This window comes from Bacillus sp. CH_70 (assembly GCF_038007045.1).
Classification (GTDB): domain Bacteria; phylum Bacillota; class Bacilli; order Bacillales; family Bacillaceae_G; genus Bacillus_A; species Bacillus_A cereus.
The window spans coordinates 4,805,344-4,920,686 of record NZ_JBBOWL010000001.1 but is presented as its reverse complement, the minus strand read 5'-3'; the positions used below and the strand labels follow the sequence as shown (position 1 = coordinate 4,920,686).

Genomic DNA, 115,343 nt, shown 5'->3' with positions numbered 1-115,343 from the left:
GAAGGCTTACGTACAGATAGTTTAATGCTAGGACCACTTCGTATTGCACAAGTAATGTCAATTGGACTTGTTGTTATTTCTATTATTTTCATTATTGTGAGACGAAAAATGGGGCAAGCTGATAAAAGATATTCGGAAAATTAGAGAAAAGTAGCATCTTATTATAAGATGCTGCTTCTTTCATATTCAGGAAGGCGAAAGGACTAAGGCAATGAGAATAAATACAGTGTTATTTGATTTAGATGGAACTTTAATTAATACAAACGAACTTATTATTTCTTCTTTTTTACATACTTTAAATACGTATTATCCAAATCAATATAAGCGTGAAGATGTGTTGCCATTTATCGGTCCATCTTTGCATGATACTTTCAGTAAGATTGATGAAAGTAAGGTTGAAGAGATGATTACAAGTTATCGCGAATTTAACCATGATCATCATGATGAATTAGTAGAAGAATATGAAACTGTATATGAAACAGTTCGAGAGTTGAAGAAGCAAGGTTATAAAGTTGGTATTGTTACAACGAAAGCGAGACAAACCGTTGAGATGGGATTACAGTTGTCAAAGCTTGATGAATTTTTTGATGTTGTCGTGACAATTGATGATGTAGAGCATGTGAAACCACATCCAGAGCCACTTCAAAAAGCGCTTGAATTATTAGATGCAAAACCAGAAGAGGCATTGATGGTTGGAGATAATCATCATGATATTGTCGGTGGTCAAAATGCGGGGACGAAAACAGCTGCGGTTTCATGGACGCTGAAAGGTAGAGCGTATTTAGAGGCTTACAAGCCGGACTTTATGCTAGATAAAATGAGTGATTTGCTACCAATTTTGTCTAATATGAACCGTTCATAAAGGTCCAAGTAAGTTAGTAGAGGAGCGAGCTAAGTGCGACGGACAACGCGCTATCCTGTTTCAGGAGAAAATTCATTATGGAATGTGTATAAAACAGTGTCTTTTTGGAAGGTAATGAAAAACTTTATTATTATCCAAATTGCGCGTTACACGCCATTTTTATCTGTGAAGAATTGGTTGTACCGTACTTTTTTACGGATGAAAGTAGGAAAGAAAACATCATTTGCGCTTATGGTAATGCCGGATATTATGTTCCCGGAAAAGATAACTGTGGGAGAGAATTCGATTATTGGCTATAATACAACGCTTTTAGCGCATGAATATTTAATTCGTGAATATCGACTTGGGGAAATCGTCATTGGAAATGAAGTGATGATTGGAGCGAATGTAACAATATTACCAGGTGTGAAAATTGGAGACGGTGCGACTGTCTCAGCTGGCACACTTGTTCATAGAGATGTACCGAGCGGTGCTTTCGTAGGTGGAAATCCAATGCGTATTATTTATACGAAAGAGCAAATGACCGCAAGAGAAGGTTCATGGTGAAAATGTAACATTTCTCCTCTTTTTTTATGAATAAAAAGGAAATAATTGAGTATAATATACTGTTTTGTTTTTTACGGAATCGTTTATACTTATAGATAGAAGAATGTGTGAGCGAAGAAAACAAAAAACTGGAGGATATATGGGGAAAAATCAAAGGATATATAAGGAGAACGGACAAGTTATCTCTTTTAATCAATTAGCGGACTTCTTTTATAAAAAAGGGATGAGAGCTTACAAAGGGCAAAAATTGCAAGATGCAATTAAATATTTTCGAAGAGCGGCACAAAGTGAGAAGGAGCCGTTTATTTTATGTCAATTAGCAACAGTATTATCTGAGGCTGGTGAATATCAAGAGTCGAACCAAATATTCTTAAAGTTAGTTAGATCTAATCCAGAACTTGAACAGTGCTATTATTTTATTGCAAATAATTATGCATATATGGGGTTATTTCAACAGGCGAAGAAATATGCGGATCGTTATTTAGAAGTTGCAAAAGAGAAGGAATTCGTAGAAGATACATTAGAACTTCTTGAGATTATGGAAGAAGAAGCAATGGGTGCGGAAGAGATTGAAGATGAAGATGATTTAATTGTTATGCAGGAAGAAGCGAATCGTTATATTCGTAATGGACAATTGGAAGAAGCAATTGCTACATTAGAAATTGTTACGAAAGATTATCCGGAATTTTGGTCAGGTCATAATAATTTAGCCATTGCACATTTTCAATCGGGTAATGTAGACAAAGCACTGAAGTTAACAGAAATGATTTTAGAGAAAAATCCTGGTAATATACATGCGCTTTGTAATACGCTTATTTTTCTATATTCAATTGGAGAGCATAAACAAGTAGAAGCGTTAGCGGGACAGCTAGTTTCGGTATATCCGATTTCATTTGAACATCGTTTGAAACTGGGAACTACACTTGCAACAATTGGTTATTTCGAGCATGCATATAAATGGTTCAAACTATTAAAGCGTCAAGGGTACGAAGGAGACGTTAGTTTTTATTATTGGTTTGCATATTCTGCGTATATGGTGAAAGATCAGCAACTAGCTGAAAAAATGTGGCAACATGTCGTGGAATTGCATCCTGATAAAAAGGGAAAAGAACCGTGGAATGCGCTGAATTTAGCAGATGAAGGACAAAACGTGTTATTTGAAGAATTACGAAAATCATTTCAGCAAAGTGCGACGCTAGAAGAACAAATGCTAGCTTTATATTTAATGAATGAATTGTCAACGCCGGAGAAGGTTGGATTCTTCTTTGATATAACGCAAGCGAAGAACGGTGTTCCCATCGTATCGCAACTTGCAAAGTACTTCTTTTTACTTAATAGTCATAAGAGTATTCCAGCTGATTTACAACAATTTGAGCAGTGCGCGAGAATCGCGGATGCCTTATACAATTATACGAAAAAAGATGATGAATTAATTGAAGAGTGTTTACACTTTTGGTTTTGTACGTTCATACGTTTATATACATCTGGAGACATATTTACAAATGTGTACGGCTGGTCAGCTGCGATTGAATACATTGTACGCGGCGAACAAGGAAATAAAATGACACAGTCGGAGCTTGGAGATGTATATAATGTATCTGTAGCGACTGTCCGAAAGTATGTGCAAGCTGTTAAGCGTACGCATACATAAGATAAGCAAATCATTGGGAAAAAAATGATGCTAACAGTATAATGAGGGTAACTTAATTGTGTAGGAATGGATAGGAGTGAATAGTGTGTCAGAAGAAAAAATTTATGATGTCGTTATTATTGGTGCAGGACCAGCTGGTATGACAGCTGCAGTATATACATCTCGTGCAAATTTAAGCACATTAATGCTTGAGCGTGGTATTCCAGGTGGCCAAATGGCAAACACGGAAGATGTAGAAAACTACCCAGGTTATGAGTCTATTTTAGGACCAGACTTATCAAATAAAATGTTCGAGCATGCGAAGAAATTTGGTGCTGAATATGCATACGGTGATGTGAAAGAAGTCATCGATGGTAAAGAATACAAAACAATTATTGCTGGTAAAAAAGAATATAAAGCACGTGCAATTATCGTTGCAAGCGGTGCAGAGTATAAAAAAATTGGTGTACCGGGTGAAACAGAACTTGGCGGCCGTGGTGTATCATATTGTGCAGTATGTGATGGGGCATTCTTTAAAGGAAAAGAACTTATCGTAATTGGCGGTGGAGATTCTGCTGTTGAAGAGGGTGTGTTCTTAACACGCTTCGCATCAAAAGTAACGATCGTTCACCGTCGTGACACGCTTCGTGCACAGAAAATTTTACAAGACCGTGCTTTCCAAAACGAAAAAGTAGATTTCATTTGGAACCACACTATAAAAGAAATTAACGAAGCAAGCGGTAAAGTAGGAAGTGTAACACTTGTAGACGTAAACAGTGGAGAAGAGAAAGAAGTCAAAACTGACGGCGTATTCGTATACATCGGTATGTTACCATTATCAAAACCATTTGTTGAACTAGGTATTACAAATGAAAATGGTTACCTTGAAACGAACGAACGTATGGAAACTAAAATCCCTGGTATTTTCGCAGCTGGTGATGTTCGTGAAAAAATGCTTCGTCAAATTGTAACAGCAACAGGTGACGGTAGTATTGCAGCACAAAGTGCACAACATTACGTAGAAGAATTATTAGAGGAATTAAAAACTGTATCAGAAAAATAAGGGATAATATACCTTGTGAGAAGAAAGCTACCGACAGGAGCTTTCTTCTTTTTTTGTGTGAAAATGTCAAAGTATTGTCAAAAAATATAAGGATTATAAGCTTTCTTATTGCTATACTGGACTTTACGGAAAAATCACTATAAGAAATGAGGAATTTATTCAGTATGGAATGGCGTAATATATATCGTGGATTTTGTATGGGCGTTAGTGATTTAATTCCTGGTGTGAGCGGCGGTACAATCGCTGTTGTGTTAGGGATTTATGAACAATTGCTTGCGGCAATTAGTGGATTCTTTAGTCGTGAATGGAAAAAACATTTAGGGTTTTTAATTCCACTTGCAGCTGGTGTGGCAGCAGCGTTTTTAACGTTAAGTCATGTTATTAAATATTTACTTGCAAATCATTATGAACCGACTCAATTTTTCTTCCTCGGTTTAATCATTAGTATATTACCGATGTTAATGAGAGAAGCTGATGCAAAGTCGTCGTTTAAAGGTAAGCACATTATTTTATTAATAGTTGCAGCAATTCTTGTTGCGATCACAGCTTTCTTTAAACCAGATAAGGCAGCAGATCCAATTACGACGTTAACAATTTTAAATGCAATTGGTTTATTTTTCGCAGGATGGATGGCTAGTATGGCTATGCTACTTCCTGGGATTAGTGGATCGTTTATTTTATTAATTATTGGTGTGTATCCAACAGCAATTAACGCTTTAACTACACTTAACTTACCTTTAATCGTGGTTATCGGTGCTGGTGTTATGGTTGGATTTGTTGTAAGTAGTAAAGGCATTAGTTTTTTATTAGATCGTTATAAAAGTATGACATTTGCGGCAATTATTGGACTAGTTATCGGTTCGATTGTAATTGTGTTCCCTGGTATTCCAACTGGTGGATTTTCAATTATAAGTTCAATTATTACCTTTATTTTAGGATTTGCGATTGTTACTTATTTCGGTAAGAAATAAGGGCTTTAATCCCCTTGGCGATAAAAATCGTTAAGGGGATTTTTCATGCTATTCATTAAAAGTCTAAGCATTTACATTGCTTGTTATGGAAAGCTTTTTTAAAATTGTTGAGTAGCGTATGCTTAGCGAAAGAGGACTGGCTCCTTCGTTGTAGCAAACTGTTTTTGATAGTATAATGAAAGAAGTATGCAGTGAGAAATTTTACTGCAAGTAGCTGAGGTGAAGAAACATGCAAAGAGTGACAAACTGTGTGTTAATTAGAGATAATGAAGTACTCTTACTCCAAAAACCTCGCCGAAATTGGTGGGTTGCACCAGGCGGGAAAATGGAGCGTGGTGAGACTGTAAGAGATTCCGTTGTTCGCGAATATCGCGAAGAAACAGGTATTTATTTGAAAAACCCAGCGTTAAAGGGGGTCTTCACCTTTGTCATCCAAGAAGGTGATAAAGTTGTTTCTGAATGGATGATGTTCTCCTTTTTAGCGACAGATTTTGCAGGAGAAAACAAACTAGAGAGCGAAGAAGGCATCATTGGTTGGCATACATTTGATAAAATTGATGATTTAGCAATGGCGCCAGGAGATTATCACATTATTGATTATTTAATTAAAGGAAATGGCATAATCTACGGTACATTTGTATATACCCCAGATTTTGAGTTGCTTTCATATCGATTAGATCCGAGTTAAACCGTCAAGGAGAGGATACGATGACAGAGAATAATGATATAAAAATGGTAATTATTACAGGGATGTCTGGAGCTGGAAAAACAGTAGCTTTACAAAGTTTTGAAGATTTAGGATATTTTTGTGTAGATAATTTACCACCGATGTTATTGCCAAAGTTTATTGAGCTTATGGCGGATTCAAAAGGGAAAATGAATAAAGTGGCACTTGGTATTGATTTACGTGGCCGCGAGTTTTTCGAGCATTTATGGGGAGCACTTGATGATTTATCAGAACGTACATGGATTATTCCTCATATTTTATTTTTAGATGCGAAAGATAGTACGCTTGTAACTCGTTATAAAGAAACGAGACGTTCGCATCCACTTGCACCAACTGGTTTGCCGTTAAAGGGAATCGAAGCAGAGCGCAATTTATTAACAGATATGAAGGCACGAGCAAATATTGTGCTTGATACATCGGATTTAAAACCGAAAGAATTACGTGAAAAAATTGTTCACTTGTTCTCAACAGAAACTGAGCAAGCATTTCGTGTAAATGTTATGTCATTTGGATTTAAGTACGGTATTCCAATTGATGCAGATTTAGTATTTGATGTTCGTTTTTTACCAAATCCATATTACATTCCACATATGAAGCCATTAACAGGACTAGATGAAGAAGTTTCTTCGTATGTACTGAAATTTAATGAGACACATAAGTTTTTAGAGAAGTTGACGGATCTGATTACTTTCATGCTGCCTCATTATAAAAGAGAAGGCAAAAGTCAACTTGTAATTGCAATTGGATGTACAGGTGGACAGCATCGTTCTGTTACGCTTACAGAATACCTTGGGAAACATTTGAAACCAGAGTATAGTGTTCATGTATCTCATCGTGATGTGGAGAAGAGAAAGGGCCATTAAGGGATGAAAAAAGAGAGAAAGCCTAAAATTGTCATCATGGGAGGCGGAACTGGACTCTCTGTTTTATTAAGAGGATTAAAGCAATATCCTGTTGATATTACAGCAGTTGTTACAATCGCTGATGATGGTGGCAGTTCGGGTCGATTACGTGATGAGCTAGAAATTCCACCTCCAGGTGACATCCGTAACGTACTTGTTGCGTTATCGGATGTAGAGCCACTGGTGGAAGCTTTATTTCAGCACCGTTTCACAACAGGAGACGGACTGAAAGGTCATGCGTTAGGAAATCTATTGTTGGCAGGTATGACCTCGATTACAGGAGACTTTTTCCATGCAATTACGGAAACAAGTAAAGTATTAAATGTCAGAGGACGTGTATTACCAGCAGCGAATCAAAGTGCGGTACTTCATGCGGAACTTGAAGATGGGGAAATTGTCACAGGTGAATCAAAGATTCCCTATTACGGAAAGAAGATTAATCGTGTCTTTTTAACTCCAGAAGATGTAGAGCCATTGCATGAAACGTTGGCTGAGATTAAACGAGCTGATTTACTTGTTTTCGGGCCAGGAAGTTTGTATACGAGTATATTACCCAACTTAGTTGTTAACAAAATTGGGGACGCTGTTCTTGCTGCAAAGGCGAAGAAGGTATATGTATGTAACGTTATGACACAAGCGGGTGAAACGATGGGATATACTGCTTTTGATCATGTGCAGGCGTTACACGATCATTTAGGGCAACCATTTATCAATACTGCAATTGTAAATAACCGTGAGATTCCTTGTGAATTACGTAAGTTATATGAGGAAGAAATGTCTACACCAGTTGTAGTGGATGAAGAACGTTTTGCTGAAAATAATATTGATGTTATTCAAGAGGGATTAGCGAAGTATGATGATCGTGTTGTAAGGCATGATACGTTAAAGTTAGCTTCGATTTTATATTCATTGTTATAAATGTGCGTTGCCTCGTTTGAGGTGGCGCTCCTCATTCATATAGGACAAGAATTTTGTTCCATAATAATCGTATAAGGAGGTGTTGACTGTGTCATTTGCATCAGAAACAAAGAAAGAGTTGACGAATCTTGAAGTGAAAGAATGCTGTGAGAAAGCAGAATTATCGGCGTTACTTCGAATGAACGGATCGCTTTCTTTTTCAAACCGTCGTCTATCTATCGATATTCAAACAGAAAATGCGGCAATTGCAAGAAGGATTTATACGCTTTTGAAAAAAGGATATGATGTGACGGTAGAATTACTTGTTCGTAAAAAAATGCGATTGAAGAAAAATAATGTATATATCGTAAGGCTTGTTGAAAAGTCTCGCGAAATATTAGCCGATCTTCATATCGTTCGAGATGACTTTTCATTTATTCGAAATATATCACAAGAATTGATTGAGAAGAAGTGTTGTAAACGATCGTATTTACGCGGTGCATTTTTAGCAGGTGGTTCAGTAAATAACCCAGAAACATCATCTTATCATTTAGAGATCTTTTCGTTATATAAGGAACATAATGATGCTATATGTGAACTGATGAACGGATTTGATTTAAATAGTAAGACGTTGGAAAGAAGAAAAGGGTACATTACGTATTTGAAAGAAGCGGAGAAAATTACGGAATTTTTAAATATTATTGGTGCTCATAATGCACTTTTAAGGTTTGAAGATATTCGAATCGTACGTGATATGCGTAATTCCGTAAATCGTTTAGTGAACTGCGAAACAGCTAATTTAAATAAAACAATTGGTGCAGCGCTAAGGCAGATTGAAAATATCCGCTATATTGATGAGACGGTTGGTCTTGATATATTGCCAGATAAACTACAAGAGATTGCGCAACTACGAAGAGATTATCAAGATGTAACATTGAAAGAGTTAGGTGAGATGGTATCCGGGGGGAAAATTAGTAAATCGGGTATTAATCATCGTTTGCGTAAAATCGATGAAATTGCAGAGAAATTACGCGCGGGGGAAACGGTAGCAAAAAAATAAGAGGTTAAAGGGGAAATGGAGCTGTGGTTCAAAAACGAGTTCAGGTTTCATTAAAAAACGGTTTACAAGCACGTCCGGCTGCGTTGTTTGTACAAGAGGCAAATCGCTTTCATGCAGATATCTTTATTGAGAAAGATGGAAAGACAGTAAATGCAAAGAGCATAATGGGGATTATGAGCTTAGCAATTGGAACTGGAAGCATGATAACAATTACAACAGAAGGTTCAGATGCAGAAGAGGCTTTAGAAGCATTAGCTGCATATGTACAATAAAGAGCTATCGCGTATATGCGATAGTTTTTTTTGTTTTGTTGTCTGTGCGAATTAGCGGATAGGGGTATTTAGCTGGTTTGTCCTTGTCGGAGATTGTCGGTAAATCGATATGTTGTGTCGAACCGTTGATATATTAAAAAAATCGTTGATATAATTTGAGTTTTGTTCGATATAATTGCAAAATCGTTGATATATTTAGAGGGATACTGGATGGGTATGTGAGCGGGGAACAATATATAAAAGAAGCGCCCAATTATAGGGCGCTTCCACTTTTAGTTATATCTAGCTCTAGCGGTTAGAATCTCCGGTTGTTTCGCCCCTTCATTCGAGGCAAAAAGCGCCTCGGAATCAGGGGCTCCATCGCCCTGCGATTCTAAACGAGCCGCTTTCGCTTTTAAGTATTAACGATTTGTAAAGATCTTATCGATTAAACCGTATTCTAAAGCTTTTTCAGCTGTCATGAAGTTGTCGCGGTCTGTGTCGCGTTGTAGTACTTCAAGTGGTTGACCAGTGCGGTCAGCAAGAATTTGGTTTAGTTTTTCACGTAAGAATAGGATACGTTTTGCAGCGATTTCGATTTCAGTTGCTTGACCTTGTGCTCCACCAAGTGGTTGGTGAATCATTACTTCACTGTTTGGAAGTGCATAACGTTTTCCTTTTTCACCTGCTGCAAGTAAGAATGCACCCATAGATGCAGCCATACCGATACAGATTGTTGATACTTGTGGCTTAATAAACTGCATTGTATCATAGATTGCCATACCTGCTGTGATAGAACCACCAGGGCTGTTGATGTAGATGTGAATATCTTTTTCTGGATCTTGAGATTCCAAGAATAAAAGCTGGGAAACGATTGAGTTAGCTACGTTGTCATCAATTGCACTACCAAGCATAATGATGCGGTCTTTTAGTAGTCGAGAGTAAATATCGTAAGCGCGTTCTCCACGATTTGTTTGTTCAATTACTGTAGGAATTAAATTCATCTGTTATTTCCTCCTTATAAAGCTTTCTTAGTCTTATAATACAATTATGGTCAATAAAGGTCAAACGAAACCACTTTAAATCAAAAAAATATGTAGTTGTACCATGAAATATTCGCTATGTTTTCGAAATTCCCTGCTTATGTATCTTCAACATCATAACCGAATTACATAAATTTAAACGTTACGAAAATTGGAGAAAAAAGAAAAGAACGCCTTTTAACTGAAGCGTTCTTTCGATAATTAGTCTTTTAAAAGATAGGTTACTTTATTTAAAATCTTTTCGATTTGTTTCGCGTTTTTACTATACATTTCGCTTGCTGATTTCGACTTTGTTTCTAGGGAAAATAGTTCAAGATCAGCATGACATTTTTTTAAAGATGCTAATAATAAAGGTTTGTTTTGAGGAGAAGGCATTTGGAGTTTGTCATTGTAAATGTCGATAGTAAGTTGTCCGTATGAATCGACTTGACCGAGAAAGACATTTTCAATAACAACGCCGAGTTTTTCTAATTCTGAATGTAACCAAGCGCGGTTATGCCCGCTTGCTGAAAGAGGTTCATCTAGTACATTTCCATCCATAATAACAGTTTGTGGTTCTTTTTCATTCGGTACTTTTAAACCGATGTCTTTTGCAGTAAGTGGCTGAGAATCTTTCTTTAATAGTACATTTAATTCTCCACTCGGTTCTAAGACAGCAAATTCGACTTCAGCTACGCTGAACGCACTTTTCCCTCGGAGTAGTTCAAGTAATTCGTCACTCGTATATTTTTCTTTCTTTAAGTTATCTTCGAGTATCTTTCCATCTTTTATTAATACGGTAGATTTCCCTTCAAAGAAATCCCGAGCTGTTTTGTTCTTTAAGGAGAGGATTCCTGTGAAAAAAGGTACCGCAGCGAAAATGAGTATCGCAAAGACGCCGTGGAAAAATTTCGAATCGAGCCCTGTAGATACTTGGGCAGCGATGTCACCGATTGTCATTCCGGCAATGTATTCAAAAAAGGAGAGCTGAGAGATTTGTCTTTTCCCTAACCATTTCGTAATAGCGAATAAAATAATTAATATGAATACAGAGCGAAGAATGACAAGTGTCCATTCCGGCAGGTGAGACATAGTCATTTCCTCCAGTCTACTTAAAACCCTTTATATTGAGGTTCTTCACGTTCTAATACTGAAACTCTATTCTGTAAATCAGCGATGACGTTGTCCATTTCTAACATACATTCATGAAATACGCGTTTGGATTCGTCGTCTTGTGAATTTAATGAAAGAGAGCTTAAACTTGCTTGAGCTCCTCTTACACTAGCAAGGCAAGTTTTTACGCTAGCGATAACAGTCATACAAACACTCCTTATCCTTTCGGTTTAAATAACAATGCACCTATGAAGCCGAAAATAATAGCCGCGGATACGCCGGCGCTCGTTACTTTAAACATGCCAGTAATAACGCCAACGATGCCATGTTTTGCAGCTTCTTCCATTGCGCCATGAACAAGGGCATTACCAAAGCTTGTAATAGGTACAGTTGCCCCGGCCCCAGCGAAGTCAATTAATGGTTCATACAAATTGAATCCATCTAATATTGCTCCGGCAACAACGAGTGTTGCCATTGTATGAGCTGGTGTTAACTTGCCGACATCAAACATAAGTTGTCCGATTACGCATATGAGTCCGCCGATGACGAAAGCCCAGAAAAAAATCATTGCGTTGCACCTCCAAATTCAATCGAAACGGCGTGAGCGATACACGGAATCGTTTCTTCTTGTTGGAATGTAAGTGGAGATAGTAAAGCGCCTGTCGCAACGACAAGTATTTTTTTGAACTCTCCTCTTTTCATTCGGTTTAATAAATGACCGTATACGACTGTTGCGGAACATCCAGGCCCGCTAGCACCAGCTATGACAGGTTGTCCTTCTCTATAAATGATAATTCCGCAATCTTGAAATTGTTCGCTCGTTACTTTCGTTCCGTGTTTATGTAGTAAGTCATAAGCAATTTCGCGTCCTACATGTCCGAGATCGCCTGTTACGATTAAATCGTAGTAAGAGGCATCAATTTGGCGTTCACGTAAATGGGCTTCAATTGTATCAACTGCAGCTGGAGCCATTGCGCCTCCCATATTAAACGGATCCGTTAATCCCATATCAACCACTCGTCCGATTGTTGCAGAGGTTACTCTTGGACCGTGTCCAGTATCGCTTAAAATAGCGGCTCCTGCTCCGGTTACTGTCCACTGTGCAGTAGGCGGCTTTTGTCCACCGTATTCGGTAGGATAGCGGAATTGTTTTTCTACAGCTGTATTATGACTGGATGCACCAGTTAATAAATATTTTGCGCCTTTTGCATTTACAATACTTGCCCCAAGTGCTAAACCTTCCATAGAAGTAGAGCAAGCCCCGAATAATCCGAGATAAGGAGTGCCCAGTGTGCGGCAAGCAAAGCTTGTTGGAGTAATTTGATTAATTAAATCTCCTGCGAGTACGAATTGAATATCATCTTTACGAAGTTCTGCTTTTTCAGTAGCACGACTACAAGCTTCTTCGAATAAAATTTTATGTGCTTTTTCATAGGAATCTTGTCCGAGCCATAAATCTTCATGAAGGATATCGAAGTCTTCTGGAATGTTTCCCTTTGCTTCAAATGGTCCACCGACAACCCCTGTTGAGATAATGACTGGTTTGTTTTCAAATACCCACGTTCGGTGTCCTTGTAACATTTATAGACCTCCCCATTGAACGAGAATCGTTTTAATAAGTGCGATGACAAAAGCTGAAAATACACCAAATAAAATAACAGAACCAGCTAGTTTAAACATATTGCCGCCAACACCAAGGACGAATCCTTCCGTTCGGTGTTCGATACATGCTGCAATAACAGAGTTACCAAATCCAGTAACAGGTACAGCTGTACCAGCACCAGCAAACTGTCCAAAACGATCGTATATACCAAATCCAGTTAGTAACATAGAAATGAAAATAAGAGTTGCGACTGTTGGATTTCCTGCTGAGCGTTCAGTGAAATCAAAATATGTGATGTAAAAAGTAGAAATGAGTTGTCCGATGAAGCAAATAAAACCACCGACGAAAAAGGCTTTTATACAATTTTTTAAGACAGGTCGTTTCGGTTCGCGTTCTTGTTCGAATTTTTTATACTCCTGTTGTACAGGGGTTAAGTTTTTATCTTTACTAGACATTGCAATCCTTCCTTTTCTTTTAAAAAGCGTTAAGTGTTAGACTCCATTTTTTTACCAATGAATTTTAATTGTTTATTAATTTCATCTTTAGATACTTCTTTTTCCTTAATTTTTCTTTCGAGTTTTTCGAGTAACATAAAGATTTTTTTATCTGTACTGACACGAACATCGAAAGTAGGATGCTCATCACTTAGCTGCTTTTGAAGCTTTTTACGAAGAGGTTTTAATCCAAACCTTTCGTGATGCTCAGGTGTAACTGCTATGTAGAGATCTAAATTTGAATTCACTGCTGTGCTTTTTATAATTTCATCCATAGCGAGAGCTCTTTTCTTCGCTCCTTGTGATATAGATTGATTAAAGGATTCCGTACTCGTCTTTGTTAACTTTGGACCTTTTTCTTTCTCCGTTCGTTTTGCTTCTTCTTTCACTTTTTTATCTAAAGGACTATTATCACATCCGGTAAAAGAGCTAAATAGAAGTGCAAATAATGCGGTTATGAGGCCGAGTTTTCGCATAATTATCATTCCATTTCTATTGCAATATGTAATGTGATAGAAAAAGGATGACTGCATATCATCCTTTTTCTATTTCACAGCAAGACTGATTCGTTATTGCTGTGAGTATTGTGGTTCTTCTTGTTGGACTTCTTCAACGCGTGGGTTTAAAGAATCGATAATCGTTTGTGTTTGCTGCGCAGCTGTTTGGAAAAGTTGCTTAGCTTGTTGGTTATCCGTATCAAGAGCGAATCCCTCTAAGCTAGCTTGTGCACTTTTTAATCCAGAAACAGTTTGCTTTAATTTTGTAATTACAGTCATTGAATGAAGCCCCCTTTGGAATATCAATTCAAAGATTATAATTTGTGAGTTGGGGTGAATTTATGATTGGAAAATTTAGGGGTGGAATAGATTTTATATGCTTTTAGCTAAGATGCATAAGGTATTACGGGGATATTTTTATTGATTTAGATGGATTTTATTGCTATTATTATGAGAAGAAAATGAAGTGTTTTCTATAATCATGCGCCCATAGCTCAGTCGGATAGAGCGGTGGTTTCCGGTACCACGTCTGCCGGGGGTTCGAATCCCTCTGGGCGCGTCAAAAAGTCCTAACTTACGTTTTGTAGGTTAGGACTTTTTTATTTATCTCATTATTTGAGGGTTAAACAAAACAAACTGATGGAAGTCTCATTTTATATGTGTACTTTCAAAATGCCTTGTCTCATTGCTTCTGTTAAAGCTTCGGAGCGTGATCCTACTTTTAATTTTTTGAAGATTTTTGTTAGGTTGTATTCTACAGCTCTTGAACTCATGTACAGTTCATCAGCAATTTGTTTATTGCTACTTCCTTTAGAGACGGATTCTAAGATTTCTAATTCTTTTTGTGTAAGAAGAGCGGTTTTATTTTCAAGTTGTTGAGTCGTTATATCGTCTGTACGTAGTTGACGTAATAAAGAAATAGGAAGTAAAGTATATCCATTTACAGCTGCACGAATTGCCATTAATAGCTCTTGCTGAGAAGCTGATTTACTAATAATTCCGCTGATACCAGAGTTTATTAATAAATTAAATTGGGATACGTATTCAAAACCTGTGTATAAAATGATTTTTGCATCTGTTTGAATATGTAATATTTTCTGGGCGAGTTCAATACCACTACAATTGGGCATATTCATATCTAAGAGGTATACGTCAAAAGGTGTAGCGTCACTTTTTATGAGTGCTTCCTGTTCATTTAAAATATATTCTGCTTGCATATCTTCTTCTAATTCAATCATGCTCTTTGTTCCTTCGCCTACAATTTGATGATCATCTACAATTAATACTCGAATCATTATTTACCACCTCGGAACTGTAATGTTTATTTGAAGTCCTTTTTTAGCTTCGGATACTATATGTATTTCTCCACCAATTGATTGAAGCCTTCCTTTTATACCGGAAAGCCCCATATGCTGCTTAGGAGAGTAGGGAGTGTCTATATTAAAACCTTTGCCGTTGTCTCGGTAGTCTAGGAAAATACAGTTATTCTCTTCCCATAAAAAAATCGATACGATGGTTGCCTCGGAATGTTTATCTGCGTTTGTTAGTAGTTCTTGAATGATACGATATAAAGATAAAATTTTGTCAAAATCGTAATGATGTTCTTGAATTGATTCATGATCAAATTGAATTTGAAACTGCACACGCAATTGTGTTTGGGCTAGCAATTCTCTTAATGCACCAATTAAACCAGCATCTGATAAAAGTGATGGACGCAATTCATTACATGTGTCGCGAATTTGTTGTATTACATCGTGCATACCGAAATGGATTTTTTTTAGTTCATTTTTTAATTCTAGTGGAACGGATTTGTTTTTTAATAAAGAGTCTAGTTTGCGGTACCATACAATTTGATCTTGTAATGCAGAGTCGTGTAAATCTGAAGCAAGTCGGCGCCTTTCTTGTTCAGAAATTTGAAAGAGTAGGCGTGATAAGCTTGCAGAATTTGTTTTGGATTCTAAACTCTCCTGCTCTAGAGAATGAATAATTTCATTAATGGTATACAAGTTTTCGTAAATAAGACGGACGTATGTCGTGACAGTGATGAACCATGATTTTTCATGCGTATTATATTTAATATTATTCACTTTTGTTCCAATCCAGATGTAGTGTTTTATATGTTTAGTAGAGTATAAGTAAATACCGATGCATCCATCATCCTCTAATAAATCATTAATTAGTAATGCTGCCATACTCCATTTTTTCTTTTTAGAAAGTGTGAAATCTTTCGTTTGTCCATATCCGTTGCATTGTGTATATGTGTTTTCTTTCATATCATATTGAACAAATTGAATAAAAGAAGGTTTCAACATTGAAACGATTTCATTAGTGAATTTTTTCTCTAACTCTTCTGTTTTCATAATAGATGATAGCTGTGCGGTAAACTGTTCAATGTTTACGTATAAGTTTGTTTTAGTCCGAAAGAGGTGATTACGAAATGTAAAATCTAATCTTTCTTTTAATATGAGAAATAGAATATTTAACGGAAAAATAATAATAAAACTTTGCAGTAGTCGAGAGAGAAAATTGTCTTTGTAATAAATGCTCCAGCTCGTAATGATTGCAATTAATAGAGTTGGGATTAATGACAGAAATGCGTAATACCGTAAACGATCAAATACAAAATCTATATCAAAAATCTGCTTCGTCGCTACTAAATAAAAATAACCGATTGGAAGAGCGATTAGGAACATAGCTCCAATATCTGCTGAGAGAATCGGTGTACTGAATATTGCATCTGGAAGGGCATAGAGTGTAACGAACGGAAAGAAGGCAATGGAATGAATCGTAAGCATTAATTTTAAAAATGGTTTATGTACTGTATTGTGATATTTGATATAGGCACGGATTAAAAAATATATGCAAAAGATAATATTTATTGAAAGGTAAATTAGTTCTAATCCATCGGTATTAACTACGGGAAATGGAATGAACATCGTTAAAATAGAGAGTGATAGTAAAATAATGCCAATTGCAATATCGATTTTTAGAAATCTCATAGAAATGACGTATAGTTGCTTTTTATTGAATAACTCATTCAATAATAAAATGAGAGACATAGGTGTACCTTGAAATACAATACTTAAAATAATGAGGGCGATAAAATCACCTTTACCAGATTCAACTGCGATTAGAAGACTTGAGGAAGTCATGAATAGAAACGTAATCAAAAAGAATGTTTCCCGGCTCAAAGGCTTCTTTGTATAAAGAAAAATAGATAACCCTAAACAAATAAAAGCGAGTAGGAAGGGAAAGTATATAGAAATAATTTTGTCACGAGAATCAATAAAATGTTGTGTTCCTTTATAAGTTTGGATGATATCGCCTTTTTTAACTTGTATTTCAGATGCATTTAGTGATTGGTTTTGATATCCAGGAAGTATTCCTAAATGAGGCTTTTCTTTATTTATCGAATAGATTATATCTCCTTCTTTTAAGTCCGTATGAAAAGCCCAACCGGAGGATTTAATTTTTGCTATTGTGTATGTAGCTGAGTCTGTTTTAGAAATAAGAACGCCGCTATATGGTTGGTTTATTTTATATAAGATATAGCCTTGTAAACAAAAATACAGGATAGTTACACATGAAATGAAAACGAAGTTACGTTGTATCTGCAACGGTTTGGACACCTCTCTTTGTAGGTACATTATTTAATTTCTGAATATTTTTATAATAACATTTAAGAAGTTTTCATACAATCAACTTCATCTGTTGAAATTGCGGTGAACCACATAAGAGTGGTTCGCCTTTTTTACGGTAAATACAGTACGGATTGCGGGCAATAGCATCAGAAAGAAGTCTATGATAAAGATACAACTTAACAAGTCAATGAAGGAGGAAATAGTTATGAAAAAGTTTTTGTTGATGGTAGGCGGGATTGTATTAGGAATGGCGGTTATTTATTTCGTAAAAAGCTAAAAGGAGCTGTTAAGGATGGCATTTGAAATTCAAGGATTAAATAAAACATTTGGTGAATATAAAGCCGTTAATGATTTAAATATACGTGTAGAAGAAGGTGGAATTTTAGGGATGCTGGGCCGAAATGGTGCTGGTAAGACGACAACGATTCGTATGATCTTAGATTTAATCAAACCGGATAGCGGCCAAATTCTATGGAATAATCGCCCTTTTTCAAAGAAAGACCTATCTATTGGCTATTTACCAGAAGAGCGTGGATTATACCCGAAAATGAATGTAGTGGAGCAATTGGTGTATTTCGGCAAGTTAGAAGGAATGCCAGCTAATCTTGCAAAAAGGCATGCGTTACAGTGGCTAGAAAAATTAGAAATGACACCACATTTAAAGAAGAAAACAGAGGAATTGTCAAAGGGAAATCAACAAAAAATTCAATTGATTTCAGCGATATTGCATAATCCGGAATTCATCATACTAGATGAACCATTTAGTGGATTGGATCCTGTAAATGCAGAGATGTTAAAAAATGTTGTACTCGAGTTAATCGCGCAAAGAAAAACGATTATCTTCTGTAGTCATCAAATGGACAGTGTAGAAACGTTCTGTGAGGAAATTTGTATTATGAAAAATGGTCAACTTGTATTATCGGGTGCCTTGTCAGATATTAAGAAAAGTTATCAATACAAATATATGACGTTGCAAACGGAAGGGGATATTGAACCTATTCTCAAAAAGAAAAATTTCAATTTTGAAAAAGTTAATCGTACGTTCATGATTAAAGTTAATGATGGAGAGGATGCATTTTCGCTGCTTGAAGACATTAAAACTAAACAATATATCCGAGATGTTTCTATTAAAGAACCTTCTTTACATCAAATCTTTGTTGAAAAGGCGGGTGCATAAGTAATGAGGAATTTCTGGATTGTTTTAGGGCAAACGTATTGGGATCGTGTGAGGACGAAAATATTTATTGGGATGACATTGTTATTAATAGGGGGAGGGATATTCTTATTCTCCTTTCCAACTTTAGTACAAAAGTTTTCTGGAGAGAAAGAAAAAGCAAAAGTTGTATTTATTTCCGAAGCACCTAATGTTACTTTGGATCAATCTAATCTTAGTAAAGCTCTTCCAGAATGGGATTGGTCTTTAGGTGATAAAACAAAATTAAATCAATATAAGCAAGATTTGTTAGATAAGAAAGTCGAAGCGCTCTTTATATTAAAAGAGGGTGCGGGTGCTGAACCAGTATTAGATTACTTTATGAAGGTGGATAATCCTAAGTTGATTCAAAGTGCGCAGGTCTTTGTGCAAAATCAGTATTTTCAAAGTGCGGTAGTTAAACAACAGTTATCAGAAGAGGCTGTGAAATCACTGACGATGAACGTGCAAGCGAAAAAGCAAAACTTAAATAACGAAGAAACAAGCTCATTCTTACTGGTGTATTTATTAGTAGCGATTATGTACTTAGCAATTACTTCGTATGGAAATGCGATTGCTACAGCGGTAGCGTCAGAGAAGGCGTCGCGTGTTATGGAAGTGATGGTAACGAAGGTGTCGCCTGTTCACATGGTCTTTGGGAAGATATTAGGAGTCGGTCTTGCTAGTTTGACACAGTTATTTATTTTCTTCCTTAGTATGGCGCTATATATTAAATCTGGAATTTTTAAGGTATCGGATTCGTTTTTTGGAGTGAATATTGATGTAAATATGATTACAGGTGAGCATGCTGCATATTTCTTGTTATATTTTGTTCTCGGTTACTTCGTTTATGCGGCACTTTTCGCAGTGTTTGGTTCTATGGTAAGCAGGCCAGAAGAATTATCCGGAACAACGATGCCGATTACTCTTATATTGATGGGAAGCTTAGTGGTGGAGTTATTAGTAGTACTTGATAACCCTGAAGGGCTAGTATCAAGGGTGACATCATATGTTCCGTTTACAGCTCCAATTAGTATGGTAGTTAGGGTTATTAATGGGTCTGTGAGTGGTATGGAAATTGCAATGTCTATATTGGTTTTGTTAAGTAGTATTAGCCTGATTTCTTTATTTGCTGCGAAAGTATATCCAAAGGGTATTTTGCGAAGTGGTAAGAGCTTGAAGTTATTTCAGCTTTTGAAAAATAGTTGATTAGTGGAAGAGAAGATGGGATCTTCTCTTTTTTGTTGCTCATTTTAACATCTTGTATTAATATTTACTATTAGTACTTAGTGTTAAATTTGAATATTATTATTTTCTTTCAATATTATTCAAATTTAGGTTGTAAGTTGTAAATCTCATTAATACATATAAATTAATAATATTTTGGAATGGGTGTCTGTGATAGCATTCTCCTTTTACCAAACTTATTGTACAATAGAAACAAGGGGGAGATTAGTTTGAAGGCAAGTCTTTTACAAGAACAAAGCTTACGTTTGGCAATGACACAAGAGTTAAGGCAAGCGATTACAATGCTCCAGTATAATGTACAAGAATTATCGGAGTTTTTGTATGAGCAATCGTTAGAGAATCCCCTTATTGAGTTAGGTGGTTTTGAGAGGGAGAAGAAAAAGAGCTCTAACAACAGTAAAAGTACCAGCAAACAAGTCGAGAATCAGATGGAGATCTACAGTGTGGATTCTACAACGATTCAGCAACATTTATTAAATCAAATACAGTATTATAAAATAGATGAAGAAGAGCGAAAAGTAGCTTCTTTCATTATTATGAACATGGATGGAAATGGATATTTACAAGAAACGAATGAAGAGTTAGCAGAGCTCCTTTCTGCGCAAATTCATGTAGTCGACCGCTCTGTAGAGCTTGTCCAATCACTGGAACCAGCAGGGGTAGGGGCGCGTAATATTCAGGAATGTTTAACCTTGCAATTGAAGCGCTTACAAAGACGGAATGGATTAGCAGAAGAGGTTGTAGAAGATCATTTCGCTTATTTTGTGAAGAAAGATTGGCGAAAGCTCGTTCAAGTGTTGAAATGTAGTAATGAGGAATTACAGAGTGCGGTAAATTGTATAACGTCATTACAACCAAAACCAGGTCTTGCGTTTTCTTCAGATAAACCACTTTATATTGTGCCTGATATGGCGGTGAAAAAAGATGGCGATCGCCTCGTTTTACAAATGAATGAGAGAAATATGCCGAGAATTGAAATTCATTCTGAATATAGTGCGCTTCTTAATAATAGTGAAAGTGAAGTAGCATCTTACGTATCAGAAAAGTATCAGCATGTGCAGTGGATTATGCGCAGTTTGAAGCAGAGAAAACAGACGCTGCTTCAAGTGATGAATATTATTATGGAAAAACAACGTGATTTCTTCTGGAAAGGTCCAGAGTATTTAAGACCTCTCGCTTTAAAAGAGGTAGCGGAAGAGTTAAGTGTGCATGAATCAACAATTAGTCGTGCGACGCGAAATAAATATGTGCAAACACCACACGGTTTATTTGAGATGAAATGGTTCTTTAGCAATGCCGTTTCGACGACTGAAGATGAAGCAGTTTCTACAAAACGTGTAAAACAATTTATTCAAACGCTAATTGGGGCAGAGGATAAGAAAAAGCCACTTTCAGATCAAAAGATTTCAAAATTATTAGAAGAAGAGCATGAAATTGTTATTTCTCGAAGAACAGTGGCGAAGTATAGAGAACAAATGCATATCCCAGCTTCGTCATTACGAAAAACGATCGGATAGGTGAAGAAGATGAAAGTTGTACTGTATACTAAAAAAGATTGTGGTCTTTGCGTGAAGGCGAAACAAGTTTTACAGGAAGTACAATGTGAATATTCTTTTCAAATCGAGGAAATAGATATATATGAAGATAATGACCTTTTAGAAAAATATCACTTAATGATTCCGGTTGTAGAAATGGACGGAAAACAAGTAGAATATGGTAACATTCACAAAGGTGTCATAATAAACTATATAAAGAATGCAGTTAAGAGTTGAATAAGTTTCTATCTCCTGTTACAATAATACACGTAGCAGGGATTATTTTTTTAACCTATGTGGGACACAAAATGTCACTACGGGACGTAAAGTGACCACAAGGGAAAATGAACCGATGTAGTGAGGAGAAAAGATATGCGCTCATGGATTCAGAATACAAAAAAATTATTACCTGATCTGCTACCTGTTATGCAAACGAGAATGCAAATTCTTCAATACATTAGGCTCATGCAGCCGATTGGAAGAAGAAACTTATCAGCAAGCCTCGGCATGACAGAACGAGTATTGCGAAGTGAAGTTCAAGTTTTGAAAGAACAAAACTTAGTTCACGTCGCTTCTTCTGGAATGACTTTGACAGAAGAAGGAACAGCTTTAGTTCTTGCTTTGGAAGACTTTATGAAAGAAATTTCCGGGTTAAAGGTTTTAGAAAAGCAACTTAAGGAAACATTAGACTTGGATGAAGTTTTCGTTGTCCCTGGTGATAGTGATGAATCACCTTGGGTCAAACTGGAGATGGGCCGTGCTTGTGTGACTTGTATAAAAGACCGTCTGACAGCGAATAATATCGTTGCTGTGGCTGGAGGAACTACGCTAGCTGCTGCTGCGGACATGATGCAACTTGATTGCAAAGATTTACATATGCTATTTGTCCCAGCACGTGGTGGAATTGGAGAAGGTGTTGAATTAGAAGCCAATACCATTTGTGCCAAGATGGCGCAAAATACGATGAGTAATTATCGCTTATTGTATGTTCCAGACCATGTTAGTAGCGAAGCATATGCGTCTATTGTGACAGAGCCTTCCGTGAAAGAAGTTCTTGAGTTGATTCGATCTTCCAATATCGTCATTCATGGAATAGGTGATGCGTTAACAATGGCACGTCGCAGAAGTACTTCAGAAGCAGATTGGTTAAAGATTCAAGCAAGCGAAGCAGTTGGCGAAGCTTTCGGTTACTACTTTAATGAAGAAGGAAATGTTGTTCATAAAGTAAGAACAGTTGGTATGCAACTTGAGGATTTACAAAATGTATCTCACGTTGTTGCAGTCGCTGGAGGTTCTTCAAAGGCAAAAGCAATACAGGCTGTAATAAAGCAAGGGCACACTTCAATTCTAATTACAGATGAAGGTGCAGCAAAACAATTAACAAAGGGTTTTACCCTTTAATATAATCCCCCAAGGAGGAAATTCAAATGACTAAAATTGGTATTAATGGATTTGGACGTATCGGACGTAACGTATTCCGCGCAGCTCTTAACAACTCTGAGGTAGAAGTAGTAGCAATCAACGACTTAACAGATGCTAAAACATTAGCTCACCTTTTAAAATATGACACAGTTCACGGAACTTTAAATGCAGAAGTATCTGCTAACGAAAACAGCATCGTTGTTAACGGTAAAGAAATTAAAGTTATCGCTGAGCGTGACCCAGCTCAATTACCATGGAGCGACTACGGAGTAGAAGTAGTAGTAGAATCTACTGGCCGTTTCACTAAAAAATCAGACGCTGAAAAACACTTAGGTGGATCAGTTAAGAAAGTTATCATCTCAGCTCCAGCTTCTGACGAAGATATCACTGTAGTTATGGGTGTTAACCATGAACAATACGATGCAGCTAACCACAACGTAGTATCTAACGCTTCTTGTACTACAAACTGTCTAGCTCCATTCGCTAAAGTATTAAACGAAAAATTCGGCGTAAAACGCGGAATGATGACAACAATTCACTCTTACACTAACGACCAACAAATCTTAGACTTACCACACAAAGATTTACGTCGTGCTCGTGCAGCAGCTGAAAACATGATCCCAACATCTACTGGTGCAGCTAAAGCTGTAGCATTAGTATTACCAGAACTTAAAGGTAAATTAAACGGTGGCGCTGTACGTGTTCCAACTGCTAACGTTTCTCTTGTTGACTTAGTTGTTGAACTTGACAAAGAAGTAACAGTTGAAGATGTAAACGCAGCATTCAAAGCAGCAGCTGAAGGCGAATTAAAAGGTATCCTTGGATACAGCGAAGAGCCATTAGTATCTATCGACTATAACGGATGTACAGCTTCTTCTACAATCGATGCATTATCTACAATGGTAATGGAAGGTAACATGGTTAAAGTACTTTCTTGGTACGATAACGAAACTGGTTACTCTAACCGCGTAGTAGACTTAGCAGCTTACATGACTTCAAAAGGTCTTTAATTCTTAATTATATAAGTTATCAATGACAAAACGAGGGAGAGGGTTTGTTCCCTCTCTCTCTTCTTTCGTTTTAAAAGCAAATGTGTTAAGCTTTTGAATGGGTTTTGTCAATCCTAACTAGTAGTCGGAGGGAAATCCAATGAACAAAAAATCAATTCGTGACGTAGATTTAAAAGGTAAGCGTGTATTTTGCCGCGTTGATTTCAACGTACCTATGAAAGAAGGCAAAATTACAGATGAAACTCGTATCCGTGCAGCTCTTCCTACAATTCAATATTTAGTAGAGCAAGGTGCGAAAGTTATTTTAGCAAGCCACTTAGGCCGTCCAAAAGGTCAAGCAGTAGAAGAATTACGTCTTACTCCAGTAGCAGCACGTTTAGGCGAGCTTCTTGGTAAAGATGTTAAAAAAGCGGACGAAGCATTCGGACCAGTTGCACAAGAAATGGTTGCAGCAATGAACGAAGGCGACGTATTAGTTCTTGAAAACGTACGTTTCTATGCGGGCGAAGAAAAGAACGATGCAGAACTTGCGAAAGAATTTGCAGCACTTGCTGACATCTTCGTAAACGATGCATTCGGTGCAGCTCACCGTGCTCATGCTTCTACAGCAGGTATCGCAGACTACCTACCAGCAGTATCTGGTCTATTAATGGAAAAAGAGTTAGATGTACTTGGTAAAGCACTTTCTAACCCAGAACGTCCATTTACAGCTATCATCGGTGGTGCGAAAGTAAAAGATAAAATTGGTGTAATTCGTCATCTATTAGACAAAGTAGATAACTTAATCATCGGTGGCGGACTTGCTTACACATTCGTTAAAGCTTTAGGTCATGAAATTGGTCTATCTCTATGTGAAGACGACAAGATTGAACTAGCGAAAGAATTTATGCAACTTGCAAAAGAAAAAGGCGTAAACTTCTACATGCCAGTTGATGTTGTAATCACTGAGGAATTCTCTGAAACTGCAACAACTAAAATCGTTGGTATCGACTCTATCCCTTCTAACTGGGAAGGCGTGGACATCGGTCCTAAAACACGTGAAATTTATGCAGATGTAATTAAAAATTCTAAGCTTGTTGTATGGAATGGACCAATGGGTGTATTCGAAATGACTCCATTCGCAGAAGGTACAAAAGCAGTAGGACAAGCATTAGCAGATGCAGAAGATACATACTCTGTTATCGGCGGTGGTGACTCTGCAGCAGCTGTTGAAAAATTCGGTATGGCTGATAAAATGAGCCACATTTCTACTGGCGGCGGTGCGTCATTAGAATTCATGGAAGGTAAAGAGCTTCCAGGTGTAGTTTGTCTTAACGACAAATAAGTAGCAGCCAAAGAAAAAGGACGGTGCAAAGCATGCGTAAACCAATTATCGCAGGTAACTGGAAAATGAATAAAACTCTATCTGAAGCAGTTAGCTTCGTAGAGGAAGTTAAAGGTCAAATCCCAGCAGCTTCAGCTGTTGATGCAGTAGTTTGCTCTCCAGCTCTATTCTTAGAGCGCCTTGTAGCAGCAACTGAAGGAACTGACTTACAAGTAGGTGCACAAAACATGCACTTCGAAAAAAATGGTGCATTCACTGGCGAAATTAGCCCAGTAGCACTTAGCGACTTAAAAGTTGGCTATGTAGTACTTGGCCACTCTGAGCGTCGTGAAATGTTTGCTGAAACAGACGAATCAGTAAACAAAAAGACTATCGCAGCATTTGAACATGGTTTAACACCAATCGTATGTTGTGGTGAGACTTTAGAAGAGCGCGAAAGCGGAAAAACATTTGATCTAGTAGCAGGTCAAGTGACAAAAGCACTTGCAGGTTTAACAGAAGAGCAAGTTAAAGCAACTGTTATCGCTTATGAGCCAATCTGGGCTATCGGTACAGGTAAATCTTCTTCTTCTGCAGATGCAAACGAAGTATGTGCGCACATCCGTAAAGTTGTTGCAGAAGCTGTTTCTCCAGAAGCTGCAGAAGCTGTTCGTATCCAATACGGCGGTAGCGTAAAACCAGAAAACATTAAAGAGTATATGGCACAATCTGACATCGACGGCGCTTTAGTTGGCGGTGCTAGCTTAGAGCCTGCTTCGTTCTTAGGTCTTCTGGGGGCGGTAAAATGAGAAAGCCAACAGCTTTAATCATTCTTGACGGTTTCGGACTTCGTGAAGAAACTTACGGGAATGCTGTAGCACAAGCTAAGAAACCTAATTTTGATGGTTACTGGAACAAATTCCCTCATACAACGCTTACAGCTTGTGGTGAGGCGGTAGGTCTTCCAGAAGGTCAAATGGGTAACTCTGAGGTTGGTCACTTAAATATCGGTGCTGGCCGCGTAGTATATCAAAGCTTAACACGCGTTAACGTTGCAATTCGTGAAGGTGAGTTCGATAAGAACGAAACTTTCCAAAATGCAATTAAAAGCGTAAAAGAAAAAGGTACTGCACTTCATTTATTCGGTTTACTTTCTGACGGTGGTGTGCACAGTCACATGAACCATATGTTTGCTCTTCTTCGCTTAGCAGCAAAAGAAGGCGTGGAGAAAGTTTATATCCATGCATTCTTAGACGGCCGCGATGTTGGACCACAAACAGCAAAAGGTTATATCGATGCAACGAATGAAGTAATTAAAGAAACAGGAGTAGGACAATTCGCGACTATCTCTGGTCGTTATTACTCTATGGACCGTGACAAGCGTTGGGATCGCGTAGAAAAATGTTACAGTGCTATGGTGAATGGTGAAGGCCCTACTTATAAATCAGCAGAAGAGTGTGTAGAAGACTCTTATGCGAACGGTATCTATGATGAATTCGTATTGCCGTCTGTAATTGTTAACGAAGATAACACGCCAGTTGCAACAATCAATGATGATGATGCAGTTATCTTCTATAACTTCCGTCCAGACCGTGCAATTCAAATTGCTCGTGTATTTACAAACGAAGACTTCCGTGAGTTCGATCGTGGTGAAAAAGTACCTCACATTCCAGAATTCGTATGTATGACACACTTCAGTGAAACTGTAGATGGTTACGTGGCATTCAAGCCAATGAACCTTGATAACACTTTAGGTGAAGTTGTTGCGCAAGCGGGATTAAAGCAACTTCGCATCGCGGAAACTGAAAAGTATCCGCACGTTACATTCTTCTTTAGCGGTGGTCGTGAGGCTGAATTCCCAGGAGAAGAGCGTATCTTAATTAACTCACCAAAGGTTGCAACGTATGACTTGAAACCTGAAATGAGCATTTACGAAGTAACGGACGCTTTAGTAAATGAAATCGAAAATGATAAACATGATGTTATCATTCTTAACTTTGCGAACTGTGATATGGTTGGCCATTCTGGGATGATGGAACCAACAATTAAAGCAGTAGAAGCAACTGACGAATGTTTAGGAAAAGTTGTAGAAGCAATTCTTGCAAAAGATGGTGTAGCACTTATTACTGCTGACCATGGTAATGCTGATCAGGAGTTAACTGCTGATGGCGGTCCTATGACAGCTCATACAACTAACCCGGTTCCTTTCATCGTTACAAAAAATGATGTAGAGCTTCGTGAAGGTGGTATTTTAGGAGATATCGCTCCAACAATGCTTACACTTTTAAATGTGGAACAACCGAAAGAAATGACAGGTAAAACAATTATTAAATAATTTGCTTATATAAAAAGGAGAGAATTTATTATGTCAACAATTATTGATGTTTATGCTCGCGAAGTCCTTGACTCTCGTGGTAACCCAACTGTAGAAGTAGAAGTTTACACAGAAAGCGGCGCTTTCGGACGCGCTATCGTACCAAGTGGTGCATCTACTGGTGAGCACGAAGCAGTAGAATTACGTGACGGTGACAAATCTCGTTACCTTGGTAAAGGTGTTGTTAACGCAGTAAACAACGTTAACGAAATTATCGCTCCAGAAATTGCTGGTTTCGATGTAACTGACCAAGCTGGTATCGACCGTGCTATGATCGAATTAGATGGCACTCCAAACAAAGGTAAACTAGGCGCTAACGCTATCCTTGGTGTATCTATGGCAGTAGCTCACGCAGCAGCTGACTTCGTAGGTCTTCCATTATACCGTTACCTTGGTGGATTCAATGCAAAACAATTACCAACTCCAATGATGAACATCATCAACGGTGGTTCTCACGCTGATAACAACGTTGACTTCCAAGAGTTCATGATCTTACCAGTTGGTGCTCCAACATTCAAAGAATCAATCCGTATGGGTGCTGAAGTATTCCATGCACTTAAAGCTGTATTACATGACAAAGGTCTTAACACTGCAGTAGGTGACGAAGGTGGATTCGCTCCAAACCTTGGTTCTAACCGTGAAGCTCTAGAAGTAATCATCGAAGCTATCGAAAAAGCTGGTTACAAAGCTGGCGAGAACGTATTCTTAGGAATGGACGTTGCTTCTTCTGAGTTCTACAACAAAGAAACTGGTAAATATGACCTTGCAGGCGAAGGCCGTACTGGCTTAACTTCTGCAGAAATGGTTGATTTCTACGAAGAGCTTTGCAAAGACTTCCCAATCATCTCTATCGAAGATGGTTTAGACGAAAACGACTGGGATGGTCACAAATTATTAACTGAGCGTATCGGTGATAAAGTACAATTAGTTGGTGACGATTTATTCGTAACTAACACTCAAAAACTTGCTGAAGGTATCGAAAAAGGTATCTCTAACTCAATCTTAATTAAAGTTAACCAAATCGGTACTTTAACTGAGACTTTCGAAGCTATCGAAATGGCTAAACGTGCTGGTTACACAGCAGTTGTATCTCACCGTTCTGGTGAAACTGAAGATGCTACAATCGCTGACATCGCAGTTGCAACTAACGCTGGCCAAATCAAAACTGGTTCTATGAGCCGTACTGACCGTATTGCTAAGTACAACCAATTATTACGCATCGAAGACGAACTAGGCGAAATCGCTGTTTACGATGGTATCAAATCTTTCTATAACATCAAACGATAATTGTAGAAAATAAACGACAGACCGTGAGAAATCACGGTCTGTTTTTTTATGTTAAAATTGTTCACCTGTCATAAGTGACATGAAATGTTTGAAGAAGCGGTTATAATCAAAATCAATTGCTATTTGATGACTCGGCCAATCAATAAATGGTTTAGGTTCTCCTAAAGAGCGAAATTCTCCAATGCTTGCCCCCTGTGCATAAGATTCTGTCATGACAACGATAGGTGATTTGTGATAGGTAAACATAGAGTTATCAAGTAAAGCGAGTATTGGCATTGTGTCATGGAAGGGGCTGCCCTTTAAATGTGGTAGGGCGTCTTTATAATATCCGTAGTAATAATGATCGAATAACGGTTTGACAAGTGGGGCTTTTCCTTTTGCCTCAATGTATTCGGCCATTTCGGGTGTAATGATGGAATATTGGGTGACGTTTAATGGGTATATGTACATGTTAGCTGCGGATTGAAGGACTATATTAGCTGCAGTAGGATCGCCATAAAAGTTTGCTTCGGAAATAGGGGTAACATTACCAGGATGTAAAAAGGCACCGCCCATTACGTAGTAAGATTTAACTTGCTCCATTAATTGTTTACATACGATAAATAAAATTGCTAGGGAGGTAAGTCTTCCTAAGCTTACAATAATTAATTCATCTTTATACTGTTCAATAAGAGGAATAACTTCAAAAAAATTCTCCATTTCTTCGTTAGTTACATTCACCTTTGGAATAATTGGCCCGAGCCCTTGTTTCCCGTGTACATCTGTAAAAAAAGCAGGAGGAGCACCAGTAATTGGACGTTCTGATCCACCAAAGATTTTGATATTTCTACCCTTTACTTCGCTTGTAAGAAAATGAGCATTTTCTACGGCCATTTTTTTTGGAACATTGCCGTAATCAGCAACGATACCGACGATTTCTATTTCATTGATAAAGAATGCTAAGAGGAGAGCCATCGTATCATCAATCCCAGGATCACAAAAAATGAGAACTTTTTTGGGCATATGTTCACCACCTATCTTGTTTATCCCGTACAAACCCGCTTGGTGAGGAATGATCAATGGGGATGAGGAAACCCTCAATGATTAAAGTTTCACTTTATATATATGTAAGTTTAAGGATAAAAAGATTATTTTATTGAAATAACAGTCTTATAAATTCAGAAAATAAAAACTTTTTATATTAGGTCAAGGTTTTTGACGTAATTTTTGTTTGAAAATGTAGTCATATCAAGGTTGTAAGCGTATAACATAGGCTGTTTTTGCTGTCAAGTTGATAAATTGCAGCTTTTTACAATTTATACTATGATAAAGATATTAACAGAAGATCGTATAAACATGAGGGATGATGAACATGAAATTTACAAAGATTCTTGTCCAAATTGCTGCTCTTTACGTGTTTTATATGGTTGGAACTTGGGTGCAAGAAATGTTAAACATTCCAATTCCAGGAAGTTTGATTGGGATGTTCCTCTTACTTGTTTTACTTAGCCTAAAAGTTCTTCCAGTGAAATGGTTCGATTTAGGAGCAGAAACACTCGTTGCTATTATGCCGTTTTTATTAATTCCGCCAACGCTTGGCCTAATGAATTACGGTGCTTTTTTTATGAGTAAAGGAATTTCTCTTTTCATTACAGTTGTAGCGAGTACATTTTTAATTATTATTGTCGCAGGACATACAGGACAATATCTTGCGAATAGGAAGGAAAGAGAGTCGCGATGAGCCAAATATTAATCGGAATCGGTTGGGTTCTTTTTACGGTGCTATTATATCAATTATCTAAAAAAATCTATAAATTATTTCCAACACCATTCACCATTCCAATGCTTGTAGCAACAGGATTAATGGCTTTCCTATTTATCGTGCTTGATATACCATATCAACATTATATGGAAAGTGGTGGTGGCTGGATTGCAAAGCTACTTGGACCCGGTGTTGTAGCATTTGCAATTCCTCTTTATAAACAACGTCATGTTCTGCAAAAATATGTTGTACCGATTGCTGGTGGGGTATTAGTAGGTACAACAGTTGCAATCGCTAGTGATTTTGCTATTGCTTCACTTATGGGAACAGATAAAAGCTTAATCTTATCGTCTTTACCAAAATCGGTAACAATGCCAGTTGCGATGAGCGTTTCTGAACAAGTTGGTGGTGTACCTTCCTTAACAGCAGCTTTCGTTGTTATCGCAGGTATTACTGGAACAATTACAGGACCTCTCTTATTAAAATGGAGCCGTGTTACAAACTCAGTTGGTAAAGGTATCGGATTTGGATGTGCTTCTCATATTATGGGTGTTATGAGAGCAATGAAAAATAACGAGCATGAAGGTGTTATTGGATCGGTAACAATGACATTAACAGCAATTTTGACATGTTTACTTGGACCGTTATTTGCAATGATGTTTATGTAATAGAAGAAAAGCGAGGGCAACTCTATAGCTCTCGCTTTTCTATAGGATTTATGCTACAGTTACAATAACTGAATCTTTGTAGGAGGTACGCCAAGTGCATACGTTATTATCCGTTTTACTTATTACTGTATCGATTTTAATGATTGTTATGGTACTTATGCAGTCTAGTAATAGCTCAGGCCTTTCAGGTGCAATTTCAGGCGGTGCAGAGCAATTATTTGGTAAGCAAAAAGCACGTGGAATTGAAGCAGTATTAAACCGTATTACAATTGTTTTAGCTGTATTGTTCTTTGTATTAACAATTGCTGTTACGTACTTAAACTTATAGAATTGAAAGAAGAAGCGTTAGTAAGATGTACTAATGGTTCTTCTTTTTTGTTTTGCCATTTGAAAGATGTTTCTAATTAGATTATAGAAATGTAAATATGGTACACTAGATATAGAAAGAATACGACTAGATTACAGAAGAGAAAGAGGAGAAGTACATGATGAAATTAGCATCTCCGAAACCATTTACATTTGAGGGTGGAGACCGCGCTGTTTTATTACTACATGGATTCACAGGGAACTCAGCTGATGTACGTATGTTAGGGCGTTTCTTAGAAAAGAAAGGCTATACTTGTCATGCGCCAATTTATAAAGGGCACGGTGTACCACCAGAAGAGCTTGTTCATACAGGCCCTACAGATTGGTGGCAAGATGTAACGGAGGCATATCAGCTTTTAAAAGATAAAGGTTTTGAGAAAATTGCTGTTGTTGGATTGTCACTTGGCGGCGTATTTTCTTTAAAATTAGGTTATACAGTACCGGTTTTAGGTGTAGTACCAATGTGTGCACCGATGTATATTAAGAGCGAAGAAACGATGTACCAAGGTATATTGGCATATGCCCGCGAATATAAAAAACGTGAGCAAAAATCACCAGAACAAATTGAACAAGAAATGTTGGAATTCCAAAAGACACCGATGAATACATTAAAAGCATTACAACAATTAATTGCTGACGTACGTAACAATGTGGATATGATTTATGCACCAACATTTGTTGTACAAGCACGTCATGACGAAATGATTAATACAGATAGTGCTAACATTATTTATAACGGTGTAGAATCTACGTTAAAAGACATTAAATGGTATGAAGACTCTACGCATGTCATTACACTTGATAAACAACGTGACGAGCTACATGAGGATGTATATAACTTCTTGGAGCAACTAGATTGGTAAGATCTAGTTGCCTCTTTTTTTCATAAGGAATTTTTTGTGAAAACTGTAAAAATCATAAGGGGAGTATTGAAGTTTCGCTTTATCCCGCATTAACGGGCAGTAAGCCTCCCACCTTAAAATTCAGCGAAAGCAAAGAAGTTAGGTAGGGATCAACTGCCCGTAAAGGCCCGATTGGTTCAACTAATAATCAGTGGGGGGATGAACAAACCCCCACTGATTAAAGTTTCACTTTATACATCCCCTATCTTTCGGATACACTAAATAATATAAGGTTTTAAAGGAGGTATTTTTGCTTGGAAGAAATCATACAAGAACATATTGATAAGTTGTTATTATTTATGAGAGAAGAAGCGTATAAACCGCTAACGATACAAGAGTTAGAAGAGGCATTTGGAATTGAAGGTTCTGAGGGCTTTAAAGACTTTGTAAAGGCACTTGTAATGATGGAAGAGAAGGGACTTGTTATTCGTACACGTAGCAACCGTTACGGTCTTCCTGAAAAGATGAATTTAGTAAGAGGTAAGTTAATTGGACATGCACGTGGCTTTGCATTCGTTGTACCAGACGAGAAGAAAACGGGAGACGATGATCTTTTCATCCCTCCTACAGAATTAAACGGTGCACTTCATGGCGATACAGTATTAGCACGACTTAGTTCTCAATCGAGCGGTTCACGTCAAGAAGGTTCAATTGTACGCATTTTAGAGCGTGGAACGAAAGAACTTGTTGGTACATATACAGAATCGAAAAACTTTGGCTTTGTTATACCTGACAATAAGCGCTGGACGAGTGATATCTTTATCTTGAAAAGTGCATCAATGGGTGCTGTAGAAGGTCATAAGGTAGTTGTGAAAATTACGAGCTACCCAGAAAACCGTTTAAGTGCAGAAGGTGAAGTTATTCAAATTCTAGGTCATAAAAATGATCCAGGAGTAGATATTTTATCTGTCATTCATAAACATCATTTACCTTTAGCATTCCCTGAAGAAGTGATGGAGCATGCAAACAGTGTACCAGAAACGATTTCAGAAGAAGATTTAAAAGATCGCCGTGATTTACGTGATCAAATGATCGTAACGATTGATGGTGCAGATGCGAAAGATTTAGATGACGCTGTTACAGTAACGAAGCTTGAGAACGGCAATTACAAGCTAGGCGTTCACATTGCGGATGTAAGTCATTACGTTCAAGAAGGTTCTCCAATTGATGTAGAAGCAGCGGAAAGAGCGACAAGTGTGTATCTTGTTGACCGTGTAATTCCAATGATTCCACATCGTCTATCTAACGGTATTTGCTCATTAAATCCGAAAGTAGACCGTCTGACATTATCTTGTGAAATGGAAATCAACAACTTAGGTGATGTTGTTAAACACGAGATTTTCCAAAGTGTGATTAAAACGACAGAGCGTATGACGTATGCTGACGTAAGAAGCATTTTAGAAGATGAGGACGAAGAGTTAATTAAGCGTTATGAGCCATTAGTACCGATGTTTAAAGAGATGGGGCAATTGGCACAAATTCTACGTGAAAAACGTATGCGCCGTGGTGCAATTGACTTTGACTTTAAAGAAGCGAAAGTATTAGTAGATGAAGAAGGAAAACCGACTGATGTTGTTATGCGCGATCGCTCTGTATCAGAGAAGTTAATTGAAGAATTTATGCTTGTTGCGAATGAAACAGTAGCAGAGCACTTCCACTGGATGAACGTACCGTTTATGTACCGTGTCCATGAAGATCCGAAAGAAGATAAGCTTGAGCGTTTCTTCGAGTTTGTAACGAACTTCGGATATGCGGTAAAAGGACGTGCGAATGAAGTGCACCCTCGTGCGCTGCAACAAATTCTTGAAATGGTTCAAGGACAGCCAGAAGAAGTAGTTATTTCAACAGTTATGCTTCGTTCTATGAAGCAAGCTCGTTACGATGCGGATAGTTTAGGACATTTCGGTTTATCAACTGAGTTCTACACACATTTCACATCACCAATTCGTCGTTACCCAGATACAATTGTTCATAGATTAATTCGTGAATACATTATTAATGGTAAAGTCGACAATGAAACGCAAGCAAAATGGCGTGAAAAATTACCTGAGATTGCAGAGCACTCTTCTAATATGGAACGCCGTGCTGTTGAAGCAGAGCGTGAAACAGATGAGATGAAAAAAGCAGAGTATATGGTTGATAAGATCGGTGAAGAGTATGACGGTATGATTAGCTCTGTAACAAACTTCGGTTTATTCGTAGAGCTTCCAAATACAATCGAAGGTCTTGTACACGTTAGTTATTTAACGGATGATTACTACCGTTATGACGAGCAGCATTTCGCTATGATCGGAGAGCGTACAGGAAACGTATTCCGCATCGGTGACGAAATTACAATTCGCGTTATTAATGTAAATAAAGACGAGCGTGCAATCGACTTTGAAATCGTTGGTATGAAAGGCACACCTCGCCGTAAGTTCAAAGATCGTCCAGTCGTTATCGAGCAGCCAAGAACGGGCAGAAAGAAACGCGGTGGACGTAGCGAGCGCAGTAATGAGCGCGGCGGTGAACGTGGCACAGGTAGAAAATTTGACCGTGGTGGCAAAGGAAAAGGAAGAGGATCCGCATCTGCATCCACATCCGCATCCGCAAGTCAGCCAGGGAAAAAAGATGGTAACGGCAAGAAGAAAAAAGGATTTTTCGAAAACGTACCAGGATTCAAGAAGAAAAAGAAAAAGCGTAAGTAAGAAAAGAGTGGCTTCGCTTTGATGAAAAGCGGGGCCGTTTTCTTTTTTTATTGGTAGCTTGAGAGCGAGCCACTTTCGCTTTTTAATGGAATTCAGCTACAGTGGCTAGAATGTTCGGCGGCTTCGCTTCTTCTCTAGAGGCAAAGAGCGCCTCAAGGTCAGAAGCTCCATCCACCTCACATTCTGAACGAGCCACTTTCGCTTTTAATGGAATCCAGCTACAGTGGCTAGAATCTGTGGGCCATTTCACTCCCTCGGACGAAGCAAAAAGCGCTTCTCTGTCGGGAGTTCCAATGTCCAAAGATTCTGAGCGAGCCACTTTCGCTTTTTATTAACATTTGTTACAATAGTAAAAATAGAGGAGGGACGTTATATGCCAAAAGGTACAGGTAAGGTTATTGCACAAAATAAAAAAGCGTTTCATGATTATTTCATCGAAGAAACATACGAAGCAGGGCTTGTCCTTCAAGGAACGGAAATTAAGTCGATTCGCGCTGGTCGCGTGAACTTGAAAGATGCGTTTGCACGTGTACATAATGGTGAAGTATGGGTTCATAATATGCACATTAATACATACGAACAAGGGAATCGTTTCAACCATGATCCACTTCGTACGAGAAAATTACTTCTTCATAAAAAAGAAATTGATAAGCTAGCGGGCGCTGCAAAAGAAACAGGTTACGCATTAGTTCCACTTAGAATCTATTTGAAAAATGGATTTGCAAAAATGGCACTTGGTTTAGCAAAAGGTAAGAAACAATACGATAAACGTCACGATTTAAAAGAGAAAGAAGCAAAACGTGAAATTGCACGCGTGTTCCGTGATCGCCAAAAGATGTAATACAGATATTTACATTTGTAAAACGGCGCGCGTATGATATAATAACTTATGTAAGGTTGTTGCACATTGAAAAACAGCTCTTAGTAGCTATCACGATATTTTCTTCGTATGCTCCATTTTTATCATGGGGACGTTACGGATTCGACAGGGATAGTTCGAGCTTAGGTTGCGAGTCGAGGGGATCGGCCTCGTTAAAACGTCAAAGCCTATAATTGGCAAACAAAACAATCTTTCTTTAGCTGCTTAATTGCACTAAAGGTTCCTCCCTCCATCGTCCATGTGGTAGGGTAAGGGACTCAAACTAAGTGGACTACGCCGGAGTTCGCCGTCTGAGGGCGAAGGAAGAGAACAATCAGACTAGCAACTTGGAAGCCTGTCGATAGGCCGAAGAGTTCGCGAAATGCTAATATATCGACTACACTCGTAGAAGCTTAAGTGCCGATATTTTTGGACGTGGGTTCGACTCCCACCGTCTCCACCAATACATATTTGGTGGTTTTTTTATTTTGTATGATATGAACCATAATTTTGCCAGATTGGCGAGGTTATGGTTCTTTTTGTTTGTGGCAAAGTTATGGTTCCAAAAATAAAAGATTTTAAACCGTATCTTTATTATTGTCTACTTGACAGGGAAGTGACCACCTTACGTGTATATGATATTCATTGAATTTCTACAATTTAAAAGGACAATTTGTACCCATTGATAAAATTACTAGATTTATACTAAAAACACGCATTTTGATTAAGTTTTTTCAAAATGCGTGTTTCATTTATTTTTATATTTTACAATGATGCAAACAAACCTTCTTAAATTGTTTTTACCTATATTTGTATAAATAGCAAAGGAAATCTATACTTTCTCTAAAAAACCGCTTCTCTTTTATAAGAAAGCGGTTTTTTTATGAATATAACTATGAATTAACTTTAACTGTTCTGTTTATATATCTTTTCACTTTTGTTTTCCATGTGATGTATAATGCTTTCGCCTTCAACATCAATGTTAGGCAAAATTTTATCCAGCCATTTTGGCAAGTACCAGGCCGACTTACCCATGAGAGCCATGACCGCAGGTACGATTGTCATTCTCACGATGAATGCGTCGAAGAAAACACCGAATGTAAGAGCCATGCCTATGGATTTAATGATGCTATCAGGTGCCAACATGAATCCAATAAATACAGACATCATAATTAATCCTGCTGAGACTACGACTTTACCGCTCTCTCGCATTCCTTCTAAAATAGCTCTCTTCGGGTCGCCTGTATGCGTATATACTTCCCGCATCTTGCTTACTAGGAACACCTCATAGTCCATGGCAAGTCCGAACAGGATGCCAATCAGAATAACAGGCAAGAAAGCTAAGATTGGACTGGCAGCTGGGAAACCAAATAAATTTTGGAAATGCCCATCCTGCACGAAAAATACCACGGCTCCCAACGTAGCACCAAGAGACAGTAGAAACCCTAATACTGCTTTTAATGGAATGAGTAGAGATCTAAACACTAGAACTAAGAGTACATATGCGAGTCCCACAATAAGAGCAGCGAAAACTGGCAAGGCATCACTCAGCTTTTGCACAATATCAATATTCATCGCTGCTGTGCCCGTTACCATTAGTTCAATTCCATTTTTTTTCTCGGTCTGGTTTGATCTGTCCCGAATCGTATTTACCAAATCCTTCGTCTTTGTATCGTCAGGTCCTGTTTTTGGTGTGATGGAAATCATATAAATCTTTCCAGAAGGACCAGGGATAGCTGGTGTCACACTTTTCACGTCAGATAAGTCACCCAATTCTTTTGCAACGGTGTTCATAGTATTTTGCGTTTCAGCTGTTGCTTCCTCAGCTTTTGCCACTACCGCTAAAGAGGCATGAATTCCTTCTCCATATGCTTCCGTCAATAAATCATATGCTCTTCGTTCTGTCGTTTCTGTGGACTTTGATGTTCCATCAGAAAGCAGCCCAAGGTTCATATGGAAAAATGGAATCGTAATCACTGCAAGTAGTCCGATTGCGAAAATCGAAACAGCCAGAGGACGTCTTACGACAAATTCCCCCCATTTATTTGAACCAGTGCGTTTCTTACCTGCCCCAGTCATCTTTTCTAAGAATCGATTTTGTTTAGTTGGGGCAATCTTATGGCCGATAATTCCTAATATGGCCGGTAATATGACGACGGAAACCACCACAGCTATGAACACAGTGAAAGCAGCGGATACGCCCATCGCTATTAGGAATGGAATCTTTGTAACAGACAGTCCCAAAAGACCAATAATAACAGTTAATCCTGCAAAGATTACGGCACTTCCCGCTGTTCCAGTTGCAATGGCAATAGATTCTGGAACAGAATCTCCTTGTGCGAGCTGCTGTCTAAAGCGATTGATAATGAAAAGCGCATAGTCAATGCCTACTGCGAGTCCCAGCATGGCAGCTAATGTTAAGGAAACAGATTGGATTTCCACATAATTGGTTCCAATCATGATTCCTAGCATTCCAATCGCTAATCCGATTATCGCAGTGAGAATCGGAAGTCCAGCTGCTAGAAAAGACACAAAAGTAAATGTGAGGACTACGAAGGCAACAAGTACTCCAACAATTTCAGTCATACCTGAAGTCTCTGAGTCGGAAAACTTAATATCGCCTCCTGATAGCTCCGTTTGAATGCCGGCATCCCTTGTTGTTTCAATACTATCTAAAATCTTATCCTTAGAAGCTTCTGTGACCTTTTCCGCTTCCACTTTGTACGTAACAACTGCATATCCGATTTTCTTATTTTCACTAAGGTTCTGCAGTTGCATCGGTGCTGCCACAGAATCAACAGCTGAATCTTTTTTTATCTCACTTAGAACTTCTGCAATTTTCTGTTGTACTTCCGCTGACTCCAAGGTTCCGTTTTTTGGTGCTTGAAATACTACTTTTACTTGTGCACCTGCTGGTTGCATCGCTTTAAACTCTTTTTTAATTACTTTTCCTGCTTTATCTGCCGGTGTATTCGGAATGCTCATTTCATCATTGAAAGAGGAACCCATGTTGACTCCAATAAGTACAAATGCAATAAGAATTGCGAGTGCACTGAATATAACCTTTTTCCTATGATTTACTGCCCAATGTCCTAACTTATAAAGATATTTTGCCAATTAAATCTCACCCTACTCTCGTTGAAAATTTGTCTTGTTCTTACGTTGTAATTTAGAAATGTACAAACACCAAAATCTTATATTATTTATATAAAAGGATTTTAAAATGTATATTATAAATTGTATCAGTATATCTCACCCTATTTATAGCTTGCAAAATGGCGGAAAATTGCCAGTAGGAAACAAAGAAAATGGTACACATTGACAGCAATGATGGCCTTTTATACACTAACAATTGTACTTACATGTGTAAGTATAACAGTGAATTTTCATCTTTCAAGCACTATGTGAAAATTTGCACTTAAAACGAACAGAATGAAGGGATGTGTTAGTTTTGAGGAAGTCAAGAGAAGACAGTATACACTCTCAGAAATACATTATGGAGGCATTGAGCGCACTGTTGCATGAACATAAACTGCAAGATATAACTGTAACAGCTATTTGCAAAAAGGCTGGAGTTGCCAGAGTCACATTCTACAAATACTACCGCAACGTTTACGACGTCGTACAAGTATCAGTGGATGAAATTGTTCAACAATTTTTGAAAGAGGTTGATAGTTTGGATCCTTATGAAAGTATGCAGCTAATTATTGAATATATTATAGAGGGCTTTGTGTCTGCACAGAAGCCGTCAGGAAAGTTAATTGATGCAAATATATCTAGTATGATGCTTGATTATTTGAATTACACAATGGAAAAGGTCTTTCAAGCGGATATTACGCGCAATCATGACATAAGCAGAATGCAAATCCTGTTTTTAGCAGGCGGTATCTATAATATTGTTAACGATTGGATTAAAAGAGGGGCAAAGGAATCTCCCCAGGCACTTGCTGCAAAAATATACGAGATCCTTCCATATGGGACAACAGACACAAGGAATTTGGCAAATTCATGATGCAACTGTACTACCTTCGATTACATCTAAAAAATGGCATCACATAAATAGCTGTGAGTAGTTCATCTAACCATAAACGACCGTTTTTGGTTAAAAGAACAAAACTTTCTTTCATATAAAATTTTCTTAACGTTGTTGAAAGCGGAGGAATCGTCAGGAAAATGGGCTTAGTGTTGTAAATCCGCATTTTCCTGACGGTACCTCTAAAAGCAAAGGATATCATTACAAACACTTTTATCATTAAGCCAATATACTAAAACTCCGTTGTTAAAGTTATTGAATTTGTTGTATAAAAGCTTTAATGAATAAAATAGTAAGATTAAATGCCACATGCTGATAATAGGTATTTTTATTTGTCTTGTTGTAACATTCACGGCAAGTTTATGCTTCTTTTGTTTGTGGAAAAGTTAGGATTCTAAAAATAGAATGCTTTTAATTCTTCACTTCTTTCAATTCTATCCTTAATGCGTATCCCTTAATGATTACAAGTCTATCCCGTCAAAGCCTGGTTGATAAGACTTAATTACGTTTTCACTTTATTCAAATCTTCATATGTTTTGTATTTTTATCTATATCTATTGTAAGATTATATAGAGTTCTCCTAATAAACTGTTTTAATGGATTATTTAGGGGTTTTAAATTTATAAATCTTAAATTGTTTTTTGGGGATAATTTTTTATCTAACTAAGTTATATTGAAGTAGAGGTGAACCATCGGTGAAGCAAGTGTTGGTGATTAAAAATGAACGGTCTTCAGCAAAGAAAATCGTAAGCGGTCTAACGCAAGAAGGCTATTTCATTTTAAAACTTCACAATGAAAACGAAGGTTTAAATATAATATATGAACAAGACTGGGATATTATCATATTAGATTGGGATTCATTAAGTATATCGGGACCAGAAATTTGCAGACAAATACGGCTTGTTAAAAAGACACCAATCATTATTGTGACCGACAATATTTCTAGTAAGGATTGCGTAGCAGGATTACAAGCAGGAGCAGATGATTATATAAGGAAACCATTTGCGAAAGAAGAATTGGTAGCAAGGGTTCAAGCTATTTTAAGGAGAAGTAATTGTAACCAGCAAAATGAGATAAACTTTTTTCAGTTTAAAGATCTCTTTGTTGATGCATCTAGCAATATTGTGAAAAAAGGTGGCGAGAACCTCTCCCTTACTAAGCGCGAGTATGATTTGCTTGTATTTTTAATCAAAAACAAAAACACAATATTGAGCCGTGAAATGCTTTTGAATCAAGTTTGGGGATATAACGTAGTAGTAAATCCAAATGTAGTAGACTTATATATTGGGTATGTAAGAAAAAAGTTAAAGTGCGAGAAGAAAGACAGATATATTCAAACGATACATGGCAGAGGCTATTCAATGATTGACTGATAAAAATAAGATAATAAAAAAATGAGTAAAACTATTTCATTCGGTTTTACTCATTTTTTTATTAAATATGATAATCAAATAGTTTCTTAGAAGTATTAAAAGACGTAAAAAAATGGATTATGAAAGTATTAGCTATTAATGAGCGTGTTTTGTAGAGGAAATCATGGTTAATCAACACGCCCGATTTCACATATTACTTTGTGTGCCTGATTTTATTAATTCACACCATTCACAAGATTTTCACAGAATTAATGACTATACTAATTAACAGGATGTTCAAGTGAAAATGATTATCAATAGCGATTCAATTGAATGAAAATTACTTTCTAATTCAATCTATGGATGTCATCATTTTCGAAATAAATCACACTATAAGGAGTATACATATGAAAAAATCTATGCTTTTAAAATTAGTGAGTATTCTAGCAATTTTCACTTTAATGTTAGTAGCTTGCTCAGATTCAAGTAAAGAAACTTCGAAGGCTAATAATAAAGATAATGGTAGTGATAAGCCAAAAACGGTTGAAATCACTGATGCTCATGGAACTGTTAAAGTCCCTGTAAACCCAAAGAATGTAGTTGCTTTGGATAACAGAACTTTTGAAACTTTATCTGATTGGGGAATTAAATTAGCGGCTGCTCCAAAGGATATCATGCCTGCTGATTCAGCATATAAAAAGGATGAAAAAGTTCAAAATATTGGGAATCACCGTGAACCAAATCTAGAAATTATTGCAGCGGCAAACCCTGAACTTGTAATTGTTGGTCAAAGATTTGCTGACCATTACGAAGAAATCAAAAAATTAGTACCAAATGCAGCAGTTATTGATCTTAATTTTGATGTTTCTGAGAAAGCTACTAAGCCTGGCGAAAACTTAGTAAAAGGACTTAAAGATTCTACAGTTACTTTAGGGAAAATCTTTAATAAAGATAAAGAAGCTAAACAATTAGTAGCTGATTTTGATAAATCTATTGAAAAAGCAAAATCTGCTTATAACGGAAAAGATAAAGTTATGAGTGTTATCGTTACTGGTGGTAATATTGGTTTTGCTGCTCCACATTCTGGTCGTGTTTGGGGACCAATGTATGAAATTTTCGGTTGGACTCCAGCGTTAGAAGTTTCAAATTCTACTGCAGGTCATAAAGGTGATGACGTTTCTGTTGAAGCTATTGCACAAACAAATCCTGATTGGATTTTCGTATTAGATCGTGATGCTGCAACATCTGATGCAGCTAAGTCAACACCTGCTAAGGATGTTATTTCTAAATCACCTGCTCTTCAAAACACAACTGCTGTTTCTAAAAAACAAGTTATTTATGCACCAGAAGATACTTACACAAATGAATCAATTCAAACTTATATAGAGTTATTTGGAAATATGGCAAAAACTTTAGCTAAGTAGTGTAAAGGAGTACGAAACAGTGTCAAAAAATATAATTTCTAGGGTTGAGAATATTTCTCAACCCCAGTTTTATAATCACAATAAATTATGGACAAAACCTTTTATAATAGCAGTTATAGTTGTTATAATTTTAGGGATTATATCACTGTTTACTGGAGTTTATGATATACGTGGACAAGAGGACGGGACAGAGATGTTTTTCATAACTCGTGTTCCGAGAACAGCTGCATTAATGCTTACTGGAGCTGCGATGGCGATGGCAGGGCTCGTAATGCAACTCATTACACAGAATCGCTTTGTTGAACCTACTACAACGGGGACTATTGAATGGTCAGGCTTAGGCCTGCTTTTTGTGTATTTATTATTTCCTGCCCCGACTTTAGTTCAAAGAATGACTGGTGCAATCATTTTTTCTTTTATAGGAACTATGATTTTCTTTCTATTTTTAAGAAGAGTTAAGCTTCGTTCGTCTTTAATTGTTCCGATTATTGGATTGATGCTTGGAGCAGTAATTTCTGCAGTGTCTACTTTTTTAGGACTCCTTTTTCAAAAGACGCAAAGTATTGAAACTTGGTTTGTAGGTTCATTTGCTAACATTCAGGTGGGAAGATATGAATATTTATGGCTGATTGTTATCATTACTTTTCTTATTTTTATGTATGCTAATAGATTGACTTTAGCTGGACTAGGAGAAGATGTCGCAACAAGTCTTGGAGTTAATTACAATAGAATTGTTCTTTTTGGGACTGCTCTTATCTCTGTTGCAGTTGGAATTGTTGCAGCTGTTATTGGACACTTACCTTTCTTAGGATTAATTGTGCCAAATATCGTTTCAATGTTTAGAGGTGATGATCTTAGGAGTAATTTACCTTGGGTTTGTGTGATCGGAATGGGATCAATAACTGCCTGTGACATCATTTCTCGAACAATTATACAGCCTTTTGAATTACCTGTTTCTTTAATACTTGCAACAGTGGGAGCAGTCGTGTTTATTACTATTTTATTGAGACAAAGAAAACCAAGGAGGCTACGATGATCACATTAGAATATAGAAAAAAAGAAAATGTCGAAATCGATTCTAGCCTTCATAATGAAAGTAGATCAGCTAGCGCTTTTCGGTCTAAGAAGGAAGCAAGACGTTATTGGATTTTACTGATAACATTGATTGCTTTAGGTCTTCTTTCTTCATATGGACTTTTAGTTTATAACAATCCAGTTCCGATAGATTCACCTTCTTTTATCCCAGTCGTTAAGAGAAGGATAGTAGCTATTGTTGCAATGATTATTGCTGCGGTTTGCCATAGCTTGTCGACAGTTGCTTTCCAATCTATTACGAATAATAAAATTATTACTCCTTCACTTTTAGGTTTCGAATCACTTTATTCAGCAATTCAAACGAGTACAGTATTCTTCTTTGGTGCAAGTGCGTTAATAAATTTTAATGGAATTGGATCATTTTTATTCCAAGTTGTTGTTATGGTCTTCATGAGTTTGATACTTTATGGATGGTTACTTTCCGGTAAATACGGGAATTTACAACTTATGCTTTTAGTTGGAATTATTATTGGTACCGGGCTAAATTCTGTGTCAACTTTCATGAGAAAACTACTTGCGCCTTCAGAATTTGATATTTTACAAGCAAGATTATTTGGTTCTGTTAATCATGCAGATCCTGCATATTTTCCTATTGTAATTCCTATGATCATAATTGTAGCGGTATTAATTTTTGCTCATTCTAAGAATTTGAATGTTTTGTCACTAGGAAAAGATGTTGCTACTTCTTTTGGAGTTAAATACCAACCTAGTGTAATTTATACGCTTGTATTAGTAGCTATTTTAATGTCCATTTCAACAGCTCTAATTGGGCCACTTACTTTCTACGGCTTTTTAGTGGCAACTTTGAGTTATCAGGCAGCGTCAACTTATGATCATAGATATATTTTTCCGATGGCTTTTGCTATAGGATTTTTAATAATGACGAGCGCATACTTTTTAATGTATCATGTATTCCATGCTCAAGGTGTAGTTTCAGTTATTATTGAATTATTCGGTGGAATCATATTCTTAACTATAGTTTTAAGGAAGAGGGCTTTATGATAAAAATTGATAATGTTAAAAAGTTCTATACTGATAAGGTGAAAATAGGACCTTTGGATATTGAAATACCAAAAGCGGGCTTTACTTCTTTAATTGGACCAAATGGTGCTGGAAAGTCAACGACACTTTTGATGATTGGCAGACTTTTAGATATGGATGAAGGCCAAATTCAGGTAGCAAATATGGATGTTTCTGAATCCAAATCAAAAGACTTAGCAAAAGTTTTGACTATATTGCGACAAGAAAATCATTTTGTAACTAGGCTTACTGTGAGACAACTAGTTGGATTTGGGCGCTTTCCTTATTCAAAGGGAAGATTGACTAAAGAAGATGAGGCTATCATCTCTAAATATATCGATTTCTTAGATTTAACTAGTTTAGAGAATAGATATTTAGATGAGCTTTCTGGTGGTCAAAGACAAAGGGCATATGTAGCGATGGTATTGTGCCAAGAGACTGAATATGTACTTTTGGACGAACCTTTGAACAACCTTGATGTTGCTCGTTCTGTTCAAATGATGGAGCATTTAAGACGTGCAGCTAATGAATTTGGAAGAACAATTTTGACTGTTATGCATGACATAAATTTTGCAGCTAAATACTCGGATAAAATTTGTGCTATGAAAGATGGACAAATTGCTGCTTTCGGAACAGTAGAAGAGGTTATGGACCCAACACTTTTGACAGATATTTTTGAAACAAAAATAGAAATTATTAATGGTCCTTATGGGCCGATCGCAGTTTATTAGTTATAAAATGTCTTGCGTAGATTATGCAAGACACTCTAGTTGAAGTTGCTGTCTATATTTTATAGGCAGCAGCTTTTTTTATGTGATTACTCATAAAATGCAAAAGAATGCTTCACCTTTTCAAGTATGTACCAAGTGGAAAAAATATCTCTGTATAATTTTTCAAAAGAATTCAGCTTGTTTTTTGTATATGTAATATTGCATATCAGAGTGTATTGATAAAAGTGTAAGGGGTCACTATAATGAGGGCATAAAGATAAATCACATTTTCGTAGCAATAAAAAGGAGGAAATAATATGGAAATCGCAATGGCAGTTTTAAAATTTGTAGGTGGCGTAATCCCGTTAATTCAAGAACTTTTAAAAGCATTTATGTAAGTTTATTAGTTAGCTATCATTTATCAATCATTATCATATTTTACTAAAAAAAGAACGGGGTGATTTTTCTGAATATTAAGAAAAACACTAAAAGAAGAAAGTTCCTTACATGTTTATTAGTTAGTCTATGCACTATTAATTATTCATCTATTTCCTTCGCAGAAACACAAGCAAGTAATGTAACTGATGTAACCAAAAATGCTAGTGGCATTAATACTGGTATAGCAAATCTTAAATATAATAATCAAGAGGTTTTAGCTGTAAATGGTGATAAAGTAGAAAGTTTTGTTCCGAAAGAAAGTATTAATTCAAATGGTAAATTTGTAGTAGTGGAACGCGAGAAAAAATCACTTACAACGTCACCAGTCGATATTTCAATTATTGATTCTGTAGTGAATCGCACGTATCCAGGAGCTGTACAACTTGCAAATAAAGCTTTTGCAGACAATCAACCAAGTTTATTAGTGGCTAAGAGAAAGCCTTTGAATATTAGTATAGACTTACCGGGCATGAGAAAAGAAAATACAATCACTGTCCAAAATCCGACATATGGTAATGTAGCTGGAGCAGTAGACGATTTAGTATCTACTTGGAATGAAAAGTATTCTACAACACATACGTTACCTGCAAGAATGCAGTATACGGAATCTATGGTTTATAGTAAATCACAAATCGCAAGCGCTCTTAATGTTAACGCTAAATATCTTGATAACAGTCTAAACATTGATTTTAATGCGGTTGCAAATGGAGAGAAAAAAGTGATGGTAGCGGCGTATAAGCAAATATTTTATACGGTAAGTGCTGAACTACCTAACAATCCATCCGACCTTTTTGATAATAGCGTTACTTTTGACGAGTTAACTCGAAAAGGCGTAAGTAATTCGGCTCCACCTGTTATGGTTTCAAATGTAGCTTATGGTAGAACGATTTATGTAAAATTAGAAACAACATCTAAGAGCAAAGATGTACAAGCTGCTTTTAAAGCCTTACTTAAGAATAACAGCGTTGAAACAAGTGGACAGTATAAAGATATTTTTGAAGAAAGTACCTTTACTGCTGTAGTATTAGGCGGAGATGCGAAAGAGCATAACAAGGTTGTTACTAAAGATTTCAATGAAATCCGAAATATTATTAAAGATAATGCTGAATTAAGTCTTAAAAATCCAGCATACCCAATTTCATATACAAGTACTTTCTTAAAAGATAATGCAACTGCTGCTGTTCATAACAATACAGATTATATTGAGACGACAACTACAGAATATTCAAGTGCTAAAATGACACTTGATCATTACGGTGCTTACGTTGCTCAATTTGATGTATCTTGGGATGAATTCACATTTGATCAAAAGGGTAACGAAGTACTAACACATAAAACGTGGGATGGTAGTGGAAAAGACAAAACGGCTCATTACTCTACAGTTATCCCTCTTCCACCGAATTCAAAAAATATAAAAATTGTAGCAAGAGAATGTACAGGTCTTGCATGGGAATGGTGGAGAACAATTATTAATGAACAAAACGTTCCATTAACAAATGAAATAAAAGTTTCAATTGGAGGAACAACATTATACCCAACAGCTAGTATTAGTCATTAAGTATAAAAAAAGCGCCCTATAAGTAGGGCGCTTTTTTACTTAGTCACAAATTTTATTCCTCTATTTGCCGGGCGGCCCGATCGGTGAGGGCTGATTAATAATGTAATTCCTAATATAGTTAATCGGCGTTGATTTACTTCTTCACGTAAAATGGATTGAAATGAAATTCCTATTACTTGGACAAGTGTTGCTAAAAGTGTGGCAATTGGAGGAATAAAACTTTAAAAAGTTTATGTTCTTTTGTTTGCGGCCAACTTAAGAAACTTTTGTAAAATGATAGGATTACAAAAATGTAATGTGGGTGTAAGGAAACTGGATTGTACCATCTTTATGGTTAAAGCATACTTAAGGTAAGGAAGATTTATATTTTAACGGGTATAAATCTTACAAGTAGAATAGAAAGGTTAGGTATTATCATATGAAATGGATCATGAGAATTTTTGTGTTATTAGCTATAGTAGGAGGTGCTTTCTACTATATGAAGTCAGGGAATGGATACTATTTGACTAAACAATATTATGTAAAAGTAACGACTGATTCTAAAGTAGAAAACGAAAAATTGAGTAATGGAGAAGTTCTTACGTATCATGTTTACGATGAGAAGGTGTACGATAAAAAAGGGGAAGAAAGAGAACTGAAAATTTCCTTGCAAAATGAATTGGAAAAAAATCAATATTATTTGATTGATTGGGAAGATCGCCGTGGGATTGTTTCTAAAATAGCTAAAGTGAATCAAGCAAAAATAGATAAAGGTATTTTAGATAAGTTGAACGCAAATTCATAATATTTCAGGATAAGTTAATCAAAAGCTGTGTTAGCGTAAGATTTATAAGAAAAAGGTATTGTAGCAAAAATAAAAGAGATTATTATAAAACAAAAAAGACCGAACCGTCTGGTTCTGTCTTTTTTTAGGAGTGAATGGACGAGTTCATACGAAATTAAAGAGGTTAGGTTTATAATTTAGCAAAAGATCTGTCTCAAAAATTAGGACATGATATTTCTGTCGAATCGAAAGAGAACGAATATATAAAGGTGACAACAGATTTTCTTAAAGCGAATCAATATCATAGGATTGCCAAAGTATAAAAAACATTTTTTCCACGGAAGAGGTGTTTTTTTAATAAGGAATACAAATAAAATTATTTTCAAAATATGTGGTTGGAATTCAAGTAAACGCAATTTTAGTGAATACATTTTAAAGTCTTGCAATCAAATCAATCTTGATATATAGTTTAGTTAAGTAAACTAAATCAAATTGTGTTCGGGGGTTTTGAAATGGAAAAAGAAATAATTTCAAACGAAAATAAACAAAAAAAGCCATTGCTTTTTAAAATTGGAATAGGACTTCTAATCATATATGTTCTACTTTGGGGAAGTGCTTTAATCATACCATTTACTTCACTTTCGACGCAGGTAAAGACCATTGTCATTCCAGGGTGTATAGTAATAGGAGAAATTCTATTTTTGATAGGTGCTGTCTTTGTTGGAAAAGAAGTGGTGGCAAAATATAAAAAGTATTTAAACCCGAAAAATTGGAGAAGAAAAGGTGAGAGAGAGAAGTATGATAAATAAAAATATAGCTGAGGAAATCAATCAAACACTTGAAGAACTATGGATATTACTTGAAACGAAAGAAAGATCTTATACGAATTTTAATTTAAATAATCAGCAATATACGTTGTTAACATTAATTATTAGGTACCCATCATCCACTCCTAAAGAGTTAGCTGAAAAAATGAATGTGACGAAAAGTGCCATTAGCCAGCAGTTAGTGAAACTTGAAACGGAAGGATATATTTTCAGAAGGCAACATGCAGAAGATAAACGTGCATTTTCAGTTGAATTAGGTGAGAAAGGCTTGTTATATAAAAAAGAAATGGATGCATATATGCAACAGGTTTCTGAAAAATATTATGCAAGTTTATCACCTGAAGAATTAACAAACCTTTTATCAGCGCTTCAAAAGCTAACGAAAGTAATTGATGAGCTGTAGTGGTTATTCAATGTAAAAAATAGTATACGCTGAACAAAACGGTCAGCGTATACTAATTCATGTTTCGAATATAAAAAGTAGATTTTTAATCAAATCAATTAAAAACTAAATTGTGGTTTCATATCACCTTTATAAGGTTCATGTTCAACGAATATAGTTATATCCTTACCAGCTTGGTCTTTACCAGTTCTTTTATACGTAAATTTATTCTTATTTAGTTCAGTAAGCTCAAGAGCAGCACCGTATTTATTATTTCCAATTGAAACATGGGCTCTTATTTTATTTTCGTGTACAACATCGAAGTAGCCATAATCACCGCGGCTTTGACCTGTTTCGCTATTGAAGAACTCATATTTATTAGATTTGTCATCAAATTTTGCTAGACTTATAAAATTCGAATTAAACTGTGTTACATCGTTACCAGCTTCATCTAATACCTTTGTTCCGTGCCAAAGGGTACCGCCCAAAATTTTATCTCCATCAACGTTTTTAACAATATCTCCTGTAGTCGTGTTCAGCTGCTTGTCCGGATCAGTGAAAGAAAGTTCTTTTTCTTTATATGGAACATGTTCAACGAAAACTTCTACATCTTTACCGTTAGCGTCTTTCCCCATTCGTTTATAAGTAAATACATTTTTATTTAGTTTTGTCATGTCAACGACAGCTTGATACTTCATTGATTCTGAAATTAATATTCTCTTCTTCCCATCATTTGTGACAAAGAAAGTTCCTTTATCGCCACGACTTGCACCTGTTTTAGCATCAAAAAATTCATATCTGCCTGACTTCGCATCATATTTTGCAAGACCAATGAAGTTTGCATTCTCTTTTGTTAAGTCATTCTTATCTTTGTCATACACTCGTGTACCTTGCCAATTTGTCTCGCTAAGAATATTAGCCATTTTTTGTCCTTTAGTTAATTTATTTTCCTTTTTTGTTTCTTTGGCAACTTGTTCTTGTTTTTGTTTCCCATGATTTTCTTCAGCTTTAGTACCAGCACACCCTGTTAATGCTAATGTGAATCCGAGCAGTACGGATGATAGTGCTTTTGCTTTTTTGTTCATGTTTTATCGTCTCCTTATTTTATGATTTCAAGTAGTACGGTTAGCGATTATAGTAGCAGTGCGTCATAGATGAACTTAGTTGCTACGTTTCCTATGTTAATCCCCGACTATAAACTGCCTCTAAATAAAACATTAAAAAAAGATAAACTAATTCCTAAAAAATGTTCATATTTATAAAAAATCGCTAGATTGCTGTAGTGCCTACGAGTAATCCAAAAAATACATTGTAAAGAAGAAGGAAAGCCGCTAACAATAATGTAATTGCTAATAGAGCTAATCGATTGTAGTACAAAACTTTTGAGAAAAACTGTAGGGGAAATGAAGATTTTATAGAATTCGTTTCATATAGGAAGGGGATGTCCATGTTTGATTCAACAGATTTTAAGATTATACAATTACTACAAGAAAACGCTAGAATGAACTGGAAGGAAATTGGGGAGATAGTACATTTGACTGGCCAGGCTGTTGGGAAACGAATTAATAAATTAGAAGAAGCAGGTGTTATTCAAAAATATACGATAAATATCGATAGGGCGAAGCTAGAAGGTTCTATTATGACCTTTGTTACACTATTTTTACATGCACCACACTATCATAATCAAATTCAAAACTTTTTTGAAAAAACGGACGTAATTACTGAAATGTATCGTATAAGCGGCGATGGATGCTATATCATGACTCTTCACACATCTTCGCATCAGCAATTAGAAGAGGCTCTTGCAGATGTTTTACATTATGGTGATTATCGTATAAATACTGTCATTAAGACGATGGAAAAAAAGAAAGAATAAGATACTTATCCTTTCTTTTTTTTCATATGGAACTGTAATTCTTTATTTGCTTTTGTTTATAAAACAGTTTGCCGACATGACTGTTGCATAAATATCACCAAACTCTAATGCGCTCATGAACGATTGATGAGCGTGTACTGCGGGGATTAGATTTCCTTGAAATTCTAAATCTTTTGTTGTACAAGCATCTTCAATTACAATACATTGAAATCCGAAGTCACTGGCAGCGCGCACTGTTGCATCAATACATACATGAGTCATCATACCGCAAATGACTAGTCGGTCTATTTTCTCTGTCTGTAATGTTTCTAATAAATTTGTTCTTAAAAAACTGTTAGGATGATGTTTTTGAATGACTCTTTCTTTAGCAATCGGTTGTACATCATCATAAATTTGAACCCCTACTGTATCGGGTAAGAAGAAAGTAGCCCCTTCATTGTTCGCAATATGTTGTACGTGAATAACTGTTTTATGTTTTTCACGAAATGCTTTCAAAACTTCTTTCGCTTTTTGTGCGGCTTTTTCAGGTTGATGTAATTCCATATTGCCGCCTTCAAAGTAATCATTTTGTATGTCTACTAATAGTAACGCTTCGTTCATCGTTATTCCCCCATACTTAGTGATTCAGCACGTTATTTGTACTGTACCGTTATTATATAAATTGTAGCTATGCGGAAGTAATAACGTTATGAAACGATTTTAACGGATATAGTTTCAGTGTGAAAAAAGTGAAAGTTGGTATAAGTACAAATGGATTTTGTGGAATTCACAGCAAGGTTATAGATAGAGTGGCATCGCAGGGTTAAAAATCATACCTTTGCTGGAGGAGCGGGTTATGTTTTTTTATGAGGAAATGCGATTTTAAGTTTTTGCTGAAGATGTTTTTCTAGGATATGCTGTGAGTGATTGGAGTGAGGTAGTGTCAGATATTGTCGACCAATCGATATATTGGAAAAATCGTTGATATATTGTGAGTTGTGATAGATATATTGAGAAAATCGTTGATATATTGTGAGTTATGATAGATATATTGTGAGTTATGATAGATATATTGGAAAAATCGTTGATATATTTGTAAAGGGGTGTTTGAGGTGATTGTGAAAGAGAGAAAAATGCCGATTTATATAAGACAGTTAGAAGCACTTCTTAGAAGGTTACCTGTACATCATCCGAAACGAAATTTAATTGGAGAAAACTTGGCAAAACACATGGCGGGGTATAAAGGAGAGCAAGCGATTGATTATCCGCTTAGTTTTATTTCTGAGAAAGAGTATAGTGTTTTACATGATGTTCGCTTATGTAATTATGATAAATACTTTCAAATTGATACTATTATCCTTTCCACAAAGTTTCTTCTTTTTCTTGAGATAAAAAATATAGCAGGTACATTAATGTTTGATGCAAAGTTTAATCAACTTATCCGAATAACAGAAGGAAATTCAGAGGGATTTCCAGATCCGGTTTTACAAATAAAAAGGCAAGAAATACAACTAAAGAAATGGTTAAACTCACATGGATTTTCCTCTAGTCTTCCAATTGAGTCCCTCGTTGTTATTAGCTCGCCTCGTACCATTATAAAATCTTCAGATGACAATCTTCTTCATACAATTATTCATAGTGCCAATTTACCTCATAAAATAAAGTGGTTTGAAAGTAAATATAAGAGAAAAGTTATAGATAATGTAGATAGGCTCATTCATCAAATAATAGCGGAGCATTCTCCACTTCAACAAAATATACTTGAGCAATATAAAATAGAAAAAGAGGAGTTGCTAAATGGAGTACAATGTGAGAAATGCTTAGTTATTCCAATGGTTAAAGTTAAGAAGGGTTGGCGTTGTACAAGTTGTAAAGATTTTTCAAAAGTGGCACATGTGGATGCTATACGAGATTATGCATTGCTCATTAGTAAGACATGTACGAATGGTAATTTGAAGGAGTTTCTCAATGTTTCGTCGGGTATGGTTGTAAACAGAATTCTCCACACACTAAATCTTCCCTACACTGGAAACAACAAAGGACGAATATATGATTTAACTTCTTTCCAATCGTAATTTTGCTATAATAAATAAGTACTTATACGAAGGGGAGTCTAAAGAGAAAATGAAGTCATTTAATATCGATCATGTTATAGCTAGTGTTTTGCAATGGATATTAAATATAGCTTTAATTATATTATCCATTGTGTTATCAATTTTCTTAGTGAATGAGACGATCACGTTTGTGCAGTATATTTTTTCGTCAAAAGAGTATACGTCTTATAAATTGGTTGAAAGTATCATCGTCTATTTCTTATACTTCGAGTTCATTGCATTAATTATTAAGTATTTTAAATCGAATTATCATTTCCCGTTACGTTATTTTATTTATATCGGAATTACGGCTTTAATTCGATTAATTATTGTGTCTCATGAGGAACCGATGGAGACGTTATTATACGCAGGAGCAATTCTTGTTTTAGTTATTGCTTTATACATATCGAATATGAGAGATTTGAGAAAAGAGTAGTAGTGCAGACGTAAGTTTGCACTACTTTTTTACATCTTGACCTTCAAGTTACTTGAAAGTTTACAATGAAATTAGGGCGTTTGAAATCGAAAAAAATTGAGAAATTAAGTGAAGAGGTTTCTTTTACTTGGAGGTTATAGGAATGAATCAGGAATTGAAGTTACGTCCATTGGAACGAGAAGATTTAAAGTTCGTACACGAACTGAATAATAATGCGCATATTATGTCGTATTGGTTTGAAGAGCCATATGAGGCATTTGTGGAGCTGCAAGACTTATACGATAAACATATACATGATCAAAGCGAACGCCGATTTATCGTTGAGAAAGACAATGAAATGGTTGGATTAGTTGAGTTAGTAGAAATCGATTATATTCATCGTAGAACAGAATTCCAAATTATTATTGATCCGAATTATCAAGGGTATGGTTATGCAGTAGAGGCGACGCGTTTAGCAATGGATTATGCTTTCGCTGTATTAAATATGCATAAGATATATTTAGTTGTGGATAAGGAAAATGAAAAAGCAGTACATGTTTATAAAAAGGTTGGATTTATTGTAGAAGGTGAGCTTATCGATGAGTTTTTCGTTGATGGTAACTATCATAATGCGATAAGAATGTGTATGTTTCAGAAGCAATATTTTGAAAACAAGTAGTTGAAAGATTCGGAAGTAATGTTGACGCTTCATAAAACCGTATGCTAAAATCCCTTTTAAGTATTAAGGAAGGTGCAGAATATGCTTTATATAAAATTTGTAAAACTCATTAGAAAACTTTGCTCCGCACAAATGTATACGGTGAAGCGTTGTACGGAGCTTAATCAAGGGGTATAAATCCCCTATATTCATCGGCTGAATAACTTTTCTAAAAAAGTATAGTTTATCTATGCTTATTTCGTTATGGTTTTTCAGCTGGTGTATAAAATAGATTAAGGGGCCATAGACAATGCTTTGTCTATGGCCCTTTGTGTATATTATTCCGATGAGTCTTTACCGTAAATTGGAGTAGTATAGGAAAAACCACGAAGCAGAGGGCTAGTGTCGAATGACGCTATCTCTCTGCTTTTTTTAATTTCAGGAAAAGAGGAATAAAAATGAGTTTACTTAAAGTTGAAAGTTTATCACATAGTTTTATAGATAAAGTATTATACGAGAATGCTTCTTTTGATTTGCATAAAGGGGAGCATATGGGAATTGTTGGGCAGAATGGTGCAGGAAAAAGCACATTAATGAAAATATTGGTGGGGGAAATTATTTCTGATAAGGGAGACATAAAGTGGCAACCTAATATTCAAATTGGGCATCTTGATCAATACGCTGAAATTGATGAGGGTTATACCATTTCACAATATTTAAAGAGAGCTTTTTATGATTTGTATGAAATGGAAAAGAGAATGAACAAGTTATATGAAGAAAGTGCGATGACTGGAGATGAGAATCAACTACTAAAAGCGGCTGAAATGCAAGAGCAGCTTGAGGCTCGTGATTTTTATTCAGTAGACAGTATTACGAATAAGGTGGCAGCCGGTTTAGGTATTGATGCAATTGGGATGGATCGTGTTATTGGTGAATTAAGCGGAGGGCAGCGTGCAAAGGTAATTTTAGCGAAGCTCTTATTAGAAGAGCCTAATATTTTATTACTAGATGAACCGACGAATTTTCTTGATAAGGAGCATGTGGAGTGGCTTGCTAATTATTTAATGAATTTTGAAGGAGCGTTTATTGTAGTGTCACATGATTTTGATTTTCTGGAAAAAGTAACTTCTTGCATATGTGATGTAGAGTTCGGAACAGTTAAGAAGTATTACGGTAAATACTCAGATTTTGTAAGGCAGAAGGAGCATTTGCGAAAAGATTACATTCGCCAATATTATGCACAGCAAAAGAAAATTGAAAAAACGGAAGAGTATATTCGTAGAAATATTGCTGGGGTGAATTCAAAAATAGCGCAAGGTCGTCGAAAACAATTGGAGCGTATGGAAAGAATTGCGCCACCAAGTTTTACTCATAAACCGTCTATTCATTTTCAGGAACTTCCCATTTCAGTTCAGACAGTTTTTGAAGTAAATAACCTTGAAGTTGGTTACGACTTCGCTCTCTTACCAAAGTTGAATTTTTCAGTAATGGGTGGGCAAAAACTTGTTATTACAGGTTTCAATGGAGTAGGGAAATCTACTTTATTAAAAACAATCGTTGGAAATATTGCTAGTATTTCTGGAGAGTTTCACTTTTCAGAGCAACTAAAGATTGGATATTATGAGCAAGATTTAAATTGGAGCAATGATTCTTTAACGCCGCTTCAAATTATTTCAGAGCAGTTTCCTAAACTGAATATGAAGGAAATACGCCATCATTTAGCTGCGTGTGGTGTGAAGGATACGCACGTTTCGCAAGAAATTCGTACGTTAAGTGGTGGTGAACAATCGAAGGTGAAACTGTGCGGATTATTACTATCACCGTGTAACTTCTTAATTTTAGATGAGCCGACAAATCATTTAGATGCAGAAGCGAAGGAAGCTTTGCAAAAGGCGCTAATTAATTTTAAGGGCAGCATTATACTCGTATCTCACGAAGCGAGTTTTTATCTTGATTGGGCAGATAGCATCTTTCATATAGAGACAGGATTAGTTAAGGGGGTGTGAAACATATGAGTGAAAACAATTGGAAAACGAAAATTATATTATTTTTGACCGCTCAAACTACTTCGTTGTTCGGCTCCTCTCTCGTGCAATACGCGATTATATGGTATATCACCCTTACAACATCATCAGGAGTGATGTTGACTATTTCAACTGTTTGCGGTTTCCTACCACAAATTGCGATATCTTTGTTTGCAGGTGTTTGGATTGATCGTTATGACCGTAAAAAGATGATTATGTTATCGGACGGAATTATAGCGATTGCGACGTTAGTCTTAGCAATTTTATTTTTAACAGGATATAAAAGTATTTGGTTACTTTTTATCGTGTTACTCATTCGTTCAGCTGGAACAGGAGTACAAACGCCAGCTGTGAATGCATTAATTCCGCAAATCGTTCCGAAAGAGTATCTTATGAAAGTAAATGGAATAAATAGCAGTATTACATCTTTAATTATGTTTCTTTCTCCAGCAGCAAGTGCGACGATTCTTTCTATTGCCAGCATTGAAACAACATTTTTTATTGATGTTATTACGGCTATGATTGGAATTAGTATTATGTTTATCATTCAGGTGGAAGGACATGTGAATGTAGAGAATAAGCAAAAATCTAATCTACAAGGAATTAAAGAAGGATTCTCTTATTTAAAAGAAAATGTATTCATTAAAAGGCTAATCGTTTTATTAATTATCGTCATGATTTTAATAAGTCCAGCTGCTTTTTTAACACCTTTAATGGTAACTCGTTCTTTCGGGGGCGAAATGTGGAGACTTACTGCTAGTGAGATGACCTTTAGTGCGGGTGCGGCAGCTGGTGGCGTATTGATTGCGGCGTGGGGTGGCTTTCGTAATCGTATGTATACAACAGCGCTAGCTTGTGCTTTATATGGACTGCTTATGATTGGACTCGGAATAGCACCGATATTTATTATGTATTTAGTATTTAATTTTTTAATTGGTATAACAATGCCGTGCTTCAATACACCAGTTACTGTGTTATTGCAGGAGAAAGTAGAACCATCGATGCACGGACGGATGTTCAGCCTTGTACAAATTGCGAATTCATGCGCGCTTCCTTTAGGAATGATAATATTTGGTCCGTTGTCGGATATGCTTAGTGTAGAGATTTTGTTAATTTATGCTGGGATATTCGTGTTATTTTGCGCAATGTATATTGTATTAAGCAAGAGGTTTGAAGTGTAAATATTTATAATTTAGAAGGTTTGTGAAGTGATTTAAGATGCTTCGTAAACCTTTTTGTTATTAGTCTAGTCAATAACTATTTATTGTTAAACGATAAATAGTTATTGACTGTTAATGTTATTTTAGATAATATGATGTTAACGATTTAAGGAGAATTACATAAGTAGAGGAGAATGTGAAATGAAAAATAAATACGTAGTAGCTATTTCTTTCATGATTTTAGCGATTATTTCTTTAACTATACATGCTTCAAACAGTAAAGTAGGAGCGGATGGATTCCTTGAAGAACCTTTCTTTTTCCTAGTACCGATAAGTTATGTATTGTTCCTTAGTGGCATTGGTGTATTATTATTTGGATTTATTACTTCAAAGCTGAAAAAGGGCAATAGATAGGGGCTACCAATAGGGACAAAACACTCACTATGAAATAGAAACATACCATATGGAAAAAAAGAATAAGTGAGATGAATCATGATGAACCATCATTTTTATAATGGAAGACAAGTAGGATCGGCTATTACTTGGGCAGGGGCACAGGGAACAATTCATGCTGTGTATCAGGCTATTCACATGCAGCAGCAAGCACAAGCAGCACAAATGATGCAAAGTCAGTATATGCCGTATTCACAGCTTCCGATGCAAATTGTACATTACGATGTACATCCAGCTGGTTTATTTTCCATTCCATATGGCGGGACATATTTCTTATGAAAGAAAGCGACTCAATAGAGTCGCTTTTTTTATATTCCACCTAGCTTCATCCCAAGGAATGCGAAGAGGATACCAATTATGTAAGTAGCACTTAAATATAAAAGGAAGATGTACGGTTTTTTAAGATTGAGAAGCTGAACAGATTCTAATTTAAACGTAGAAAATGTAGTGAATGCGCCCATAAATCCAGTACCTAATAATAGTTGCCAGCCTGTAGTAACTCCGTTGCCAATTATATATCCGAGTAAAAATGCTCCTGTTATATTAATAAGGAATGTAGCAATTGGAAATTGTGTTTTATTTCTTTTCTTAAACCAATTGCTAATTGCAAATCGTGTAATCGCACCGAAAAATCCTCCTGTTGCGACTAATAAAGCTTCTATCATGAGTAATCACCTTCCGTAAGAGATTTCTTAATTAAGAAATCTCCAAGTGTATAGCCAAGGCCAGACATAATGAGGCCACCAAGTATGCTACATGATACATATAAGAAGGCTATGCTCCACTCAGAATGATTGATCAATTGCACAGTTTCTACACTAAATGTTGAAAAAGTCGTAAAGGAACCGATGAATCCAGTCCCGATGCCTGTGATAACCTCTGAAGGTAAGATGTTTAGCCGAGCGATATAAGTAGTTAGCCACGCTAAGAAGAAGCAACCGATTAAGTTAATGAGTAATGTTGCTAATGGAAATGAATGATGCCAAAATGTGGAGATATTAAGACCTAAATAATAACGAGAAAGAGCTCCTAATATACCGGCAATGCCGACGATAATATAAATCAATTTTCTCACCTCTTTAAATAGCTTGCTCAAAAAAATAGACTCCTACCAGTATGTATACTGGTAGGAGTCATTAGCTAAGCAGCGTTTATGGCGAACTCCATCGCCTATGATTATTACATATAGTGTACTAAATATACCGTTTAATTTCCAGTGAGGAGGTGGGTGTAACGTTTCTTTTTTTGATGCCTGAAGGTTTTTTTTAGTAATTAAAATGGGATCGATTACTTATCAACTAAATATAGTGATATACGGTTTTAATTATGATAAAATGTTTCTTATGTGTGTCGTTTTGTTTTATTTGACTGAAAATAAAGAAAAATAAATTCGCGTGAAAAGGAGTCATTTATTTGAAGAAATTTTTAAAAATCGTATTTATATGTGTTTTAGTAGTAGCGGGCATTGTAGGAGGATTTCTAGCGTATATGACACTTACTAAAGAACAGCCTGCTGATGTTATAAGCTTGAAGGTGGAGAATAATAAGGAGCGCGTATTAGCGACTGGAAATGAATTTAAAGTTACAACATTTAATATTGGATATGCTGGGTTAGATAAGGACCAAGATTTCTTTATGGATGGTGGAAAGGGATCTGGTTCAAGTAGTAAAGAGCAAACGGAAACTAATTTAAAGAATATGCTTTCGTTTTTACAAAATGAGAATAGTGATTTTGCACTATTACAAGAAGTTGATATAAAGTCACTTCGTTCATTTGATGTAAATGAACATGAATTTTTGAAAAAAGGATTACCTGATTATGTTTCATCATTTGGTAAGAACTACGATACGAAATGGGTTCCAGTGCCAATAACAAATCCAATGGGCTATGCGGAGGCTGGATTAAGTACGTTTTCTAAATACACTGTTCAAGAAGCGAAGAGGTTCCAGCTTCCTGGAATGGAGCCTTGGCCAAAGCGTTTGTTTGATTTAGATCGAGCAATTGTGGAATATAAAATCCCTGTTAATAATGGGAAACATGTTAGACTCGTAAATTTACATTTGTCTGCTTATGATGAAGGCGGGAAAATTAGAAAACAGCAAGTAGAGTATTTAAAAGAATATATGAACAAGCATTATGAAAATGGTGATTACGTAATAATGGGCGGAGATTGGAATCAATTAGTTTCAAACGCTCAATTAAGTGATCCGAAGTTCGTGAAAGAGCGTCCTGAGTGGTTAGTAGAGTTACCGAAGGACTTTACGGACGGTGGCTTTAAGTGGGCTGTAGATCCGTCTGTTATGACTGTGAGAGATGATGTAAAGAAATATGTAGAAGGTGAAAATTTCGTCACTATTATTGATGGCTTTATCGTTTCACCGAATGTAGAGATCGTAAATGTACAAGGGAAAGATTTAAAGTTTGAAAATAGCGATCATAACCCAGTAAGTGCGGTATTTAAACTGAAGTAATTGATATGTATAAGTAGAAGGTGGGGCTTCATATGGAGTGGTTAAAGAGGACTTGTTTTTCTAACCTTGAGAAAGAATCACAGAAAAATCATTTATTACTGTTTATAACGATTTGTAGTTTCTTCCTTGGGATAATCGCGATTGGGTATTATGGATATATTTTTACAGAGAGAGCAATAGCGTTTTGGATTTGTGGTATTTCTGTCGTTGTATTTGGAACGCTTTTTACTTTTATAAAAAGTATGGAATCAGCGTATAAATATATCATGACATTTATGTTGCTTACAATGTCTTACATTATGGTACAAGCTTTTAATGAAAGCCCGGCTGTATTTCAAATGGTCTATTTTACATTAGCTGTTTCACTTATTTACTTAAGTGAGCGCCTCATTTTAATTCTTGGCGGGGTAGCTGTTGTGATCACATTTATCCTTTGTAGCTATTGGCCGGAGCAATTTTTTGCTTATACAGCCTCATCTGAAGCTGCTAATTTCGCAAGTTTGTTAGCGATTGTAACAATCGCTATGTGGGGCGTCACGAAAATCGGTTCTAATCTGCTCCTTCGTTTAAGTGATGAGAAGCAAGAAGTAATGAGAAAAGCTCAGGAGTTAGAAGAGACGCAAAGACTTATTGAAGAAACAGTTTTGAAACTAGATAGTAATTTCAATCATTTAAGACAAAATATGAACACGTCGATGGAATCGATGAGTGAAATTAATTTTGCCTTTGAAGAGGTGGCAGTTGGTACGCAATCACAATCAGAGATGATGTATCGTTCGGTAGAAGTATTGAATGATATGGAGGGAAATATTGAACAAATCATCTCTCAAGTAAGAACTGCATCGGCTCGTGTGGATGAAAGCTTAGAAATTTCAAAAGGTAGTGTACATACTCTAAGAAATTTTGAAACTAACATGAGAAGTTTAAATGATGTTGTTTCACAGTCTGGAATTATATTTAGAGATTTAATGATGCAATCGAAACAAATTAATGAAATTGTAGATGTAATAACGAATATTTCAAGTCAGACGAGTTTGCTAGCTTTAAATGCAAATATTGAAGCTGCCAGGGCAGGCGAGCATGGAAAAGGTTTTGCTATTGTAGCGAGTGAAGTGTTAAAGCTTGCTGAAGAATCAAATCGTTCTGCGGGAAGAATTCAAGGGATTTTGAAGGAGTTTAGTAATCAAGCAAGTAAGGTAGAAGTGCAGGTAGAGAAGTCAGAAAGAGTACAAGAAGAGTGTAACGAAATGTTAGCAAGCGTTTTAACAAACGTAACTGATTTAGGGAAGTTTATTGATGCGATTAATGAAGTAATGCGAGAGGTTGTTGTTCATCAAGAAAGTTTCCAAGTTAAAACGACGAATATCGTAAAGGATGTTACGCATGCTTCTAACGTAATTCAGCAAACTTCTACAGCTACAGAAGAAGTGCTAGCGAGTGTGGAAGAAGAAAAACATCGAAATGATACGTCAGTGAAGACGTTACAAACTGTTAGCGAGCAAGTGAAGTTGTTAGAAGATATTTTAGAAAAGTAATATTGCTTGGAAAGAGCACAAATGATGTGCTCTTTTTTCATTGAAACGAATACTTGATAGGAATTTAATTGCTTTTCTGCGCGTTTTCTGCCAAGCTTAAGGAGATAAAGTGAGACTAGTACATACTGATTATTAGCCCTCACCAATCAAGCTATCCGCAAATAGCGGAATAAAATACTTCAAAGAAAGAATTATATAGGTGACGCATATGATCGAAGTTAAGACTTCTGAACTTAGTGATGGAGAATTTAATAGAGGTGTATTTGCAACTCGTGATATTAAAAAGGGTGAGTTGATACACGCAGCACCAGTTATCTCTTATCCGAATGAACAGCATGAACATATTGAGAAAACGTTACTTGCTGACTACGCATTTGAGTATGGGATCAATCATACGGCAATCCTTTTAGGATACGGTATGTTATTTAATCATTCATATAAACCGAATGCAACGTATGATATTGTCTTCGAGAACCATACGTTTAACTTCTTTGCTTATAAAGATATAAAAGCAGGAGAAGAAATTTTAATCAATTATAATGGTGAAGTTGATAACGATGAGCTGTTATGGTTTGATAAAGAAAAAGAAGAGAACGAAAAGTAATATAAAGAGTATAGAAAGAGCACATTCTGTCGGATGTGCTCTTTTTTATTGATGTAAATAAAGTAAAAAGTACAAAAAAATACCACTTTCTTTTTGTATGGTATAGTAAGATACTGAGGGATAGTGTTTTGAAAAAGTCACATATTTTACAAATTGTTGTCTTTCTGATGACATGTCAAGTTTAGTAGTCCATTTGGGTTGCTTTATTATGCAATATATATTTTAATATGAGTGGCACCTCTTATAAATTAAGAGGTTTATAGGTGTCTCGAATTGATTTTGGGTACACTGTATCCACCACTTTAGGTTCTTTCATGTACGTGGGGATATTATGGGCCCGTATAACGGGATAAAATGAATATAGAAATAGAGGAATCGTAAAATGAATATGCAAGAGGTTTATAAATATTTAAGTACGGTATTGCCTGAAGGACATGTTAAACAAGATGAAATGTTAAAGAATCATACGCATATTAAAGTTGGCGGAAAAGCAGATGTTTTTGTTGCGCCTACAAATTATGATGAAATTCAAGAAGTTATCAAATATGCGAACGAATATAATATTCCAGTTACGTTTTTAGGAAATGGATCGAATGTCATTATTAAAGATGGTGGAATTCGCGGGATTACAGTAAGTTTAATTCATATTACAGGTGTTACTGTAACAGGAACGACGATTGTAGCACAGTGTGGTGCAGCAATTATTGACGTATCACGTATTGCTTTAGACCATAACTTAACGGGTCTTGAGTTTGCTTGTGGTATTCCAGGTTCAGTTGGCGGAGCGTTATATATGAATGCTGGTGCTTACGGTGGTGAAGTATCGTTTGTGTTAACAGAAGCTGTTGTAATGACAGGTGATGGAGAGCTACGTACTTTGACGAAAGAAGCATTTGAATTTGGATATCGTAAGAGTGTATTTGCTAACAACCATTACATTATTCTTGAAGCGAGATTTGAACTTGAAGAAGGTGTACGTGAAGAAATTAAAGCAAAAATGGATGATTTAACGTTTAAGCGTGAGTCAAAACAGCCTCTAGAATATCCTTCATGTGGTAGCGTATTTAAGCGTCCACCAAATAACTTTGCTGGTAAGTTGATTCAAGACTCAGGACTACAAGGTAAGCGAATTGGTGGAGTGGAAGTTTCTTTAAAACACGCTGGATTTATGGTGAATGTTGATAACGGAACAGCACAAGATTACATCGATTTAATTCACTTCGTACAAAAGACAGTTGAAGAGAAATTTGGCGTGAAGTTAGAGCGAGAAGTAAGGATTATTGGAGAAGATAAGGAATAACGAAATACGTATGAAGATATGAATTATTTTAAAATAATATTTGGGTATTGTTGACAATTTGTTTTCAATTCAATATAATGCTAATAATTTAACAAATAACATACGTTGAAAGAGCCCAGTAGCAGTTTGTCACTGTTAACGAGAGAGCTAGGGGTTGCTGGAACCTAGCACAAACAAACTTGCGAATTACACTCTGGAGTATCTTAGGTAATGCTAAGCGGACTAGCAATCGATATTATTGCTAAGAGTGGTATGAGTAGCTATGCTATTTATGCAAACTGGGTGGTAACACGGTGAATAATCGTCCCTATGTCTATCGTAGACATAGGGGCTTTTTTGTTTTTAAAAAATAAAGGGGATGACAAAAGATGAATATTATTGATGAATTAGAATGGCGTGGCGCCGTTAATCAGCAGACTGACGAAGAAGGTTTACGTAAGCTAGTAGAAGAGAAAAAGATTTCACTATACTGCGGAGTTGATCCGACTGGTGATAGTATGCATATCGGACATTTGATTCCGTTTATGATGATGAAGAGATTCCAATTAGCTGGCCATCATCCTGTTATTTTAATTGGCGGGGCAACAGGAACAATTGGTGATCCGAGTGGACGACAATCGGAGCGTCAACTTCAAACGTTAGAAGTGGTTCAGCATAATGTAGATGCGTTAACAGCACAAATGAAAAAGCTATTTGATTTTGGCGGAAATAGCGAAGTGAAGATGGTAAATAACTATGATTGGACACATGAAATAAATATTATTGAGTTTTTACGTGATTACGGGAAAAACTTTAGCATCAATAGCATGTTAGCGAAGGATATTGTAGCAAGCCGTTTAGATACAGGTATTTCTTTCACAGAATTCACGTACCAAATTTTGCAAGCGCTGGATTTCCATCATTTATACACGAAAGAGGATGTTCAACTTCAAATTGGTGGTAGTGACCAGTGGGGAAATATTACGAGTGGTTTAGATTTAATTCGTAAGTTAGAAGGTCATGAGGCGAAAGTATTCGGATTAACGATTCCGTTATTATTAAAATCGGACGGTACGAAGTTTGGTAAATCAGCAGGTGGTGCGGTTTGGCTTGATCCTGAAAAAACGACACCGTTTGAATTTTACCAGTTCTGGGTAAATACAGATGACCGTGACGTAATTAAATACTTGAAATACTTTACGTTCTTAACGAAAGAGCGTATTGATGAATTAGCAGCGAAGGTAGAAGCGGAACCTCATAAACGTGAAGCGCAAAAAGTGTTAGCGGAAGAAATGACGAAATTCGTTCATGGAGAAGAGGCATTATTACAAGCTGAGAAGATTACAGCAGCGTTATTTAGCGGGGATATTAAATCGTTAACAGCTGATGAAATTGAACAAGGCTTTAAAGAAATGCCAACGTTCCAGTCTTCAAAAGAGACGAAAAACATCGTAGAGTGGCTAGTCGATTTAGGAATTGAACCATCTAGACGCCAAGCACGCGAAGACATTAATAATGGTGCGATTTCTATGAATGGTGAGAAAGTAACAGATGTGGGTACGGATGTTACTGTAGAAAATTCATTTGATGGCAGATTTATTATTATTCGTAAAGGGAAGAAGAACTACAGCCTTGTGAAGTTAGGCGAATAGTTTGTGTGAAAGGATGGGAGTAGGAAGAATACTTCCATCTTTTCGTATACACAATTTGGACATAAAATAATCAGTAAATTTAGATAATTAAAAGGGTTATATTATTCTTTTGCCGAATAAATAAGTTAGAGAAAATTACGGATAAAAATAGCCCGAACCATGCTGGGCATGATTCGGGCTTATATTCAGATTAGTAAGCTAAGCTGAATAGACCTTTAATGTGTGATAAGTAACGAACGTTACTTGCTTCTTTCATTAATGATGCTGGTAAGCCTTTAAGTGGAGTATTGCTTGCTCCAATTGTAGCAACCGCATCTTTACGTCCTAGACTAGCAAGTGTTCCAGAGTTTACAGGTGCGAACTCTTCGAATGCTTTGCCTTCTAGTGCTGCGTATAAGTTGTATCCAATTAACTCACCCATTTGCCAAGCGATTTGTGCAGTTGGTGGGTATGGATGACCGTCTGGAGAGAAGACAACAGCGCTGTCTCCAGCAACAAATACGTCTTTGTGAGAAGTAGATTGTAGGTATGCATCAACTGTTGCACGTCCACGGTTAACTTCAAGACCTGATTCACCGATTAATGGGTTACCTTGAACGCCACCTGTCCAAACGAATGTGTTAGCAACAAGTTTTTGACCGTCTTTTAAGTCGATTTCATTGCCAGCAACGTTTGTTACAGGAAGACCAGTTAAGAATGTAACGCCGCGTGCTTCTAGGCTAGTAGTTGCACGTTCGATTAAGTGGTCTGGTAATACTGGAAGGATTTTTGGACCTGCTTCAACAAGAAGAAGTTTAACTTCTTTTGGATTTACGCCGTGGCTTTTTGCAAGTTTAGGCATAATGTCAGCAAGCTCACCAACTAGCTCAACGCCAGTTAATCCGCCACCACCGATTACGATTGTAGCATCAGCTTCGTTTTTCGTTTTCGCGTATTCACGAATACGGTCTTCAACGTGTTTGTAGATTTTGTTTGCATCAGCAGCAGATTTTAATACCATGCTGTTTTCTTCTAGTCCTGGAATACCGAAGTAAGCAGTTTTACTTCCTAAAGCAACTACAAGTGCATCGTAAGATAAAGTAGTGCCGCCAGCTAGTTTGATTTCTTTGCTATCAACTGAGAATGACTCAACTGTTGCAATTTTAAGATCGATATCTTTACCTTTGAAAAGCTTTGTAAGTGGCATTGCAATTGCTTGCTCAGACACGTTACCAGCTGCAAGGCGGTGTAATTCAGTGATGATTTGGTGTGTTGGGTATTGGTTAATCACTGTAACTTGTGCTTCTGATTTGCTGTAATATTTACGTACGTTTAAAGCGGCAAGAAGACCGCCATAACCAGCGCCTAAGATGACAATTTGTTTTGACATAGTATGATATCCCCCGTCTTTACTAATTGTTGTTATAAGTTAAATTATTTATTGTTACGTTCTGCACTAATTTGAAGATATGCGTTCACAAAGCGGAACATTTTTTGTGCTTGTGGATCTTTTAGTAATTTTAATAGACCGAATAGGCCGATAACTTCAGTACTTTCGTCAGCACGATCTTTCGCTTCGATTGCAGTTGCCGCCATGCTTTTCACTGTATCTTTTACAGGTTCTACAAGCTCTGTAATTGCACCAACAGTGTCGCTTTTTAATACTTCATCAGTAGCAACAGTTTGAGCGAAGTCATAAGACTTAGTTAAAATGTTAACAAGCTCAGTTAATTTTGGAAGCTGTTCTACTAGTGTTGTTAATGATTCTTGTACCTCAGGTTTTAACAACTGATCAAGTACATCAAGTTGTCCTTGGCTAGCAGAAATTTGTACAGTTTCTTGTTCTGGCTTTGTTTGAGTCATAGTTTCTGGCATCTCCAATTCTCCTTTACGATAGCAATACTCTTATTTTTTATAAGTAAGATAGTAAACGTTTACGAAACTTTATGCAAAGTTTCACAAAACACAATAAAATGCCTTTAAATTTATGACAGCAAGTAAGCTGCAAACATAAATCTAAAACCATAACGTCTTACTTATTATTTATGAACTGTCCGATATATGGCTTGTCCGCATAATGGAAAAGCTCCGTTACCGGAAAGTGTATATAATATATATCCTATATTATATACTATATACACCTATGTTAACATAAAAATGATTCCTAATTATTTGATATTGAGTGTATAACGTAGTGCTGACAAGGTATGAAAGCGTATAAAATATTTTGTTTCAGTTAGAAATGTACATATATATATAGAAAAAAAGGAAAAAACGAACAAATTCATGTTCGTTTTTTCCTTTTTCCTATTATTCACCTTCTGCAATTAGCATCGATGTGTTACCTTCTTTTTCAAGATGGCATTCGCCCCAAGAACAAAGAGAGTCAAGAATGGATTCTAAAGACCAACCGTAGTCGGTAAGAGAATATTCTACTTTCGGTGGGACTTGGTTGTATACTTTTCTTTGAATGACCCCGTCGTCTTCTAATTCACGTAATTGCTGCGTTAACATTTTTTGTGTAATACCAGGCATTGAGCGTTTTAATTCACTCGTTCTCTTTGTACCTTTCGTTAAGTGACAAAGAATCACAACTTTCCATTTGCCGCCGATAACTTCTAAAGTCGCCTCTACAGGAATATTGTATTTCTTCATATGAACCCCTCCCTTTTTGAGTAAAGTAAGTTTAATAATACAAATGTTACTTTTTAGTACCTATAGCACTTTAAAGTACGTACTTTTTATTATGTTAAATATGTTTCATAATAGCACATGTAAGAGGCAAATGAGTAGTACGGTACCAAAAAGTGACTATGTTACTTTTTAGTGCCTATCGTACTTTAAAGTGCGTTCTTCAAAAAAGGAATGAAACCATTCATAATAGCATTTGTAAGTATGAAATATATTTTTTAGAAGATAAAAGGGCCTTTTTATCATACTATTATGATTGGATTTCTTGTAATAAGGAGGAATTCAATTGAGTTCATATACAGTACCATCTTCGGAAGCTCAGACGAGCCGAAGAAGTATGTTTGCTTTATTAGCGCTAGCAATTAGTGCGTTTGGGATTGGTACGACCGAGTTTATTAGTGTCGGTTTACTACCATCTATTTCAAAAGATTTAAATGTTTCGGTTACAACAGCCGGTTTAACGGTTTCCTTATATGCGTTAGGAGCAGCGGTAGGAGCTCCTGTTTTAACAGCGTTAACGGCTAGTATGTCGCGAAAGACATTATTAATGTGGATTATGGTTATTTTCATTATTGGTAATGGCATTGCGGCGGTAGCAACAAGCTTCACTGTATTAATTATCGCAAGAATTGTATCCGCGTTTGCACATGGTGTGTTTATGTCAATTGGATCTACAATTGCAGCTGCAATCGTACCAGAGAATAAACGTGCTAGCGCAATTGCGATTATGTTTACTGGATTAACAGTTGCGACTATTACTGGTGTGCCAATTGGAACATTTATCGGTCAAGAGTTTGGCTGGAGAGCGTCATTTATGGCGATTGTCGTAATTGGAATTATTGCTTTCATCGCAAACAGTATACTCGTCCCATCTAATTTAAAAAATGGTGTACCTGTATCGTTTCGTGATCAATTTAAATTGATTAAAAATGGAAGACTATTACTTGTTTTCATTATTACTGCACTTGGATACGGTGGTACATTCGTAACATTTACGTATTTATCACCCCTATTACAAGAAGTAACAGGATTTGAAGCAAGTACCGTTACTATCATTTTATTAGTGTATGGAATCGCAATTGCGATAGGGAATATGGTTGGCGGGAAATTATCGAATCATAATCCGATTCGAGCGCTATTTTACATGTTCTTTATTCAAGCGATCATATTATTTGTTTTAACATTTACAGCGCCATTTAAAGTAGCTGGATTAATCACAATTATTTTCATGGGACTATTCGCATTTATGAATGTTCCAGGGCTACAAGTATATGTAGTTATATTGGCAGAGCGCTTTGTTCCAAGTGCGGTTGATGTTGCTTCAGCAATTAATATTGCCGCATTTAACGGAGGAATCGCTTTAGGTTCTTATATAGGTGGCCTTGTAACGAATTCGTTAGGATTAATCCATACTGCTTGGGTAGGCGGTCTTATGGTAGTAGGTGCCGTGATTTTAACAGCATGGAGCATGACATTAGAAAAAAGAGATCAAGTAAAATAAAAGGAGAGAAAATAAAATGAAAAACTTACAAAGTAAAGCAGTATTAAATAACGGTGTAGAAATGCCTTGGTTCGGTTTAGGTGTATTTAAAGTAGAAGAAGGACCAGAACTTGTAGAAGCAATTAAATCAGCAATTAAAGCAGGATACCGCAGCATCGATACAGCTGCAATTTACGGAAATGAAAAAGCTGTAGGTGAAGGAATTCGTGCAGGTATTGAAGCGACTGGTATTGCAAGAGAAGAATTATTTATTACTTCAAAAGTATGGAACGCAGATCAAGGATATGAAACAACAATCGCTGCATACGAAGAGAGTTTAAAAAAATTAGGACTAGATTATTTAGATTTATATCTTGTTCACTGGCCTTCAGAAGGAAAATATAAAGATACATGGAGAGCGCTAGAAACACTTTATAAAGAAAAGCGCGTACGTGCAATTGGTGTAAGTAACTTCCAAATCCATCACTTACAAGATGTAATGAAAGATGCAGAAATTAAACCAATGATTAACCAAGTAGAATACCACCCTCGTTTAACACAAAAAGAACTACAAGCTTTCTGTAAAGAACAAGGTATTCAAATGGAAGCATGGTCACCACTTATGCAAGGTCAATTATTAGATAATGAAACATTACAAGAAATTGCTGAGAAACACGGTAAAACAACAGCACAAGTGATTTTACGTTGGGATCTTCAAAACGGAGTAATTACAATTCCAAAATCAACGAAAGAACACCGCATTATTGCAAATGCTGATGTATTTAACTTTGAATTAACAAAAGAAGACATGGAAAAAATCGATGCGTTAAACCAAAATCACCGCGTTGGTCCAGATCCTGATAACTTCGATTTCTAAGATTAAAGTAAGAAAGAAAAAAGAGTGCTTTTATGCGCTCTTTTTTTTGCATAAAAATATTTTCTAATTAAATACTACTTAGTATTAAGTTTGTTATTAAGGGGCTGTAAACATGAATATAAAGCAATCGTTCAAACTTTTAGCTATGTTTTTAAGTGTCTTATTTGTATTATTCCCACTTCAAAAAGCATTCGCAGAAGTGATGGACCATACAAAGTATGAAATGGATTGGAGTTATAGTAAGTCCAAGAAGAAGCCAATTCGAACAGAGCTTATTAAAACGGCAGATGGCAAAATTGCTTTTTGCTTAAATGTAGATTTGAAATCTCCAAGCGGTCAAGATTTACCGGAAATGGGGAAAGTGGATATTAATGTGTACCGTGTACTATTGAATGGATATCCACAAAAGAGTCCACAAGAATTAGGAGTATCTGATTGGAGAGAGGCGCATTACGCAACGCAGCTTGCAGTGTGGAATGCGTTAAAACAAATTGATGTTAATGATTTAGACTTCCGTAATAAAAATGTAGAAAAGGTAACGAAAGATATCGTTGCAAAAGCAAGTGCTAGTGAAGAACTACAAGAAATTACGATGAGTGTAACTCCTACAGAAGAACAAGAAGCAGTCTTAAAAAATGATTTCTTTGAAACAGGCTTATATACAGTAGAAACAAATGCAAAAAGCGGAACGTATAAAGTGCAAGCAACAGGTGCACCAGCGGGCGTGAAATTTGCAAATGAAAAAGGCGAAACAAAAACAGAATTTAATGTAGGAGAAAAGTTCCGCATTTTAATTCCGAAACAAACACCAGCTGGTGGATTTAGCTTTAAAGTATCAGGAAATTTAACGAAATTACAAGGGATTGCGCATAAAGGTACACCGACTATTCAAAATGCAGTAGTATTACTTGAGCGTAGTGAAGAAAAAACAAGTCCAGAGTTAGCGGTAAGTTGGAAAAAGGCTGAGGCTCCAAATAAGCCATATACTCCAAATGAACCGCATAAACCGAATCAAAAGAGATAATGAGAAAGCATTGGCGTATGCCAATGCTTTTTCATTCGTTTGAACTTTTGCCGCGAAAAGAGTTAGAATTAGTTTATTTTGGCTTCATTACACCACTGTAAAGTATAATGAAAATGAGAAATTAGAAAGAGAGAGAATTATGGCTCTTCATATTTATAAAATAACGAATGAAAATCGAAATGAAATTGCTAATTTGAAAGTAACCAGAGAACAGCTTGAATTTATTGAAAGTACAGTTGCAGAATGTTTAGTCGATGTTGATACGAAATATAAAGGCGATGCTGCTTCATTAGGGTTTTATGATGGTGACACGCCAATCGGATATGCGATGTACGGTTGGTTTGAAGAAAAAGAGAAGGCTGTATATTTAAATCAATTTATGATTGATAGTAATTGCCAAGGTAAAGGTTACGCAAAACCATTATTACATTTGCTAATAGAATACTTACAAAAAGAATATGATCGAAAAGTTATATATTTAAGTATACATCCAGAGAATAGACTTGCCCAAAAATTATATGAATCAATTGGATTTCATTTAACTGGTGAAATTGAAGGTGAATGGATAAATGGAAAAGGATTTATAATGAAACGTATACTGAACTAATAAAAACCTGTCAAAAAGAGTAGCGTCTTTTTGATAGGTTTTTATTTTGAAATAATATTAAATACGATTAATCGTAACGTTAAGATGATAGGTTTTTATTCACAAAATTGTAATATTATTCTTGGTTGAAGTCTATCAAATGTAGGAAAAAGCATGTAAAATTCAGTTGAAAAAACTACCTATAGATGGTCATATATGAAGAAAATGTAAGATTTTATTGTCGCTCATGTTTTTAGATGTATAGATGACAAGACTGAAAAATATCTATTACTATTCTTTTTTTATGTAGAAAGAGAACTCGTCACAAGTAGAGAAGTGAGGAGGATACAATACATAAAAGCTTTACAATGTAAGAAAGTGAATATGTGGAAAGGGATGCGGTAGTAATAGATATAGGTGCGAGAGATCTTAGTCTGTACATTAAATGTTTTTATAAAGATAATAGGATTTTTAATTAAATGGATATATGTAGGATGGTTTGTCTAAAAAAAGAATAGAGGACACAGATTATGTCAAAGAAGAAAAAGAGTAGGGTATTAGTAGCTGGTGTTTGTTTAGCTACGTTATTAACACCATATGGTCTTGAAGTGCCTAGGGTGTATGCACAGATGTCACTTGCAAATATGGAGAAACAGCAAGAAGAGCGAGTGTATCAATTGTTGCCAAAAGGTGACGTGAAAGAGATACGTGACTTGCATAAACGTCAATTTAGTTTTTCTCCATATGAACCAACAGGTATTTATGCAAAACCAGGTGAAGAAATAGTTATTCAAGTAGGTGGCAATCAGCAAATTAAAGCTTATATTGGTACATATTCTTATGAAAATGAAAATGTATTAGGAGGACCTATCGAATTTAATTTAAATCCTGGTGAGAACAAAATTTCTTCTCCAAAGGGTGGGTTATTGTACTTTTATAATTACAATGATTCAGGTGAAATAACTGCTAAAGTGGAGAAAGGTGGAAGTACAAATCCTTTATTTATTTTAGGGAAACATACGACAGAAGATTGGAAGCGTATGTTGGCAGAGAATCCTAACCCTTATGCAATAGAGATGAAGGGGGAAAATAGTTTATTGACTATGCACCCTGAAACTGTGAAGGAACATTTGAAGCAAGCAGATCCAACTGAGTTACTAAAGAAACATGATGAAATCATTAATATAGAAAGTAGAATATCAGGTTTATCAAAAGATGGTGTAGGTGCTACGAATAGGGGCAAACATTATATTCATTTCGTGGAAGATTGGTATACAAAAACTCATATGTACGCTATGGAGTATAGAACAGCCTATTCAAAAGGAAGTTTAAAACCAGTATTAGATGTAGAAGAATTAAATGCTAATGGATGGGGCCCTTGGCATGAATTAGGTCATCAACATCAGCAGGATCCTTGGTTATGGAATGGGCTTGGAGAGGTAACTGTTAATATTTATTCTTTAGCGGTTCAAACTACATTTGGGCATAAAACGAGATTAGAAAAAGAAGGGCGTTATGAAGCTGCATTTGCATATTTAGGTAAACCGGATGCGCAAGAGAAAATGGGGGTATTCGAGAAATTAGTTATGTTTTGGCAGCTGCATTTAGCTTATGGAGATCAATTCTATCCGAAACTGCACCAAATGTACCGTATGTTACATGATGTAGAAATGCCTCAATCTGATGAAGAGAAAAAGCAGATGTTTATTTATATGACGTCCAAAGCAGCTGGACAAAATTTAATTTCTTTCTTTGAAAAATGGGGATTAACTCCAAATGATGATACAAGAGAGAAAATAGAGGGATTAAATTTACCTAAATTAGAAAAAGAAATATGGTTATCGACAGATAGTAATCCAATTCGAGAAAAACAAACTGAGCTATATGAAGTTCCATATGGTGAGCCAAATGATACAAAAATACAAAATATAGCAGTTGGTACTACATATGATGAGAAAAAAGCAAACGAACTTGTACAAAATTTAGGAGAAAGTGTAAAAGTAACAGGTGTAATTATACAAGATAAACCTGGAATTGGAGAAAAAACTGTAAAAGTAGAAATTATAGATGAAAAAGGGAATAAAAATTTAATTCCAGTTTTAGTGAATGTTGGCTACGAAAATAGTATAGTCTTCCAGGGCAATGGTGATGCGATACGTTCTATCGTAACTGTGAATCATAATACGAAAAAGCTACAGACAACATTTACGGATGCTAAAGTTCATTATCGTTTTGAGAATGAAAAGTATATGGGAATCACGCTATATGATCAAAATGGAAACGAAAAGAAAGTTATTTCGCTAGAAGGGCAAGAGAGTTCGAAAAACTTTGCAGAACAGTTAAATGGTATAGACTTTGCATATGGTGATGTTGTGGAAGTGTATCATGCAGAATCAGAACGATTAAACTGGTATCAAAATAACGAGTTTGTAGGTAAGGGAAAAGGGGAAGCAGAACAAAAGTTATATTTCAAAATAACAGAGCATGGTTTCGAAAGAATGGAAGCGCAACAAGAAGTAACAGCAGTCCCACAAAAAGTAGTAATCGGAACAGACGTTGAAAAATTAGATGTAAAAAACTTTGTTCAAGTGAAGGATGGAGAAGTAGTTGGATTTGTAGAAAAACCGGATACAACAAAAATCGGTGAACAAAAAGTGAAAGTAGAAACGAAAGATCGTTTTGGAAATAAGAAAGTGACGGAAGTACCATTGGAAGTAATTTATGGCGATAGCTTAGTCTTCCAAGGTGATGGTAATAATACGCGTTCTATCGTAACTGCGGATCATAATACGAAAAAGCTACAGGCAACATTTACGGATGCTAAAGTTCATTATCGTTTTGCGAATGAAAAATATATGGGAATCACGCTATACGATCAAAATGGAAATGAAAAGAAAGTTATTTCGGCAGAAGGGCAAGAGAGTTCGAAAAACTTTGCAGAACAGTTAAATGGTGTAGACTTCGCATATGGTGATGTTATTAAGGTATATCATGCAGAATCAGATCGATTGAAGTGGTATCAAAAAAATGAGTTTGTAAGTAACGGTAAAGGAAAACAAGAGTTGTACTTTAAATTAACGGAAAAAGGTTTCGAGAGAATGGAAGCGCAACAAGAAGTAACAGCAGTCCCACAAAAAGTAGTAATCGGAACGGACGCTGAAAAATTAGATGCGAAAGACTTTGTTCAAGTGAAAGATGGAGAAGTACTCGGATTTGTAGAGAAACCGGATACAACAAAAATTGGTGAACAAAAAGCAAAAGTAGAAACGAAAGATCGCTTTGGGAATAAGAAAGTGACAGAAGTATTTGTGGAAGTTACATATGGAGATAGCATAGTATATCAAGGTGTGTCGAATGTAACACGTTCAATTGTTACGTTAAACCACGCTGAAAAGAAATTACATGCAACATTTACAAATGAGGAGATTCATTATCGCTTTGTAAATGAGCAGTATATAGGCCTTACGATTTATGATCAAAATGGAAATGAGAAAAAGCATGTAACGGCAGAAGGACAAGAGACTTCAAAGAATTTTGCTGGGCAAGTAAATGGAACGGCATTTGAGTATGGAGACGTGTTGAAAGTATATCATGCGGAACCGAGTCGTTTGAATTGGTACAAAAAGAATGAGTTCGTTAAAAAAGAGGATGCGATGAAGGGGCAAGAAATATCCTTTAAGATTACTCAAAATGGATTAGAGCAAGTGCAATAATAAGAAAAAGCTCGTAAAACATAATGTTTTACGAGCTTTTTTTATTATTCAGCTTCAGAAACTACTGTGAAGCGTTCGTTTACGTGTTTTGGGTTTTCGATTTCATCAAGTGCTGCAACTGCGAAGTCTTCGTAACTTACGTAGCTATCACCTTTTGAGTTAACAAGAAGATTGTCTTTGCCAGATTTGTAAGAACCAGTGCGTTTTCCTAATGCGAATAGTGCAGAAGGGCTGATGAATGTCCAAGTGATATCATTTGTTTGTTGCAAGATTTCTAAGTTTTTACCTTGGTTTTGAGCTGTTGCAAGGTATTCGCCCGGGAAACCTGGTGTATCAAATACACGTGTTGTTTTTTCTTCGTCTACAAATAAGCTTCCTGCTCCGCCAACTACAAGTAATTTTGTATTTGGTGCACCTTTCACAGCTTCAATAAGTACGTTTCCTGCATCTACGTGAAGGTGTTCTTCGCCTGCTGGAGCACCGAATGCATTTACAACTACGTCAAATGCCTGCAGGTCGTTAGATGTAAGAGAGAATACATCTTTCTCTAAAACTTTTACATTGTCTTCTGTAATTTTTGCAGCGTTTCTTACGATTGCAGTTACTTCATGTCCGCGATCCAATGCTTCTTTTAAAATACGACTTCCTGCTTTACCAGTTGCTCCGATAATTCCGATTTTCATAATAAATCCCTCCAAAGTGTTTTGTTAAAGTGTATATCTGAAAGTAAATGAATTTGTTGTAATTAGGTTTGTTACAACCTGTTGTAATCATTATAGTTACAGGTTGGTATTTTTGTCAATAGGGTTGTTTGTGAATTTATTTTTTGTTTTAGTATGCACAGTTAGAGGGAGGGTAGTCAGTCATAAAGATATTGTTACTGTGAACCTGGCTAATATTTGGAAATTGCAAATTGTCGAAAAATGTTGATTTTTGAATGTTTTTTAAATATAATTCGTTTTATGGAGAAAAGGAGGGGGTTAATTGTATGAATATTTTAGAGCAATTTATTTCATCAACGAATACAATTCTTTGGTCATATATTCTTATTGCAATGTTAATTGGTTTAGGGCTTTATTTTTCTATTAAATTAAAATTCGTACAACTTACTCATTTAGGGGAAATGATTCGTTTAATGAGTGATGGACTAACTGGCAAGACACGTAAAAAGGGCAGCGTATCATCGTTCCAAGCATTTTGTATGAGTTCTGCAGCTCGTATTGGTATCGGGAACTTAGCTGGTGTAGCGTTAGCTATTTCTATGGGAGGACCTGGAGCTGTATTTTGGATGTGGGTTATTGCGATTATCGGTGCGTCTTCAAGTTTCGTAGAAAGTACGCTTGCGCAAATTTATAAAATAAAAGATGGCAGTGGCTTCCGCGGTGGTCCTGCTTATTATATGGAAAAAGGTTTAAATAAACGTTGGATGGGGATTTGGTTCTCTATTCTGATTACAATTAGTTACGGTTTAATTTTCAACTCAGTACAAGCAAATACAGTAACATTAGCGTTTGAAAATGCATTTGGCTTAGAGCGTTATATTGTTGGTATTGTATTAGCTGCATTAGTTGGGGTTATTATTTTTGGTGGTGTAAAAAGTATTGCACGTATGTCGGAAATGATTGTTCCGCCAATGGCGCTTATTTATATTGCAGTAGCTATTTTTGTTGTCATTAAAAACTTCTATTTAATACCAGATGTGTTTACGGAAATCTTTAAAGGTGCATTCGGTTTAGATTCAGCTGTAGGTGGCGGTATCGGTGCTGCGATGAAATATGGTATTCAGCGCGGATTATTTGCGAACGAAGCAGGTATGGGTAGTGCGCCGAACGCGGCAGCAACAGCTGATGTAACGCATCCAGCGAAACAAGGTTTTATTCAAACAATTGGAGTATTAGTAGATACATTCTTAGTATGTACATCAACAGCGTTTATCGTACTATGTTCTGGTGCATATAAAGCAACGAATTTAGAAGGTATTGAATTAACACAAAATGCATTAAGTTCACAAATTGGCCCATGGGCGAGCAGTTTCTTAGCGATTATTATTTTCTTATTTGCATTTAGTTCACTTCTAGGAAACTACTATTATGGTGAAACAAATATTGAATTCATTAAGCAAAGCAAAACGTGGTTAACAATTTACCGTATTGCGGTAGTTGGAATGGTATTATTCGGTTCTGTTGCGACGCTTCAAGTTGTATGGAATATGGCAGACTTATTTATGGGTCTAATGGTAATCACGAACTTAATTGCGATTACACTTCTTGGCCGATTTGCGTATGCAGCATTAGCAGACTATGTAAGGCAAAAGAAACAAGGAAAAGATCCAGTCTTCAGTGCAGATTCTATTCCTGGTTTAACGAATACAGAGTGCTGGGATAAGTCAGCGGTAACAGATAAAGAAAAAGCAGTGTAAATGAAAAGGCGAGCATCGAGGCAAATTCGATGCTCGCCTTTTTTGTTGTAGTAAATGATGAAAAGGGTGAGAGGTAATTATCAATATAACTTTTTTTGTTTGTTTCTCTCGTTATTTATGGGGAACGTACTATTTTAAAAGTATGACTGGTCGAAGAGGATAAGTGATTGAGTATTGGATAAATGCATGTAATAGCTATATTTTATGAAAAAAACACGTATGTTAAGAGAATTAACATACTCATGTCATAAAACCTTACATAAAGTTCTTGATTACTTAAAGTTTTTAGAATATAATTTTCTTATTGTTAGGAAGAGGGGGCAATACAAATATGGATTTTTTAGCTAGGGTAATTGGGGATGTAAATAATATCCTTTGGTCATATGTCATTATTGCGATGTTAATTGGGTTAGGGCTCTATTTTTCATTTCGTGTGAAATTTGTCCAAGTTCGTTACTTCGGTGAAATGATTCGTTTGCTTGGGGATGGAGCAAGCTCGAAAACGAGGAAAGCGCAAAAAGAGAAGAGCGGTGTATCGTCATTCCAAGCATTTTGTATGAGTACAGCTTCTCGTGTAGGTACTGGTAACTTAGCTGGTGTAGCTATTGCAATCTCAGCAGGTGGACCAGGAGCAGTATTTTGGATGTGGTTAATCGCGGTAATTGGGGGTGCTTCTGCATTTGTAGAGAGCACATTAGCGCAAATTTATAAAGTAAAAGATGGGAATGCATTCCGTGGGGGCCCAGCGTATTATATGGAAAAGGGTTTAAATAAACGCTGGTTAGGTGTTGTGTTCTCTGTTCTAATAACAGTAAGTTTCGGATTGATTTTTAACGCTGTACAGTCTAATACTGTAGCAGCTGCCTTTGATGGTGCATTTAAAACAGATAGCAGATTAGTAGGTCTTGTTATGGCTGGTTTACTTGCAGTTATTATTTTCGGCGGAGTAAAACGAATTGCTCGCGCGGTTGAAATGATTGTTCCAGTAATGGCAATTATTTATGTAGCAGTGGCATTATTTGTTGTTGTAACAAACATTACGGCAATTCCATATGTATTTAAAGAAATTTTCTTACATGCTTTCGGAATTAAAGAAGTAGTAGGCGGAGGATTAGGAGCTGCGATTTTATTAGGGGTAAAACGTGGGTTATTCTCAAATGAAGCAGGTATGGGTAGTGCGCCGAACGCAGCAGCGACTGCAAACGTAACGCACCCAGTTAAACAAGGTTTCATTCAAACTTTAGGGGTATTTACAGATACATTATTAATTTGTAGTTGTACAGCATTTATCATTCTTTTATCAGACGTGCATAATGCAGCTGATTTAAATGGAATTCAATTAACGCAGCAGGCGTTAAGTCAACATATCGGTCCATGGGCTTCTATATTTGTAGCAGTTGCGATCTTCTTGTTTGCATTTAGTTCATTAGTAGGTAACTACTACTATGGTGAAACAAATATTGAGTTCTTAAATGGAAGTAAAGTGCTATTAAATGCATACCGCATTGCTGTACTTGGTATGGTTATGCTAGGATCTGTAGCGACAATTCAAATCGTTTGGGATTTAGCAGATTTATTTATGGGAATTATGGCTGTTATTAACTTAGTAGCAATTGTATTCCTTTCTAAGTATGCTTTCGCAGCTTTATCAGATTATATTAAGCAAAAGAAACAAGGGAAAGATCCAGTCTTTTATGCGGAGTCTATTCCAGGTTTGAACAATACAGAGTGTTGGGATAAGCCAGCGGTAGCTGATAAAGAAAAAGCAGTATAATGAGGTGAGCATCAAGTGAAACTTGATGCTCATTTTTTGTTGGTTCAGCTATTTGTGTGAAGTGAAACTCCTGCTCATTAAAGTTTCGCTTTATAATGAAAAAGACGAACATTAATGGATGTTTCGTAATAAAATGTATTTTTTTAAGAAAAGTGCGGATATGAGTTGTGATTTATGTTAGAATGGAAAATGCCTTTGAAATAAGAGGTTTTATGATCTTTCCTATCCGATTGAAGATTTTGGAGGAGAAATGGAAAGTTCGGATTATTTCTTGTTTTGAATGGTCAGACGTTCAACGTTAATGAAGAGTTAAATGGAGGATTTTATTAATGAAGTTTGTTATGTTCCTTGTAGGATTACTCGTTGTATTTGTACTCGGTTTTCTTATAAGTGCCGATCGAAAGAAGATTAAGTATAAACCAATCGCAATTATGCTTATTATTCAGCTAGCATTATCTTATTTCTTATTAAATACGCAAGTTGGTTATATTTTAGTAAAAGGAATTTCAGATGGATTTGGCGCACTTCTTGGATATGCGGAAGCTGGAATCGTTTTCGTATTTGGTGGTCTTGTTAATAAAGGAGAGGTTTCATTCTTCTTAACAGCGTTATTACCAATCGTATTCTTTGCGGTTTTAATCGGAATTCTGCAACACTTTAAAATTTTACCGATATTTATTCGTGCTATTGGTACGTTGTTAAGTAAAGTAAATGGTCTAGGAAAACTAGAATCATATAACGCAGTAGCAGCTGCCATTGTTGGACAAGCAGAAGTATTTATTACAGTAAAAGATCAATTAAGTAAAATCCCAAAACATCGTTTATATACATTATGTGCATCTTCTATGTCGACAGTGTCGATGTCAATCGTTGGTTCTTATATGAAAATGATCGAACCGAAATATGTAGTAACAGCACTTGTATTAAATTTATTTAGTGGTTTCATTATCATTCATATTATTAACCCGTACGATATTACAGAAGAAGAAGATACACTGAAATTAGAAAATAAGAAAAAACAATCATTCTTTGAAATGCTGAGCGAGTACATTATGCTTGGTTTCACGATTGCGATTACAGTAGCAGCTATGTTACTCGGTTTCGTAGCATTAATTACAGCAATCAATAGCTTGTTTGATACAATGTTCGGTATTACATTCCAAGCTATTTTAGGATATATTTTCTCACCATTAGCATTCGTAATGGGCATCCCGCAAGCAGAAATGGTAACAGCGGGACAAATTATGGCAACAAAATTAGTATCAAACGAGTTTGTTGCGATGCTTGATCTTGGTAAAGTAGCTGGTGATTTATCGGCTCGTACGGTTGGTATTCTTTCTGTATTCCTTGTATCATTTGCGAACTTCTCATCTATCGGAATTATTGCAGGTGCAACGAAAGGTATCGATGAAAATCAATCAAATGTTGTATCATCATTCGGTCTACGCCTTGTGTACGGTGCGACGTTAGTAAGTATTCTATCAGCGATTATCGTTGGTGTTATGTTATAAAAAAAGGATGGCTCTAGCTCATAGCTAGGGCTATTTTTTTTATGGTAAATTTGCATGAAAAAACCAATTAATTAGGAATATATTAACATATAAAAATCTTTTAAAATTTATATTGCATTTCACCTAGATAACGCTTACAATTTGATTTGTAGGTGGTATCAATTTCAGACTTTCAAGTATGGTAGGAGAGAAGAAGCTACCTTTTATAAATTGCAATTTATGTAAACGCTTACTGATTTTAGATGACAGTTGAATAGTTTTAGGGGTTTTAAATTTTTTTAACAACAATGGTCAGACGTCATTCGTTATACGTTATACGACCAATAACTCGTGGGAGAAGTGGAGGATTCACATATGAAGTTCGTAATGTTTCTAGTCGGTTTACTTGTAGTGTTTGTACTAGGTTTCCTTATCAGTTCAGATCGTAAGAAGATTAAATATAAACCAATTGCACTTATGCTCGTCATTCAATTGGTACTTGCGTATTTCTTACTAAATACAAAGGTCGGATTTGTATTAGTAAAAGGGATCGCAGATGGATTTGGTTCTATTTTAAAATTTGCGGAAGCTGGGGTTAATTTCGTATTTGGTGGTCTAGCAAACGATGGACAAGCACCATTCTTCTTAACAGTATTATTACCGATTATTTTCTTAGCAGTATTAATCGGGATTCTGCAACATATTAAAGTTTTACCGATTATCATTCGTGCAGTCGGTTTCCTATTAAGTAAAGTTAACGGTTTAGGAAAACTAGAATCATATAATGCGGTAGCAGCTGCAATCGTTGGTCAAGGGGAAGTATTCATTACAGTAAAAGATCAACTAAGCAAATTACCGAAAAATCGTTTATACACACTTTGTGCATCTTCAATGTCTACAGTATCGATGTCAATTGTCGGTTCTTATATGAAAATGATTGATCCAAAATATGTAGTAACAGCACTTGTATTAAACTTATTCAGTGGATTCATTATCGTTCATATCATTAATCCATATGAAGTAAAAGAAGAAGACGATATTTTAGAATTACAAGAAGACAAGAAACAAACATTCTTTGAAATGTTAGGCGAATATATTATGCTTGGTTTCTCAATCGCTGTAACAGTAGCGGCGATGTTAATCGGTTTCGTAGCATTAATTACAGCAATTAACGGTGTATTCGATTCAATTTTCGGAATCACATTCCAAAGCATTTTAGGATACATCTTCTCACCATTAGCATTCGTAATGGGTATTCCAACATCAGAGATGCTACAAGCAGGACAAATTATGGCAACAAAATTAGTAACGAACGAATTCGTTGCAATGCTTGACCTTGGAAAAGTAGCTGGCGATTTATCAGCTCGTACAGTAGGTATTTTATCTATCTTCCTTGTATCATTTGCGAACTTCTCATCTATCGGAATTATCGCAGGTGCAACGAAGAGTATCGATGGCAAACAAGCAAACGTTGTATCATCATTCGGTTTAAAACTTGTATACGGTGCAACGTTAGTAAGTATATTATCAGCGATTATCGTTGGGGTTATGCTTTAATAAATTAAGAAAAGCAATGAGCGTAGGCTCATTGCTTTTTTTGTTTAACTTGCTTTATCCAAGTCTCTTTTAAAACGTGGTTTCTCTAAATAAGTTCCCAGTCTCCAGACATATTCCACTGGCCCCATTCGGTATTTCTGGAGCCAATAGGTGCTAACGAATAATTGAATCGTATAAATTCCGATGGTTAAAAGAATACCGAAGAAATAGCCGATTTTCCCGTATAAGCCAAATCCATATGCGTAAAAAATGGTTGTTGCGATAATAGATTGCGCTAAGTAATTACTAACGGACATTTTCCCCATGTTCGCCATGTATGTTAGTAGACGGGTTGCTTTTTTGTAATGGAATAATAAAATGATTGTGCTTCCGTAAAAGAAGGTCATAGTTACTGGTGTAAGGCCATCTTGTAACATAATTAAAACCGGGTGTTTTATGAACATAGCTAAGATTTTAATTGTAAAAGAGAAGAGACCGGTGGCAAACCATATTTTTTTGACAGCAGGTATATGTTTACTGACCTCAAATAGCCAGCCTTTTTTCCCTACATACATTCCGAGTAGGAACAGTGGAGACATAAAAATTATTGCGAAAACTGATATGAAAAATAATCCGAATGCACCGTCAATTCCCATGTAATCAAAAGGATTTTCAGTCAATCTAAAGTTGACGTGATCCATATAGCTTCCAGTTTGATGGACTTTATGTTCTTTTTCAGTATAAGGTGCGAAATCATTTATATTTGTAGATGGATCAGTTTGATAAGACATAAATGTAGTAAGTGCGAGTAGAATAATCGCCCAAATAAGCAAAGTTTTCGGTTTTCGATTGATGAATATCATTAAAAAAATCCCGATTATTCCGTATGCAAATAAAATATCTCCCTCCCAAACAAAAGTGCCATGAATGTAGCCGAGTAGTAAAAGAATGATAATACGTCTTATGTATGTGGGGAAGAATTTTTTTCCTTTTGCGATAATACTTTTTTGTAACAAAATAATGCTAAGCCCAAATAGAAAAGAAAATAGGGATATAAAGTTATGTGTGCCGAAAAATTGAATAAACCAATTAGCACCTTTATCAAGATCGCCAAATAGATAAGTTGGTTTTTCACTGGTGAAGAACCCAAATTGAATTAATGTCATATTGACTAGTAAAATGCCAAACAAAGCGAAACCACGAATTGCATCAACAGCTTCTACACGTTGATTCATTTTTCCTCTCCTCGTATATTCGTTTTTATATTGAAAATAATACCATTTTATATCTGGCACTATGTCAAATATGAGGAAATTTAAGGTGATTTTAAGATAGAGAGCAAACAAAAAAATCACCTTAATACATGTATTAAGGTGATTGAAATATTACTCAGCTGGAGGTGTAAATGTACGTTTCTCTAATTCAGCATCTAGCATAAACAGTGCGTTTGAATCGCTTGTAATACGTTTTAGTTTTTGGATGATGCTATCGAATGAAGCTTCTTCTTCAACTTGTTCGTCAACGAACCATTTTAAGAATGTAATTGTTGCATGTTCACGCTCATCCCAAGCGATATCAGATAAGTTATAAATACGTTTCGTTACTTCACGCTCGTGCTCAAGTGCGACTTCAAAAGCGTTTAATACAGATTCGTATTCGTTATTCGGATTATCAAATCCAGTAATAATAGCGCGCTCTCCGCGGTCATTAATATAGTTGTAAAGCTTCATTGCGTGGAAACGTTCTTCTTCAGCTTGTACAAGGAAAAAGTTAGCGAATCCATCATAGCTCTCAGCTGTACAGTAAGCAGCCATTGCCATATAAGCATGGGCAGAGTAAAATTCAAAGTTCATTTGTTCATTTAATGCGTCGTGCAATTTTTTTGATAACATAAAATCCCCCTTAGTATTGTGACAAGAATATTATACCATAATTGATAATATTCTCATTTAGATACTTCGAACCTTTTCGAAAGCTTTGTGACGTGTGCGTCCATAATGTCTTGTAAGTCTAAATCATATTTTTGCGAAAGAATAATAAGGTTAGATAGTACATCGCCAAGTTCTTCTTTTAGTTCTTGTTTTAGCTCTTCTTCTGTTTTCGCATCTTCATCAGGGCGATCGCGGCCGATTTCAATAGCACGAACGACTCGTGAAACTTCCCCAACTTCCTCGGTTAAGAAATTTAAGCGAATAAAGGCATTATACTGTGACCAGCTTCGTTTTTCGTAAAATTCCTCAACCCATCTTTGAAATGCAACGATATCCATTTCTTCCTCATCTCCTCAATATGTTGTACAATGTTCATTGTATCATAACAATATATAGTTTCGGGGTGTAGGGATGAGAAAGATTTGTGTGTTTGCAGGTTCTAATTTAGGGGAGAGACCAGAGTTTAAAGAGCAGGCAATTCAGTTAGGTAAAATGTTTGTTGAGAACGAGTATGAGCTCGTATACGGTGGTTCATGCGTTGGATTAATGGGAGAAGTAGCAAACGAAGTTCTTCGTTTAGGTGGGCGTGTAACAGGTGTTATGCCACGCGGTCTATTCCGAGGAGAAATTGTGCATACAGGATTAACAGAATTAATTGAAGTAGAGACGATGCATGAACGTAAAGCGAAAATGGCAGAGCTTGCAGATGCTTTTATTGCGCTTCCAGGCGGATACGGAACGTTTGAAGAACTATTTGAAGTTGTATGTTGGTCACAAATTGGTATACACAATAAGCCGGTTGGTTTATTAAACATAAAAGGTTTTTACGGACCAATTCTGCAAATGGTTGAACGTGCAGCAGAAGAAGGATTTATGAATCCATCAAATAAAGAATTGATCGTTTCAGCTGAGACGGCAGATAAACTAATTCATGCAATCCAAAATTATGAGCGTCCTGTTTTGGGAACGAAGTGGAAGCAACTATCATAGCAAATACGGAAACACATGTCGTTTTAATTTAAGATGGCATGTGTTTTTAATTTGGTTCAATATGTTAATGTTGAGATATGATGTTTTTTGGAAAAGGAGAAATTGATGGAGGAGTTTGTGTATTTACGTCCTGTTTTTAAAAGTATTTTAGCAGCGTCTATTCTTGTTATGCTAATCGTTTCAACACAGAAGAAAGAGCTAATTAATGAATTTTGGCTTTGGTTTATTTCGATATTGTGTATCGGTGTTTCGGCGATAACACTCTTTATGATTGGCTTTATTGTTGATGAGTATAATTTGGCTGGAGATCCACAATCGTTTTGTATGTTTATTGCGATTGGTTGTATTAGTGGCCTGAATTTCATTATTTATTACAGAAGGCAATAAAAGAGGCATTCCATATTACTTTGGAATGCCTTTATCATTTTGATTGCTTTGTTTTTTATAGATGTCTTTGGAAACACATGAAAGTTTATTTTAAAAAAGCATGTGTTTTTAATTTGGTTCAATATATTGATAGTGAGATGTGGAAGCGTTTGAAGAGGGGAAGTAGATGGAGGGATGTTTTGATGAATTAAAAAAGAACATCTGAATAAAGGGTGAGTAAGGAATTATTGAGTGACATATAATTGTTCCGTTAAAGGGTCAGATTGTGGAAGATACCGAATGTTTTTATGAAGTTAGTAGAGGTTTTTTTAATCGAAATGAGAATAAATTTTATAGATGTAATCCTTTGGAAATTTTTAATCAGCTATGTATCATAATCTAATCATTAAAATGAAAATTGGAGGAGAGATGAGCATGGGGCGTTCTGTATTAAAAATGTATAACTACCACTTATGGGCAAATGAAGTTATTTTAAATCGTTTAAAAGAACTACCGCAAGACATTTTCCATAAGGAAGTTAAGAGTGGTTTTTCTTCGGTTGCAAAAGTAATGTCTCACATATACCTCACAGATTTAGCCTGGTTTGAGATTATTTCTGGTAAAAGCATGAGTGATGCAATGGTACACACAGACCAATTGAGAGAGCAGCTGGAAACAAAAAATATTGAGGAAATGAAAACTAGTTTTTATGAATTATCTAAACGATATAAAGTACTTTTAAGTAGTCAACAAGATTATGAAAAAGTGGTTGAGGTTGATAATCCATATGCTGGGCACCTAGATACGACGGTTTCTGAAACAATACTACACGTCGTCACCCACGGAGCATATCACCGTGGGAATATAGCCACAATGTTGCGGCAAATGGGTTATACCTCTGTTATGCAAGATTTTGGACTGTTTCTATATTCAAAATGAATTCTTTTTATTTACCATAGAATATGGGTTTTATGATATTTTTTGGGGACTGCTTTTATTATTGGCTTAAGTTTAATTATGTAATATAGAATAAAGGCATTCCATATTATTTCGGAATGCCTTTATTGTTATTTTTATTTTGTTTTTTATACAGGTACCAGCCACCCCATCCGCCACCAATTGCTACGACAACGAGGAAAGCATAGTCTTTAACCTCGACACGTATATTGAAAATATTAGCTATAAGTAAGAGAATCCCAACTGTTATCAACGCAAAAAATGCTCTAATTAAGTAGTCTTTCAACTGAACCACTCCCGTCATTTAAGTAGTAAATGATGAATTTGGAAAAGCTTTTTGGATCTATGATACTAAAGGGTGTTTCTTATATTTTAACATAGATGAGATTGTAATATATTGATAAAAGTAGGGGAGAGGGGCGCTGATATTGTCGTGATTTGTCGGCAAATTGATATCCTTTGTCAAATCGTTGATATATTGCGGGTAATGATCGATATAATGAAAAAATCGTTGATATATTGCGAGTTATGATCGATATATTTGAAAAATCGTTGATATAATTTCGTGTACCGTTAAGTGCGACCATTACATAAAAAAGCGACTCTAAACGAGCCGCTTCCGCTTTAAAGTCTATTATTGATTCAAGAACGCACGTAGCATCCAAGCGTGTTTTTCTAGTTCTGTGTAGATACCTAGTAGTAGGTCAGATGTCATTTCATCGTCAGAGTCTTGAGCGATTTCCATGCCTTTTTTCAGTTCGACTAGCATCATTTCGTAGTCTTTCATGATTGCTTCGACCATCCCTTCTGCAGTTTCTCCGTATGCTGCTTCTTGAATAGAAGATAGTTCTAAGTATTCTTTCATTGTTGCTACTGGTTTGCCGCCAATTGCTAAAATACGTTCTGCAATTTCATCGATGTGAGTAGCTGATTCTGTGTAAAGTTCTTCGAATTTCTCGTGTAATGTGAAGAATTGAGGTCCTTTTACATACCAATGGAAGTTGTGAAGTTTTGTGAATAAAACGCTCCAGTCTGCTACTTGTTTGTTTAATACTTCGATTACTTGTTTGTTCATTATGATCAATCTCCTTTTGAGTTGTTATGTGATATCAATTACTAATTTATAATTATTATAATCTAGTAATCTCTATAAATCAACCCTTTTGCTGGAATTAATTTGAACAAATTATGAACTGTTGTAAATAAAAGGCCCTATTACGGTGAAGTAATAGGGCCTTTGTTTGAGATATGGCTCTTGTTCTAAACGAGCCGCTTCCGCTTTTATTTGTTAAACAGCCTTTTGTTTTTCTTCTACATCCTGTCCATCCCAGCACTCTGTATTCTTTAAGCCAGGGATAGAGTTTGCAACGAAGACAGGATCTTTGCCTTGTTTCTTTTGCTTCAAATAGTCTACTAATGCAGCGTAAGCAAATTTGCTAAGGAATGAGATGGCAATTAAGTTTGTGAATACCATTAGTCCCATGAATAAATCAGCTAAACTCCAAACTGTTTTAAGAGCAGCGATTGATCCGAAGAATACCATTCCGACAACTGCAACACGATAAATCATTAACCATGTTTTGCTTTCTTTAATGAATGCGATATTTGTTTCACCATAATAGTAGTTTCCTAGAAGTGAACTGAAAGCGAATAGGAAAATAATAATCGCTAAGAAAGTGCTTGCCCACGGTCCAATTTGTGAACTTAATGCGTTTTGTGTTAATTCGATGCCTTCTAAATTTGATCCTTTGTAAAGTCCAGAACATAATACGATAAATGCTGTTGATGTACATACTAAGAATGTATCTACGAAAACGCCTAATGCTTGAACAAGCCCTTGTTTTACAGGGTGAGATACATCAGATGTTGCGGCTGCATTAGGAGAACTACCCATTCCTGCTTCTGTAGCGAATAAACCGCGCTGAATACCGAACTTGATTGCTGCTCCAATACCACCAGCGATGGCTTGGTCTAAACCGAATGCACCGTTAAAGATTTCCATGAAAATGCTTGGTAACATACTGAAGTTGTTAATAACGACAAAAATAGCCACGCCGATATAAACGATTGCCATTGGCGGAACAATCATTTCTGTAATACGTGAAATGCTCTTAATACCACCAAAAATAATAACTGCAACTAATAAGGCTAATAGAGCTCCTACGATCGTTCGCTCTAGTCCAAAAGCATTTTCAAACGCTATTGTTACTGTATTCGCTTGAACTGAATTGAAAATTAATCCGTACGCAACTGTAATAAGAAGTGAAAACCAGACGCCCATCCAGCGTTTGTTTAACCCTTTTTCCATGTAATATGCTGGTCCACCACGGAACCTACTTCCATCTTTTACTTTATAAATTTGCGCAAGTGTACATTCTACGAAACTAGTAGCTGCTCCGATAATCGCGATAAACCACATCCAAAATATTGCGCCAGGTCCACCCATTGAAATTGCTAATGCTACGCCAGCTAAGTTCCCAATACCGATACGTGCTGCTGCACTTAAGCAAAATGCTTGGAATGGGGAGATGCTATCTTTCTTTTTTTCTTTTCGATTAAACCCTTTACTAATTAAGCTGACCATCTCACTGAAATGAGTAATTTGGACAAATTTTAATTTAAAAGAGAAGTAAAGACCGAAGCCGATTAGCATTGCAATAAGAATATATGACCATAAAATATTATTCGTTACCTCAAGGAATCTGCTAAAGATATCAACCATATAATACACTTCCTTTTTTTCGTAATAAGAAAATTATATGCAAAAAATATACGAGAATCAATTTTTCTAAAAAATTATGTTACTTAAGTCATTTTTGTGTTATGATTATGTTACATCGTAATATTTTTAGAATTATTTACATTTTAAAAAACTAAATTTAAAGCGAGAAGGTGGGGATAATTTGAAAGAAGATTCTTTATTGAAAGTAAGCCTTGAGAGTTTGAAAATGAGAAGTAATATATTTTTTATCATTACATCTTTAAGTATCTTTTTAGGGTCCACTTATTATTACAATAAAAGATTTCCAAATCACAAATATCCTGAGTGGTTAGAATTTCTAAAGCTGATTGGATGAATAAAAGACAGAAAAACAGAAAATTAAAATAAATAAGTTATGGAGGAGCTAAAAATGAATATTAGAGAAAGTGAACTTCCGGGTATTGGTTATAAGTTTCAAATCGTTACGAAAGGTAACGAAAAGATGGTAATTGTTATTCATGATGATGGACGTAGAGAAATGTATCATTTTGATTCAGACCATGAAGAAAGCATCTCAAGTATTTCACTACGTGACTCAGAGGCAAGACAAATTGCAGCAATATTAGGTGGAATGGTATATAAGCCTAGGGCGTTAGAAAATGTTGAGATGGTTTTTGAAGGTTTAGCGATTGAGTGGTTCAAAGTGGAGAATACAGCTCCAGCAATCGGAAAAACAATTGGCGATCTTGAAATAAGAAAAACATATAGCGTAACGATAATCGCGGTTATGAAGAAGAACATGAAGAAGCTATTTAATCCAGGACCAGAAACAGTAATTGAAGAAGGAGATATGCTGGTAGTTTCAGGTGAGAGAGAAGAAATTAAAAAAATCATTAATGAATTACTTTCAAATAGGGGGGACTGATTAGATGGATACGTTAATTTTTGAAGTTGGTACAGCTTTAGTTTTAGTGGCAATTGCAGCAGTAATTGCTGGAAAATTTAAGTTCTCAGTAATTCCTTTTCTAATCGTTCTTGGAATGTTAGTAGGACCGCATGCACCGACAATAGGTGTTATCGATCTCAAATTTATTGAAAGTGCAAGTGTAATTTCCTTCCTTGGACGGATTGGGGTTCTATTCCTTCTATTCTATCTAGGATTAGAATTTTCAATGAAAAAACTAATTAAATCTGGACGCTCTATTGCGATTGGTGGAACGATTTATATTTTAATTAACTTTTCACTTGGTTTGTTATACGGATTTATAATGGGATTCCCATTACTAGAAATCTTAATTATTGCGGGTATTATTACGATTTCTTCTAGCGCTATCGTTGCTAAAGTGTTAGTGGACTTAAGAAGAACTGGTAATAATGAAACCGAATTAATTTTAGGAATTATTATGTTTGAAGATATATTCCTTGCTGTATATTTATCAGTTGTTTCTGGTTTAGTACTTGGGGATCACGCTTCCTTCTTAGGTGCCCTTACTTCAATTGGAATTGCTTTAGGATATATGCTTCTATTCTTTATAGTAGCTAGAAAGGCTACGCCGTTATTAAATAAATTGCTCAACATTAGCTCAGATGAGATCTTTATTATTGTAGTATTTGCTTCGTTATTCTTCATTGCTGGTTTTTCAGAAACAATTCACGTTGCAGAAGCAATTGGAGCACTTCTTCTAGGATTAGTTTTCTCTGAGACAGAGCATAGTGACCGAATTGAACATCTTGTTGTTCCATTTAGAGACTTTTTCGGAGCTATTTTCTTCTTCAGCTTCGGGTTAAGTATTGATCCGTTCTCATTAGGCGGAGCGATATGGTTAACGTTAGGCGCTGTCCTTCTTACGATAATCGGTAACTTTGTAGCAGGAATGATCGCAGGAAGACAAGCTGGATTATCTCATAAAGCATCAACAAATATCGGATTAACAATCGTTTCAAGAGGAGAGTTCTCCATCATTATGGCTAATATCGGTATCGCTGGTGGTTTAATGTCAGTACTGAAACCATTCTCAGCACTATACGTGCTTATACTATCCATTTTAGGCCCACTTTTGACAAAAGAGTCGAAGAATGTATATAAATTCTTAAATAAAATCTTTAAGTGGGATACGAAGACTAACTAAATTAAAAAAAATAAAAGTACAAGATATTTCCTGCTTGTACTTTTATTTTTGTAATGAAAACAGTAAAGAGAGGTAAATGATGTTAGGAGAGTTGATTCATTCGGTTTTAGTTTTTTTAGAAGGACTTGGTTATTGGGGAATTATGCTTGGATTAATGCTAGAGGTTATTCCAAGTGAAATCGTATTGTCTTATGCAGGTTATTTAGTATCAACAGGAAGCATTACATTTTGGGGCGCTGTCGCGTTCGGTACAATTGGTGGTGTAATTGCACAACTATTCATTTATTGGATTGGTCGATATGGAGGAAGACCTGTTCTTGAGCGATATGGAAAATATATTTTAATTCAGAAGAAACATATTGATTATGCTGAAGATTGGTTTAATCGTTATGGAACTGGCGTTATCTTTACCGCACGTTTTATTCCGGTTGTGCGTCATGCTATTTCGATACCAGCGGGTATTGCGAAAATGTCACATGCTAAGTTTATTACGCTAACTACATTAGCTGTTATTCCGTGGTCAATTGTGTTTGTATATTTAGGTTTTAAATTAGGAACAGAATGGGAAAGTATTAATAAAGTTGCGGGGCCATATGTGAAATACTTTGCACTTGCTGCTATTGTTTGTGCAATTGGTTATTTTGTATTAAAAAAAATGATGAAAAAAAAGTGATTACAGAAAAGGAATCTATGTCGACGTAGATTCCTTTTTTATTGGCATTTTTTCAAGGATGAAAGAATACGTTTAATATTTACCATATTGTGGCATACATATAGAAAAAGGGTGCTTGGAAAGGGGAATAAAGAGAAATGGAACTCCAGTTTCAAAATGTATATCAACAGGTAGAGAATTGGTATGTGTTGGATTCGGAGCTTCCTTGGGATATCAAAAAGTTGAGAGAGGATTTGTTTTCTCTTATTGAAGTATGTAAAACGCCCGTTATTTTTTGTGATACGTGTGATGCAAACGATGTGCTTCTATCATTAGGAGAAGAGGAAGAAGAGTTCCTATTCCCAGTAGGTGGTTTTTATCATAAAGAAAAGCAATTAATTTTCGTTTGTATATGGGAAGAGTATGAGCAAGTTCTCAAAACGCTACTGCATGAATTCCGCCATGCGATGCAGCATAAGAGAGATATATTGTATGTGGGAAGTGAACGGTACGAAGAGCGGTGGATTGAAAAAGATGCGAGGAAGTTCGCGGAGAGGAAATTGGATGAATATAAGAGTAGAAAGTTAATGTAAAGCATAGTGGAGAAATAGCGCTGTGCTTTCTTTGTGCTTATTAAAAATAAGTATTTGACTTTTATAAAGTTTAGTTCTAAACTAATGGTATGAAACGAGCGAGGTGATGAAATGAAAACAGAAGATAGACTAGGGCTACTATTATGGTTTCGTTTATCACGTTTTTATAATAAGAGTATTCGTGAGACGAATCAGCATTTGAAGAAATGGAATGTATCTGCCGCCCAGTTTGATGTGTTAGCTCAAGTTGGAGGACATGATCGTTTAACGCAGCAAGAACTTGGAAATAAGCTATTTGTTACGAAAGGAAATGTAACGCAGCTTTTAAATAAAATGGAGCAGCTTGAGTGGATTTCGCGTGAACAAGAGGGTACTACGAAATATATTTCTTTAACAGAAAAGGGAAGAGCTTTATATGAGGAAATCGTCCCACCTCAAGAAACGTTCCAAGCAGAGAAGTTTCATAATTTAAATATAGAGGAACAAAAGCAATTATTAACACTACTAAAAAAGTTACAGTAAGAAAAAATTTTAAAATAAATCTCGAATTCGAGATAGTATGAGGTGAAGGATATGTTTAGAAAAGTTGATCATAAAAATATGGGCAGAGCAAATCATGGCTGGTTAAATACACATTTTCATTTTTCTTTTGCTAATTACTATAACCCAAATAACATGAACTTCGGAGCGTTACGTGTTATTAATGATGATCTAGTAGCGGCACAAACTGGTTTTGATATGCATCCGCACCGTGATATGGAGATTATTTCTTACGTTGTAGATGGTGCTTTAACACATGAAGACAGCATGGGAAATCGCGGAACGATTGAGCGTGGACATGTTCAATATATGAGTGCTGGCACGGGTGTATTTCATAGCGAGCATAATTTAGGAAATGAAACGCTGCGTTTATTACAAATTTGGATTTTACCAGACCGTGCGGATCATAAACCAAACTATGGTGAGTTTAAATTTGATTGGAGCAAGCGCGAAAATGAATGGTTCCATATGGTATCTTCAGTAGAAGGAAATGCACCAATTCAAATTCACCAAGATGCGAATTTATACTCCTTATCATTAGAGGCTGGAAAAGAAATTCATTTTCCAGTGAAAGAAGGCCGTCAATTGTACCTTGTACAAATTGAAGGAAGCAGTGTAATCAATGGTGAAAATCTTGTTATGCGTGATGCAGCAGAAGCGGTAGAAGAAGATATTCATATTGAAGCAAAAGAGCAATCACACTATTTAGCAATTGAATTGAAAAAATAATAAAATGCGTAAAAAAAAGAGGACATCCGATCGGATGTCCTCTTTTTTTGATTGGAATTGTCTGAAAAATGTTTCTCAAATTTTGGGTAGAGGTATCAGCTGTAAAAATCAGAATTGTATAAAAGTGTCAAAAATCTTTATGGGAATGGGGAATGTTATAGTGAAAAAGCAAGTCATTTCATCAGCATTAGCGTTAACTGTTATCACCGGGGGATTTGGAGCGTTTGGGGCAACGACAACGAAAGCGGAAGAACAAAAAATTCAATATCATCAAGAATTTAAAACACCTGCATACATAGGTGAAGAATGGAAAGCACCGGAAGGGCTAGATAAAAAAGAGACGGTCTTTCAATACTTAGAGAGTAAGAAAGATATGTTTAAATTAGCAGGAAATATTGAAAAGCATTTTAATATCGTTGGGGAAGAAAAAGACGCTGAATCTGATACGACACATGTAAAGCTAGTTGAGAAACATAATAACATTCCTGTGTACGGTTCTGATCAAACTGTTACACTTGATAAAGAGAATAATGTAAAAGCATTCTTCGGACAAGTTATTCCGAATTTAGATGATAAAAATATTCCTGCAGCTGCAAGCATTACTGCGGAACAAGCAGAAACAATTGCTAAGGCAGATATTGAGAAAGAAATTGGTAAAGTAAAGAGTTATGACGGTGTGAAAAAAGATTTATTTGTATATGAAAAGGACGGTAATTACTATCTTGCATACTTAGTTAAGGCATCGATTTCAAAACCAGCTCCAGGATATTGGCATTATTTTGTTGATGCAACGAATGGAAATGTTATTGAGAAATATAACGCTGTAGATAACATTACTGGATTTGGTTACGGAGTATTAGGTGCTAGACAATCATTTGAAATTGCTCAAGATACGAAAACAGGACAATTCAACTTGTTTGATGGTAAACGAGGACAAGGTGTTCATACATTTGATGCAGAAAATATGGACGAGAACTGGTTTAATTTATTCTCACAATGGCTTGGATATACAGGAGAAGAAGTTGAAAGTAAATCTAAGTTCTTCGAAGATAAAGCTGCAGTTGATGCGCATGTAAATGCAGGAAAAGTATATGATTACTACAAAAAGACATTTAATCGTAACTCTTTCGATGATAAAGGTGCGAAGCTTATTTCTACTGTTCACGTAGGGGAGAGCTGGAATAACGCAGCTTGGAATGGTGTGCAAATGATGTATGGTGATGGCGATGGAAAAACATTCATTCCATTATCTGCTGGACTTGATGTTATCGGTCACGAATTAACGCATGCTGTAACTGAACATACAGCAAACCTTGTTTACAAAAATGAGTCAGGGGCGTTAAATGAATCGTTATCTGACATTATGGGTGTTATGGTTGAGAAGAAGAGCTGGGATTTAGGTGCTGACATTTATACACCTGATAAACCAGGCGATGCACTTCGTTCACTAAAAGATCCAGCATCTATTCCAAACCCATTAAAACCAAGTGAAGGTTACCCAGATCACTATAGTAAACGTTATACTGGAACAGCTGATAATGGCGGCGTTCATATTAACAGTAGTATTAATAATAAAGCTGCTTATTTAGTATCTGAAGGCGGAGATCATTACGGCGTGAAAGTAACTGGAGTGGGCCGTGAAGCGACAGAAAAAATTTACTACCGTGCGCTTACGAAATATTTAACTGCAAACTCTGACTTCAAAATGATGCGTCAAGCTGCACTTCAGTCAGCTGAAGATTTATATGGTAAAAACTCTAAAGCTGTACAAGCTGTAACGAAAGCTTATGATGCAGTAGGCGTAAAATAATAAGAGAAAAAAACCTGACTAGAGTGTCAGGTTTTTTTTCTTTATCCCGCTAGTCGCGAATGCCTAATGCGATTTTCGCCATACGTGACATACGTTCTTTCGACCACGGTGGATTCCAAACGACATTTACTTCTATTTCATTAACTTCAGGTACGTTCGTTGATAATACTTTTTTAACGTCTGATACGATTTGCCCAGCCATTGGACAACCGATAGAAGTCATAGTCATCGTAATGACAGCATTATTATTTTCATCTGCTGTAACATCATACACTAATCCAAGATTAACGATATCAACACCTAGTTCAGGGTCAATAACAGCTTCTAAATTGGCAAATAATTTATTTTCAAATGCTTCTTGTGACATAAGCAGCCCCTCCTACAATTTAATGATATCGATTCTCATTATAACGGAAATGAGTATAATGTGCAGGAAATGAGCTCAAAAAAATATCCCTCTTTGAAAGGGGGATATTTTTTTGAAAATCTATTCTGTTTTAAAATGAGATACGAGTTGATCTAACTCTTCAACTGTTTGTTTCATTTTTCCAGCAGTTACTGCCATTTCATTCATAACGATAACCTTTTTTTCAGCAGATTGTGCCGTTGCGGCAGTTTCGCTGGATACTTCAGTCGAGATAGAAGCGATGTTATTAAGTGAAGCGTTCATTTCTTCAGCACTTGCAGCCATCTCTTCAGCAGTTGCTGATATATCTTGCATTTGAGTAGATACTTTATTTACTTGTTCTACAATTGTTGAGAAAGAAGTACCAGCTTCACGAATAACATTAATGCCTTCAAATGCTTCAGAACGGCCTTGAGACATCATAGAGCTAGCAGTTTCTGTATCATTTTGAATTTGATGTAGTAATTGATTAATGTCTGTTGCAGCTGTTTTAGATTGTTCAGCAAGTTTTCGAACTTCGTCAGCTACGACAGCAAATCCTTTTCCTTGCTCGCCAGCACGAGCTGCCTCAATAGAAGCATTTAAAGCAAGTAAGTTTGTTTGCTCAGCAATATTAGAAATAGATTGTACAGCAGTATCAATATATTTCGTATGAGTGATTAGACGTTCAACCACTTCTGACGTAGCATTTACAGCTTCGTGTATCGTTGTCATTTGTGAAACAGATTTTTGGATAACGGTACTTCCATCGCTAGCATGTTCAGATGTGGCAACAGCAAGTTCCGCTACAGATGAAGCAGATTCAGCAATACGCTGAACACTTACTGCCATATCGTCCATTGCAGTTGAACTTTCTTCCATACTAGAAGTTTGTGATTGAATACTTGCATTTAAGTTGGACATCGAGCTTTGGACTCTTACTGTCGCCTCACGTGAGGTATTCGTTTTTTCTAGCATATTTTCAGAAGCAGTTTGTACTTCCACTGATGTTTTTTGAACACGATTAATGATATGTTGTAGGTTTTCTAACATTTTATTAAATGATGTTGCGATAGCACCGATTTCATCGTTGCTATTTACTTGTAGACGTGCCGTTAAGTCACCTTCTTGAGAGGCTAATTCTTTTAGTTTTGTGTCAATTTGTTGAATTGGTTTCACAAGTTTACCAGAGAACCACCATGCAAGAATAATTGCAGCGACAATACAAATAACAAGTGATAAGAAAATAACATATTCGATTAAGAGTGCAGATTGGTCAATTTTTTCAATAGATTGTTCACGTAATTTAGCTTGTTCATTACTGTAATTTGTGAAGTCACCAATTACTTTATAGACAGTTCCGTTCTCTGAAGAAGCTACTTGTAAAGCTTCTTCCCATTTTTGTTCTTTTGCAAGAGTGAATACTTTTTCTTCAACGAACTTTCTCCAAGTAGACCCTAATTCCATTGTACTTTTTACGGACGAAGAAGCATTTGGATTAGAAAGAAGTTTATCTTTTGAATCCTCAAGACGTTTACTCATCTCATTAAACTTGTCTAATTCGACTTGATCATGTTGTAGTAAATAACCTCTTAAAGCAGAGAGCTGTACTTGATAAGCGTCTCCACGTTCTTTTAATTCTGTTGCCAGTGGAGAAATTTCTTTTTGTAATGTTTCAGCTTTACGAGATTGGTCAATAGCAAAAAATAAAATAAATGCTAAGGCGATACCGAATAAAGCGCAAATCGTTCCCATCATGAACATAAGTTTTTTTCTGATACTTACAAAATTCATATGATAAAAAGCCTCCTTTGTGAAATCTTAGTATTAGAATTAATAAATGTAAAAAATTGAAAGAAAGCTTTACTCCAGTTGGAATAAAGCTTTCTTATTTCCTTTAGGAATTATAGCAGACGGAATGAGAGATAGAAAGAGATATTTTAAAGTGAAAAAAGAGAGACTGTAAAACTTGCTTTCCTATACCTTTGAGTTCGTGTCATTTTCACTTTAAGCGTTTGTTTTGAAATGAGAAACGAGAACTTCAAGTTCTTGTACAATTGTTTTCATTTCAGATGATTTGTTAGCCACGATACTCATTTTGTTTACTTGATCACCAGCCGAATGTGCTGTTTGTGATGTTTCTGCAGCAACTTCGTTTGAAATAGAAGCGATATTATTTAAAGCTGCATTCATTTCTTCAGAGCTTGCAGCCATCTCTTCAGCAGTTGCAGACATTTCTTGCATTTGCGTAGAGACTTTGTTAATGTGGTTAACAATTTCTGAGAATGAAGATCCGGCGGTACGAATAACCGTAATTCCTTCAGAAGCCTCTGCTTGACCTTTTGTCATCATGTCATTTGCTATTTTAGTATCAGCTTGAATTTGATGCAGTAAATGGTTAATGTCAGTTGCGGCTAGTTGAGATTGTTCAGCAAGTTTTCTAACTTCATCGGCAACAACAGCGAATCCTTTACCGTGTTCACCAGCACGAGCTGCTTCAATAGAAGCATTTAAAGCAAGTAAATTTGTTTGCTCGGCGATATTCGAAATAGATTGAAGTGCAGTATCTATATGATTTGTATGTGTAATGAGTCGCTCAACTACTTGTGATGTAGCATTAACAGCTTCGTTAATTGTATGCATTTGTGTAATAGATTTCTCAATGACTTTATTCCCATCATCTGCTTTTTCTGAAGTTGTGACAGCTAAACTAGTAACAGAAGAGGCGGACTCAGCGATACGCTGAACACTCGTTGCCATGTCATCCATTGCGGTTGAACTTTCTTCAATGCTAGAAACTTGTGAACGAATATTGTGTTCAAGAGCATTCATAGTTTCTTGGGTCCTTGCGGTATTTTCCATAGAAGCGGTTGTTTCAATAAATACATTTTCGGAAGCTTCTTTTACACTTGTTGATGTTTGTTGAACTTGTTTTATTATATGCTGTAAGTTAGTGAGCATTTGATTAAAGGAATTTGCAATGTCACCAATTTCATCTTTACTCGTTACGTGTAATCTAGCCGTTAAATCTCCATCTTGAGAAGTTAATTCTTTTAACTTCTCATCAATTTGTCGAATTGGTTTAACGAGTTTACCAGAGAACCACCATGCTAATAAAATAGACGTTAATGTACATGTAATGAGTGAGAAGAAAATAATATATTGAATAAGTGATGAAGAAGACTCGACATCAGCAATTAATGCGTCACGTTTCTCATTTTCTTCATTTGTATATTTATTAAAACGACCTAAAAGATCATTTACATAATCTGTTTGTGCTAAAGCAATTCTAGATGCTTCGTCCCATTTTCCTTCACGCGCAAGAGGGAGTACCTCATTATCTATGACGCTACGCCATTTTCCTCCCATTAAAATGGCTTCTTTCATTCCTTCTGGGAGCTTTTTGTCACTTGTTACTTTCTCTCTAGTATCAGCTAATTTTTTCCCTTCTCGGTTGAACTTATCTAATCCTTTTTGATCATGTGATAGCAAATATTCTTGTAAACCAGCAACTTGTCCTTGGAACCAATCGCCACGTTCTTTTAAAATCGTCGCTCTTTTCGATACATCATTTTTTAACGTTTCGATTTCACTTGCTTGATTCATGGCGAATGAAAGAATAACAATAAGAGCAATGCTAAATAAAGAAGAAATGCTTAAGAGTGTGAACAGTAGTTTTTTTCGAATACTAACATATTTCATCGTTACCCCTACCCTCATTTAAACTGTTTATTATGATTTATAGATATTTAAAACGAAATTAATAAAAACATTATTATGAAGTTATTAATCTGTTCAATAAAAATTATAGCAGATAATGGAAGGAGTCAGATTGGTATTAGAAAAAGTTCTTAAAATGTATACATTTGCATATCATAAAATTCATAAATAAATATTAGAAATGCTATTGAAATTTGAAATGACATCATGTATACTTCTAATTAGTTGATAACGATTATCAGTATCAACTAAAAACATTACTCTTCGTTATGTTGGTCATACCCCTTTTTGACGACGTAAGTCAGAGACGAAATGTTGAAATATCTTGTGTCCTATTCTACAGAATTATGGTAATCTCCAACCTCAACTTATATGCGTGAGCATGCAAAAAGGATCCTATCCGTGAAGGGATCCTTTTTTGCATACTGTCGCAATTATTGTATATAGACCAGGGATACGTTCTTCGATTCCTTCTGGTGCAGTAGAAGGGAAGACCCATCTTTGATGAGATCCATGTTCTTCAACTAGTTTTTCAATTTTAAAACGTTCTTCCGCCAGTGTTGTAATGATTTCTCCTAGCGTCCAGCGACGGATGGTTGTTTTAGGTAGCGATTCTTTCTGTGCTTCTGTAAGAAGGATGCTATAAGCAACATCATCTTCAATTAATTCTTCATCGAAATAATTTCCACTTGCTCGAAATGATGGATGGTCTACTCCTAATAGCTTTGTGTATATTGGATGGTAATCGCGAAGGATAAGTATCCCACCTGGCTTTAGTAGTTGAGAAATTTTTTTGAAAAGTGGTTTTAAATCTAGAAAGTAATGAAGTACACCAAGCTCCAGTAATACGATATCAAATGATTTGGAGAGATTTACATCTAGTACATCAGAAACGATGTAATGAATAGAGACGTCTGCGGCGTCCGCAAGTTCATTTGCATATTTTGCATTACTTGCTGAAATATCAACAACTGTTACGTCAGAGCCTAAAAGGGCAAGTGCGACAGCTTTATTTCCTTTTGAGCCGAGTAAATTAATAATACGTCTTCCTTTTGGAGATTGTATGTAAGGTAAATAATGTGCTACTTCGCGTGTGGGATCTTCCATGATTTTTTTCGCATAATCCTCCGGTGCCCCATGGCGATTCGTCCAAGCTTCATAAGCAGCTGTATTCCAGCTTTTTTCATTTATAGTGCTTAGTTGTTTTGGGTTCAATGTTATCACTCCTTTTGTGAACGTATAGGTATTCGGCGGGAGGATGGGATTTCCTTTTCGTTCTGAATAAAAGTTTGATTTTTCTGTGATTAAGTCGTACAATACTTGTTATACGTAAAAGCGTTGAAAAGGAAAAGTAGGATGAACACATTCTTTCCAGAGAGCTTCGGTAGCTGAGAAGAAGCAAGAATATTCATTTGAACAATGGCCTTTGAGCTTCGTCCTGAACTTATCAAATGATAATAGTAGGCGGCGACGAGAGTTGGTACTCGTTATCAAAACCACAGTATAAGAGCATAGAGCTCCGTACTTGTTAAGGCTAATTATGTGAGTGATTGGCGAAATAAGGTGGTACCGCGACTGTTTATACAGCCCCGCCCTTATCTTTTTTAAGATAGGGGCGGGGCTTTTTATATTTTAAAGGAGGAATGTAAGATGAGTATTTTTATTGGGGGCGCTTGGCCATATGCGAATGGCTCATTACATCTTGGACATATTGCGAGTTTATTACCTGGAGACATTTTAGCGCGTTATTACAGGGCAAAAGGTGAGAATGTGCTGTATGTTTCAGGGAGTGACTGCAATGGAACACCGATTGCAATTAGAGCAAAACAAGAAGGTGTGACAGCAAAAGAAATTGCTAATAAGTATCATGAAGAATTTCAGCGATGTTTTCGTGATCTCGGTTTTACGTATGATTGCTATACACGTACCGATAGCGAGCATCATCATGAAACTGTTCAAAAAGTTTTTTTACGTTTATTAGAAGAAGGCTATATTTATAAAAAAACAGTGGAACAAGCGTATTGTGAAACGTGTACGCAGTTTTTACCGGATCGTTATGTAGAAGGAATATGTCCATATTGCCATGAAGCAGCAAGAGGAGATCAATGCGATGCTTGTTCTGCTATTTTAGATCCTCTTGATTTGTTAGAAAAGAAATGTAAGTTATGTGGTAGTACGCCATCTGTAGAGGAAACAGAGCATTTCTATTTTGCATTGCATACATTTCAGGAGCAAATTAAAAAAGTTGTAGAAATCGCAAAAGAAAAAGGAACATGGCGTGATAATGCAATTCAATTAACGGAAAGATATGTAAAGGAAGGGTTACAAGATAGGGCTGTATCAAGAGATTTACCAATCGGGGTATCAATTCCAGTGAAAGGGTATGAAGATAAAAAAATTTACGTATGGATTGAAGCAGTGGCAGGATATTATTCAGCGAGTAAACATTGGGCTGAAGAAACAGGAAAAGATGATCAAGAGTTTTGGAATAGCGATGCGCAAACATATTATGTACACGGCAAGGATAATATTCCATTTCACTCCGTCATTTGGCCAGCGGTATTACTTGGAATAGGGGAAGAAGCAATCCCACGTCATATCGTTTCGAATGAATATTTAACAGTTGAAAAAAGAAAATTATCTACAAGTAAAAACTGGGCAGTATGGGTGCCTGACATATTAGAACGCTATGATCCAGATTCTATCCGTTACTTCTTAACAGTAAATGCACCAGAAAATCGTGACACTGATTTTTCATGGCGTGAATTTATTTACAGTCATAATAGTGAATTGTTAGGAGCATATGGAAACTTCGTGAACCGCACATTAAAGTTTATTGAAAAATATTATGATGGCACTGTACCAAAGGGGACTATTGATATAGAGCTGAAAGATAAAGTAGAAGGATTATATAAAAATGTAGGAGAGGCGATTGAGCAAACTAAATTTAAGGTGGCGTTAGAGACAATATTTGATGCAATACGTTTTGCAAATAAATATTTTGATGAAAAGCAGCCTTGGAAACAAAGAGAAGATGATCCAGTTTCGTGTGAAGAAACGATTTATAACTGTGTGTATCTTATCGCTAATTTTGCAAATCTCCTTGAACCGTTTTTACCATTTTCAAGTGAAAGAGTTAGAAGCACATTGTCGATTATTAAACGAAATTGGGAACCGCAAAATACGTTGCCAAGTAGAATTGATAGCGTGCAGCCACTATTTGAGCGAATCGATGTAAAACAAATTGAGCATGAGGTAGGGAAGCTATATGGAGCGGTAAAGTGAAATATAGAAAAAGACCTTTCAAGTAAATGAAAGGTCTTTTGTTATGCAGTATGATTCTCTTTCTTATCTTTCAAAAAGAAAAGTACGGCAAGGATTACAAGAATAATAGCTGCAATATCATACGTTATTTTAAATGTAGTATTAAAGTTTAAGTACTCTACGAAAGGAGTTTTCACTGCTCCTGCATATATACAAACGGGAATGAGAAGTAAATCGTAAAATTTCTTTTCTTTCATATATCTTATTAGGAAGAAGATACACATAATAGCAAAAAATATGATACTTAAAATAGTCATTTATACCTCCAGATAAATTTACTTATTTTAATTGCAGTTATATCTTTTATATAAATTCTGTATTTTTTCAAGCGCTATGCACGCGATTGTGTTTCCTTTCTTTCCTAGCCGTAAGCAGCTGAGGAGTGAAAATCCCAACCAATATAAAAATAATACCAATCCACTGCATGAATGTTACGACTTCATGTACAAGTGTAATAGAAGCGATAATAGCAGTTGGTAATTCAGCTGCACCTAATATTGTACCGAGTCCTGTTCCAACCTTTGGTACACCGATTGAAAAACAAATGACAGGTACGACAACACCGAACAAGCCGAGGAAGAAAGCATATTTCCATAGGCCAGCTTGCAAAGCACCATCTGTTAAAAAGGTTGGCGGAAAGAATAGGCATACGATAAGAGTAGCACTTGTTGTCATAAGAAAGCTTTTCGTATAAGGCGGAACATCGGTAGCAACGCGTCCGCTTGCAAAAACATAGAATGAAAAAGAGACTGCAGCTAATAGTCCAAAGATAATCCCTTTTGTAGAAAAACTTTGTCCGAGGCCTTCAAATACACCACCTGCAAACAATGTACCAGCAAATAAAATAAGGATAGATATGATCTTATCGCGGCTTGGAAATGTTCGATTTGCAATTGCTTCGATAATGACACCAATCCAAGTGAACTGAAAGAGTAGGACGACAGCGATAGATGCGGGTAGTTCTTCTACAGAAATAGCGTAGAAAATTCCAGTCATACTCATTGTTGTTCCGACGGTTAGTAATGAAAAGAATTGTTTTTTTGTTACTTTATGACGTGAAAAGAAAAGAACGAGTAGAAATAGTCCAATCCATCCGAAGACATATTGTCCCCCTAATAGTTGATGTGCTGAAAATCCATTTATGAATCCGAGTTTGAAAATAGTTGAAAGTATGCCGTAGCTGCAAGCACCGAATAAAACGAGCAATGAATATTTAAACTTATCCATGAAAAATCCTCCTTTTAAGTAATAAAAAACGCCCGCTATCCAAATAAGGATAACGGGCGAACGAAACAGAGTAAGACACTCTACAAAATTCCGCCACTCACACATGAAGTATGAGTTTGGGGTATGTAATTATAGTGAATGTTACATTGCTTTTGGGAATACAATGGAGCATTTTACACCTTGAGCTGTGTTTTGTATCCCGTAAGGAAACTGATGTTTATCTAATATTTGTTTCACGATATATAATCCAAGACCACTACCTTGTACTAAACCGTGTTTATCAGGGTTTGCGCGATAGAAAGGCTCAAATAAATGAGCAAGTTTATCTTCATCAATTTGTGAACCTGTATTCAATACTTCTAATGCGTAACCGTTTGGTTTTTCATAAAGCTTTATATATACGTGCTGATGGTCAATTGTATAATGAATTGCATTTGAAATAATGTTAAAAATAGCAGTTTGAATAAATTTAGGATCAGCTAAAATTTGTACGTCGTGTTTAATATTAGATTGTACATTTAATTGTTTTACAGATACAAAGTAATCTACTTTCTTTATAACATCCTCAATAATATTAGATAAAGAAATGACTTCTAAATTCGGTTTAAATTGAGGGTTTTGTATTTTGGATAATTCCGACATTTTTTCCGTTAATATGTTAATGTCTTGCATCATCTCGTAGGAACGTTTCAAATACTTATCTCTATCTTTATAAGCTCCAATTCCGTGAATCATGCCATCTAGTTGTCCCATAACGGCTGCGATGGGTGTTTTTAATTCATGGGATACCATAGACATAAATTCTTTACGAGATTGTTCTAATTGTTGTTCCTTCTTGAGCTCATTTCTTAAATCTTGATTGCTTTCATGTAAATTCTTCACAATATTTGGTACTTGTGAAGCGGCTACTGACAAATTAAAATCTGTTTGATCTGTATTTTTGCTAAGTAGCTTTTTATCTGAGAAATCAAGATTCATAATATCTTTTAAAGCATCGCTCATATATTGAAAAGGTTTAGCAATTAGTTTTGCGTACATTAAAGATCCGAGTAGAGATAATGCAAGCATTGTCGCGCCAACCTGTGGAGCTAACTGCTGCAACGCATCTGCTAACTTTGGATTATCATTTGTATCATTTGTTTTACTTGCTGCATTTTGTGTATGTAAGGCATCATTATTAGCGGCTTTCTTTTCTGCTTCTGTAAGCTGATTAGAAGTGCTATTTTTCCCCGAAAGGTTTTGTGTATGTTCTTTTGCTTTTGCAGTTTGGCTAGGCTGCAAAAGGTGATTGATAGCTGCAGAAAGAGATTTATAATCTACAATAGAAGATTGGAAATTAGAAATGTTCCCTTCTGACACAGCTTTATTTTGATTCGTTTTACTTTGATCGTTTTGCTTATCTGAATCCGCCTGTTCTGTAGTCGGCGTTCCATTTTCTTTCGCAAAACGTTCTTTATCGTAGTTTGAAGCTAGAAAGTAAATAATTTGATAAAGACAAAGTGATAAAAGAATACAAAATAATAAGGTTTTGATGAAAATATTTTTGGTGATGTTGTCTTTACTACGATTCGATTTTGTAGCCAATACCTTTCACCGTTTTAATATAAGTAATTCCTAATTTTTTTCTTAAGTTTTTAATATGTGTATCTATAACTCTTACATCACCATAATGTTCATAGCCCCATACCTTATTCAACAAATCACTTCTTGATAATACTTTTCCTCGATTTTGCAGTAAAGTATAAATAATTTCAAATTCTTTTGTTGTCAATTCAATTTGATTACCATGAACATAAGCTGCATATGCTGTAGAGTTTAACATCAATTCATGGAATTGTAGTATAGTAGCAGCTTCTGCTTCCTTCGTTGCTGCCCTTCTTAATACAGCCTCTACACGCTTAATAAATACAGTGTAATGGAACGGTTTCGTAATATAGTCATCAATACCTAATTCAAATCCTTTAATTTCACTTTCTTCATTATGTAAGCCTGTTAACATAATGATTGGTACATCAGATTGTCCTCGCATAATTTTACAAATACTATAGCCATCTATATCTGGTAACATTACATCGAGGAGGACAAGATCATATGAATTTTTTTGGAAAAGAAGAATACCTTCTGTTCCAGCACCAACTACATCAACGGTAAAGTTTTGTGCCATTAGAAATTCACGAATAAGTTCTTGTATATCTGGGTTGTCTTCAATCACCAGTATATGCGTCATAGTAACACCTCCTAAATAACGCTTTTTACTGCAATATTCGAATTCATCATTTTTCGAGTGACTCAGATTGTTTATACATATAATAAGCCCCCGCTATAAAATAATCATGAAGGTAGCAAGGGGAATAGTTTAGTGTTACTGAATAGTTCAGAATTACAGTAGTTCTATTATAGTATGTATTATAAAATTTATAAAACATTATAACTGTATAATTTTAATATCTACGTTTATCAATGTTTAGATATTAGCTAATCAAATCTATTCCTATTATATATGTAAATACAGTTGTTTTGCTACTGTAAATGAATAAATAAAATAAGCCAAGACATAAAATTCTTGGCTACACATAAATCTTGTTTTTAGGCTATTTGACAGTGACAGTAGCTTGCTGCTGAACGCGCTCAAATAACCAGTGTATATCATTATTATACATACGAATACAACCAAGTGTTGTCCATTTGCCGATTGCTTGATTATTGTTAGTTCCGTGAATCGCATAAGTTGTTCCGTAAGTTCCTGCCATATTTAATCCAAGCCAACGGTCACCAAGTGGATTACGTGGATCCCCGCCTTTAATTTTGCCTGTATAATAAGGGCGGTTTTTAATTTTATTTACGATTTGAAAAGTGCCTTTAGGTGTAGGCGTTGCAGCTTTTCCAGTAGCGACAGTAAAACTTTTTATAAATTTTCCATCCTGATAATAATCCATTTTATTTAACTGAGTGTCTACAATTAATTGATCTTTCGTTGTAGCGGCCTCTGCGCTAGCGAATGGAAGAGTTAAAAATCCTAATGATAATAGTGCGCTTAATAATAATTTTTTCATTGTTATTCTCCTTTTACTATCGTAATAGTCTTACATACAATGAAGTTGTAATCCTCGTAATGCTTTATTTACATTTTCATCTAATGTTTCAAAGAATGTAGTGATTTTGCTGTTGTGTTTGTTGTTTTTATCAATAAGTAATCTTTCGTTTAATAAAAGCTCACCACGTAGTCCAAAACTTTGAACTTGAATATTTAGCTCATCTTCATTTTCAGAAATAATTGGTAAGAAATAGTGAAAAGCTTTCGTTGGAATGATGTAGCTTTTGCCAATCATGCTTTCTTGGTTTGAGTTAGTCCATTTTTTCGTGACAATTTTAATATTCTTTTTTGAAACGATAAAAGATAGTGTTGTAGATTTTGTTAAACTTACGTCAAATTCACTTGTTTCACATATGTGTAAATTAAAAACGGTTTCATTTTGATGAGATTCAACATTTGTATTAATAAAATCGTGCATTTTATATGCTTCCATTTCGTATTCACCCTTTTTTCAATTTCGAAAAACGACTTATATTTATTCAAATTAATGCTTAGTCATATATTAGTTAAATTTTTCAACAAATTCCGATATAATCTTACAATACGTATATGAAGCTAATATGAAGTTAGCATGAGTTTGTGGTGGTTTTTTATTGAGAACAAAATAAGAAAGGTTTTCCAGTGTTAAAAAATGGATAAAATTTGCATATTATTAATGCGTCTTTTTGTTATTTCGACTTAAAAAATGCTTTTAGCTACTTAATAAAGAACGGAAATCATTAGTGTGACCCTTACAAAAATGTAATAAAAATGTAAGCTATTGTGATAGTTATTTCGACAATTTTTTTATACAATAATAGTAAGAAGTTGTACGTGATTGAAAGGAGAGATGACATGGAATGGATTCATGAATTATTTCAGCAATACGGGTACTATGTTGTACTTGTAGGTTTGCTGTTAGAATATATTGCACTTCCGTTTCCGGGAGAGCCAACGTTAGCATATGCGGGATTTTTAGCACATAAGGGTGATTTAAGTTTACCGATTTTAATTATTCTATCCTTTATTGGGACAAGTGTAGGAATGACGATTCAATACTTTTTAGGAAATAAATTAGGTATGCCTTTCATTCAAAAGTATGGGAAATACGTATTTTTAACACAAAGAAAAATTGACTTAACGAGAATGTGGTTTGATAAGTATGGGTACTTCCTGATTTTTATTGGTTTCTTTATTCCTGGTGTACGTCATTTCACAGGATACTTTGCAGGAATTATTAATTTACCATTCCGTCGTTTTGCCATTACAATTTATTCAGGCGCTCTATTTTGGGTATCATTCTTCTTAATCGGTGGTTACTGGTTAGGTGGAAACTTACATGATATCTTTGGAGTGCTAGAAGGTCATATCGGTAAAATCATTTTTGGAGTTATTGTGATTGTAGCGGTTACGTTAGGTATTCGTTTCCGTAAGCAGTTAAAACGAGTATTACTACAAAACGCAAGCTAATATGAAATCCATTCTATGTCAGAATTTAGGAAGGCAGTGCAAAAGCACTGCCTTCTTTATTTTATCCCGCTATATGCCGGGCAGTAAGACCCCACCTCAAAATTCAGCGGAAGAAAAGAAGTTAGGTGGGGCCCTGCTGCCGGTAAAAGCCCGATTGGTGAGGGCTGATTAAAGTTTCATTTTATGTTCCAATCTATTTTAAATTTTCCTTTTAGCTGATTTCCGCTAACTATAATGTAATAAGTTCCTGTCTTAATTGCCGCGAAATGATATGTATTAGGGCCAGCTGGGGCTAAATAATTTTCTTTCTCTTGAAACTCACTAGCCATTTTTACGTCTCCCATGTAGCCATCCGGATTTTCAGCTCGTGATTCAATGCTGAATTCTAATATGTCACCTCGTCTTAGCTCAATTGGGACTTTATGTTCACCGCTAAAATGTTGAAAAGATGCTTCGAAAGAGTTTTCTGTTTTTGTTTCGACCCATTGTTCTTTTGATGTTCCAACCTTTTCTAAATCGATAAAGTTGATTGTGATAAATATAATAAGCATAATGCCTGGCACGACATATTGTATCCACTTAAATTTTGTTGCTATAACTGTACATAGGTAGAAAAAAAGAGAACACACTGCTCCAATTGATCCGAGAAACAAGAACTGTATTAGACTAGCTTCTTTAAATATTAGGAATGGAAGAGAAAATAAATAGCCGCAAAAAATATAAAGGCATAATGTCTTCAGTCTTGTATGTGTTTTTAATTTCAATTTATCGATGCAAATAGAACAAAAAATTGCATATGCCGCAAGAATAGGAACGAAGGGAACATATAGTAGTTCTCGTAATCCAGCTAAGAAACTATATAATGTTTGCTGATTAGTTGTTAAGAGAAGCGTGCTAATGAGTAATAATAACAAGAAAGTCGCTGTAAGCTTAGTAAGAATATAGGAAAAAGTAGATATTTTATTCATATGTCACTTCCTTTGTTTAATATTTCACATTCATTATATAGGTTATTTCCAACATAATACATCTTTATTTTTGTCAATTATTAACGTCAAAATGACAATTATAATTGACAAAGATAAGGATATTATTTACAATTTTAATTAAATAAATGAAAAAGAGGGAAGACATGAAGCTTCAAAATCGAGTGAGGGAATTGCGAGCAAAGCATCGTTTATCACAAGGGGATTTAGGGAAAGCGATTGGATCATCACGGCAAACGATTAGTTTAATTGAGCGCGGGGATTATGCACCATCTATCGTATTGTCGTTAAAAATCGCACAAATTTTCAATGTACCAGTGGAGGAAATATTTACGTTAGTAGAGGGGGAAGAGGACGATGAAGAGTAAGCGAAAAAAACAATTTGATTCTGTGGGGAAAATAGCAGTAAGTATGATGGGTGGCTTTTTAACGTCTTATATAGCTTTAAATTTACTCTCGGATGAACCGAGAAAATTATCATCTAATACATTTATAGGTATATGTGCTGTTTTTGGAATCTTAATGATGTACTATACTTGGAAGAATACGCGTATGTTAGCAGAGGCACGCGATGAAGAAGAGAGCGTACAAGGTAGGAAATTAGGCATTATAAGTATATATTTACGTGTAGGTGATATAGTTACGCAGGCATGGTTTGTATATGCAGTTATTACATGTAGACGTGCATTGTTGCAGGATACAAATGTTTCATTTGCGGTGTGGAATTTAGTAGTTTCTATTCTTTGTTTAACTACTGTAGTAATTATCGGACTCATAACAAAAAATCGTTATAACAAGCTATATCCTGAACAAGGTGTAACGTATATGGAATCTATGAAAATGTGGACGAAAAATGCAGATGAAGGATTAAAGCACATTGTGCATGAGGCTGGATATAAAGCGTATGAATTTACGAATACAATATTGACATATGTATGGTGGGCTGCCGTTATATATACAGCTGCTAGTGATATCGATTTTGTATTAATTGGCTTAATCTCATTTATTTGGATATTGCATCTCGGGAAGTTCATGTACGAAATGCAGAGAAAAATGATTTATTAAGGGGAGAAAAAGGTGGATATTTTAAGAAGGCCAGCTGGCTCAATGACAGTGGCGCTAATTCTGTCCATTTTATACGGAGTAATCCGAACTGGGAAATTAGAAGTAATTTTGAACCTATGGGCAATAGTTGGAATTTCATTGTTAGTGTTAGCCATTCATGAGCTAGGACATGTAGTATTTGGTGTAATAGGTGGTTTAACATTTAAATTTATGACAGTAGGACCCATTACTATTCAAAAAGAAAAGGGAAAATTACGCATTCGAGAAAATAAATTATGGGCGTACTTTGGAGGCGTTGCAACACTAGTACCACCTTCTATAGAGACACCGAATCTTTCGGAAAAATGGGCGTGGCTCACTTTAGGTGGACCGATTACGAGTTTACTATTTGGTATTACTTCCGGTTACATATACATGGTGAGTTATTATCAATATCTTTTATATTTTTCCTTTTTCCATTTTGCAATCTTTGTGGTTACAATTGTGCCGATAAAAGGAATGCTTATGAGTGATGGGATGCAATTTCTTATTTTAATTAAAGATGATGAAAGAGCTAGAAATCACTTATATGAGATTCAAATATCGAGTGAGTTATTTAGTTATAAAAGACCGAAAGATTGGGATGAAAGATTAGTAGAATTGAGTGAGGAGAAAATAAAAGAGAATAAAGGGATAAGAGAGATAATGAGTAGACTTATGCTCGTCTTTTTTGCTCGTGCAGATCAAGAGGGAATGGAAAGAGCGATACCGTATATAGAACGAATTGTTCAACTACCTGTAACGAAAGAAAATAAGTTTTTCGTTAGTAGTTTTCATAGTTGGTACCTTTTATATAAAGCTCTTTATCAGATGGATAGTCTTTCGTTGCAAGAAGCAAAGGAACATGCAAAGGCTATTACAAAAATGGACCTAAGTGGATATTACCGTACACAAGGAATTATTAAATATGTAGAGGGCAATATGGAAGCGTCCCGTACTTATATGAAGAAAGCTGATCAAGAATTAAAGAGCGCCGAGAAGAGTGAAATGGGATATTTACAATTAGAAAGAGAATGGTTTAAGCAGCTGAAAGAGAGGGTATCTTACGATGGGTGAGGTATCCTCTTTTTTATATGTCATCTTATGCCGTTCCATAAACAGCCTAGGGCGAGTAAAATGAGATAAGAAGAGCAAAGCTTGGAGGAAGTAAATATGGAAATTTTATCAATTATTTTAATAGTCTTGCTCATTTATGTTGTTTTTAAAGTAGCATATGTAGCATTAAAGATACTCGCGATCCTATTAATTATCTTTTTAATCGTAGAGTTCGGCAGTAAGTTGCTTGGGGGATAGGGTATGTTGTGCGTTTTGAGTGTCGAAGGTTGTCGGTAAATCGATATCTTGTGTCGAAGCGTCGATATAATGAAAAAATCGTTGATATAAGTGGAGAAACGATCGATATATTTGAAAAATCGTTGATATATTTTAGTGAATACGAAGTGGGGTATATGGAAAAGAAGTTGCCGTGAGGGTAACTTCTTTTTATCGTGATGCGGGGATATGCAAACCAACATAAAAAAGCTGGAAGAGTATCTTCCAGCTTAAGAGTTACTTTCGATTTGGCGACCGCTATCTTCTTCATTGTCTTGTAATAGGTTGAATACGTCTGCTAAGCAGAATGCAATGAACCAAGTCCATAGACCGTGGAAGAAAGCTGAGCTTAATTGAAGTGGTAATGTATAGTTTGTCATTGAGTAGGAAATACATCCACCAACGATTCCGATCATTGTTAATAACATTGTTTTTTGAGCATTTTCTTCTGGATTGAAGAGGAAGTAAATGTATCCGCCTAAAATTGAAGCGCTTACAAGTGTTTCGATTCCATTAAAAATGATATTCTCTCCAAGCTGTGTGTTTGTCCAGAAGCAGATTGTTCCGCCGATAATAGCAAACAGGACAGCTATTGTATATCGTATATATTGATTCATATGTTCATCTCCTTATGTAATAAGATGATTTGGAAGTCAAAAAGGTAGGTATAGTATATTGAAGTGAGTTTTAATTGTACGTATCTTTTTATAAAAAGATCATTGAAGAGTAACTAAGATGATCGGTTGTTTAAACCGTTACGTGTATGGTGTCTGAAATATACCCGACTGCTCGTTTCTTTTTGCTTGTAAAATAAGAGAAACTTCCAAGTCTATATACTCTTTTTTTGTGAGTCTGCTTTCATTATAACACATTTAGAGACATAATAATAGAATTATCTGATTTTGTAATAAGTGTAAAAAATAAAAAGCGCAAGGAAATACCATTAACGGTGCAGTTTAGTGGAAGAAGGATTTTAATTTATTATGATGAAATATGTAATCAAGGTGAGATCTAAGAAGGAGGCTTAAATACTATAAAAAATGTTTTATAGTATGAATGTAAGGGAGGAGAGCTAACTTGGAGTTCACAACAGAAAGATTAATAATTAGACCTTTTAAGAGTACTGATTTACAGGATGTATTTGTTATTTATAATAGTGATGATACATGTAAGTTCCTATTACATAATAAGTGGACTCATGAAGACATGCAGAAAAGATTTAATAAGAAGTTAGCAAATAATGTACTTACTAAAGAATCAATATTAAGTTTGGCAGTTATATACAAAACTAAAGTAGTTGGTGATTTATCCGTATGGTACACAAATATGAAAGACACTGTTGAGATTGGTTATAGTTTTTCAAATGAAGTAGCTGGGAGAGGTTTGGCGACAGAAGCAGTAAGTAGTTTGGTATTGAAATTATTTAATGAATTTAATGTACATCGTATACAGGCTAATCTTGATGCACGTAATACAGCTTCACAAAAATTGTGTGAACGAATAGGCATGAGAAAGGAAGCCCATTTCATACAAGATTTTTGGAATAAAGATGAATGGACAGATAGTATTGTATATGGGATGCTATCCTCCGATTTGTAGTAATAAACTTAGTGATTTTATTATGCTAAAAGGTACGTGAGTTGAATAACAAAGGGCATAACATATTATATATGACTAATATGTTATGCCCTTTAATTTATTAACCTTTTTTATATGCGTTTGAAACGGCCGACAATTTCAACTGTTTCAGTAATGTTCATAAATGCTTTGTTATCCACTTGACGGATAATACGTTTCATTTCGCCTAACTCATAGCGAGTCACGACAGTGTAAATCATTTTTTTCTTATGGTTTGTATAGCCGCCGACAGCGTCTACCATTGTCACCCCGCGTATGCCGTGATGTAGTAGTGCGCTTTTTATTTCCTCACCTTTTTCTGTAACTGTCATTATTGTTAATTTAATATGTTTCGTATGCACAGCATCGATAACTTTGCTGACTACAAACCGGCTAATTAACGTATAAAGTGTAATATCCCATCCGAAAATAAAACCTGCTGCAACAAGTAAGACTAAGTTGAATACAAAGATGATTGCTCCAA

Annotated in this window: 116 protein-coding genes, 1 tRNA gene, 1 other RNA gene, 1 riboswitch and 2 other annotated features (2 of these 121 only partly in view); of the genes, 78 read left to right on the top strand and 40 right to left on the bottom strand. The window is 35.8% G+C overall.

Features of this window, described 5'->3' with window-relative positions; genetic code table 11:
• From lgt to N2V79_RS25240, 11 genes are all read left to right on the top strand, one after another.
• Positions 1-144, top strand: the end of a protein-coding gene (gene lgt / locus N2V79_RS25290; protein ID WP_000924240.1) for a prolipoprotein diacylglyceryl transferase. It extends 669 nt beyond the left edge of the window; only the last 144 of its 813 coding nucleotides appear in the window; its start codon lies beyond the left edge, outside the window; its stop codon occupies positions 142-144.
• A 67-nt stretch (positions 145-211) separates the two neighbouring features.
• Positions 212-862, top strand: a complete 651-nt coding sequence (gene ppaX, locus N2V79_RS25285; RefSeq protein WP_001222403.1) for a pyrophosphatase PpaX — start codon at positions 212-214, stop codon at positions 860-862.
• Positions 863-895: 33 nt separating this feature from the next.
• Complete coding sequence (locus N2V79_RS25280) at positions 896-1,408, top strand: acyltransferase (protein WP_001255070.1); 513 nt, start codon at positions 896-898, stop codon at positions 1,406-1,408.
• A 139-nt stretch (positions 1,409-1,547) separates the two neighbouring features.
• Positions 1,548-3,059 carry a tetratricopeptide repeat protein gene (locus tag N2V79_RS25275; protein WP_000517723.1) on the top strand — a complete coding sequence of 504 codons (1,512 nt, stop codon included), beginning with the start codon at positions 1,548-1,550 and terminating at the stop codon, positions 3,057-3,059.
• 85 nt (positions 3,060-3,144) lie between these two features.
• Entirely contained in the window at positions 3,145-4,101 is a 957-nt protein-coding gene (gene trxB / locus N2V79_RS25270; protein WP_001288078.1) for a thioredoxin-disulfide reductase, read from the top strand.
• 164 nt (positions 4,102-4,265) lie between these two features.
• Positions 4,266-5,072 carry an undecaprenyl phosphate translocase family protein gene (locus N2V79_RS25265; protein WP_205173030.1) on the top strand — a complete coding sequence of 269 codons (807 nt, stop codon included), beginning with the start codon at positions 4,266-4,268 and terminating at the stop codon, positions 5,070-5,072.
• A 229-nt stretch (positions 5,073-5,301) separates the two neighbouring features.
• Complete coding sequence (locus N2V79_RS25260; RefSeq protein WP_001190080.1) at positions 5,302-5,760, top strand: NUDIX hydrolase; 459 nt, start codon at positions 5,302-5,304, stop codon at positions 5,758-5,760.
• A gap of 20 nt (positions 5,761-5,780) precedes the next feature.
• Complete coding sequence (rapZ, locus tag N2V79_RS25255; RefSeq protein WP_000138459.1) at positions 5,781-6,662, top strand: RNase adapter RapZ; 882 nt, start codon at positions 5,781-5,783, stop codon at positions 6,660-6,662.
• 3 nt (positions 6,663-6,665) lie between these two features.
• Entirely contained in the window at positions 6,666-7,619 is a 954-nt protein-coding gene (locus N2V79_RS25250; protein ID WP_000712187.1) for a gluconeogenesis factor YvcK family protein, read from the top strand.
• Between the two features lie 88 nt (positions 7,620-7,707).
• Positions 7,708-8,658, top strand: a complete 951-nt coding sequence (gene whiA, locus N2V79_RS25245) for a DNA-binding protein WhiA (RefSeq protein WP_000006566.1) — start codon at positions 7,708-7,710, stop codon at positions 8,656-8,658.
• Positions 8,659-8,681: 23 nt separating this feature from the next.
• Positions 8,682-8,930 (top strand): HPr family phosphocarrier protein, encoded by a 249-nt coding sequence (locus N2V79_RS25240; RefSeq protein ID WP_000250307.1) that lies wholly within the window; start codon positions 8,682-8,684, stop codon positions 8,928-8,930.
• 401 nt (positions 8,931-9,331) lie between these two features.
• On the opposite strand, the gene clpP is transcribed toward N2V79_RS25240, so the two are convergent.
• From clpP to N2V79_RS25200, 8 genes are all read right to left on the bottom strand, one after another.
• Positions 9,332-9,913, bottom strand: a complete 582-nt coding sequence (gene clpP, locus N2V79_RS25235; RefSeq protein ID WP_001049162.1) for an ATP-dependent Clp endopeptidase proteolytic subunit ClpP — start codon at positions 9,911-9,913, stop codon at positions 9,332-9,334.
• Positions 9,914-10,153: 240 nt separating this feature from the next.
• On the bottom strand, positions 10,154-11,023 hold the full coding sequence (locus tag N2V79_RS25230) for a DUF421 domain-containing protein (RefSeq protein WP_053563375.1): 870 nt from the start codon (positions 11,021-11,023) through the stop codon (positions 10,154-10,156).
• Between the two features lie 20 nt (positions 11,024-11,043).
• Positions 11,044-11,250, bottom strand: a complete 207-nt coding sequence (locus N2V79_RS25225) for a DUF1657 domain-containing protein (protein WP_053563376.1) — start codon at positions 11,248-11,250, stop codon at positions 11,044-11,046.
• A gap of 11 nt (positions 11,251-11,261) precedes the next feature.
• Positions 11,262-11,612, bottom strand: a complete 351-nt coding sequence (gene spoVAE, locus N2V79_RS25220; protein WP_000575919.1) for a stage V sporulation protein AE — start codon at positions 11,610-11,612, stop codon at positions 11,262-11,264.
• Positions 11,609-12,625 (bottom strand): stage V sporulation protein AD, encoded by a 1,017-nt coding sequence (spoVAD, locus tag N2V79_RS25215; protein ID WP_000938972.1) that lies wholly within the window; start codon positions 12,623-12,625, stop codon positions 11,609-11,611. The genes spoVAE and spoVAD overlap by 4 nt, the downstream gene beginning before the upstream one ends.
• Entirely contained in the window at positions 12,626-13,102 is a 477-nt protein-coding gene (gene spoVAC / locus N2V79_RS25210) for a stage V sporulation protein AC (RefSeq protein ID WP_000095399.1), read from the bottom strand. It abuts the gene before it with no gap.
• A 29-nt stretch (positions 13,103-13,131) separates the two neighbouring features.
• Entirely contained in the window at positions 13,132-13,617 is a 486-nt protein-coding gene (locus N2V79_RS25205; RefSeq protein WP_001228545.1) for a YhcN/YlaJ family sporulation lipoprotein, read from the bottom strand.
• A gap of 93 nt (positions 13,618-13,710) precedes the next feature.
• A complete protein-coding gene (locus N2V79_RS25200; protein WP_000216166.1) occupies positions 13,711-13,917 on the bottom strand; it encodes a DUF1657 domain-containing protein in 207 nt (68 codons plus the stop codon).
• A gap of 204 nt (positions 13,918-14,121) precedes the next feature.
• On the opposite strand from N2V79_RS25200, the gene N2V79_RS25195 reads away from it, so the two are divergent.
• Positions 14,122-14,197, top strand: a tRNA-Arg gene (locus N2V79_RS25195).
• 94 nt (positions 14,198-14,291) lie between these two features.
• Here N2V79_RS25195 and N2V79_RS25190 read toward each other — a convergent pair.
• Both N2V79_RS25190 and N2V79_RS25185 read right to left on the bottom strand, forming a co-directional pair.
• Positions 14,292-14,933, bottom strand: coding sequence for a response regulator (locus N2V79_RS25190; protein WP_000621765.1), 642 nt, complete (start codon positions 14,931-14,933; stop codon positions 14,292-14,294).
• Positions 14,934-14,936: 3 nt separating this feature from the next.
• Complete coding sequence (locus N2V79_RS25185; RefSeq protein ID WP_340720288.1) at positions 14,937-17,255, bottom strand: sensor histidine kinase; 2,319 nt, start codon at positions 17,253-17,255, stop codon at positions 14,937-14,939.
• Positions 17,256-17,571: 316 nt separating this feature from the next.
• Between N2V79_RS25185 and N2V79_RS25180 the strand changes: the two genes are divergently transcribed.
• The 10 genes from N2V79_RS25180 (at position 17,572) to eno (ending at position 28,650) form a co-directional block, all read left to right on the top strand.
• The gene (locus N2V79_RS25180) at positions 17,572-18,456 is read left to right on the top strand and encodes an ABC transporter ATP-binding protein (protein ID WP_000863493.1); all 885 of its coding nucleotides are present in this window, start codon (positions 17,572-17,574) and stop codon (positions 18,454-18,456) included.
• 3 nt (positions 18,457-18,459) lie between these two features.
• Complete coding sequence (locus N2V79_RS25175) at positions 18,460-19,680, top strand: ABC transporter permease (RefSeq protein ID WP_265938532.1); 1,221 nt, start codon at positions 18,460-18,462, stop codon at positions 19,678-19,680.
• A 248-nt stretch (positions 19,681-19,928) separates the two neighbouring features.
• Positions 19,929-21,236 carry an RNA polymerase factor sigma-54 gene (gene rpoN, locus N2V79_RS25170; protein ID WP_340720287.1) on the top strand — a complete coding sequence of 436 codons (1,308 nt, stop codon included), beginning with the start codon at positions 19,929-19,931 and terminating at the stop codon, positions 21,234-21,236.
• Between the two features lie 9 nt (positions 21,237-21,245).
• Positions 21,246-21,491, top strand: coding sequence for a glutaredoxin family protein (locus N2V79_RS25165; protein WP_000869730.1), 246 nt, complete (start codon positions 21,246-21,248; stop codon positions 21,489-21,491).
• A 135-nt stretch (positions 21,492-21,626) separates the two neighbouring features.
• The gene (gene cggR, locus N2V79_RS25160; protein WP_001258185.1) at positions 21,627-22,655 is read left to right on the top strand and encodes a gapA transcriptional regulator CggR; all 1,029 of its coding nucleotides are present in this window, start codon (positions 21,627-21,629) and stop codon (positions 22,653-22,655) included.
• 26 nt (positions 22,656-22,681) lie between these two features.
• Entirely contained in the window at positions 22,682-23,686 is a 1,005-nt protein-coding gene (gene gap / locus N2V79_RS25155) for a type I glyceraldehyde-3-phosphate dehydrogenase (RefSeq protein WP_000161234.1), read from the top strand.
• A 139-nt stretch (positions 23,687-23,825) separates the two neighbouring features.
• Complete coding sequence (locus N2V79_RS25150) at positions 23,826-25,010, top strand: phosphoglycerate kinase (RefSeq protein WP_001036331.1); 1,185 nt, start codon at positions 23,826-23,828, stop codon at positions 25,008-25,010.
• A 32-nt stretch (positions 25,011-25,042) separates the two neighbouring features.
• Positions 25,043-25,798: a triose-phosphate isomerase gene (tpiA, locus tag N2V79_RS25145; protein ID WP_001231038.1), complete on the top strand. Its 756-nt coding sequence runs from the start codon at positions 25,043-25,045 to the stop codon at positions 25,796-25,798.
• Positions 25,795-27,324, top strand: a complete 1,530-nt coding sequence (gpmI, locus tag N2V79_RS25140; protein ID WP_001231158.1) for a 2,3-bisphosphoglycerate-independent phosphoglycerate mutase — start codon at positions 25,795-25,797, stop codon at positions 27,322-27,324. The genes tpiA and gpmI overlap by 4 nt, the downstream gene beginning before the upstream one ends.
• A gap of 30 nt (positions 27,325-27,354) precedes the next feature.
• Complete coding sequence (gene eno, locus N2V79_RS25135; RefSeq protein WP_000103951.1) at positions 27,355-28,650, top strand: phosphopyruvate hydratase; 1,296 nt, start codon at positions 27,355-27,357, stop codon at positions 28,648-28,650.
• Positions 28,651-28,701: 51 nt separating this feature from the next.
• Here eno and N2V79_RS25130 read toward each other — a convergent pair whose 3' ends face one another.
• Entirely contained in the window at positions 28,702-29,652 is a 951-nt protein-coding gene (locus tag N2V79_RS25130; protein WP_001125071.1) for a nucleoside hydrolase, read from the bottom strand.
• A 349-nt stretch (positions 29,653-30,001) separates the two neighbouring features.
• On the opposite strand from N2V79_RS25130, the gene N2V79_RS25125 reads away from it, so the two are divergent.
• The 5 genes from N2V79_RS25125 (at position 30,002) to rnr (ending at position 35,014) form a co-directional block, all read left to right on the top strand.
• Entirely contained in the window at positions 30,002-30,370 is a 369-nt protein-coding gene (locus N2V79_RS25125; RefSeq protein ID WP_000673222.1) for a CidA/LrgA family holin-like protein, read from the top strand.
• Positions 30,367-31,059: an LrgB family protein gene (locus N2V79_RS25120; RefSeq protein WP_000078304.1), complete on the top strand. Its 693-nt coding sequence runs from the start codon at positions 30,367-30,369 to the stop codon at positions 31,057-31,059. Before N2V79_RS25125 ends, N2V79_RS25120 begins: the two co-directional genes overlap by 4 nt.
• 94 nt (positions 31,060-31,153) lie before the next feature.
• Positions 31,154-31,387 carry a preprotein translocase subunit SecG gene (gene secG / locus N2V79_RS25115; RefSeq protein ID WP_000557266.1) on the top strand — a complete coding sequence of 78 codons (234 nt, stop codon included), beginning with the start codon at positions 31,154-31,156 and terminating at the stop codon, positions 31,385-31,387.
• A 160-nt stretch (positions 31,388-31,547) separates the two neighbouring features.
• Positions 31,548-32,288 carry a carboxylesterase gene (gene estA, locus N2V79_RS25110; protein WP_000761986.1) on the top strand — a complete coding sequence of 247 codons (741 nt, stop codon included), beginning with the start codon at positions 31,548-31,550 and terminating at the stop codon, positions 32,286-32,288.
• 293 nt (positions 32,289-32,581) lie between these two features.
• Complete coding sequence (gene rnr, locus N2V79_RS25105; RefSeq protein ID WP_075719987.1) at positions 32,582-35,014, top strand: ribonuclease R; 2,433 nt, start codon at positions 32,582-32,584, stop codon at positions 35,012-35,014.
• Between the two features lie 82 nt (positions 35,015-35,096).
• Here the strand turns inward: rnr and N2V79_RS25100 are convergent, their stop codons facing one another.
• On the bottom strand, positions 35,097-35,264 hold the full coding sequence (locus N2V79_RS25100; protein WP_256424561.1) for a hypothetical protein: 168 nt from the start codon (positions 35,262-35,264) through the stop codon (positions 35,097-35,099).
• Positions 35,265-35,387: 123 nt separating this feature from the next.
• On the opposite strand from N2V79_RS25100, the gene smpB reads away from it, so the two are divergent.
• Both smpB and ssrA read left to right on the top strand, forming a co-directional pair.
• Positions 35,388-35,855 carry an SsrA-binding protein gene (gene smpB / locus N2V79_RS25095; protein WP_001123920.1) on the top strand — a complete coding sequence of 156 codons (468 nt, stop codon included), beginning with the start codon at positions 35,388-35,390 and terminating at the stop codon, positions 35,853-35,855.
• Between the two features lie 126 nt (positions 35,856-35,981).
• Positions 35,982-36,336, top strand: a transfer-messenger RNA (tmRNA) gene (gene ssrA / locus N2V79_RS25090).
• Between the two features lie 443 nt (positions 36,337-36,779).
• Here the strand turns inward: ssrA and N2V79_RS25085 are convergent.
• The gene (locus tag N2V79_RS25085; RefSeq protein ID WP_340720286.1) at positions 36,780-38,990 is read right to left on the bottom strand and encodes an MMPL family transporter; all 2,211 of its coding nucleotides are present in this window, start codon (positions 38,988-38,990) and stop codon (positions 36,780-36,782) included.
• Positions 38,991-39,369: 379 nt separating this feature from the next.
• On the opposite strand from N2V79_RS25085, the gene N2V79_RS25080 reads away from it, so the two are divergent.
• The 10 genes from N2V79_RS25080 to N2V79_RS25030 all read left to right on the top strand — a co-directional run bounded on the left by N2V79_RS25080 (position 39,370) and on the right by N2V79_RS25030 (position 49,496).
• Positions 39,370-39,885, top strand: a complete 516-nt coding sequence (locus N2V79_RS25080) for a TetR/AcrR family transcriptional regulator (protein ID WP_043935894.1) — start codon at positions 39,370-39,372, stop codon at positions 39,883-39,885.
• Positions 39,886-40,601: 716 nt separating this feature from the next.
• Positions 40,602-41,279, top strand: a complete 678-nt coding sequence (locus N2V79_RS25075; protein ID WP_088025093.1) for a response regulator transcription factor — start codon at positions 40,602-40,604, stop codon at positions 41,277-41,279.
• 386 nt (positions 41,280-41,665) lie between these two features.
• Positions 41,666-42,682 (top strand): siderophore ABC transporter substrate-binding protein, encoded by a 1,017-nt coding sequence (locus N2V79_RS25070; protein WP_139019786.1) that lies wholly within the window; start codon positions 41,666-41,668, stop codon positions 42,680-42,682.
• Between the two features lie 19 nt (positions 42,683-42,701).
• A complete protein-coding gene (locus N2V79_RS25065) occupies positions 42,702-43,718 on the top strand; it encodes an ABC transporter permease (protein ID WP_025686661.1) in 1,017 nt (338 codons plus the stop codon).
• Positions 43,715-44,779 (top strand): iron chelate uptake ABC transporter family permease subunit, encoded by a 1,065-nt coding sequence (locus tag N2V79_RS25060; RefSeq protein ID WP_000631245.1) that lies wholly within the window; start codon positions 43,715-43,717, stop codon positions 44,777-44,779. Before N2V79_RS25065 ends, N2V79_RS25060 begins: the two co-directional genes overlap by 4 nt.
• Positions 44,776-45,528, top strand: coding sequence for an iron ABC transporter ATP-binding protein (locus N2V79_RS25055; protein WP_000590061.1), 753 nt, complete (start codon positions 44,776-44,778; stop codon positions 45,526-45,528). The genes N2V79_RS25060 and N2V79_RS25055 overlap by 4 nt, the downstream gene beginning before the upstream one ends.
• A 436-nt stretch (positions 45,529-45,964) precedes the next feature.
• On the top strand, positions 45,965-47,503 hold the full coding sequence (gene alo, locus N2V79_RS25050; RefSeq protein WP_000576745.1) for an anthrolysin O/cereolysin O family cholesterol-dependent cytolysin Alo: 1,539 nt from the start codon (positions 45,965-45,967) through the stop codon (positions 47,501-47,503).
• Between the two features lie 418 nt (positions 47,504-47,921).
• Entirely contained in the window at positions 47,922-48,287 is a 366-nt protein-coding gene (locus N2V79_RS25040; protein WP_002164645.1) for a YxeA family protein, read from the top strand.
• Positions 48,288-48,778: 491 nt separating this feature from the next.
• On the top strand, positions 48,779-49,075 hold the full coding sequence (locus tag N2V79_RS25035; RefSeq protein ID WP_000409981.1) for a transporter suffix domain-containing protein: 297 nt from the start codon (positions 48,779-48,781) through the stop codon (positions 49,073-49,075).
• On the top strand, positions 49,065-49,496 hold the full coding sequence (locus N2V79_RS25030) for a MarR family winged helix-turn-helix transcriptional regulator (RefSeq protein WP_000608841.1): 432 nt from the start codon (positions 49,065-49,067) through the stop codon (positions 49,494-49,496). The genes N2V79_RS25035 and N2V79_RS25030 overlap by 11 nt, the downstream gene beginning before the upstream one ends.
• 98 nt (positions 49,497-49,594) lie before the next feature.
• Here the strand turns inward: N2V79_RS25030 and N2V79_RS25025 are convergent, their stop codons facing one another.
• Entirely contained in the window at positions 49,595-50,560 is a 966-nt protein-coding gene (locus tag N2V79_RS25025) for a DUF4822 domain-containing protein (protein ID WP_001034143.1), read from the bottom strand.
• A gap of 356 nt (positions 50,561-50,916) precedes the next feature.
• Here N2V79_RS25025 and N2V79_RS25020 point away from each other — a divergent pair, with 356 nt between their 5' ends.
• A complete protein-coding gene (locus N2V79_RS25020; protein ID WP_053563387.1) occupies positions 50,917-51,351 on the top strand; it encodes an Lrp/AsnC family transcriptional regulator in 435 nt (144 codons plus the stop codon).
• 42 nt (positions 51,352-51,393) lie between these two features.
• Here N2V79_RS25020 and N2V79_RS25015 read toward each other — a convergent pair whose 3' ends face one another.
• The gene (locus N2V79_RS25015) at positions 51,394-51,951 is read right to left on the bottom strand and encodes a cysteine hydrolase family protein (RefSeq protein ID WP_340720285.1); all 558 of its coding nucleotides are present in this window, start codon (positions 51,949-51,951) and stop codon (positions 51,394-51,396) included.
• Between the two features lie 497 nt (positions 51,952-52,448).
• Here N2V79_RS25015 and N2V79_RS25010 point away from each other — a divergent pair, with 497 nt between their 5' ends.
• From N2V79_RS25010 to N2V79_RS24980, 7 genes are all read left to right on the top strand, one after another.
• Positions 52,449-53,405: a nuclease-related domain-containing protein gene (locus N2V79_RS25010; RefSeq protein ID WP_016079776.1), complete on the top strand. Its 957-nt coding sequence runs from the start codon at positions 52,449-52,451 to the stop codon at positions 53,403-53,405.
• Between the two features lie 49 nt (positions 53,406-53,454).
• Positions 53,455-53,859, top strand: coding sequence for a phosphate-starvation-inducible protein PsiE (gene psiE / locus N2V79_RS25005; RefSeq protein WP_000834709.1), 405 nt, complete (start codon positions 53,455-53,457; stop codon positions 53,857-53,859).
• Positions 53,860-54,001: 142 nt separating this feature from the next.
• On the top strand, positions 54,002-54,517 hold the full coding sequence (gene speG / locus N2V79_RS25000) for a spermidine N1-acetyltransferase (protein WP_001071094.1): 516 nt from the start codon (positions 54,002-54,004) through the stop codon (positions 54,515-54,517).
• A gap of 437 nt (positions 54,518-54,954) precedes the next feature.
• Positions 54,955-56,502 carry an ABC-F family ATP-binding cassette domain-containing protein gene (locus N2V79_RS24995; RefSeq protein ID WP_197242278.1) on the top strand — a complete coding sequence of 516 codons (1,548 nt, stop codon included), beginning with the start codon at positions 54,955-54,957 and terminating at the stop codon, positions 56,500-56,502.
• A gap of 5 nt (positions 56,503-56,507) precedes the next feature.
• Entirely contained in the window at positions 56,508-57,701 is a 1,194-nt protein-coding gene (locus N2V79_RS24990) for an MFS transporter (RefSeq protein ID WP_197242277.1), read from the top strand.
• 180 nt (positions 57,702-57,881) lie between these two features.
• Complete coding sequence (locus N2V79_RS24985) at positions 57,882-58,094, top strand: DUF3955 domain-containing protein (RefSeq protein WP_000792612.1); 213 nt, start codon at positions 57,882-57,884, stop codon at positions 58,092-58,094.
• A 78-nt stretch (positions 58,095-58,172) separates the two neighbouring features.
• Positions 58,173-58,412, top strand: a complete 240-nt coding sequence (locus N2V79_RS24980) for a DUF3947 family protein (protein ID WP_029443564.1) — start codon at positions 58,173-58,175, stop codon at positions 58,410-58,412.
• Positions 58,413-58,441: 29 nt separating this feature from the next.
• Here the strand turns inward: N2V79_RS24980 and crcB (N2V79_RS24975) are convergent, their stop codons facing one another.
• Both crcB (N2V79_RS24975) and crcB (N2V79_RS24970) read right to left on the bottom strand, forming a co-directional pair.
• Positions 58,442-58,798, bottom strand: a complete 357-nt coding sequence (crcB, locus tag N2V79_RS24975; RefSeq protein ID WP_000568579.1) for a fluoride efflux transporter CrcB — start codon at positions 58,796-58,798, stop codon at positions 58,442-58,444.
• On the bottom strand, positions 58,795-59,199 hold the full coding sequence (gene crcB / locus N2V79_RS24970) for a fluoride efflux transporter CrcB (protein ID WP_069356665.1): 405 nt from the start codon (positions 59,197-59,199) through the stop codon (positions 58,795-58,797). Before crcB (N2V79_RS24970) ends, crcB (N2V79_RS24975) begins: the two co-directional genes overlap by 4 nt.
• Before the next feature lie 54 nt (positions 59,200-59,253).
• Positions 59,254-59,313: riboswitch (Fluoride riboswitch) on the bottom strand.
• 233 nt (positions 59,314-59,546) lie between these two features.
• On the opposite strand from crcB (N2V79_RS24970), the gene N2V79_RS24965 reads away from it, so the two are divergent.
• The 5 genes from N2V79_RS24965 (at position 59,547) to tyrS (ending at position 65,675) form a co-directional block, all read left to right on the top strand.
• Positions 59,547-60,605 (top strand): endonuclease/exonuclease/phosphatase family protein, encoded by a 1,059-nt coding sequence (locus N2V79_RS24965; RefSeq protein WP_074618689.1) that lies wholly within the window; start codon positions 59,547-59,549, stop codon positions 60,603-60,605.
• A gap of 32 nt (positions 60,606-60,637) precedes the next feature.
• The gene (locus N2V79_RS24960; protein ID WP_078400849.1) at positions 60,638-62,140 is read left to right on the top strand and encodes a DUF4077 domain-containing protein; all 1,503 of its coding nucleotides are present in this window, start codon (positions 60,638-60,640) and stop codon (positions 62,138-62,140) included.
• A gap of 208 nt (positions 62,141-62,348) precedes the next feature.
• Positions 62,349-62,744, top strand: coding sequence for an SET domain-containing protein (locus N2V79_RS24955; RefSeq protein WP_000573647.1), 396 nt, complete (start codon positions 62,349-62,351; stop codon positions 62,742-62,744).
• A gap of 382 nt (positions 62,745-63,126) precedes the next feature.
• Positions 63,127-64,044: a UDP-N-acetylmuramate dehydrogenase gene (gene murB, locus N2V79_RS24950; protein WP_001057106.1), complete on the top strand. Its 918-nt coding sequence runs from the start codon at positions 63,127-63,129 to the stop codon at positions 64,042-64,044.
• A 96-nt stretch (positions 64,045-64,140) separates the two neighbouring features.
• Positions 64,141-64,356: a binding site (T-box leader), on the top strand.
• A gap of 56 nt (positions 64,357-64,412) precedes the next feature.
• Positions 64,413-65,675, top strand: a complete 1,263-nt coding sequence (tyrS, locus tag N2V79_RS24945; protein WP_075719252.1) for a tyrosine--tRNA ligase — start codon at positions 64,413-64,415, stop codon at positions 65,673-65,675.
• 190 nt (positions 65,676-65,865) lie between these two features.
• On the opposite strand, the gene N2V79_RS24940 is transcribed toward tyrS, so the two are convergent.
• The 3 genes from N2V79_RS24940 to N2V79_RS24930 all read right to left on the bottom strand — a co-directional run bounded on the left by N2V79_RS24940 (position 65,866) and on the right by N2V79_RS24930 (position 68,309).
• Complete coding sequence (locus tag N2V79_RS24940; protein ID WP_340720284.1) at positions 65,866-67,044, bottom strand: NAD(P)/FAD-dependent oxidoreductase; 1,179 nt, start codon at positions 67,042-67,044, stop codon at positions 65,866-65,868.
• Between the two features lie 44 nt (positions 67,045-67,088).
• A complete protein-coding gene (locus tag N2V79_RS24935; RefSeq protein ID WP_001115310.1) occupies positions 67,089-67,529 on the bottom strand; it encodes a DUF1641 domain-containing protein in 441 nt (146 codons plus the stop codon).
• A gap of 435 nt (positions 67,530-67,964) precedes the next feature.
• A complete protein-coding gene (locus N2V79_RS24930; protein WP_000760481.1) occupies positions 67,965-68,309 on the bottom strand; it encodes a winged helix-turn-helix transcriptional regulator in 345 nt (114 codons plus the stop codon).
• A 373-nt stretch (positions 68,310-68,682) separates the two neighbouring features.
• Between N2V79_RS24930 and N2V79_RS24925 the strand changes: the two genes are divergently transcribed.
• The 5 genes from N2V79_RS24925 (at position 68,683) to N2V79_RS24905 (ending at position 76,025) form a co-directional block, all read left to right on the top strand.
• Complete coding sequence (locus N2V79_RS24925; protein ID WP_168410432.1) at positions 68,683-69,846, top strand: MFS transporter; 1,164 nt, start codon at positions 68,683-68,685, stop codon at positions 69,844-69,846.
• A 16-nt stretch (positions 69,847-69,862) separates the two neighbouring features.
• A complete protein-coding gene (locus N2V79_RS24920; protein ID WP_000793526.1) occupies positions 69,863-70,702 on the top strand; it encodes an aldo/keto reductase in 840 nt (279 codons plus the stop codon).
• Positions 70,703-70,814: 112 nt separating this feature from the next.
• On the top strand, positions 70,815-71,726 hold the full coding sequence (locus N2V79_RS24915) for a thioester domain-containing protein (RefSeq protein WP_242806210.1): 912 nt from the start codon (positions 70,815-70,817) through the stop codon (positions 71,724-71,726).
• A 139-nt stretch (positions 71,727-71,865) separates the two neighbouring features.
• Positions 71,866-72,333, top strand: coding sequence for a GNAT family N-acetyltransferase (locus N2V79_RS24910; protein WP_098390374.1), 468 nt, complete (start codon positions 71,866-71,868; stop codon positions 72,331-72,333).
• Positions 72,334-72,842: 509 nt separating this feature from the next.
• Positions 72,843-76,025, top strand: coding sequence for a putative mucin/carbohydrate-binding domain-containing protein (locus tag N2V79_RS24905; protein WP_340720283.1), 3,183 nt, complete (start codon positions 72,843-72,845; stop codon positions 76,023-76,025).
• 44 nt (positions 76,026-76,069) lie between these two features.
• Here N2V79_RS24905 and N2V79_RS24900 read toward each other — a convergent pair whose 3' ends face one another.
• Complete coding sequence (locus N2V79_RS24900) at positions 76,070-76,708, bottom strand: NAD(P)-dependent oxidoreductase (protein ID WP_075717273.1); 639 nt, start codon at positions 76,706-76,708, stop codon at positions 76,070-76,072.
• 305 nt (positions 76,709-77,013) lie between these two features.
• Between N2V79_RS24900 and N2V79_RS24895 the strand changes: the two genes are divergently transcribed.
• The 4 genes from N2V79_RS24895 (at position 77,014) to N2V79_RS24880 (ending at position 83,265) form a co-directional block, all read left to right on the top strand.
• Positions 77,014-78,444: an alanine/glycine:cation symporter family protein gene (locus tag N2V79_RS24895; protein ID WP_016123726.1), complete on the top strand. Its 1,431-nt coding sequence runs from the start codon at positions 77,014-77,016 to the stop codon at positions 78,442-78,444.
• Between the two features lie 331 nt (positions 78,445-78,775).
• Positions 78,776-80,218: an alanine/glycine:cation symporter family protein gene (locus tag N2V79_RS24890; protein WP_000346413.1), complete on the top strand. Its 1,443-nt coding sequence runs from the start codon at positions 78,776-78,778 to the stop codon at positions 80,216-80,218.
• A 329-nt stretch (positions 80,219-80,547) separates the two neighbouring features.
• Positions 80,548-81,729, top strand: coding sequence for a NupC/NupG family nucleoside CNT transporter (locus N2V79_RS24885; protein ID WP_000673841.1), 1,182 nt, complete (start codon positions 80,548-80,550; stop codon positions 81,727-81,729).
• A 354-nt stretch (positions 81,730-82,083) separates the two neighbouring features.
• The gene (locus N2V79_RS24880; protein WP_053563400.1) at positions 82,084-83,265 is read left to right on the top strand and encodes a NupC/NupG family nucleoside CNT transporter; all 1,182 of its coding nucleotides are present in this window, start codon (positions 82,084-82,086) and stop codon (positions 83,263-83,265) included.
• Between the two features lie 44 nt (positions 83,266-83,309).
• On the opposite strand, the gene N2V79_RS24875 is transcribed toward N2V79_RS24880, so the two are convergent.
• The 3 genes from N2V79_RS24875 to N2V79_RS24865 all read right to left on the bottom strand — a co-directional run bounded on the left by N2V79_RS24875 (position 83,310) and on the right by N2V79_RS24865 (position 85,513).
• A complete protein-coding gene (locus N2V79_RS24875; RefSeq protein WP_088025115.1) occupies positions 83,310-84,479 on the bottom strand; it encodes a DUF418 domain-containing protein in 1,170 nt (389 codons plus the stop codon).
• 150 nt (positions 84,480-84,629) lie between these two features.
• Positions 84,630-85,136, bottom strand: a complete 507-nt coding sequence (locus N2V79_RS24870; protein ID WP_000949403.1) for a ferritin — start codon at positions 85,134-85,136, stop codon at positions 84,630-84,632.
• Positions 85,137-85,189: 53 nt separating this feature from the next.
• The gene (locus N2V79_RS24865; protein ID WP_000355749.1) at positions 85,190-85,513 is read right to left on the bottom strand and encodes a MazG nucleotide pyrophosphohydrolase domain-containing protein; all 324 of its coding nucleotides are present in this window, start codon (positions 85,511-85,513) and stop codon (positions 85,190-85,192) included.
• A gap of 73 nt (positions 85,514-85,586) precedes the next feature.
• Here N2V79_RS24865 and N2V79_RS24860 point away from each other — a divergent pair, with 73 nt between their 5' ends.
• The 3 genes from N2V79_RS24860 (at position 85,587) to N2V79_RS24850 (ending at position 87,470) form a co-directional block, all read left to right on the top strand.
• Positions 85,587-86,165 carry an LOG family protein gene (locus N2V79_RS24860; RefSeq protein WP_001225756.1) on the top strand — a complete coding sequence of 193 codons (579 nt, stop codon included), beginning with the start codon at positions 85,587-85,589 and terminating at the stop codon, positions 86,163-86,165.
• Positions 86,166-86,270: 105 nt separating this feature from the next.
• A complete protein-coding gene (locus N2V79_RS24855; protein ID WP_242806212.1) occupies positions 86,271-86,552 on the top strand; it encodes a hypothetical protein in 282 nt (93 codons plus the stop codon).
• A gap of 414 nt (positions 86,553-86,966) precedes the next feature.
• On the top strand, positions 86,967-87,470 hold the full coding sequence (locus N2V79_RS24850) for a DinB family protein (RefSeq protein ID WP_016079796.1): 504 nt from the start codon (positions 86,967-86,969) through the stop codon (positions 87,468-87,470).
• Between the two features lie 106 nt (positions 87,471-87,576).
• On the opposite strand, the gene N2V79_RS24845 is transcribed toward N2V79_RS24850, so the two are convergent.
• The 3 genes from N2V79_RS24845 to N2V79_RS24835 form a co-directional block, all read right to left on the bottom strand.
• Complete coding sequence (locus N2V79_RS24845; RefSeq protein WP_000656311.1) at positions 87,577-87,774, bottom strand: hypothetical protein; 198 nt, start codon at positions 87,772-87,774, stop codon at positions 87,577-87,579.
• 348 nt (positions 87,775-88,122) lie between these two features.
• Entirely contained in the window at positions 88,123-88,563 is a 441-nt protein-coding gene (locus tag N2V79_RS24840; protein WP_001041895.1) for a Dps family protein, read from the bottom strand.
• Positions 88,564-88,776: 213 nt separating this feature from the next.
• A complete protein-coding gene (locus N2V79_RS24835; protein ID WP_000227591.1) occupies positions 88,777-90,210 on the bottom strand; it encodes an alanine/glycine:cation symporter family protein in 1,434 nt (477 codons plus the stop codon).
• A 409-nt stretch (positions 90,211-90,619) separates the two neighbouring features.
• Between N2V79_RS24835 and N2V79_RS24830 the strand changes: the two genes are divergently transcribed.
• The 7 genes from N2V79_RS24830 (at position 90,620) to N2V79_RS24800 (ending at position 96,642) form a co-directional block, all read left to right on the top strand.
• Positions 90,620-91,114 (top strand): cation:proton antiporter regulatory subunit, encoded by a 495-nt coding sequence (locus N2V79_RS24830; RefSeq protein ID WP_001026075.1) that lies wholly within the window; start codon positions 90,620-90,622, stop codon positions 91,112-91,114.
• 4 nt (positions 91,115-91,118) lie between these two features.
• Positions 91,119-92,318, top strand: a complete 1,200-nt coding sequence (locus tag N2V79_RS24825; protein ID WP_000380223.1) for a cation:proton antiporter — start codon at positions 91,119-91,121, stop codon at positions 92,316-92,318.
• 79 nt (positions 92,319-92,397) lie between these two features.
• A complete protein-coding gene (locus N2V79_RS24820) occupies positions 92,398-92,991 on the top strand; it encodes a DedA family protein (RefSeq protein ID WP_000900214.1) in 594 nt (197 codons plus the stop codon).
• Positions 92,992-93,128: 137 nt separating this feature from the next.
• A complete protein-coding gene (locus N2V79_RS24815; RefSeq protein WP_053563403.1) occupies positions 93,129-93,563 on the top strand; it encodes a DUF3920 family protein in 435 nt (144 codons plus the stop codon).
• 111 nt (positions 93,564-93,674) lie between these two features.
• Positions 93,675-94,085 carry a MarR family winged helix-turn-helix transcriptional regulator gene (locus N2V79_RS24810; protein WP_000845480.1) on the top strand — a complete coding sequence of 137 codons (411 nt, stop codon included), beginning with the start codon at positions 93,675-93,677 and terminating at the stop codon, positions 94,083-94,085.
• A gap of 51 nt (positions 94,086-94,136) precedes the next feature.
• Positions 94,137-94,832, top strand: a complete 696-nt coding sequence (locus N2V79_RS24805) for a pirin family protein (protein ID WP_053563404.1) — start codon at positions 94,137-94,139, stop codon at positions 94,830-94,832.
• 160 nt (positions 94,833-94,992) lie between these two features.
• Complete coding sequence (locus N2V79_RS24800) at positions 94,993-96,642, top strand: M4 family metallopeptidase (RefSeq protein ID WP_053563405.1); 1,650 nt, start codon at positions 94,993-94,995, stop codon at positions 96,640-96,642.
• 49 nt (positions 96,643-96,691) lie between these two features.
• Here the strand turns inward: N2V79_RS24800 and N2V79_RS24795 are convergent, their stop codons facing one another.
• From N2V79_RS24795 to N2V79_RS24780, 4 genes are all read right to left on the bottom strand, one after another.
• Positions 96,692-97,009 carry a metal-sulfur cluster assembly factor gene (locus N2V79_RS24795; RefSeq protein WP_000076418.1) on the bottom strand — a complete coding sequence of 106 codons (318 nt, stop codon included), beginning with the start codon at positions 97,007-97,009 and terminating at the stop codon, positions 96,692-96,694.
• Between the two features lie 120 nt (positions 97,010-97,129).
• On the bottom strand, positions 97,130-98,821 hold the full coding sequence (locus tag N2V79_RS24790) for a methyl-accepting chemotaxis protein (RefSeq protein ID WP_001012193.1): 1,692 nt from the start codon (positions 98,819-98,821) through the stop codon (positions 97,130-97,132).
• A 213-nt stretch (positions 98,822-99,034) separates the two neighbouring features.
• Complete coding sequence (locus N2V79_RS24785) at positions 99,035-100,729, bottom strand: methyl-accepting chemotaxis protein (protein WP_340720282.1); 1,695 nt, start codon at positions 100,727-100,729, stop codon at positions 99,035-99,037.
• 414 nt (positions 100,730-101,143) lie between these two features.
• Entirely contained in the window at positions 101,144-101,962 is an 819-nt protein-coding gene (locus tag N2V79_RS24780; RefSeq protein ID WP_197242275.1) for a class I SAM-dependent methyltransferase, read from the bottom strand.
• A 114-nt stretch (positions 101,963-102,076) separates the two neighbouring features.
• Positions 102,077-102,347, top strand: a binding site (T-box leader).
• Positions 102,348-102,397: 50 nt separating this feature from the next.
• Here N2V79_RS24780 and metG point away from each other — a divergent pair.
• Positions 102,398-104,032, top strand: a complete 1,635-nt coding sequence (gene metG / locus N2V79_RS24775; RefSeq protein WP_168410389.1) for a methionine--tRNA ligase — start codon at positions 102,398-102,400, stop codon at positions 104,030-104,032.
• A gap of 41 nt (positions 104,033-104,073) precedes the next feature.
• Here metG and N2V79_RS24770 read toward each other — a convergent pair whose 3' ends face one another.
• From N2V79_RS24770 to N2V79_RS24745, 6 genes are all read right to left on the bottom strand, one after another.
• A complete protein-coding gene (locus tag N2V79_RS24770; protein ID WP_000154123.1) occupies positions 104,074-104,328 on the bottom strand; it encodes a hypothetical protein in 255 nt (84 codons plus the stop codon).
• Between the two features lie 67 nt (positions 104,329-104,395).
• Positions 104,396-105,298, bottom strand: coding sequence for an EamA family transporter (locus N2V79_RS24765; RefSeq protein WP_000357148.1), 903 nt, complete (start codon positions 105,296-105,298; stop codon positions 104,396-104,398).
• Between the two features lie 141 nt (positions 105,299-105,439).
• The gene (locus N2V79_RS24760; RefSeq protein WP_088023116.1) at positions 105,440-106,882 is read right to left on the bottom strand and encodes a sensor histidine kinase; all 1,443 of its coding nucleotides are present in this window, start codon (positions 106,880-106,882) and stop codon (positions 105,440-105,442) included.
• The gene (locus N2V79_RS24755; RefSeq protein ID WP_000148834.1) at positions 106,860-107,525 is read right to left on the bottom strand and encodes a response regulator transcription factor; all 666 of its coding nucleotides are present in this window, start codon (positions 107,523-107,525) and stop codon (positions 106,860-106,862) included. Before N2V79_RS24755 ends, N2V79_RS24760 begins: the two co-directional genes overlap by 23 nt.
• Positions 107,526-107,889: 364 nt before the next feature.
• On the bottom strand, positions 107,890-108,351 hold the full coding sequence (locus N2V79_RS24750) for a L,D-transpeptidase (RefSeq protein ID WP_000735058.1): 462 nt from the start codon (positions 108,349-108,351) through the stop codon (positions 107,890-107,892).
• 30 nt (positions 108,352-108,381) lie between these two features.
• Positions 108,382-108,825, bottom strand: coding sequence for a DUF3978 family protein (locus N2V79_RS24745; RefSeq protein ID WP_000388762.1), 444 nt, complete (start codon positions 108,823-108,825; stop codon positions 108,382-108,384).
• Between the two features lie 401 nt (positions 108,826-109,226).
• Here N2V79_RS24745 and N2V79_RS24740 point away from each other — a divergent pair, with 401 nt between their 5' ends.
• Positions 109,227-109,841, top strand: a complete 615-nt coding sequence (locus tag N2V79_RS24740) for a DedA family protein (protein ID WP_000454754.1) — start codon at positions 109,227-109,229, stop codon at positions 109,839-109,841.
• A 176-nt stretch (positions 109,842-110,017) separates the two neighbouring features.
• Here N2V79_RS24740 and N2V79_RS24735 read toward each other — a convergent pair whose 3' ends face one another.
• Positions 110,018-110,809: a hypothetical protein gene (locus N2V79_RS24735; RefSeq protein ID WP_060634752.1), complete on the bottom strand. Its 792-nt coding sequence runs from the start codon at positions 110,807-110,809 to the stop codon at positions 110,018-110,020.
• A gap of 164 nt (positions 110,810-110,973) precedes the next feature.
• Here N2V79_RS24735 and N2V79_RS24730 point away from each other — a divergent pair, with 164 nt between their 5' ends.
• The 4 genes from N2V79_RS24730 (at position 110,974) to N2V79_RS24715 (ending at position 113,224) form a co-directional block, all read left to right on the top strand.
• Positions 110,974-111,195 (top strand): helix-turn-helix transcriptional regulator, encoded by a 222-nt coding sequence (locus N2V79_RS24730; protein ID WP_000776168.1) that lies wholly within the window; start codon positions 110,974-110,976, stop codon positions 111,193-111,195.
• Positions 111,185-111,892: a DUF3169 family protein gene (locus N2V79_RS24725; RefSeq protein WP_197242273.1), complete on the top strand. Its 708-nt coding sequence runs from the start codon at positions 111,185-111,187 to the stop codon at positions 111,890-111,892. Before N2V79_RS24730 ends, N2V79_RS24725 begins: the two co-directional genes overlap by 11 nt.
• A gap of 42 nt (positions 111,893-111,934) precedes the next feature.
• On the top strand, positions 111,935-112,987 hold the full coding sequence (locus tag N2V79_RS24720; protein ID WP_197242349.1) for a hypothetical protein: 1,053 nt from the start codon (positions 111,935-111,937) through the stop codon (positions 112,985-112,987).
• 96 nt (positions 112,988-113,083) lie between these two features.
• Positions 113,084-113,224: a DUF3985 family protein gene (locus N2V79_RS24715; protein ID WP_000404758.1), complete on the top strand. Its 141-nt coding sequence runs from the start codon at positions 113,084-113,086 to the stop codon at positions 113,222-113,224.
• 248 nt (positions 113,225-113,472) lie between these two features.
• Here N2V79_RS24715 and N2V79_RS24710 read toward each other — a convergent pair whose 3' ends face one another.
• Positions 113,473-113,859, bottom strand: coding sequence for a DUF3938 domain-containing protein (locus N2V79_RS24710; protein ID WP_001077773.1), 387 nt, complete (start codon positions 113,857-113,859; stop codon positions 113,473-113,475).
• A 460-nt stretch (positions 113,860-114,319) separates the two neighbouring features.
• Here N2V79_RS24710 and N2V79_RS24705 point away from each other — a divergent pair, with 460 nt between their 5' ends.
• Positions 114,320-114,841, top strand: coding sequence for a GNAT family N-acetyltransferase (locus N2V79_RS24705; RefSeq protein WP_000397315.1), 522 nt, complete (start codon positions 114,320-114,322; stop codon positions 114,839-114,841).
• Positions 114,842-114,951: 110 nt separating this feature from the next.
• Here the strand turns inward: N2V79_RS24705 and N2V79_RS24700 are convergent, their stop codons facing one another.
• Positions 114,952-115,343, bottom strand: partial view of a YitT family protein gene (locus N2V79_RS24700; protein WP_000530043.1) — the 3' end only. It continues 502 nt past the right edge of the window; the window shows 392 of its 894 coding nt (coding positions 503-894); its start codon lies off the right edge, out of view — the gene reads right to left on this strand; the stop codon is at positions 114,952-114,954.

What these genes read in the sequence shown, in the direction of transcription:
- ppaX (WP_001222403.1), top strand. Translation starts at nt 212, where the DNA reads ATGAGAATAAATACAGTGTTATTTGATTTAGATGGAACTTTAATTAAT.
- N2V79_RS25275 (WP_000517723.1), top strand. Translation starts at nt 1,548, where the DNA reads ATGGGGAAAAATCAAAGGATATATAAGGAGAACGGACAAGTTATCTCT.
- N2V79_RS25265 (WP_205173030.1), top strand. Translation starts at nt 4,266, where the DNA reads ATGGAATGGCGTAATATATATCGTGGATTTTGTATGGGCGTTAGTGAT.
- N2V79_RS25260 (WP_001190080.1), top strand. Translation starts at nt 5,302, where the DNA reads ATGCAAAGAGTGACAAACTGTGTGTTAATTAGAGATAATGAAGTACTC.
- rapZ (WP_000138459.1), top strand. Translation starts at nt 5,781, where the DNA reads ATGACAGAGAATAATGATATAAAAATGGTAATTATTACAGGGATGTCT.
- N2V79_RS25250 (WP_000712187.1), top strand. Translation starts at nt 6,666, where the DNA reads ATGAAAAAAGAGAGAAAGCCTAAAATTGTCATCATGGGAGGCGGAACT.
- clpP (WP_001049162.1), bottom strand. Translation starts at nt 9,913, where the DNA reads ATGAATTTAATTCCTACAGTAATTGAACAAACAAATCGTGGAGAACGC.
- N2V79_RS25230 (WP_053563375.1), bottom strand. Translation starts at nt 11,023, where the DNA reads ATGTCTCACCTGCCGGAATGGACACTTGTCATTCTTCGCTCTGTATTC.
- N2V79_RS25225 (WP_053563376.1), bottom strand. Translation starts at nt 11,250, where the DNA reads ATGACTGTTATCGCTAGCGTAAAAACTTGCCTTGCTAGTGTAAGAGGA.
- spoVAE (WP_000575919.1), bottom strand. Translation starts at nt 11,612, where the DNA reads ATGATTTTTTTCTGGGCTTTCGTCATCGGCGGACTCATATGCGTAATC.
- spoVAD (WP_000938972.1), bottom strand. Translation starts at nt 12,625, where the DNA reads ATGTTACAAGGACACCGAACGTGGGTATTTGAAAACAAACCAGTCATT.
- spoVAC (WP_000095399.1), bottom strand. Translation starts at nt 13,102, where the DNA reads ATGTCTAGTAAAGATAAAAACTTAACCCCTGTACAACAGGAGTATAAA.
- N2V79_RS25205 (WP_001228545.1), bottom strand. Translation starts at nt 13,617, where the DNA reads ATGCGAAAACTCGGCCTCATAACCGCATTATTTGCACTTCTATTTAGC.
- N2V79_RS25200 (WP_000216166.1), bottom strand. Translation starts at nt 13,917, where the DNA reads ATGACTGTAATTACAAAATTAAAGCAAACTGTTTCTGGATTAAAAAGT.
- N2V79_RS25190 (WP_000621765.1), bottom strand. Translation starts at nt 14,933, where the DNA reads ATGATTCGAGTATTAATTGTAGATGATCATCAAATTGTAGGCGAAGGA.
- N2V79_RS25180 (WP_000863493.1), top strand. Translation starts at nt 17,572, where the DNA reads ATGGCATTTGAAATTCAAGGATTAAATAAAACATTTGGTGAATATAAA.
- N2V79_RS25175 (WP_265938532.1), top strand. Translation starts at nt 18,460, where the DNA reads ATGAGGAATTTCTGGATTGTTTTAGGGCAAACGTATTGGGATCGTGTG.
- N2V79_RS25165 (WP_000869730.1), top strand. Translation starts at nt 21,246, where the DNA reads ATGAAAGTTGTACTGTATACTAAAAAAGATTGTGGTCTTTGCGTGAAG.
- cggR (WP_001258185.1), top strand. Translation starts at nt 21,627, where the DNA reads ATGCGCTCATGGATTCAGAATACAAAAAAATTATTACCTGATCTGCTA.
- gap (WP_000161234.1), top strand. Translation starts at nt 22,682, where the DNA reads ATGACTAAAATTGGTATTAATGGATTTGGACGTATCGGACGTAACGTA.
- N2V79_RS25150 (WP_001036331.1), top strand. Translation starts at nt 23,826, where the DNA reads ATGAACAAAAAATCAATTCGTGACGTAGATTTAAAAGGTAAGCGTGTA.
- tpiA (WP_001231038.1), top strand. Translation starts at nt 25,043, where the DNA reads ATGCGTAAACCAATTATCGCAGGTAACTGGAAAATGAATAAAACTCTA.
- gpmI (WP_001231158.1), top strand. Translation starts at nt 25,795, where the DNA reads ATGAGAAAGCCAACAGCTTTAATCATTCTTGACGGTTTCGGACTTCGT.
- eno (WP_000103951.1), top strand. Translation starts at nt 27,355, where the DNA reads ATGTCAACAATTATTGATGTTTATGCTCGCGAAGTCCTTGACTCTCGT.
- N2V79_RS25130 (WP_001125071.1), bottom strand. Translation starts at nt 29,652, where the DNA reads ATGCCCAAAAAAGTTCTCATTTTTTGTGATCCTGGGATTGATGATACG.
- N2V79_RS25125 (WP_000673222.1), top strand. Translation starts at nt 30,002, where the DNA reads ATGAAATTTACAAAGATTCTTGTCCAAATTGCTGCTCTTTACGTGTTT.
- N2V79_RS25120 (WP_000078304.1), top strand. Translation starts at nt 30,367, where the DNA reads ATGAGCCAAATATTAATCGGAATCGGTTGGGTTCTTTTTACGGTGCTA.
- estA (WP_000761986.1), top strand. Translation starts at nt 31,548, where the DNA reads ATGAAATTAGCATCTCCGAAACCATTTACATTTGAGGGTGGAGACCGC.
- smpB (WP_001123920.1), top strand. Translation starts at nt 35,388, where the DNA reads ATGCCAAAAGGTACAGGTAAGGTTATTGCACAAAATAAAAAAGCGTTT.
- N2V79_RS25080 (WP_043935894.1), top strand. Translation starts at nt 39,370, where the DNA reads ATGGAGGCATTGAGCGCACTGTTGCATGAACATAAACTGCAAGATATA.
- N2V79_RS25070 (WP_139019786.1), top strand. Translation starts at nt 41,666, where the DNA reads ATGAAAAAATCTATGCTTTTAAAATTAGTGAGTATTCTAGCAATTTTC.
- N2V79_RS25060 (WP_000631245.1), top strand. Translation starts at nt 43,715, where the DNA reads ATGATCACATTAGAATATAGAAAAAAAGAAAATGTCGAAATCGATTCT.
- N2V79_RS25055 (WP_000590061.1), top strand. Translation starts at nt 44,776, where the DNA reads ATGATAAAAATTGATAATGTTAAAAAGTTCTATACTGATAAGGTGAAA.
- N2V79_RS25040 (WP_002164645.1), top strand. Translation starts at nt 47,922, where the DNA reads ATGAAATGGATCATGAGAATTTTTGTGTTATTAGCTATAGTAGGAGGT.
- N2V79_RS25035 (WP_000409981.1), top strand. Translation starts at nt 48,779, where the DNA reads ATGGAAAAAGAAATAATTTCAAACGAAAATAAACAAAAAAAGCCATTG.
- N2V79_RS25030 (WP_000608841.1), top strand. Translation starts at nt 49,065, where the DNA reads ATGATAAATAAAAATATAGCTGAGGAAATCAATCAAACACTTGAAGAA.
- N2V79_RS25025 (WP_001034143.1), bottom strand. Translation starts at nt 50,560, where the DNA reads ATGAACAAAAAAGCAAAAGCACTATCATCCGTACTGCTCGGATTCACA.
- N2V79_RS25020 (WP_053563387.1), top strand. Translation starts at nt 50,917, where the DNA reads ATGTCCATGTTTGATTCAACAGATTTTAAGATTATACAATTACTACAA.
- N2V79_RS25015 (WP_340720285.1), bottom strand. Translation starts at nt 51,951, where the DNA reads ATGAACGAAGCGTTACTATTAGTAGACATACAAAATGATTACTTTGAA.
- psiE (WP_000834709.1), top strand. Translation starts at nt 53,455, where the DNA reads ATGAAGTCATTTAATATCGATCATGTTATAGCTAGTGTTTTGCAATGG.
- speG (WP_001071094.1), top strand. Translation starts at nt 54,002, where the DNA reads ATGAATCAGGAATTGAAGTTACGTCCATTGGAACGAGAAGATTTAAAG.
- N2V79_RS24995 (WP_197242278.1), top strand. Translation starts at nt 54,955, where the DNA reads ATGAGTTTACTTAAAGTTGAAAGTTTATCACATAGTTTTATAGATAAA.
- N2V79_RS24990 (WP_197242277.1), top strand. Translation starts at nt 56,508, where the DNA reads ATGAGTGAAAACAATTGGAAAACGAAAATTATATTATTTTTGACCGCT.
- N2V79_RS24985 (WP_000792612.1), top strand. Translation starts at nt 57,882, where the DNA reads ATGAAAAATAAATACGTAGTAGCTATTTCTTTCATGATTTTAGCGATT.
- N2V79_RS24980 (WP_029443564.1), top strand. Translation starts at nt 58,173, where the DNA reads ATGATGAACCATCATTTTTATAATGGAAGACAAGTAGGATCGGCTATT.
- crcB (WP_000568579.1), bottom strand. Translation starts at nt 58,798, where the DNA reads ATGATAGAAGCTTTATTAGTCGCAACAGGAGGATTTTTCGGTGCGATT.
- N2V79_RS24960 (WP_078400849.1), top strand. Translation starts at nt 60,638, where the DNA reads ATGGAGTGGTTAAAGAGGACTTGTTTTTCTAACCTTGAGAAAGAATCA.
- N2V79_RS24955 (WP_000573647.1), top strand. Translation starts at nt 62,349, where the DNA reads ATGATCGAAGTTAAGACTTCTGAACTTAGTGATGGAGAATTTAATAGA.
- murB (WP_001057106.1), top strand. Translation starts at nt 63,127, where the DNA reads ATGAATATGCAAGAGGTTTATAAATATTTAAGTACGGTATTGCCTGAA.
- tyrS (WP_075719252.1), top strand. Translation starts at nt 64,413, where the DNA reads ATGAATATTATTGATGAATTAGAATGGCGTGGCGCCGTTAATCAGCAG.
- N2V79_RS24940 (WP_340720284.1), bottom strand. Translation starts at nt 67,044, where the DNA reads ATGTCAAAACAAATTGTCATCTTAGGCGCTGGTTATGGCGGTCTTCTT.
- N2V79_RS24935 (WP_001115310.1), bottom strand. Translation starts at nt 67,529, where the DNA reads ATGCCAGAAACTATGACTCAAACAAAGCCAGAACAAGAAACTGTACAA.
- N2V79_RS24930 (WP_000760481.1), bottom strand. Translation starts at nt 68,309, where the DNA reads ATGAAGAAATACAATATTCCTGTAGAGGCGACTTTAGAAGTTATCGGC.
- N2V79_RS24925 (WP_168410432.1), top strand. Translation starts at nt 68,683, where the DNA reads ATGTTTGCTTTATTAGCGCTAGCAATTAGTGCGTTTGGGATTGGTACG.
- N2V79_RS24920 (WP_000793526.1), top strand. Translation starts at nt 69,863, where the DNA reads ATGAAAAACTTACAAAGTAAAGCAGTATTAAATAACGGTGTAGAAATG.
- N2V79_RS24915 (WP_242806210.1), top strand. Translation starts at nt 70,815, where the DNA reads ATGAATATAAAGCAATCGTTCAAACTTTTAGCTATGTTTTTAAGTGTC.
- N2V79_RS24910 (WP_098390374.1), top strand. Translation starts at nt 71,866, where the DNA reads ATGGCTCTTCATATTTATAAAATAACGAATGAAAATCGAAATGAAATT.
- N2V79_RS24905 (WP_340720283.1), top strand. Translation starts at nt 72,843, where the DNA reads ATGTCAAAGAAGAAAAAGAGTAGGGTATTAGTAGCTGGTGTTTGTTTA.
- N2V79_RS24900 (WP_075717273.1), bottom strand. Translation starts at nt 76,708, where the DNA reads ATGAAAATCGGAATTATCGGAGCAACTGGTAAAGCAGGAAGTCGTATT.
- N2V79_RS24895 (WP_016123726.1), top strand. Translation starts at nt 77,014, where the DNA reads ATGAATATTTTAGAGCAATTTATTTCATCAACGAATACAATTCTTTGG.
- N2V79_RS24890 (WP_000346413.1), top strand. Translation starts at nt 78,776, where the DNA reads ATGGATTTTTTAGCTAGGGTAATTGGGGATGTAAATAATATCCTTTGG.
- N2V79_RS24885 (WP_000673841.1), top strand. Translation starts at nt 80,548, where the DNA reads ATGAAGTTTGTTATGTTCCTTGTAGGATTACTCGTTGTATTTGTACTC.
- N2V79_RS24880 (WP_053563400.1), top strand. Translation starts at nt 82,084, where the DNA reads ATGAAGTTCGTAATGTTTCTAGTCGGTTTACTTGTAGTGTTTGTACTA.
- N2V79_RS24875 (WP_088025115.1), bottom strand. Translation starts at nt 84,479, where the DNA reads ATGAATCAACGTGTAGAAGCTGTTGATGCAATTCGTGGTTTCGCTTTG.
- N2V79_RS24870 (WP_000949403.1), bottom strand. Translation starts at nt 85,136, where the DNA reads ATGTTATCAAAAAAATTGCACGACGCATTAAATGAACAAATGAACTTT.
- N2V79_RS24865 (WP_000355749.1), bottom strand. Translation starts at nt 85,513, where the DNA reads ATGGATATCGTTGCATTTCAAAGATGGGTTGAGGAATTTTACGAAAAA.
- N2V79_RS24860 (WP_001225756.1), top strand. Translation starts at nt 85,587, where the DNA reads ATGAGAAAGATTTGTGTGTTTGCAGGTTCTAATTTAGGGGAGAGACCA.
- N2V79_RS24855 (WP_242806212.1), top strand. Translation starts at nt 86,271, where the DNA reads ATGGAGGAGTTTGTGTATTTACGTCCTGTTTTTAAAAGTATTTTAGCA.
- N2V79_RS24850 (WP_016079796.1), top strand. Translation starts at nt 86,967, where the DNA reads ATGGGGCGTTCTGTATTAAAAATGTATAACTACCACTTATGGGCAAAT.
- N2V79_RS24840 (WP_001041895.1), bottom strand. Translation starts at nt 88,563, where the DNA reads ATGAACAAACAAGTAATCGAAGTATTAAACAAACAAGTAGCAGACTGG.
- N2V79_RS24835 (WP_000227591.1), bottom strand. Translation starts at nt 90,210, where the DNA reads ATGGTTGATATCTTTAGCAGATTCCTTGAGGTAACGAATAATATTTTA.
- N2V79_RS24830 (WP_001026075.1), top strand. Translation starts at nt 90,620, where the DNA reads ATGAATATTAGAGAAAGTGAACTTCCGGGTATTGGTTATAAGTTTCAA.
- N2V79_RS24825 (WP_000380223.1), top strand. Translation starts at nt 91,119, where the DNA reads ATGGATACGTTAATTTTTGAAGTTGGTACAGCTTTAGTTTTAGTGGCA.
- N2V79_RS24820 (WP_000900214.1), top strand. Translation starts at nt 92,398, where the DNA reads ATGTTAGGAGAGTTGATTCATTCGGTTTTAGTTTTTTTAGAAGGACTT.
- N2V79_RS24815 (WP_053563403.1), top strand. Translation starts at nt 93,129, where the DNA reads ATGGAACTCCAGTTTCAAAATGTATATCAACAGGTAGAGAATTGGTAT.
- N2V79_RS24810 (WP_000845480.1), top strand. Translation starts at nt 93,675, where the DNA reads ATGAAAACAGAAGATAGACTAGGGCTACTATTATGGTTTCGTTTATCA.
- N2V79_RS24805 (WP_053563404.1), top strand. Translation starts at nt 94,137, where the DNA reads ATGTTTAGAAAAGTTGATCATAAAAATATGGGCAGAGCAAATCATGGC.
- N2V79_RS24795 (WP_000076418.1), bottom strand. Translation starts at nt 97,009, where the DNA reads ATGTCACAAGAAGCATTTGAAAATAAATTATTTGCCAATTTAGAAGCT.
- N2V79_RS24790 (WP_001012193.1), bottom strand. Translation starts at nt 98,821, where the DNA reads ATGAATTTTGTAAGTATCAGAAAAAAACTTATGTTCATGATGGGAACG.
- N2V79_RS24785 (WP_340720282.1), bottom strand. Translation starts at nt 100,729, where the DNA reads ATGAAATATGTTAGTATTCGAAAAAAACTACTGTTCACACTCTTAAGC.
- metG (WP_168410389.1), top strand. Translation starts at nt 102,398, where the DNA reads ATGAGTATTTTTATTGGGGGCGCTTGGCCATATGCGAATGGCTCATTA.
- N2V79_RS24770 (WP_000154123.1), bottom strand. Translation starts at nt 104,328, where the DNA reads ATGACTATTTTAAGTATCATATTTTTTGCTATTATGTGTATCTTCTTC.
- N2V79_RS24765 (WP_000357148.1), bottom strand. Translation starts at nt 105,298, where the DNA reads ATGGATAAGTTTAAATATTCATTGCTCGTTTTATTCGGTGCTTGCAGC.
- N2V79_RS24755 (WP_000148834.1), bottom strand. Translation starts at nt 107,525, where the DNA reads ATGACGCATATACTGGTGATTGAAGACAACCCAGATATACAAGAACTT.
- N2V79_RS24750 (WP_000735058.1), bottom strand. Translation starts at nt 108,351, where the DNA reads ATGAAAAAATTATTATTAAGCGCACTATTATCATTAGGATTTTTAACT.
- N2V79_RS24745 (WP_000388762.1), bottom strand. Translation starts at nt 108,825, where the DNA reads ATGGAAGCATATAAAATGCACGATTTTATTAATACAAATGTTGAATCT.
- N2V79_RS24740 (WP_000454754.1), top strand. Translation starts at nt 109,227, where the DNA reads ATGGAATGGATTCATGAATTATTTCAGCAATACGGGTACTATGTTGTA.
- N2V79_RS24735 (WP_060634752.1), bottom strand. Translation starts at nt 110,809, where the DNA reads ATGAATAAAATATCTACTTTTTCCTATATTCTTACTAAGCTTACAGCG.
- N2V79_RS24730 (WP_000776168.1), top strand. Translation starts at nt 110,974, where the DNA reads ATGAAGCTTCAAAATCGAGTGAGGGAATTGCGAGCAAAGCATCGTTTA.
- N2V79_RS24725 (WP_197242273.1), top strand. Translation starts at nt 111,185, where the DNA reads ATGAAGAGTAAGCGAAAAAAACAATTTGATTCTGTGGGGAAAATAGCA.
- N2V79_RS24720 (WP_197242349.1), top strand. Translation starts at nt 111,935, where the DNA reads ATGACAGTGGCGCTAATTCTGTCCATTTTATACGGAGTAATCCGAACT.
- N2V79_RS24715 (WP_000404758.1), top strand. Translation starts at nt 113,084, where the DNA reads ATGGAAATTTTATCAATTATTTTAATAGTCTTGCTCATTTATGTTGTT.
- N2V79_RS24710 (WP_001077773.1), bottom strand. Translation starts at nt 113,859, where the DNA reads ATGAATCAATATATACGATATACAATAGCTGTCCTGTTTGCTATTATC.